This is a genomic window from Variovorax boronicumulans (assembly GCF_030812215.1).
Lineage (GTDB): Bacteria > Pseudomonadota > Gammaproteobacteria > Burkholderiales > Burkholderiaceae_C > Variovorax > Variovorax boronicumulans_C.
This window is the reverse complement of record NZ_JAUSSG010000003.1, coordinates 110,463-221,428: the sequence shown is the minus strand read 5'-3', so window position 1 is coordinate 221,428 and position 110,966 is coordinate 110,463. Positions and strand designations below refer to the sequence as shown.

Genomic DNA, 110,966 nt, shown 5'->3' with positions numbered 1-110,966 from the left:
GCGCGGAGTCGAGCCTGAACAGCATCGATGCGCGCACGCCCTTGTTGGTCTTGAGCGCGAGTTCGAGGTTCTCGAACACGGTGAGGTGCTCGAACACCGTCGGCTTCTGGAACTTGCGGCCGATGCCCAGCTGGGCGATCTCGGCCTCGCGGTGGCGCAGGAGGTCGATGGTGCTGCCGAAGAACACGGTGCCCGAGTCGGGCCGGGTCTTGCCGGTGATGATGTCCATCATCGTGGTCTTGCCCGCACCATTGGGGCCGATGATGCAGCGCAGCTCGCCCGGCGCGATGTCCAGCGAGAGCTTGTTGATCGCCTTGAAGCCGTCGAAGCTCACGCTCACGTCTTCCAGGTACAGGATGCGGCCGTGCGTGATATCGACTTCGCCCGGCGTGGCGATGCGGCCGAACCCGGCCTCGCGGCCACCCGATTCGGTGCTGCCGCTCACATAGTGGATGCCGCTCGCGCGAGCCGCGCGCTCGGCGCCGGCTTCCATCAGGTCGGGGGTCATGCGCGGGCTCCCTTCGCATCCACGGGCAGCGACTTCAGCGCGTCGGGTTCGACGCCCTGCTCTACCGCCACGGCGCGCCTTGCTTCCTGCACAGGCTCGGCCGCTGGCGTCTTCTCCCTTGACAGCCACTTCTTCACCAGCCCCACGATGCCGTTCGGCAGGAACAGCGTGACAGCAATGAACAAGGCGCCCAGGAAGTACAGCCAGTACTCCGGGTAGGCCACGGTGAGCCAGCTCTTCGCGCCGTTGACGATGAACGCGCCGATGATCGGCCCGATCAGCGTGGCGCGTCCACCCACCGCAGCCCAGATCGCGATCTCGATGGAGTTGGCCGCACTCATCTCGCCCGGGTTGATGATGCCGACCTGCGGCACGTACAACGCACCGGCCACGCCGCACATCACGGCGGAGATGACCCAGATCGTGAGCTTGTACGGCAGCGGGTTGTAGCCCGAGAACATCACGCGCGTTTCGGCATCGCGAATGGCCTGCAGCACGCGGCCGAACTTGCTGCCGATGAGCCACTTGGCGAACAGGAAGAAGCCCAGCAGCGTGAGGCCGGTGAGCGCGAACAGCGTCATGCGCATCTCTTGCGTGGCAATCGGGATGTTCAGGATGCGCTTGAAGTCGGTGAAGCCGTTGTTGCCGCCGAAGCCCGTCTCGTTGCGGAAGAACAGCAGCATCGCCGCGAAGGTCATGGCCTGCGTGATGATCGAGAAGTACACGCCCTTGATGCGCGAGCGGAAGGCGAAGAAGCCGAACACGAAGGCGATGAGGCCCGGCACCGCGACGATGAGGATCAGCGTGGCGATGAAGCTGTCGCTGAAGGTCCAGTGCCAGGGCAGCGTCTTCCAGTCGAGGAACACCATGAAGTCGGGCAGGTCGCTCTTGTAGTTGCCGTCGCGGCCGATCTGGCGCATCAAGTACATGCCCATCATGTAGCCGCCGAGCGCGAAGAAGAGGCCGTGGCCCAGCGAGAGGATGCCGGTGTAGCCCCAGATCAGGTCCATGGCCAGCGCGCAGATGGCGTAGCACATGATCTTGCCGACCAGTGCCACCGCGTAGTCGCTCATGTGCAGCGGGCTGTCCGCCGGCACCCACATGTTGAGCACCGGCGCCACCGCGCACACCACGATGAGTGCGACGAAGAAGGCCGTCCAGCCCTTGCCGCTCAACAGCGGCCCTTTGGTTGGCAACGTGACCTTGCTCATGCTTCCGCGCTCCGACCCTTCATCGCGAAGATCCCTTGCGGACGCTTCTGGATGAAGATGATGATGAAAACGAGCACCGCGATCTTTGCGAGCACCGCGCCCGCCCAGCCTTCGATGAACTTGTTGAGAATGCCCAGCCCCAGCGCCGCATACACGGTGCCCGCGAGCTGGCCGACGCCGCCCATCACGACCACCATGAAGCTGTCGACGATGTAGCTCTGGCCGAGGTCGGGGCCGACGTTGCCGATCTGGCTCAGCGCGCAGCCCGCGAGGCCCGCGATGCCCGAGCCGAGCGCGAAGGCGTAGGTGTCGATGCGCGCGGTGTTCACGCCCATGCACGAGGCGATCGGGCGGTTCTGCGTCACGCCGCGCACAAAGAGACCCAGGCGCGTCTTGCCGATGAGCCAGCCCATTGCCAGCAACACGAGCACCGCAAAAATGATGATGCAGATGCGGTTCCACGGCAGCGTGACGTTGCTGAGCATCGTGAAGCCGCCGCTCATCCAGCCGGGGTTTTCAACACCCACGTTCTGCGCGCCGAAGAGCGTGCGCACGAGCTGCTGCAGCATCAGGCTGATGCCCCAGGTGGCCAGCAGCGTCTCGAGCGGACGGCCGTAGAGGAAGCGGATCACGCCGCGCTCCAGCACCGCACCCACGAGCGCCGATGCGAGGAACGACACGGGAATCGCGGCGACCAGGTACCAGCCAAATGCCGCCTCGGGCATGTACTTCTGGAAGATGCCCTGCATCACGTAGGTGGCGTAGGCGCCGATCATCATCAGCTCGCCGTGCGCCATGTTGATGACGCCCATGAGGCCGTAGGTGATGGCCAGGCCCAGCGCGGCGAGCAGCAGCACCGAGCCCAGGCTGATGCCGCTGAACACGGCGTTGATGCGGTCGCCCCAGACCAGCGCGCCGTCGATGTTGGCGATGGAGGCGGAGATGGCCGTCTTCACGTCGGCCTCGGTCTCGTCGGCCAGGCGCTGGTTCAGCAGCAGCTTGGTGTCGGGGTTGCGGTTGTTGCCCAGTTCCTTGGCCGCGGCGAGGCGCTTGGCCTTGTCGGCGCTGGTGAGCATGCTGGCGGCACGCACGAGCTCGAGCTGCGCCTTGATCTTGGGGTTGGTCTCGGCGGCCAGTGCCTTCTCGACCATCGGGAGGCGCGATTCGTCGGGCTCCTTGAAGAGCGCCTGCGCGGCTTCGGCGCGCACCGCGTCGTCGGTGCTCGTGAGCTTGAGCGCAGCCTGCGCGGCATCGAGCGCGCCGCGCATGAGGTTGTTGTTGACGACGTCCTCGGCGGTGTCGGGCACCTTCAGCTCGGCACCGGTGACCGGATCGAACCCCTTGTCGTCCTTCATCACGAAGACCCTGTCTTCGGTGTACTTCACGGCGTCGTCGGACATCGCCTGGATGAACGCGGCGGTCTTGTCGTCGGCGGTGAGGACGGCCCTGTTGAGCGCGGCGATGCGGGCTTCGGATTCACCGGAGGCGATGGCCTTGGCCTCGTCGGCGGTCAGCGCGTGGGCGGCCGTTGCCATGAGCAGCATGGCGGCGAATGCGCAGTGAAGGGTTCGTCGAAGCATCTTGAATTCGTGTTGCCCGCTCTCCCCATGGGGAGAGGGTTGGGGTGAAGGCCAGGGGCCATTCAAACGAGCGCGGCGGCCCCATCGACCGCCGTTGCCCTCACCCCGCCCTCTCCCCAGAGGGAGAGGGAGCAAGGCAAGGGACTTGTCGAAGATTTACATCGACTTGCCGGCCGGGTAGTCGGGCTTCTTGTCGTTGCCTTCGATGTACGGGCTCCACGGCTTGGCCTTGACAGGACCCGGCGTCTTCCACACCACGCTGAACTGCCCATCGGCCTTGATCTCGCCGATGAACACGCTCTTGTGCAGGTGATGGTTCTTCTCGTCCATCTTGGAGACGATGCCCGACGGCGCCGTGAAGGTCTGGCCGGCCATCGCGGCGATCACCTTGTCGGTGTCGGTCGACTTGGCCTTCTCGACCGCCTGCTTCCACATGTGGATGCCGATCCAGGTGGCTTCCATCGGGTCGTTGGTGAGCGGCTTGTCCTTGTGGCCGGCGATGTTCTTGGCCTTGGCGTAGTCGCTCCACTGCTTGATGAAGGCGGTGTTGGTCGGGTTCTTGATCGACATGAAGTAGTTCCATGCCGCCAGGTGGCCCACGAGCGGCTTGGTGTCCACGCCGCGCAGTTCTTCCTCGCCCACCGAGAAGGCGACGACCGGCACGTCCTTTGCCTTCAGGCCCGCATTGCCCAGTTCCTTGTAGAAGGGCACGTTGGAGTCGCCGTTGATGGTCGAGACCACCGCCGTCTTGCCGCCGGCCGAGAACTTCTTGATGTCGGCAACGATGGTCTGGTAGTCGCTGTGGCCGAAGGGGGTGTACTTCTCGTCGATGTCGGTGTCCTTCACGCCCTTGCTCTTGAGGTAGGCGCGCAGGATCTTGTTGGTCGTGCGGGGGTAGACGTAGTCGGTGCCCAGCAGCACCCAGCGCTTGGCGCCGCCGCCTTCCTTGCTCATGAGGTAGTCGACCGCCGGAATGGCTTGCTGGTTGGGTGCGGCGCCCGTGTAGAACACATTCTTGGAGAGCTCTTCGCCCTCGTACTGCACGGGGTAGAACAAGAGGCCGTTCATTTCCTCGACCACCGGCAGCACCGACTTGCGCGACACCGAGGTCCAGCAGCCGAAGATCACCGAGACCTTGTCCTGGCCGAGCAGCTGCTTGGTCTTTTCAGCGAACAGGGGCCAGTTGGAGGCCGGGTCGACCACCACGGGCTCGAGCTGCTTGCCCAGCACGCCGCCCTTCTTGTTGATGTCGTCGATCGCCATCAGCACCGTGTCTTTCAACACGGTTTCCGAGATGGCCATCGTGCCCGACAGCGAGTGCAGCACGCCGACCTTGATGGTGTCGGCAGCGAATGCGGGCGCAGCAGAAATGCTGGCCAGCGCGACGGCGGCGGTGAGCGCCTTGAGTGTGAAACGACGTTGCATGTGGACTCCTGCTCCGGTTGGGTTGAACCTTGTCGCCGACGCTTGTCTGGCGATGGAGAGGAGTCTGCGGAATGCACCAACAAGGGGAAATACGCCGGGTGGCGTACACGGAGGTACTCAGGCGGGTGGATCGACGGGAACCGGGTACTTCTGCGCGTTGACGACCATCTTCTGCCGCGCCGCATCGATCAGGTCGATGCCGAGCTTGTCGGCGAGCTGCAGCAGATAGAGGAACACATCCGCCATCTCGGCACCGACCTCGTCGCGCTTCGCGGAGTCGAGCGACCGGCTCTGCGCTTCGGTGAGCCACTGGAAATGTTCGAGCAGTTCGGCGGCTTCGACCGACAGCGCCGAGGCGAGGTTCTTGGGGGAGTGATAAGGCTCCCAGGCCCGGGCCTGCGCAAAGTCGCGCAGGGCCTGGACCAGCGATTTCAGTTCGGATTCCATGGCGCACCTGGTGTTCAGCGAACCGCTCGCGCAGCGGTCGCCCTGGGGAAAGCCATCCTAGCGTGCCGGAGGCGATGGCGACTGCGTGAGCTTCGCCGCCGGGATGGCGGTGCGGGCGGGATTGCTTGCTCTGGCCGCTACGCTCCCCGCACCGCCGTCGCGATCGCCTTGTCGAGCAGTTCCAGGCCAAGGTCGATCTCGCTGTCGCTGATCGTCAGCGGCGGCGCGATCCGGAAGACGCCGCCCATCGATGGCAGCTTCACGATGTTCATGCTCAGCCCGAGCTTCATGCACTCGCGCGTGACGGCCTCGCCGAGCTCGAAGGCGGGCTCTCGGGTCTCGCGGCTGGCGACGACTTCCAGCCCGAGCAGCAGGCCGCGGCCGCGCACGTCGCCGATGCATTCGTGGCGCGACTGCAGCGTTCGCAACCCCTTTTGCAGGCGCTCGCCGGCGATGCGTGCGCGTTCGACGAGCCCGTCGCGCTCCACGACCTCCAGCACCTTGAGCCCGACTGCCGCCGGCAGCGGGTCGGAGACGTGCGTCGTATAGAACAGGAAACCGCGCGCATGGGCTTCTTCCTCGATCGCGGCGGTCGTCACCATTGCCGCCAGCGGCAGGCCCGCGCCCAGCGTCTTGGAGAGCGTCAGGATGTCGGGGGCGACGCCGTCGCGCTCGCACGCGAACATCAGCCCGGTGCGGCCGACGCCGGTCTGCGCCTCGTCGAGGATCAGCAGCATGCCGCGCTCCTCGCACTTCTTCTTGAGCGCCGCCATGTAGCCCGGCGGCAACTCCAGGATGCCGCCGCTGCTGAGGATGGGCTCGGCAATGAAGGCGGCGAGCGCGCCGGTGGACTGCCGGTCGACCTGCTCGAAGCCATCGTCGAGTTCTCGGCGCCAGTCGAGCGCACCCTCCGCCGTCGTGAAGCGCGGGCGGTAGGCGTTCGGTGCCGGAATGGCGAACGAGCCGGCTGCCGCCGGCCCGTAGCCCTTGCGGCCGGCGCTGTAGGTGGCCGCGGCCGCGCTGCCGGTCATGCCATGCCACGACTGCGTGAAGGCCACCACCTCGTGCCGGCCTGTGACCAGCTTGGCCATGCGAAGCGCCGCTTCGTTCGACTCCGCGCCGGTGCTCAGGAGCAGGCAGCGCTCCAGTCCGGGCGGCGCGTGCCGCGCGATTTCCGCGGCGAGCGCCACCACCGGCCGCGACAGCATGCCGCTGAAGAGGTGGTCCAGCGAGCGGATCTGCTCCGTGACCACCGCGACGATGTCGGGATGCGAGTGGCCCAGCAAGGCACTCATCTGGCCCGAGGTGAAATCGAGGATGCCGCGGCCATCGGCGTCATAAACGAAGCAGCCCTGTGCGCGCTCGATGATCAAGGGCTCGAAGCTGCCGCCGTAGCGCACCAGATGCTGCCGGGCCTGCTGCCAGAACTTGGGGTCGTCATTTCTGCTCATTGAAGTACCTTCGTGTTTCGCACTGCGGCGCGAGCTTGCCGGGGGCGGCCCGGCGCGGCGCTCATGTCGATGCGTGGCGATCAAAATGACGCACATTACGCAGCGGCACACCTGCCGGGAAGCGAATTGTTTTGACATCAGCTATCAGGAGAATTCATGCCGTGAGCCAGTCGCTGGACATCGACCTCCTGCGCAGCTTCGTCGCCATCGCCGAGACGGGCGTGCTGGGCCAGGCGGCGCTGCGCGTGGGGCGTACGCAGTCGGCGCTCAGCATGCAGATGCAGCGGCTCGAAGGCATCGTCGAGCAGCCGCTGCTGCATCGGACCGGCCGCGGCGTCACGCTCACCGCGACCGGCGAGCGGCTCCTCGTGCGCGCGGGCGAACTGCTGCGCAAGCACGACGAGGCGCTGGCCGAACTGCGCGGCGAGCAACTCTCCGGCGTGCTGCGCTTCAGTTGCCCCGACGACTATGCCGTCGTGTTCCTGCCGTACCTGCTGCAGAGCTTCGCGAGCCTGCATCCGCGGGTTCAACTGGAAGTGATGTGCGCGCCGACGCCTCGGCTGCACGAACTGCTGGCGCGGCACACGGTCGACCTGGCGCTGGTGTCGGTGGCGGGCGATGCGGCCGGCGCCGACGTGATCCGCCGCGAGCCGCTGGTGTGGGTGGCGCACCGCGACGGCATCGCCGCGTCGCTGGACCCACTGCCGTTGGCGCTGGGCGCGCCGGACGCGCTGGACCACAAGCTGCCGAGGCAGGCGCTGGAAGCCGCGGGCCGCGCCTACCGGCTCGCTTATGCCAGCAGCAGCCTCTCGGGCCTGGTCGGCATGGCGCGCTCGGGGCAGGCCGTCATCGTGCTGACGCGCACGGCGGTGCCCGACGACCTGCAGATCCTCACGCCGGAACAGGGGTTCCCCGATCTGCCGAGCGTGGGAGTCACGCTGGCGTTCGACCGCGACGCGCCCACGGCATTGACGGCGGCATTCGCTGCGCATGTCAGGAAGTTTCTTCCGGCGGCCTGAAGGTTTTCGGGTGACGGGTTGGCCGTGCTCGGCCGCTGTCGAATCGTTCCTCGCGATGGACGCCTGCCTCACGGGCCTGGCGGCGTCGACTGCGCGCGGTCAGTGCTGCTGCATTGCGCTGCGATGCAACACCGCCACCACCAGCGCCGACACCGTCAGGTATACCAGCGCGACGCCGAATGCGGCGTCATAGCCGGCCGCGTCCGGTGCGCTGCCCAGCCGTCCATAGAACAGGATGCCGATCAGCGCCACCCCCAGCGCGTTGCTCGCCTGCTGCACCATCGACAGCACACCCGACGCCACGCCCGCATGCTGCGGCGGCAACCCAGCGAGCACGGTGGACACCAGCGGCGCCATCACCATGCCGAGCCCCGCGCCCTGTACCAGGAGCAACGGCACCATCCAGGCGACCACATACGCATGGCCGGCCCATCCCGCAACGTTGACGAACTGCAGCGCATGCCCCGCTGCGAGCACGAGCGCGCCGAGGGCAATGGGCGGCTGGCCGCCGAAGCGGCGTGCGAGGCGCACACCTGCCATCGAGGTCGCGAAGAAACCGATCGCCAATGACGTGAAGACGATGCCCGAGTTCAGCGGGTCCAATGCCAGGCCCTGCTGCAGGTACAGCGCCAGCACGAAATACAGCGACGCATTGCCCACGTAGAAGGCCAGCGTGGTGATGAGCCCCATGACGAAGCGACGGTTCCCGAGCAGCGCGGGTGCCACCAGCGGAGCGCCGCCCGCTGCGGCAAGGCGGCGCTGCTGGAATCCGAATGCGGCAAGCAGCGGCAATGCGGCGGCGAGGCACAGCCAGCTCCACAGCGGCCAGCCCTGCTCGCGCCCTTCCACCAGCGGCAGCACCACCGCGACGGAGCCCGCCGCCACGAGCAGCATGCCGACCAGATCGAGCCTGCTCGCGCTGCCGTTCCTGAGCGGCGGAATGACGCGCGGTGCGAGCGCAAGGGCCAGGAGGCCGATGGGCACGTTGATGAGAAAGCAACTGCGCCAGCCGAGCCCGGCCAGGTCCGCATGCATCAGCAGCCCACCCACCAGTTGCCCCAGCGTGGCGCCGAGCCCCAGCGTGAGCCCGTAGGCCGCGAAAGCGCGCGCACGGTCTTCGCCGGTGTAGGCCAGGCCGATCATCGCCAGCACCTGCGGCTGCAGCAGCGCACCGGCCAGGCCCTGCAGCACGCGGGCAGCCACCAGCAACTCGGCATTCGGCGCAAAGCCGCAGGCCGCCGAGGCCAGCGTGAACAGCAACAGGCCGAGCATGAACATGCGGCGGCGCCCGAAGAGGTCGCCGAGCCGGCCGCCGGTGATCAGGCCCGCGGCGGTGGCCAGGCCGTAGCCGGCCACCACCAGCTGCAAGGTCGCGGTGCTCGCGAGCAACTCCCGCTGCATCGAGGGCAACGCGACGTTGACGATGAAGAAGTCCAGCACCACCAGGAAGGTGCCGCTGAGCATGACCCACAGGGCCAGCGAGCCGGGCTTGGCCGCGCTGGCGTTCTCGCCAGCCGTGGATGAAGGCGATGCCGCCGGAACGGCGATGTTTGACTGCGTCATGATGGACTCGAGTGTTGGTGTGAGGGCGCGCTGCGGCAATGACCTCGAAGGTCATGGTCTGGCTTCTTCTTCAGGCGATCAGACGGCGGGGGTCGGCAGGATGAACTGGTAGTCGATGGCGATGCGGCCGTCTTCGGCCAGCAGCAGGAACTCGAGCCCGAGCGCAGCCACGGGGCCGCCCGCGGCGGGGACCATCTGCCAATGGAACATCACGGTGTCGCGCAGCAGTTGCGCATCGCCGGTGGCGATGAAGCGGAAGCCGCCGTCGCGCACGTTCTTTTCATGCGAACCGGTGACGCGCTGCGCCAGCGCCTCGTAGCCCTTGGCCTGCAGCGTGCGCACGTAGTGCTCGCCCTGGGGCACCCACAGCGCGGCGATGGCGTCGCGGCGGGCGCCGGCGTCCGTCAGGTTCCAGAGGGCGACGTAGCGGTCGGCGAGTTCGGCGAAGTCGGTCTTGGCATTCATGGTGTCTGCTCCTGTGCGGTGAGAGTGAAGCTGCAGTTTCTGCCTCGCTTGATGGACAGTGAATGCCTGCAAAGCCGACAATCTTGTCCATTCGTCCACCGCCATCGGAGCCCTCATGGACCCACTCGACGACGTTTTCGCTGCCATGCGCGTGCGCAGCGCCCTGTATGCCCGGCTCGAGGCCGGTGCGCCCTGGGGCGTGAGCCTGGCCGGCGGCGAAAGCGCGCGTTTCGGCCTCGTGGTGCGCGGCGGTTGCCTGCTGGAGGTCGAGGGTGTGGACCACCCCGTCGCGCTCGCCGCGGGCGACTGCTACGTGCTCGCCCACGGCACGCCCTATGTGCTGCGCGACCATCCGAACACGCCCACGGTGAGCTGTGCCTCGGTCGTGCGCGACCGCATCGGCGGCGTCGTCGAACTGGGCGGCGCGGGCACCGCGGCCTCGGTGATCTGCGGCTGGTTCCACTTCGACCAGCGCGCTGCGCGCCCGCTGCTCGACCTGCTGCCAGTGCTGCTGCACGTGAAGATGGAACAGGCCCGCGCCCTCGCGCTGCAGGGCACGCTGCAACTGCTCGCCATGGAGACCGGCGAGCCCGGCCTTGGCTCCAGCCTGCTCGTGAGCCGGCTGGCCGACATCGTGTTCGTGCAGGCGGTGCGCGCGCACGTCGCGGCCACGAGCGATTCGCAGACCGGATGGCTGGCTGCGCTGGCCGATGCACGCATCGGCCCCGCATTGCGTGCCATGCACAAGGACATGGCACGCGACTGGACGGTGGAATCGCTGGCCTCGGCAGCGAGCCTCTCGCGCTCGGCCTTCGCGCAGCGCTTTCGCGAGCGCGTGGGCCAGGCGCCGCTGGAATACCTCACGCAGTGGCGCATGTTCAAGGCCGGCAACATGCTGGGCCAGGGCAACGCCGCGCTGGGCGTCATCGCCGGCGCAGTGGGCTATGAATCGGAAGCCGCGTTCAGCAAGGCCTTCAAGCGTGAGAAGGGCATGGCGCCCGGTGCATGGCGTGCCGCGGCGCGTGAAAGCGCCACGGTGTGAAAGGGCTCGTCAGGCCTCCCTGGCCGCGCGCTTGAACTGCGCCATCGCAAACGCCCACGCCATCCGCGTGGCATCGGGCCCGGCTGCATCGCTGAACAGCAGCTTCGACGCCCCGCCGCTCCACGCATGCCCCAGCCCCGCGATCTCGCATAGCGAGACCACCGTGCGGCCCTTGCGCTTGAAGTCCGTCACGCGCATCGGGCGGCGCTTGCCGCGCTGCACGTCGCGCGGCAAGCCGGGCCGCGCCCCCATCGCCGTGGCCCACACGGCCGCGCTGTTGACGGCATTGCTGGGCGCGACCACCGCATCGGCATCGCCGTGCAGCACAAGCATCGGCGGCAGGGTCGCGAAGACAGCCGCGGCGCCCATCGCCTTGCCGACCGCGGTGACGGGCATCGGCGGCACGTTCTGGCCGCGCATCGCGCCGAGCGCGGTGGCCGACGACTTCGCGGCACCGGGCGCCACGCCCGAATGCATGACGACGGCGCGAAAACGCTGCGGGTAGCGCGTGGCCAGCAGCGCCGCCATGCTGGCACCGGCCGAGAGGCCGGCCAACGCGACGCGCTCGCGGTCCACCGGGTAGAGCATGCAGGCCTGGTCGATCGCGGCCATCAGCGTCGCGGCCTCGGCATCGGCCTTGCCGGAGCGGCGCTCGTACCAGTTCCAGCAGCCTTGGGGATGCGCGAGCCGGTCTTGTTCGGGGTAGAGCACCAGGAAGCGCTGGCGTACGGCCAGCGCGTTCATGCGCGTGCTGGCCGCGAAGTCGCGGCCGGTCTGCCCGCAGCCGTGCAGCATGACCATGAGCGGCAGCTTCTCGCCGGGCTCGAGTTGCAGGTCGGTTGGGCGGAACAGGTGATAGCCCCGCGCGCCACCGGCTCCGATCGCCATGCCGCTGAGCCAGTCGCCCTTGCCTGGCGGGGGCTTGAGCCGCTTGGCGGTCGCGCGCTGCACCTGGCCCGCCACGCGCTTGCTGTTGCTCAGCGTGAGCTTGGTGAGCGCCTTCAGGTTGCGCTCGTAGGCGCGGGCGAAGACGGAAGCGGTGGAACGACGGGCCATGGCGCAGTGTGCAGGCAAAGCGCCGGTCGGCCAAACGGCCGCGAAGCCCCTCAATAGATCTCGGGGACGATCATGTTGGCCGGCACGGGCTGGCGCAGGTAGTCGTCGTGACGCACACGCTCGGGCAGCGCGATCGGCGGATGCGCCACCTCCTGGTAGGGCAGTTGGCCGAGCAGGTGGCTGATGCAATTCAGGCGCGCCTTCTTCTTGTCGACCGCCTGCACCACCCACCACGGCGCCTCGGGGATGTGGGTGCGCTCCAGCATGATTTCCTTCGCCTTGGTGTACTCCTCCCAGCGGCGGCGGCTTTCCAGGTCCATGGGGCTCAGCTTCCATTGCTTGAGCGGATCGTGGATGCGGCCGAGGAAGCGCATGTGCTGCTCGTCGTCGGTGATGGAGAACCAGTACTTGATGAGCTTGATGCCCGAGCGCACGAGCATCTTCTCGAACTCGGGCACGGTGCGGAAGAACTCCTCGTACTCGTCGTCGGAGCAGAAGCCCATCACGCGCTCGACGCCAGCGCGGTTGTACCAGCTGCGGTCGAAGAGAACCATCTCGCCGGCCGCCGGCAGGTGCGCCGCATAGCGCTGGAAGTACCACTGGGTGCGTTCGCGGTCGTTGGGCGCCGGCAGCGCCGCCACGCGGGCCACGCGCGGGTTCAGCCGCTGGGTGATGCGCTTGATGACGCCGCCCTTGCCCGCCGCATCGCGGCCTTCGAACAGGATGACGACCTTCTGCTTGCTGTGCTGCACCCAGTCCTGCAGCTTGACCAGTTCGCCCTGGAGGCGGAACAGTTCCTTGAAGTAGGCCTGCCGAGCCGCCTTGTCAGCGGAAGCCGAAGTGGCCGAGGCCGGGTCGAGGCCGTCGATGTTGCGGTCCTCGATCTCCAGCTCGAGCTCTTCGTCGTAGCTGTCGATCAGGTCGCGGGCGATGCGTTGCATCAGGTCTTCGTGGTCTGGAAGTGCGCTCGTCAGCATGATGAAAGAGGAAGAAGGAAGGAAGAGGTGGGGAAGAAAAAAGCATGCTGCACGCCCCGTATGACTGCCGCGTGACGGTTTGGCGGCGGCTTTCCGTAGGCCGACACGCCGTTGTCACATGCCGCGAACACCATGTGCAGCCACTCCAACACCTCAAAAAACGCCCATGAACACGCTCGCCGCCCCGAACACGGAGATGCCGGCCGCGCCCGCCGTGGCACACCGGCCCAAGCTCGACGCCAAGCCCGGTCCGCTCACGCTGATCACTTTCGTGGGCCTCCTGGCCGCGGGCCTGCTCTTCACGGCGTGGAGCCTGGTGGGCGACGTCACCGCCTCGGGCGCGCCCATGACGACCTGGGTGCCCTATATCTTGCTGGGCGTGGCGCTGCTGATCGCGCTGGGCTTCGAGTTCGTCAACGGCTTCCACGACACGGCCAATGCGGTGGCCACGGTGATCTATACGCACTCGCTGCCGCCCAACTTCGCGGTGGTGTGGTCGGGCTTCTTCAATTTCCTGGGCGTGCTGGTGTCCAGCGGCGCGGTGGCCTTCGGCATCATCGCGCTGCTGCCGGTGGAGCTGATCCTGCAGGTGGGTTCGGGCGCGGGCTTCGCGATGGTGTTCGCGCTCCTGATCGCCGCGATCATCTGGAACCTGGGCACCTGGTGGCTCGGGCTGCCGGCGTCTTCGTCGCACACGCTGATCGGATCGATCATCGGCGTGGGCATTGCCAACGCGCTCATGCATGGTCGCGACGGCACCAGTGGCGTCGACTGGGGCCAGGCCACCAAGGTGGGCTATTCGCTGCTGCTCTCGCCGATGGTGGGCTTCGGCTGCGCGGCGCTGCTGCTGCTCGCCCTGCGCGCCTTCGTGAAGAACCGCGCCCTCTATGAAGAGCCCAAGGGCAGCACGCCGCCGCCGTGGTGGATCCGCGGCCTCCTGATCCTCACCTGCACCGGCGTGTCGTTCGCGCACGGTTCCAACGACGGACAGAAGGGCATGGGCCTGATCATGCTGATCCTGGTCGGCACGGTGCCGATGGCCTACGCGCTGAATCGCGCGATGCCCGCCAACGAGACGGTGAAGTTCGTCGCCGTGGCCGAGATGACGCAGAACGCGCTCAACCGCAGCGTGCCGACCTCGCTGCCCGCCCTGGCACCGGCTGCGGCGCGCGACACGCTCTCCACCTATGTGCGCACCCGCGAGTTCAACGACCAGGTCGTGCCCGCGCTGGCCGCCACCGCCGGCAGCATCGGCGAACAGGTGCGCCAGCACGGCTCGCTCGCTGCAGTGCCGGCCGAAGCCGTCGCCAACGTGCGCAACGACATGTACCTGGCCTCCGAAGCCATTCGCCATCTCGACAAGAGCGGCGCCGCGAAGTTCGACGACGAGACCAGGCTGCGCGTCGGCACGTTCCGCCAGGAGCTGGACGACGCGACGCGCTTCATTCCGCTGTGGGTCAAGATCGCCGTGGCCATCGCGCTCGGCCTGGGCACGATGATCGGCTGGAAGCGCATCGTCGTCACCGTGGGCGAGAAGATCGGCAAGACGCACCTGAGCTACGCGCAAGGCGCATCGGCCGAAGTGGTGGCGATGCTCACCATCGGTGCGGCCGACATGTACGGCCTGCCGGTCTCGACCACGCACGTGCTCTCCTCCGGCGTGGCCGGCACCATGACGGCCAGCGGCTCGGGCCTGCAGATGTCCACGCTGCGCAACCTCGCGCTCGCCTGGGTGCTGACGCTGCCGGTGGCCATGCTGCTGTCGGGCTCGCTCTACTGGCTCTTCACCCGTCTTTTCTGACCACGCACCTTGTCGTCGGCATTTCATGATCTCGCCGCCCAGTCCTACGGCGGCGACGAAGCCGGGCTGATCTGCGGCTACCTGTTCGATGCCGCGGCGCCCGAGCATGCGCGGGCCATCGATTCGGCGCAGGCTGCGGCGTGGCTGGGCGCGCAACCCGAAGACGCCGTTGTCGATGACGGCAGCCGCGCGTACGTATGGCTGCACTTCAACCTGAGCCACGCCCAGGCCGAACGCTGGCTGCTGCGGCACGCGAATCTCTCCGACACGTTCTACGAAACGCTGCACGAGGGCCTGCCCTCCACGCGCATCGAGCGTGCGGACGATTCGCTGATCGCGGTCATCAACGACGTGCACTTCGAGTTCAGCTTCGAGCCCTCGGACATCTCCACGCTGTGGATCAGCGTGGGCCCGCATCTCGTGGTCACGGCGCGCACGAAGCCCTTGCGCTCGGTCGATGCGCTGCGCACGGCGGTGAAGGCCGGCGAAGCGCCGCGCTCCAGCACCGAACTGCTCGAACACCTGCTGCGCGCGCAGGCCGACGTGCTGGTGAAGATCGTGCGCGGCGTCACTTCGCGCATCGACCGCATCGAGGACGAACTGCTGGCTGGGCGTCTGGACCACAAGCGCGCGCGGCTCGGCGTGCTGCGCCGGTTGCTGGTGCGGCTGCAGCGCCTGCTGGCGCCGGAGCCGGCCGCTCTTTTCCGTCTGCTGCAGGGCCCGCCCGCCTGGATGGCCGAGCCCGATGCGCAGGAGCTGCGCGGCTCGACCGAGGAGTTCTCTGTGGTGCTGCGCGACATGCAGGCGCTGCAGGAGCGCATCAAGCTGCTGCAGGAAGAAATTGCCGCCAACGTCAACGAGGACAACAACCGCAGCCTTTTCGTGCTGACGGTGGTGACGGTGCTGGCGCTGCCGATCAACATCCTCGCGGGCCTCTTCGGCATGAACGTGGGCGGCATTCCGCTCGCGGAGCACAAGCACGGGTTCTGGATCGTGGTGGCGATCGTGGCAAGCTTCACCGCCGTCGCGGCATGGGCGGCATTTCGCAAGAAGCGCTGAGCCGCGCGCAGCGGCGCGTTAATGCTATTTATTTAGTAGCGTCTTACGCAGCATCCATGCGCCCGCATCGGCGATCCAGACCCCCTAGAATGGCGGGGTGTCCTCCATTCTCAATGCCGATCTTCACTGCCATTCCGTGGTCTCCGACGGCACATTGACGCCCGAAGAATTGGCCGCACGCGCAGCCGCCAATGGGGTCGAGCTCTGGGCCCTCACCGACCACGACGAGGTCGGCGGCCAGCACCGCGCAGCCGCTGCAGCGCGCGAGAACGGCATGCGCTACCTCACCGGCACCGAGATCTCGGTGACCTTCGCGAACGAAACCGTGCACATCGTCGGCCTGGGCTTCGACCCCGACGACGCCGCGATGACGCAAGGCCTCTACGACACGCGCGGCGGCCGCGGCAAGCGCGCGCAGGAAATGTCGGAAGGGCTGGCCAAGGTGGGCATCCACGGTGCTTATGAAGGCGCGCTCAGGTTCGTCGGCAATCCCGAATTGATCTCGCGCACGCACTTCGCGCGCTTCCTCGTTGAACAAGGCCACTGCCGCGACACGCCCGAGGTGTTCCGCAAGTTCCTCACCGAAGGCAAGCCCGGCTACGTGCCGCACCGCTGGGCTTCGCTCAAGGACGCGGTGCACTGGATCACGGCCGCCAAGGGCATGGCCGTGATCGCGCATCCGGGCCGCTACAAGTTCACGGCCAACGAGGAATACGCGCTGTTCCTCGAATTCAAGGCGCACGGCGGCCAGGCGATCGAGGTCGTCACCGGCAGCCACACCACGGCCGAATATGTCGAGTACGCCGACAAGGCGCTCGAGTTCGATTTCGCCGCATCCCGCGGCAGCGATTTCCACAGCCCCGACGAGAGCCACTGCGATCTCGGCAAGCTGCCACCGTTGCCTGGCGCCCTCACGCCGGTGTGGGAACTGCTCGGCCACCGCATCCAGCAGTGAGCCAGAGCCCAGGGCCCGGCATCGACAGCGCGGCCGGCGCTGCACTTGCGAATGCACGCGCCGCGCAGCAAGCGAGCCGCAGCAAGGAGTCCGAACGCATCCTCGCGGGCATCGGCATGGTGATCGTGGCCGTGGCCTGCTTCGCCACGCTCGACACGGCCACCAAGGCGTCGACCGCGGGCGTCCCGATCCTCATGGGCGTGTGGTTCCGCTATGCCTTCCAGGCCGTCGCGACCACGGCGGTGCTGCTGCCGCTGCATGGCACGGCGCTGCTGCGCACCCGGCATCCGCGCTACCAGTTGCTGCGCGGCGCGCTGCTGCTGGTGTCGAGCACGCTGGCCTTCTTGAGCCTGCGCTACATGCCGCTGGCCGAGTTCACCTCGATCGTGCTGATCGCACCGCTGGTCATCACGCTGCTCGCGGCGACCACGCTCAAGGAATACGTTTCGCCGCTGCGCTGGGCGCTGGTGGCGGGCGGCTTCATCGGCACGCTGGTGATCCTGCGGCCCGGCGGCGAAGCCTTCAGCTGGGCGATCCTGCTGCCGATCGGGCTGGTGCTGACCAACGCCTGGTTCCAGGTGCTCACCAGCAAGCTCGCGCAAACCGAAAATCCGCTCACGATGCATTTCTATACCGGCTGGGTCGGCGCGCTGATCGCCTCGCTGGCGCTGCCCTTCGTGTGGACCGCCCTGCCCTCGTGGGAATGGTGGGCGCTGCTGTGCCTCATGGGGTTCATGGGCACGGTGGGGCACTTCATCTTGATCCTCGCCTACCAGCGCGCGCCGGCCTCCACGCTGACGCCGTACCTCTATGCGCAGATCGCCTTTGCCATGCTGGGCGGCTGGCTCGTTTTTTCCCAAGTGCCCGACCGGTATTCGCTCATCGGCATCTCGATGATCGCGGTCTGCGGCGCCGCCGGTGCGTGGCTCACGGTGCGGGAGCGCCGCGTGCCCATCGAACCGGCGGAATCCTGATCAGGAGATAGTTTCTTATGGCCCAGTACTTCGAAGTCCACCCCGAGAACCCGCAGCAGCGGCTGCTCAAGCAGGCCGTCACGCTGCTCGAGCGCGGCGAGATCGTGGCCGTGCCCACCGACTCCAGCTACGCGCTGGCCTGCCACCTGGACGACAAGGACGCGGTCGACCAGTTGCGCCGCATCCGCCAGGTCGACGAGAAGCACCACCTGACGCTCCTGTGCCGCGACCTGAGCGAACTGGCCAACTACGCGCGCGTCGACAACAAGCAATACCGCTTGCTGAAGGCCGCCACGCCGGGCCCCTACACCTTCCTGCTCGAAGCGACCAAGGAAGTGCCGCGCCGCGTGAGCCATCCGCAGCGCAAGACCATCGGCCTGCGCGTGCCCGACCACAAGGTGCTGCTGGAACTGCTCGCGTTGCACGGCGCGCCGCTGCTGGCCACCACGCTGATCGCGCCCGGCGAGACCGAAGCGCTCAACGACGCGCAGACCATTCGCGAGCGCTTCGAAAAGCAGATCGGCGCGGTCATCGATGCCGGCGCCTGCCCTTCGCAACCGACCACCGTGGTCGACCTCACGCCCATGGGCACGGGCGACGATCCGGTCGTGGTGCGGCAGGGACGCGGAGCACTCGCCGTGCTCGGTCTGTAGAAAGAAGTTGGAACCGATAACTAATGCACGTCTGACACAATCGCCCAGTGGATATTTCCAATCTCATACAGACCGTACTCATCTACGCACTGCCCGTGATCTTCGCGATTACCGTGCACGAAGCGGCCCATGGCTATGTGGCCCGCCACTTCGGCGACAACACAGCTGCGGTGATGGGCCGGGTCACACTCAATCCGATGAAGCACATCGACCCCATCGGGACCATCCTGATGCCGTTGATGCTGTACTTCGCGACTTCAGGCGCCTTCCTGTTCGGCTATGCGAAGCCAGTGCCTGTGAACTTCGGGCGGCTGCGTCATCCGAAGCGCGACATGATCTGGGTGGCGCTCGCAGGGCCGGTCTCGAACTTCATCCAGGCCATCCTCTGGGCATTGATGTTCGTGGTGCTGGTTGCGGCCGGCTTCGACAATGAAAACTTTTTCATCCAGATGGCGCGTGGCGGCATCCTGGTCAACCTCGTGATGTGGGCCTTCAACCTGTTCCCGTTGCCACCGCTCGACGGCGGCCGCGTGCTGGCGGGGCTCTTGCCCAGCGGACCCGCACAGAATTTCCTCGCGCGCATCGAGCCCTACGGCTTCTTCATCGTGATGGGCCTCGTCATCGCGGGCGTCGTCAGCACTTACTGGCTGCGCCCCCTGATGGACGTCGGCTACTTCGTCATCAACCTCATCATCACGCCGCTCAAGGCATTGCTGCTCTAAGTCTGTCGCTCCATGGCCTCGTCTTCTTCCGCTCCCCTGCGCGTCCTGACCGGGATCACCCCGTCGGGCACGCCCCACCTCGGCAACTACGTCGGCTCGATCCGCCACTCGGTGCGGCAGAGCGTCGCGCCCGGTGTCGAGAGCTTCTTTTTCCTGGCCGACTACCACGCGCTCATCAAGGTGCAGGACCCGGCTGTGATCCAGCGCTCCACGCTCGAGATCGCCGCCAGCTGGCTCGCCTGCGGGCTCGACCCCGAACGCGTGACCTTCTACCGCCAGTCGGACATCGCCGCGATTCCCGAGCTCACCTGGTTCCTCACCTGCGTCACCGGCAAGGGCGTGCTCAACCGCGCCCATGCCTACAAGGCCCAGCTCGACAAGAACATCGCCAAGGGCGAGGACCCGGACGCCGACGTGACCGCCGGCCTCTTCATGTACCCGGTGCTGATGGGCGCGGACATCCTGATGTTCAACGCCCACAAGGTGCCCGTGGGCCGCGACCAGGTGCAGCACATCGAGATGGCGCGCGACATGGCGCAGCGCTTCAACCACCAGTACGGTGAGCACTTCACGCTGCCTGAGGCCGAGATCGACGACGCCGTCGCCACCCTGCCCGGCCTCGACGGCCGCAAGATGAGCAAGAGCTACGGCAACACGATCCCGCTGTTCGCATCGCGCGCGTACCTGCAAAAGCAGATCGCCAGCATCGTGACCGACTCGCGCCCCCCCGGCGAGCCCAAGGAAACCGAAGGCTCCGCGCTCTTCCAGATCTACCAGGCCTTTGCCGATGCCGACGAGACCGAGATGCTGCGCAAGGCCTACGCCGACGGCATCGGCTGGGGCGACGCCAAGCAACTGCTGTTCGAGCGGATCGAAGTCGAAGTGGCACCGCTGCGAAAGCGCTACGAGGCGCTGATGAGCGACCCGGCGGAGATCGAGCGCATCTTGCTCATCGGCGCCGAGAAGGCCAGCGCGCTGTCGCAGCCCTTCATGGCGCGCCTGCGCCATGCGGTGGGCCTGCGCAACCTCGCGGCGGGCCGCGACAAGGGCAGCGCCAAGGCGGCCAAGGTCGCCAAGCCCAGCTTCAAGCAGTACCGCGAACGCGGCGACGGGCTTTTCTATTTCAAGCTGCTCGATGCGCGCGGCGAAACCCTGCTGCAGAGCCGTGGATTTGCATCGCCGCAGGAAGCGGGCCGTACCATCGCGGTCTTGCAGGCCGAGCGCGGTGCGGCGCTGGCCGCGGTGGCTGCGCAGATCGAGCCCATCGACACAGAACAAACACGCGCCGTGACAGAGGCGCTGGAGGCATTGGCGGAAGCAACGACCACCACAGATGGAAGTTGAACCGGCAAGGGCCCATCGGCTTATCCGCCGGTGAGCGAGACGAGAGAAGACGGTGCGATCACAAAGGAAGAAAACATGAGCATTTATGTCATCGACGACCACCCCCTGATGCGCGACGCGATCGTGATGGTGTTGCGACGCCTGCGACCCGCCGAGAACATCGTCGAGCTCGAGCGGCTCGACAAGCTCGCGAGCTCGGTGCAGCAGCGTGGCGCGCCCACCCTCTTTTGCCTGGACCTGAAGCTTCCGGACACGAATGGCGTCTCGGGCGTGATCGCGGTCAAGCAGGTCTACCCCAACGTGCCGATCGCCGTGTATTCGGCGGCACCGGCCGCGGACATGGAAGACGCCTGCATCGAAGCGGGTGCCGACACCTACATCGAGAAGTCGGCCAGTTCCAATGAATTGGCAGCCGCCTTGCGCGGCCTGCTGATGGCGGGCTCCGAAGAGGCCGACGAGCCGCCGCTCGCGAGCAGCAAGCTCTCCAAGCGCCAGACGCAGCTGATCGCCATGCTCGACAAGGGCATGAGCAATCGCGACATTGCGACCGACCTGGAGATCAGCGAGCACACGGTGAAGGTTCACCTGTGGCGCCTGTTCCGCCGGCTTGGTGTGAAGAGCCGCACACAGGCGCTTCATTACGCCCGCACCAACGGCCTCCTGTCGGGATAACTGGGCTCGCCCCCAGGCTTCGCGCACTTCGTGTCGCTACTCCAACCCCCTACCGGGGGCAACACCTGCGGCCCGGCAAAGCCGGTTCCGCGGTGTTCCTGAAATGAAACCGCGCCTTGTGCGCGGTTTTTTCTCGGGACTTCTCAGCCCCCGGAGGCGCTCACGCGCGCCTGTGCCACCGCCTCGTCGGCGTCGTGCAGCGCCACGCGGAACACGCTGCCGCTGCCCAGCCGCGAGCGCACGCTGATCGGGTGCCCCAACACGTGCGAAAGCCGCGCGACGATGGCCAGGCCGAGGCCGAAGCCGTCGGACGTACCGGCATGGTCGGCCACCTTGTAGAACTCCAGGAAGACATCGCGCAGGTGCTCGGGCGCGATGCCGATGCCGGTGTCCCACACCTCCACGCGCATGCCGTCGCGCGTCTGCCGCGCAGCCAGCAGCACGCCGCCTTCGGTCGTGTATTTGATGGCGTTGGCCAGCAGGTTGCCGATCATGCGGCGCACGCGGATCGGGTCGGTGAGAAAGGAGCCCTCGGTCACGTGCACGCGGAAGTCGAGGCCGCGGCTCTCGGCCACCGGGCGGTATTGCAGCTCCAGGTCGTGCAGCAACTCGGGCACGTCGACACGCTCGATGTGCAGCCGCACCTGCCCCGAGTCGATACGCGCCAAGTCGAACATCGAGTCGAACAACGCATTCACCGCATGCGTGGCGCGCACGATCTTCGGCGCGAGCTCCAGCACCAGCTCGGGCTCGTTGCGCAGCCAGTCGGCGTACAGCGAAAGTGCCAGCACCGGTTGGCGCATGTCGTGCGCGGCGCTGGCCAGGAAGCGGTTCTTCATCGCTACCGCCGACACCGCCGCCTGCCGCTGCTGGGTGAGCGACTTGATCAGGATGTGGTTGTGGAACAGGAGCTCCAGGCTGTTGCGCGCCGTCTCATGGATGTGGCGTCCCGCGCGCAGCAGCAGGAACCAGTGCAGCATCGGCAGGATCGGCATCAGGTAGCCGTAGTGGAACTGCGGCTGGTGCAGATTGATGCTCACAAGCCGGATCACCACCGCCCCCAGCATCGTGATGAAGAGCGTGTTGACGTAGCGCTTGAGCAGCGGCGGATGCAGCGCGAGCCCGTTGAGCGGAAACGTAGCCACCCCGGCCACGATCAGCCAGCTCATGAACTGGTTCACCTGCGGCGTGCGCTCGAAGAACAGCAGGATCGACGATCCCCACACCACCGCGGTGGTGCTCCAGATGAAGCCGTAGCGCTCGGTGAACTGCTGCTGCGCCGCGGAGCTCCGGCCGGCATAGCGCACCGTATAGACGTGCGAGCCCCAGGCCCGGCAGATCGTGGCGATGACGCCGGCCATGAGCCACGTGAGCAACTCCCAGCGCGGCACTTCGGCCCAGCTCAGCCCGACCATGGCCGGTATGAGCGCAACAGAAACGATGTAAGAGCTGCGCGAAGAGCGCATCAAGCTGCGGATCAGCTCACCACGCACCCACGATTCGGCCTCATCGGCCGAAGCCGGTGCAGGTGTCAAGCTCGCGATCGACGGATTGGCCATATGGCACAGGCCCCTTGTTCTTATCCGGCAATTGAAGATGGACCCCATGCAGGGGCTCCGAGAGATGGCGATATTAACGGGCTGCCATCCAATGTTTCCCAAGGTAACCGCAGAAGACCGGTCGCCATAATCCGCAGAGATCCGTGGATTCACCGAACAAGAAGGAACCCACCCGCATGCTCTCCCATGTTTTCGTCGGCGTGACCGACTTCGCGCGCGCCTTCGGCTTCTACACAGCGCTTATGGGCGAGCTGCGCCTGAAGCTGCGCTTTCGCGACGACACGAAACCATGGGCCGGCTGGCAAAGCCCCGATGCACCGCGTCCCCTGTTCCTGGTCGGCGCGCCCTTCGACGGCCGGGAGGCCACGAACGGCAACGGCCAGATGGTGGCGCTGCTGGCGGCCGACCGCGCCACCGTGGACCGCGCGCACGCCGCTGCGCTGGCCAACGGCGGCAGTTGTGAAGGCCCGCCCGGAATCCGGCCGCACTACCACCCGGACTACTATGGCGCGTATTTGCGCGATCCGGACGGAAACAAACTCTGCGTCTGCTGCCACACACCACCGATCACATGCTGAACAACATCACCCCCTTCCTCGTCCACTGGGCCATCACCGCCGTCTCGCTCTGGGTCGCCAGCCTTCTCTTTCGCGGGCTCAAGTTCGATGGCACCGGGGCGCTGGTGATCTCGGCCTTGCTGCTCGGGCTGGCCAACGCGGTCGTGAAGCCGCTGCTGATCGTGCTCACGCTGCCGCTGACGCTGGTGACCTTCGGCCTCTTCCTGCTGGTCATCAATGCGCTGATGATCCTGCTGGTGGCCGCACTGGTGAAGGGCTTCAAGGTCTCGGGTTTCTGGACCGCGCTCTTCGCAAGCATCTTCATCTCGCTCTTGAGCATCGTCATCGGCTCGTTCGTTACCAGCGACGATCCGGCCGAGAAGGTACAGATGCCGCAGAGCGGCAACTGGCTCTGAGTTCCGCAAGGTCTTTTCCGCGATTTCAATGGAACTGTGTTCCATACAGTCGCCAACATCGACCAAATCGCGGCTATAGGGCGCTATTCCCTCGCTTTCAAGCTTGCAGGCATTGCCGTCGGCGGCCGCTTCGTCCAAGATGAGGCACGCCTTCGCAAGAAGCGCGTAAAGCAAAGGGACGGAATGCGCATCGCAATACTCGACAACGAGCGGGATCAGCTGCGACTGGTTACCCGCACCGCCACGAACCTCGGCCATGAATGCCACGAATACACGGATGGGGCCTTGCTGCTGCAGGCCGTGCAGGCGCAGCGGTTCGATCTGCTGATCTTTCACTGGCGCCTGTCCGGCCTCGACAGTCCAGCGCTGGTGAAAGCGCTGCGCCGGGAGGCTGGCAACCGCCTCCCGATTCTCTTCACGACGCACAGCGCCGACGCCGCGGACATGGCGATGAGCCTGCATGCCGGTGCCGACGATTTCCTGATCTCGCCCATCTCCGAAGCGGAGCTCGAAGCGCGCATCGGCGGGCTGCTGCGCCGGTCGTATCCCGCGCTGCACGAGCCCCAGCTGGTGTTTGGGCCCTACCAGTTCCTTCCGGCGTGGCGCACCGTCAAGCTCAACGGGGTGCGGGTCGAACTGAGAAACCGCGAGTACGACCTGGCGCTCTTTCTCTTTCAGAACACCGGGCGCCTGCTGTCGCGCGAGCACTTGTACCAAGCGATCTGGGGCGCCGATTTCGAGGCGCTCTCACGATCGCTGGACACACATCTGTCGCGCGTGAGGGCCAAGCTCGATCTGCGCCCGGCGAACGGCTTTCTGCTGGCTGCTCTGCGCGGACTCGGCTATCGGCTCGAGGCGGTCTCGGCACAAGAGGAAATCCAGGCGCCCCCCGTGCCGCAGGAAAAGCCAATGAATGAGAGTTCAACAACCTCGAAAAGCTACACATTCGCACACGTCTACGAGAGAGAAATGGGTTGCGGCGCACTTGTGCGGCGTGCTACCCTCGGTCACAAAGAAATTTGAGAGGACTTCCATGAAGATGATCAAGCTCGCCGCCGCCCTTGCTTCGCTGGCAATTTCGTCGGCATTTGCACAGGCTCCGGCACCCGCTCCTACCAGCAACACCACGCCCGCACCCGCTGGCGCAGCTGGCGCAACCGCCGCAACGACCGGCGGTCTGACCCCCGGCCAATGGGGTGCTGTTGCAGGTAGCACCGCCTTGCTGGTGGCAGTCGCCAGCAGCAACGGTGGCAACGGCGGTGGTGGCTTCGTCATCATCCCCGGTACGGGCACAGGCACCACCGGCACGCGTTAAATGCTGCGTGCCCTCCCAATGGGAGGGCATTCGCTGAGAGCTCCGCGCGTTGGTTTCGCCACGCGACTTTTAAAACGTTGCCTTTGGGCAACGTTTTATTTGGGCGTTGGCGGTTGTTCCTCCGGGTCTTCAGCCATGCTGGATGCCGCTCGGCTTTTGTACAAAGGCGAGTCCTCATCAGCACAACCGGACTTCAATCCCGCGTACCGCTATCTGCGGACACAAGTGGGCGAACGCACCATTTTCATGGTGCTTGGCTACATCGATCAGCGCGCCGAAGGTCCTGTCGAAGTCTGGTACAGCGGTAGCGGTGAAGTTGTCAGGCTTCTGAACGGTCAACTCGTGGGCACCACCGGGCTCAGCACCGACTGGCGAAACGTTCGATTCACTGGCATGCCTGTGTGGCCAGCTCCCGATACAACCAGCGCCTCAAGCGGTTCGGGTCAAAGCTACACGCGCCTGCGTGATCTCATGCCAGGCTATCGCTTCGGCATTCGCGACGAAATCGTTCGAACCCCCATCTCACCACCGCAAAACACCGCCCTCGCGGGCGTGAACCCCACCTCCTTGCGTTGGTACGAAGAGCGCAGCGTGTCGCGCCCATCCGCAGCCTCGCTGCCCGCGGCTCGCTTCGGCATATCGACCGCCTCCGGAACACCGCAGGTCGTGTATTCAGAGCAGTGCCTCACCAGCGACTTCTGCATGAGCTTCGAACAATGGACGCCCCTCGCACCGGCAGCCGGTAGATCGGCAAGTTCCGGCACATGAATCCCTGGATTCGCGGTATTGGCAAACGGCATTGGCCTCGTCGAGCGGCCATCGCGTGCGCGCTGGCGGCAAGTTTCAGCGTCTGGGCACAACCACTCGACACGGCCACGAAGATCGAGGCGACGAATGATGTCGATGTGCGCCCAGGCGAGCGCCTGAGCACCTGGCTGTTGCGCCAGCCCGCCGATGCCGCCTCTCCCGGCCTCGCATGGCGCGTGCCCCAGGAACGACTGGCGCAGCAGTTTCTCAAGAACACCTTGCTGGTTCGCATCGAGTCGATCAACCGGCGCACACCACGCTCGGAACAAGCCGATCGCCTGAGCCTGATTTCCTGGCTCCAGGCCTTGCCCGTCACAGGCAGGGTGGCGCTGGGCATCGTGGACCCTCGCTGGCTGCAGGCGCATCCCGAAGAAGACCCGGTGCTGGCGGCTGGCCAGCAGCTGGTTGCCGCGCCGCCGAACCTGAAGACCATCGCGGTGGTCCGCCCGAGCGGAGAGCTTTGCCATGTGGCGCATGAAGCCGGCCGAACCGCTTGGGACTACGTCGCAGCCTGCGAGCCTCGAGGCGCCCACGACTGGGCCTGGGTCGCACAGCCGGATGGCCGGACCGCTCGTGTGGGCGTGGCCCCCTGGAACAGCGAGCCTTCGGACGAACCGGCACCCGGCGCGTGGATCTGGGCGGCTCCCCGCGAGATGACCGACCTGGTCGCCGCTTCCGAGGGGATCATCAAGTTTCTTGCCACGCAAGGCCCCTCTCCTCAAGGCGACGTTGCAGCGGGCATTTCCGCGCAATCGGGAGCGCAGCAACCCTCCGCTCCCCCGCCAACGATCACGCCGTCGACCACCGTCTCCGTGCGCCCCGAAGTGGCGCCGCAGTACAACGCCATTCGCACCAGCAGCAACGACTGGGGTGAAACCGGCCTGCTCCAGACGCCCACCGCACGCATGGGCCAGGCCGGCGACTTTCGAACATCGATGACCCATGTTTCGCCGTACACCCGGCTGAACGTGATGTTCCAGCCGCTGGACTGGATGGAAGGCGGCTTTCGATACACATCGATCAGCAATGTGCCCTACGCCGCGAGCACCACCGGCCAGAGCACCAAGGACAAGAGCATCGACCTCAAGTTGAGGCTCATGCGCGAATCCGCCTATGTGCCCGAACTCGCGCTTGGTTTTCGAGACATCGGCGGCACCGGGTTGTTTTCCGCCGAATACCTGGTCGCGAACAAGCGATACGGCAATTTCGACTTCAGTCTCGGCATCGGCTGGGGATATCTCGGCAACAGCGGCAACATCCGCAATCCGCTGACGCTCCTGAGCAGCCGCTTCGACAGACGCAGGGTGAGTTCGGCGCAAGGGGGCGAAACCAATTTCGGCGCCTTCTTCCGCGGCCCCGCGGCCCTGTTCGGCGGCGTGGAATGGCGCACGCCGTGGGAGCCACTGACAGTCAAGCTCGAATACGAAGGCAACAACTACAAGAACGAACCGTTCGCCAATAACCAGAAGCAGCGCACACCCTTCAATGTCGGCTTCGAGTATCGCTACTCCCCCGGCGTTGCTTTCTCCGCCGGCGTGGAGCGCGGCAACAAGCTGATGGTCGGCCTGACGCTGTCCACCAACGTCGCGTCGCTGCGAGCCTCCAAGCCGGTCGATCCGCCCCAACCCCGCTTCACGCCCCAGGCGCCGCAGAACCCGCCGGGCTGGGCATCGACAGCGGCCGAAATCGAAGCCCGCACCGAATGGACAGTCCAGCGCATCGCGCCGCAAGGCAGCGGCGTGCATGTGTGGATCACCGAGAGCAACACCGTCTACCGCCAGGCGCGGGTGGAGCAGATCATTGCGGTGCTGCATCGCGATTCGCCCGCGTCGATCAAGAGCTTCATCCTGCACTACAACGAACGCGGCCTCGCGATGCATGCGCAGGTCGTCGACCGGGGTGAATGGGTCGCCGAGCACTACCAGGCGCAGTCGCCCGCCGAGGCGCGCGCGGCCAGCCAGCGCGACTACGCGCCACATCAGGACGCCAGCGAAGACCGGTTGTTCCTGCCACCGGAAAAGACCGCCAGCGACAACGCGGCCACCGCTTCTGCCCAGCAGTACACGGCGGCATTGGCGCCATGGGAGCGCCGTACCGAGAAGTTCACCTATGGCATAACGCCCTACTTCTCGCAGATTCTTGGCGGCCCCGATGCCTTCATGCTCTACCAGATCGGCATTCAGGCCACAGCGGAATACCGCTTTACCCCGAGCACATGGGTGAACGCCGCGTTGAACTGGCGCTTGCTGGACAACTTCGACAAGTTCACCTACACCGCGCCCAGCAATCTTCCGCGCGTGCGCACCTTCCAGCGCGAATACGTCACTTCCACGCGAGTGACGATGCCGGTGTTCCAGCTGACCCACGTGGGCCGGCTGAGCGAAGACCAGTACTACAGCGTTTACGGCGGTGCCCTTGAATCGATGTTCGCCGGCGTGGGTGCCGAATGGCTGTACCGCCCATGGCGCAGCAAGTTCGCCCTGGGCATCGACATCAACCACGTGCGCCAACGCGACTTCAAGCAAGACTTCGGTCTGCGCGACTACAAGGTCAACACCGGGCACGCCACGCTGTACTGGGACACGGGCTGGAACGGCGTGATGACAAGAATCAGCGTCGGCCAATACCTGGCCGGCGATCGCGGGGTCACGCTCGACATCAGCCGTCGTTTCGACAATGGCGTGATGGTTGGCGTGTACGCGACCAAGACCAATGTGTCGGCGGCGCAATTCGGCGAAGGCAGTTTCGACAAGGGGATCTACATCTCCGTGCCGTTCGATGCGTTCCTGCCGAAGTCCAGCAAGTACTCTGCGGGCTTTGCATGGTCGCCGCTGACGCGCGACGGCGGTGCGAAGCTGGGGCGGATCAACCCGCTCTACGAAATGACGTCGGTACGGGACCCGAAGGCTTTCAGCTTCGCGGCGCCGGAGAACAAACAGCCGAAGGCTGGGGACAACATTCTCAATTTCGAGAACGCGCGTTAGATAGCAGCGAGCCCATGCGCCTGAGCTGGCCTGGTGGATTAGGCCGCGCTATTCTCCCCACGCATCGCCGCTTCGGACATAGACATGGAAGCGTTAGATGGCATCCGCATGCTCTGAACGATCGCCTATCTAATGATCATTGGGCCCGCCGTATAGTCACATGGCGAAGCATTGACCATGGTGGCACCTGGCATTACCCCATTGGGTTCTTAACCGTTATGCCGAAGGAGAAAGTCGCGGACCGCTCAAAATATCCATGTGCCCACCATAAGGCTAACAGCTCCGAAGAGCAGCAACCATCTAGCAAGGAAGTCTTTGATGCCTCCGAAAACATACTTTGCCAATTCCACTAGGAGGACAGTGATCTCCGCTGCTGCACTGCCCCTCTTCGGCAAAGCTCTCTGCGCTTCCGCATCTCCATCGACGTTCGATGGGCTTCGCGAGCTCGCCACAATCACCCCTTCGTACCCGATCGGGCAAATCGCGACAGATTGTGAGCACATCGAGATCTACAACAACACGCTGTACCTGCTCTTCAAGGGTTCATACAGCCTCACCGATAGTTCCTTCATCACAGTGCTGCGGTTGGGACGTGATGGAAGCCTCCGCGAGGCAGCGCGGCTCGACATCGGCATAGGCGCAGACGCGAGGGCCATGACCGCTCACGACGGCCACCTTCATGTTTTTTGCACCCAGAGCGGACGCCCGTCACTCCTGACCTATCGCCTTACTGCCGGACGCCCTGAGCTAAAGCAAGTTCACAGGCGAAACTCCAAAGGCTTTGTACAAAGTTGCCAAGTCATCAACGACCGCCTCTACGCATGCAACTGGGGTGACGGGACTGTCGAGTGCTACGAGCTTATGAACGGCGTCCCATCCGGTCCGCGAAGATTCAAAGCCGGATCGACCGGCAATTCATCCATCATCTCTTGGGAAGATACTTACTATCTTCTGGTCCACGCTAACACAAGCAATCTCGTTCGACTCGAAATACTCGCCGACGGCTCTGTATTGGATAGAGAAAAACTTACATTTGGTGGCCTCGTACTGCCCCGGTACGGCGCCGTCAACAACGGCATACTGATCGCGGGCGGGTACTCAACAATGCGCTCGAAAACGGTGGCGATTGATATATCACGCGACTCGCCTGTTAAGGTAGCGGAGTACCCCAACATGACCACTCATGTCCGTGTTGGCAAACACCTAATAGGTGCCTGCGCAGACCAGTCCACGCCTGAGAACGCCGCCATGTACGGAAAGAGCATTCGCGTTGATACAGAAACAGGCCACGTGGCTGTCATTGATGATCGAGCCCTCTTGTATCCAGTGCTTTTTCAGGACAAAGTTTATGCCTTCAGATCCGGCACCAGCACTAATCCTCGAGGCGCCCATGCCGGCGATAGCAAACTAGGTGAAAGTTTCACTGTGTTTTCCACACGGTGACTGAAGAGCTTCTGCTCCATTGCACTTTTAGGACACCTCCAGCACTTTCGCAGGCTGGGCGCGCTACTAGACTGGGCCGCACCAGCCTCAAAGGCCTCAAGCGTCACGCTGATCGATAACGGGCACAAACCGGAAGTGCGCCTGCGCTCATTGGGACGAGCACGAGCGTCTTCAAGAATTCACACCATTGCATCGCCCGATTCTGCTTAAAACTCAGAGCGCGATAGCCACTGGCTGTGTCAAATCGGAGTTGGCGCTTTCATCGTCGCGATCCACCACGGTCATTGCTACGCGATGCCGCTCCATGTGCACCCAGTCGACCACTTCCGCATGAGCGCGGTAGCCGGGCAGCATCTGCTGCAGCGTGCGCTTTAGTGCCGGGACATCACTGTTACGAAGCGCTGCGTTCAACACCTCAAGTTGACGCCAAAGCTCTTCCTGAGGCAGGCAGGCCTCATGCGCCTTCATCACACGCGGATGCGCGGTCGGCAAGGCGTTGTCACCGATCAGCAGTTCCTCGTACAGCTTTTCGCCCGGCCGCAGGCCAGTGACGTGAAGCTCGATATCGCCGTCGGGCGAAGCGTCGTCCCGCACCGTTCGCCCCGACAGTTCCACCAGCCGGCGCGCCAGATCGATGATGCGCACGGGTTCTCCCATGTCGAGCACGAACACGTCGCCGCCTTCGGCCATCGCGCTCGCCTGGATCACCAGTTGCGCGGCCTCGGGGATGGTCATGAAGTAACGGGTGATATCCGCGTGCGTGAGCGTGATGGGCCCGCCCGCTTCGATCTGCCGGCGGAACAGCGGAACCACCGAGCCACTGGAGCCCAGCACGTTACCGAAACGAACCATCGAGAAGCAGGTGCTGGATTTTTGTTGCGCGAGTCCCTGCAACGTCATTTCGGCCAATCGCTTGCTGGCACCCATGATGTTGGTCGGCCGCACTGCCTTGTCGGTGCTGATCAGCACGAAACGTCGAACCTTGCACTCCATGGCGACCTGAGCAGCCGTGAGCGTGCCCATTGCGTTGTTGCGCACGCCTTCAACGGGGTTGTGCTCGACCAACGGCACATGCTTGTAGGCCGCCGCGTGATAGACCGTATCGGGGTGCCACGCGCGCATCACCTCGCGCAAGCGCGCCGCGTCGCACACCGAAGCCAGCAGCGGAACCACGTGAATGTGAGGCGCCAACGCTTCGAGCTCCTGATGGATCCCGTAGAGCGCGTATTCATTCATGTCCACCAGCAGCAGCGTCTTCGGCGAAAGCTGCACGATCTGCCGGCACAACTCACTGCCAATGGACCCACCAGCCCCGGTGACCAGCACGACTTGATGACGGATGTTCCTGTGCAGCAAATCGCCCATTGGCGCGACAGGATCGCGTCCCAAAAGGTCCTCGATGTCGACCTCGAGCAGATCGTGAATCTGCACTCTTCCGTTGGCCAAATCGGCCAAAGCCGGCAGCGTCCGCACGTGCAAATACAAGGGCAACAACTGGTTCAGGATCTCGGCTCGGCGCGCACGGCTTGCTGAAGGCATTGCCAACAAGACATCGGTAATACCCAATCTTGCGGCGTTGTCCTTGAGCCAATCCGGCGATTCGATGCGCAGGCCATGGAGCGTGTTGCCCTGGAGGCGCTCGTCGTCGTCGACGAAGCATCGAACCATCATCTCGCGGCTTTGGGTCAATGCGGCTGCCAATTGAAGCCCTGCACCGCCAGCGCCATAGATCACAACTTGCGGCAGCGCCTTGCGATCGATCGCGCTCATGTACATGCCACCCAGCCAGTAGCGCGCGAACATGCGGGAACAGGCAACCGCCAGAAACAGCAGCAAGGGCATCAGGAAGCCCACAGTGCGCGGCACACCACTCACACCGATCACAGAAAACAGGAGCCCGTAGCCAACGCCAAACAAGGCGCAGGCTCGCACGACAGCCATGAATGCGGCAGGCCCTGCGTATCTGAAGATGGCGCGGTATAGCCCGGAAGCGACGAAGAGCGGAAGCGCACCCGCGATCGCCACGACGACGGCCACCCATTGGATTCCGCGCAAGGTTATCCACTGCTCGTAACGAAGACTGAACGCCACCCAGACGCACAGCACGCATAGCGTGGCATCGACAGCCAAGGCCAGCAGGCGTTTGGCAGGCCGAGGCATCGCAAGCAAGGGTGCCGCAAGACGGTTGAGCAGAGTTCTCACCTGAGTGAATAATTGTTTTTGGCGGATAACAATTTTCCACGACGACCGTCTGATTGCCTCCCTCATTCAGGGTATCAAGTTACCCTGAAATGTGTTTTTGTGTTTCTTTCGTCAGACTATTCCTACGCTACTGCCCGTATCGGTTACAGGCCAAGCCCGATGCCTCACGCAGCGTCCTTGTATTTGTATTCGGTATAGCGGTAGCCACCGTACTTGTAGCCATAACTGCCGTAGTGCCGACGCGAAAGATCCATGCCGTTGAAGACCACGCCGCTGACCCGCTGGCCTGCATGGGCCAGGCGCTTCACGCTTTCGTTGAGTTCGCCAATCTGCGTGAGGTTGTCGCGTGCCACCAACAGGATCGCGCCCGCGTGTGCAGCAACTGCCGCCGCATCGGCCGCCACCAGCACGGGTGGACTGTCGATCACCACGAGGTCGTAGCGGGCCGACATGGCTTCCAGAAACTCCCTCAACGTCGACGACAGCATCATGCTTGCCGGATTGAACGGGTAGTTGCCCGTAGTAAGAACGTCGAGGTTGGGAGTGACCTGGCTGTGAATTGCCTGCTCGCTCGTCATGTCACCTGAGAGGATGTCGGCCAACCCGCCCTTGCGCGGCAAGCCGAATGCGGTGTGGAGATGGCCCTTGCGCAAGTCGGCGTCGATCAGCAACACGCGCCGGCCGGCCTCGGCCATGATGGCTGCGAAGTTGCCTGAGACGAAGCTCTTGCCCACACCTGGCGTGGCACCAGTGATGAGCACGCGGTTGTTGCCGGTCTCCATCAAGGTCAGTTGCAGAGAGATGCGTAGATTGCGCAAGCTTTCTACGGCAAGACTTTCTGGCTCGTTGACGGCCAGCACCTGGACGCCGCCTACGCCGCCTGCAATGCGCTGCCCGATTCGCTCCTGCTCAAGGGCGAGGGGCACGACGGAGTAAACGTTCAGGCCAAGGCGGTCCTCGATTTCCTGCGGGTTGTTGATGCCGCTGGCCATCTTGCTGCGCACGATGGCGAGGGCGATGCCAGCGAGCAGGCCCAGCACCAGCGACAACGCGACGATCAACGGCTTCTGTGGCTTCACGGGCCTTTTTGGCTCGGTCGCTTTATCGAGCAAGCGCACGTTGCCGACCTTGCCCTCCTTAACCAAACGCAGCTGCAATGAGCTATTGAGTAGCGACTTGTAGAGCTCGCCATTCACACGGACGTCGCGCTCCAATCGCAATGCGTCGCGCTGAACGACCGGCATCGCACTCACACGGCTGTCAATTTGATCAAGTTGCCGGCGGATCGCAGATATCTGGCCATCGATCACGCCCACCTTCGGATTTGTCGCGGTAAAGCGCGAACGCAGATCGCGCCGCAACTGATCCGCCTCGAGCAGTTGCTTTTGCAACTCCACGGTTTGGTTGAGCATCGCTTTGGCCTCCTCGTCGAAGGCAATCGTGCCGTTCTTGTTGCGGAAGCTCGCATAGGCATCTTCGGAAGCTTCGAGTTGCTTCTTGAACTCGGGAAGTTGGTCGTCCAGAAACTCCAGGGTCTTCTCAGCTTCGGCCGCCTTCCGTTCGATGTTTTGGTGCACATACTGCGCACCGATTTCGTTGAGGATTCGCCGCAAACGGTCTCGGTTGCTGTCTTCGAGCGTCACGCTGATCACGTTCGATTGCTTGCCTTGCTCGCTGAGTTGTGCCCGCTTCTGCAAGTCCTCGGTGGTCGCCAGCAGGGAGGCGCGGGAAACGATGAATTCGGCCCCCGGCTTTCCATCGAGCTTCGACACCATCAGCGTGATGGTGCCGTCGGGCGTCCCCTGGCTCAGCAGCGTGCCAACGGTTCCCGTCAGCGGAGCTGACAGATCAGGATGCGTGAGCGTGTACTGGCCCTCGGCCCCCGCGGTGATCGTGAAGGGCTGTTGGTCCTCGAGGGCAGGCGGCACGTCGAATTTGTCGATGCCGATTGCCTCAGTACCTGACACGTAGCCATCCATGCCGAAAAATCCGGGTTCCGACAGAGTCTTGGCACGTCGTGAGAGCCACTCGCCAATCAGAGGAATGCGGCGCGGTTGCGCGTTGATGTACAGGCGTGTTGCCTCCACCGCCCCCCCCATGACCATGCGCGATCGAATGATCTGAATTTCACCGGTTGCTGGTGTCTTCACGTCGAACAGGTTGGCGGTGTCCCCGAGGAAGTTCTTCGCATCCGGCGCGGAGTCTTCGACCTGGACCAGCAGATTGGATTGATAGATCGGCGTGGACAGCAGCGCGTAGGCAACGCCCAACACAACAGCAACAAGAGTAATGCCGGCCACCAGCCATTTGCGATCAATCAGGATGTCGAGGTATTCGGACAGGTGAATGACATCGTCATCATCGCGCGGCGACGTAACAACCGGAGCCGGAGACACCGGAGAAGAAGCAAGAGCAGTCATGAAAGTTTCTTGATGCGTTCGACCCACGCACTCGCGCCGTCGTCGATGAGTTTCAGGGCTCGCTCGAAGGCCGGGCGGCCCAGGCGATAGGGATCGGGGATGTCCACGCGCGCGACTTCACCGAGACGAAACAACTTGCCGCGTGTGAGCGGGTGGTTCTTGTTGACATGCAAGCGCTGCTCTTCGTCCATGACCAGGATCAAGTCGGCCTGCTGGCACATCTGGTTGGTGAGCTGACGCGCGCGGTGGTGTTCGATATCGATCCCGCGCTCGGCCATGAGCTCACGCGCCAACGGATCGGCGGAGTGGCCCACCAATGCCCCGATGCCCGCCGACTTGACGTCTACGTGCGGCAGCGCAGCGGCGATCAGCGCCTGCCCCATCGGACTGCGGCAGATGTTGCCGATGCAAATGACCAGGACCGACTTCATCGCACGTGGCCGAGCATCAGACCGGCGGCATCCGAGAGCGGCGATAGCGCAAAACGGTTCATCACAATAAGAACTCCCTTCCAAATTTCATTTTAGTTGCCAACAGTAACTACCCCTTTGGCGCGCATACAGGCTCGTTCACGAGCGTTGGGGCAGCCAATGCCGAATCCCTCGCGCCAGCACCTCGCCGATCAGCAACCCGACCCCGCTCGCCCCGATGTCGCCCCATTCGGCAAACCGGTCGGGCGTGAAGGATTGCAAGATCTCGATGAGCCCCGCGTAAGCCAGCAGCCCTGGCAATGTAATGAGCGCGCGCTCCGGCCAAGCCCGGTGCGACAGAACCGCCAGCACCACGAAGCCCAATGCATGGTTGCCCTTGTCCCATCCCGTGCTCGGCAATGCGGGCGACGCGGGCGCCAGGCAGAGCACCAACATCGCCAGCATGGCGGCCAGCAGCAGACCGCGCCACAGCGCGGTACCCGCCATCAGCCGCCCGAGCGCGGTCACGCTGATGCCTCGGCCAGCACCTGTGCAATGACCGTGCAGCTTTTGTCGATTTCAGTCGGCGTGAGCGTCGGGTGCACGAGGAACATCAGGCTTGTTTCGCCGAGCGCGCGCGCAACGGGCAAGGGTTCATTGGGGCGCCAGCCCGTGCCGTCGAAAGCCCGCTCCAGATACACCTCGGAACAGGAGCCTTGATAGCAGGGTACCCCGTGGGCCTGCACGGCATCGGCGATGCGGTCGCGGCTCCAACCGGGCGCGAGCCGCTCGGGCTGCACATACACATAGCATTTGTAGTTGGCATGCACGCTGCCAGCCGCCGTGTGAGCCGCGAAGGACGGCACCCGCACCGCAGCATGCGGACGCGCCGCATCGCAGAGCGCCTGCGCATGGCGGTTGCGCGCGGCGGTCCATTCGGCCATGCGCTGCAGCTGGATGCGGCCGATGACGGCCTGCATCTCCAGCATGCGCCAGTTGGTGCCAAAGCTTTCGTGCAGCCAGCGAAAGCCCGGCGCGTGCTTGCGCTCGTACACGGCTTCATAGCTCTTGCCGTGGTCCTTGTATTCCCACATGGCGCGCCACAGCGCTTCGTCGTCGGTGGTGACCATGCCGCCCTCGCCACCCGTGGTCATGATCTTGTCCTGGCAGAAAGACCAGGCACTCGCATGGCCGATGGCGCCGACCGAGCGGCCCTTGTAGCGCGCGCCATGCGCCTGTGCGCAGTCTTCGATGACCTTGAAGCCGTGCGTGGCGGCGAGCGCCATGATCGGGTCCATGTCGCACGGCCAGCCTGCCAGATGCACGCAGATGACGGCCTTGGTGCGCGGGGTGACGACCTTGGCAATGGTCTCGGCCGAGAGGTTGCCGCTTTCCGTATCGACATCCGCAAACACCGGCGTCGCCCCGGCATTCGCGACGCAAGACACGCTGGCGATGAAGGTGCGCGGCGTGACGATGACTTCGTCACCCGGCCCGATGCCCATGCCCTTGAGGATCACGTCCAAAGCAAGTGTGCCGTTGGCCAGCGCGAGCGCATGCGCGGTGCCCGCCCATGCGGCGAATTCCTTTTCGAACTCGCGGCATTCCTGGCCTGTCCAGTAGTTGACCTTGTTGGACAGGAGCACGCGTTGCACGGCATCGGCTTCTTCGGTGGTGAAGCTCGGCCACGGGGAGAAGGGGGTGTTCAACACAACAGTTCAGCCTTTTTTGATGAATGGTCTGGCGGGGTTGCCAACCACGGTAATGCCAGGCGGCACGTCTCGCGTGACCACCGCGCCCATGCCGACCAAGGCACCACGGCCGATCACCAGAGGCTTGCCCGGCTTGCCTTGCTTGATGACAGCACCAGCGCCGATATAAGCGTGGTCTTCGATATGCACATTGCCATTGCACTTGGCGCCCGGCGCGAAGGTGACGAAGTCGCCGATCACGGAATCGTGCTCGACATAGCTATACAGGTTGGCGTGAAAGTGCCTGCCGATGCGGATGTTGGAGGTGAGCGTGACGAACGGACTGAGCGCAGCGCCCTCGCCTAGCGAGACATCGTCCATGACCACTGCATTGGCAGCCTGAACCGTCCAGGCCCGCACACCATCGGCCGCGCAGCGATCGGCCAGCACCTGGCGCACTGCGCTGTTCGAAATGGCAATCACGATGTGTCTTGTGCTCGCATCGGCCCGCATGAACTCCGCATAGCGCAGCACGCGATGCCCATTGACCTCAGCGGCTTCGGGCTGATCGTCCACAAACACCAATTGGGCTGCGGGAATTCCCTCGCGTGCGAGCTGAGCACGAGCCAACGGCATCACGCCGCGGCCGCAGCCACTGGCACCGTACACGGCATAAAGCGGCAGCGTCATTGCTCGTGCTCCATTCGCGATCCGGTAAAGCGCGGCATCGTGGCCTCGCCCGCCGCACTGATGCCATCACGCACCAGCACCTTGCGCACCGTCAGCCACAGGATCTTGATGTCGAGCCAGAGCGATCGGTTGTCCACGTACCAGACGTCGAGCTTGAACTTCTCGTCCCAGCTCAATGCGTTGCGACCGTTGATCTGCGCCCATCCGGTGATGCCCGGGCGCACCTCATGGCGACGGGATTGCTCGGCGGAGTACAGCGGCAGGTAGTCCATCAGCAAAGGACGCGGGCCGACAAGGCTCATGTCGCCCTTGAGCACGTTCCAGAGTTCGGGCAACTCGTCGAGACTGCTGGCGCGCAAGAAGCGGCCGAATGCCGTCAGCCGCTCGGCGTCAGGAAGCAGCTGACCATCTGATGCACGCGCAGCTGTCATGGTGCGGAACTTGACCATCTGGAACGGACGACCATGCAAGCCCGGGCGGGCTTGACGGAAGAACACTGGGCTTCCGAGCTTGCGCCGAATCTGCCACGCGAGAAGCAGCAGCGGAAGCCCAAAAAAGACGAAGGCCACCAGAGACAGAGAGACGTCAATCAGTCGTTTCATGAAATTCCCATCTCACGCAGCATCACAGCGTTAACCTTGTGAACGTCATATTTTTCTTCTGCAATCTCGCGTGCGCGCTGCCCCATCCGTAGAACCAACTTGGGGTTCTCAATAAACTTGAGCATGGCCCGCTCCAAGGCATCCACCGATTTGATTGGTACCAAGAAACCGCTCTCCCCATCGGTCACTGTCTCGCGACAACCTGGTGCGTCGGTGGTGATGACCGGCCGCCCCATTGCCATAGCCTCCAAGACTGTGCGGGGTGTACCTTCTCGATAAGAAGGCAGCACATAGACGCTGCAGTCCGCGATGGCTGGACGCACGTCGGACAAACGGCCCAGATAATTCAGTGTGCCCTCAGCGATCCAGGCATCCAACTCCTCCTTCGCAATGGCATCGGGATTGGAGTCGATCCAGCCCACCACGGCGAACTCCACCTCTGGATGGCGATCGCGAATACGGCGTGCAGCCTGAGCATATTCCCGCACACCTTTGTCACCGAGCAAACGAGCAATCAACAAGAAGCGGACAGGTCCAGTTGGCAGCGGAGCTACCGTGAAACAGGCCACATCGACACCTGAGCCGTTCACTACGCATGATGGCGTGTCGGCGACCAAGATGCCTCGCTCACGGAACAACGCTTCGTCATCCGGGTTCTGGAAAAAAACCTTGTGCACCCTTCCAAGCGCCAGCCGATAGAGGCGTTGCACGAGTTGCTGCAAGCGTCCGCGCTGCTCGCCGCCTTGAAACGCATACCCGAGTCCCGTGATCAGCGCAAACCGCCTCGGCACACCTACCAACCAAGCAGAAAGCGAGCCGTAGATAACCGGCTTGATCGTGTAACCCATAACAACCTGCGGTCGAATGCGACGAATCAAGCCGATCAACGCCCAGAATGTCTGCAAGTCCTTTGTCGGGCTCGTGCCGGTGCGCATCAATGGGATGCTGTGCACATTTAATCCCCGAGTTTCCAATTGGAGACGAATCGTGCTGCCCATTGGTATATCCGGCGCCGCCACATGAACGGAAAAGCCACGCGCCTGCAAGGCCGCAATCAACGGGCCGCGAAAATTAAGCAACGAATCCGCTAAGCTGGCGATTAAAAGGAATTTCACGATTTGACAGTCATCTCTATTGATGAATGGTCATGCGACACAAGACAGCCCCGCGATACCGTGGCCCTTGCGCGCAGTGACAACTGAAGACGATGAGGAGCGAAGTACCAGTCTTCCAAAACAACGAACATCAATCGCTTCATGGTGTCACCGGCAGTTGCTCTGCCAACCACGCCTGGAACATCAGCACGCACCAAAGTTGATGCTGCCAGTTGCGCTGCCCGCTGACATGTTCAGCCCATTTCTTGCGTATGGGTCCCGGATTGAAAAAGCCCTCTCGCTTCAAGCGAGCCTCGCTGAGCAAATCCTCCGCCCAAGGCCGCAGCGGGCCGCGCAGCCAACTGTCGATGGGCACACCGAATCCCATCTTGGGACGCTCGATCAGGGCCTTGGGCACATGCCTAAACAGGACCTGTCGTAAAGCCCATTTGCTTGTGTTCGCACCGTTTTCATTGCGCCGCTTGTATTCGAATGGAAGTTGCCACACGAACTCCACGACACGATGATCCAGGAAAGGCACGCGCGTCTCCAAGCTCACACCCATGGCTGCACGATCGACCTTGGTCAGGATGTCATCTGGAAGATAGGTCTGAAGGTCGAGCGCCATCATGCGCTCGACATCGCTCAGCCCCGACAGCGCGGGGATCGGCGTATTGAGCGCAGTGGACGGCTCGGTGCCTCCAAGCACCAAACCCTCGGGATGAGGCCAATGAGAAACCATGCCTCGGTACAACTCGGCGGCCGAGCCGGCGGTCATCACGCCAGCTCCTTTGTGCAACTTGTCGCCCACGTTGGCCCACCGGCGTGCGAGCGGCGTGTAGGCGGCAATGCGATTCAAGCGCTCCGGTGAAAGGCTCGTCAATCCTCGGGCCACCGTGCGCCGCAGCGGCATGGGCACCGCAGAGAGTCGCCTCCACAAACTCGCAGTAAGCACATAACGGTTGTAACCACAAAACAGTTCATCTCCGGCATCGCCCGAAAGCGAGACCGTGACGTGCCGGCGCGCGAGTTGGCTCACAAGGAACGTGGGAATCTGCGATGAATCGGCAAACGGCTCACAATAAAGCCCGGGCAGCTTCGGAATGACGGACAACGCCTGTTCTGGCGTGACATACAGTTCGGTGTGCTCGGTGCCCAAGTGTTGAGCCACCGCTTTGGCATGGTCGGCTTCGTTATAGGCAGCCTCGTGAAAACCGATCGAGAAGGTCTTGACCGGACGACTCGACTGCGACTGCATCAGCGCAACCACAGTAGAAGAATCAACTCCGCCTGAAAGGAACGCGCCGAGCGGCACGTCGGCCATCATTTGTCCATGCACAGCTTTTTTGAGCAGGATCTCCAATGCATCGACAGCCTCTGTCGCGCTCCCTTCGAATCGCTGGGCTACACCGCGCTGCGCCGCCTCGGCACTCGACCAGTAAGTCTGGAAAACCGGCTCGGTCGCCGCTTGCGACACAGTCAACAGGCTGCCTGGCAGCAGCTTGTGAACACCCTCGTAAATGGAATGGTGGCCGCCCACGCTGTTGTGCCGCATGAAAAGGCACAACGCGTCGCGATTGATTTGCGCACCGAACGCCGGGTGAGCCCGCAATGCCTTTAATTCGGAACCGAACAGGAACACCGCAGCGCGACCGCTGCCCTGCCAGCCGTAATACATCGGCTTTTCACCCAAGCGGTCACGCGCAAGCGTGAGCGTGCGTGTTTTCCTGTCCCAAACGGAAAAGGCGAACATACCAACCGACCGCTCCACCGTGGCACGAATCCCCCAGGCGTCGAAGCCGGCCAGCAAGGTTTCGGTGTCCGAATGCCCGCGCCAATCAGCAGGCCGCCTGTGTCGGCCCAACCCTTCGCGCAAATCCATGTGGTTGTAGATCTCACCATTGAAGGCAAGTACATACCGCCCTGTGGTGGAAATCATGGGCTGCGCACCGGCGCCGGACAACTCGACGATGGCAAGGCGACGGTGCCCCAAGCCAATTGCGGCGTCCGCGTCGAGCCATTGCCCATCCGAATCAGGACCTCGGTTCGCAATCGCATCCGTCATGGCTCTAAGCTGCTGAGGAGCTGAATCACCTTGCCACTGGCCGCCCAAAAAACCTGCAAGTCCGCACATTTCCAACGTCTCCCATCTGCTCTAGGTGGCGACGCCACACCAAGATTTTTAATTAGTGAACATGCGAGTGACTGAACCCATACGCCGCAAAGTAAAACGATGCAGTTCAACATCGCTTACCTGGTCAAGAGTGTCGTTCTACGCGTCGATGCAAGCCTGCCATGCCTGTCGATATCTTTCGCACATCTGCTCCAACTCGAAGTTGCTCAAGATGTGCAAGCGACATGCGGCTTGAAGATCCTTCCATTTCGCCTCATCGCTCACGAATCTGCCATAGGCCTGCATCAGCCCGTCAGCCAATGCTCCAGCATCTTTAGGCGCCACGACCCACCCATGTTCGGCCACGATCACTGCGGCGTCCCCGACATCGGTCGTCACGCATGGCGTACCACAGGCCATGGCCTCTGCCAGCACATTGGGAAACGCCTCTCCGAGACTCGAGAGCACATGCACATCCAGCGCGTTCATGACTGCCGGGATATCGTCACGCGGCCCTAGCAGTTTGACGTCTTCTGCAATGCCAGCTTCTTCGACCCACCCGCGCAGCACGCCATTTGCTTCGTCCATATCTACGCCGACAAGCAGACAAGTGAATTGCACGCCGCGGCGTTTGAGCTGACCTAGCGCGCTCACCAGATTCCGATGGTTCTTCTGGGCATCGAAGCGCGCGACCATACCCAGCACAAATGCATCACCAGCGACGCCCAGTTGAGCGCGCACAACGGTGCCGCTACAAGGATCGGGCCTGAAGCGCTCCATGTTGTAGCCATTGGGTATTTGCACGAACTTGTCCACCCGATAGCCTGCTGCTTGATGCAAACGCGTGGCCTCCGCAGAGCAACTGACGATCTTGCGTGGGACCCACCCAGACAAACGCGCGCACAAGCGGACGACTCGCAACGTGGCGCTGCTGTTATGTGCCGCATCGAGATTGGCATGTCGAATGCCCCAAACGATCGCTCGGACACCTGCCAACCAAGCAATAACGCCGCCAATCAAATCGGCGTGATACATCCACGTCTGCACGACATCAGGTTTTATTTTTCTAACCAAATTAAACAACTGCATCAAACCGGCCGCGGTCACGACACCACTACGAAAATACAAAGCGGAAACGGTGACACCGGCCTGCTCAAGCCGGTCGCCATAAATCCCACGATTCATCAATGAAATTACGTGGTGCTGACCACCTTTTTCTTGTTCAGCCATAGCAAGCCGAGCCAATACAGCCTCCGCACCGCCATTATTTAAACCGGTGATGATGTGAAGCACTTTCATCGCGAATAATTAAATAAATTCAAATCAAGAGACACTTAGCCAAATAAATAAATTTGCAATTTCAGCTTTTTAATTTTTCTATGACAAAATTTACTATCAGAAAAATAATAGCCGCATGAAGAAAAGCGACGAATTGGTTCATCCACCCCGGAATTAGAAGGGTGAGCCACATAAACCAAAGAAGGTGACGAAGCCTCACCCATTCCGGAGTTCCACGCCGGCATAGAAGCTGAATAAGAAAAAAGCCAGCGCCAAGTAAAAATGTTAAATAAAAAAACAGCCCCAGCACCGAAGATCCTACGGCCCCCACCCACCCGATCAGACCCGGGCTAATATTAAATGATCCAACCACCACTTCAAAATCATACGGCATATATTGCGCCGCATATATACCAAGATTTTGGGGTACCCCAATCCCCAAAATTTTCAAAAAGAAGTTGCCATAGAGATTCTCGGCCCAAAAAGGAGAGATATATCCATCAGCGTACGCCGAAGATAGCGGGCCGGAAGCCCCCCAAACAAACCATGTCAAGGAAAACTGCTGAATTCTATTGACAGAATACTCAATTGAATATTTGAAAAAATCCCAATAATTGTCAAACCCAAAGGCGACGCTTATAAACTCATCGAAGCCGAAGTCAGCCTGCCGATTTCTTATATAGAATTTTACATACAATATCAAGGGAAGAAGTATCAACCCCAATACCGAGTAAAGCAAAATGGCTCGCAATCTTATTGAAAACGATACATCTCGCCTAACAAGATAAACAAACCCCAAGATTAGTATAAATCCGGTCCACCCCCGAACCAAGTTAGACAAGGCGAATAGCAGGAAATTAAATTTCCACAAATTGCTTTTTCGCACCAGCATCAAATAGTAAAGAGTCAAAAAATCTATTTGGACGATCGCCCAGAATCCAGAAAACGGAACCACCGCTTCCTCGACCCCCACCTTGCCCGCGTCGAATAAAAGGACAAACGCAAAGTACGCGCCCTGAAGCAAGAGTATTAAAATATCCAATGATCGATATTTTCGATCCGTCTTTTTTCCAAGCAAATATGGCGCACCAAAATCTATGCGGCCGAACCAAGAAAAAACGGGAAACAACAAAAAATAGTAAGAAGAAATAAAAATAGCGGCGAAGACTATGAACTCAAAATTCACACTCGCTATGCCCGCCGAATCAAAACCCAAAAACTTTCCGGTGATCGCGACGTAGATCACCGAATAAATGTTGGCCAAGAGAAACAGAAGAAATAGCTCTCGCCTTGGGTTTATGGCTATCTTCATACCGATCTACTCTTTATAACCGCGGGTACGCCGACGGCAAGAGAATTATCAGGAACGCTTTTCAAGACGACGCTATTTGCACCCACAATCACACCCGACCCCACAAACAAGTCGCCGAGCACCTTGGCGCCAGTGGATAAAACAACATCATTTCCAATTTTTGGCTGCAAGTTAAAACCAATTTCGGTATTCTTGTTTCCCAAAGTTACGCCATTGAAAATTTTGCAGCGTTCACCGATAACAACGTTGGCACCAATAACGATATCGTGACCATGCATGATTACCAAACCCGGCCCAATTTTTGACTTCAGCGAAATGTCGCTTGCAAAAAAAACTCTAATAAAATATTCAATCAAAGGCCTACAAACTCGACCAACAACTGGGACTTCGGCCAAGCCACTTCCGAGGCGATACCAACACACCATATGAAATGAATGACTGAGCAAAAAGCATTTCAGTCTTATCAGCAAAGAGCCACCCGCCAACGCCTTTAAATCGGCATTTAGAATCCGCAGAACGTTCAAAATCACTCCTCGCTTATTTGGCGGGCAAACCTAAGATGTGACGCCAGACGAAGTACGGAGAAAAGGCTAAATGTTTTTAGCCACACCACTAGGAAGATGCGCCATGTTTTTCTTCCATTTTTCAAATCAGCCAAGAAATAAATCAAGGCAGCAGAATTCACCCGCGATGAATATTGCGGGTACTTCCTTGCAAAAAAATAAAAACAATCCCTTAGAATTAATCTCGTTTTATTTCCCGAAGAAGAAATCCCAATGCCTGCGCGATAAACTCCGTAAGACCGGTCATCTATGAGTCGAGCATATCCCTCTCCTACTTGCTCAACATTTACAAAGTAATCAACGACATCGAAATCTGGATCTTCAAATTCTCGAATCGACTTTCTATACATCTTCGAACTATTTGCGCCGATAGATATATATTGAAGAATGTCTCCTCTATAAAACTTCATTTCCCCTGCAAACGTGCGAGGACTTTCCCTCCGCGCGCCGGATGGACTTTCGATGGTCATCTTATGCCAAACAATATTACATTCGTGCTCTCGATCCAGCAGATCCGACTGCATTTGTAACTTCCCAGGCAAGCAGTAATCATCTCCATCAATATGCGCAATATATTCGCCTATCGCTTGACGATGCACAAAAACAAAATTCTTGTAGGGGCCAATATTTGCCGTATGCAAATGCAATTTTATTATCTCTGGATATCGAAGCAAATACTCCATCAAGATGTCGCGTGTCCCATCCGACGAGCAATCATCGGCCACAATAATCTCCAAATCAAAGGAGATTTCTTGATCCAAGATACTTTGAAGACATTGGCGAATGTATTTCTCTTGGTTGTATGTGACTATGCATACAGAAACTTTAGGAACAGCTTTTTCCATTTTCAGCTCAAGGCCTTAGACCAAATTTTTTCGAACTCAAAACAAAGCGAGAGCCGACTACACAGCTGCCCAGTAAAATCAACCCGCCTGCGAGCAACAGCAGGGCGACCTCAGAACGATTGGCAGGCCAATTTGAAAACTTCCCCAATAGAGCCGCGGCGGCACATCCGAATACGAGTGTTCCGCCCAAATCAAAAATCAACCACCTATGGTGAAGCCCTTTAACAAATCTCCTATGCACGAAGGGGACCCAGATAAAAAAGTACGCGACATTCGCCGCCACCCAAGCATAACCAGCGCCTGTTGCACCAAACTCCCAAGTGGCCCAAAGCAATGAAGGAATCAACAGCAATATGAACAACAGGTTTCCTATTAAATGCAACTTCAAATCGCCTTTCGCAAATTGCAAGTAATACGGAAAGGCAGATATTGCCAAAAACCCATTGCCAAGAGCATACAAAGACAATATTGGTGCGGCATGTGTGGCGGCACGCGCATCGCCAGTCCATACCCATAGCACTTGTTCAGCAAAAAGCGCAAGCGTGAGGCTAGCAGGGATCGCGATAGCAGCAACCATTTGAGTCGCCTTTCGATATAAGGCAATCAGTCCTTCCTCATCATTTTCCGCTTGTAGCCGAGCCATACGAGGCATAAGCGCGCCGCTAACAGGCCCACTGATCATCAGCACTCCACTCGCCGCTAGCACGGCCAATGTGAAATAGCCATAGTCAGCCAATGGAAGTAATTTAGACAATGCAAGCTTGTCGGTCTGAGTCACCAGCACCCACACCGATGACGTAAATGCAATGGTGAGAGAGAATTTCAGGATTGGTTTGACTGGCGCAAAGAGCAAGGCCAATGACCAGCCTAGAGATGTACCCCGCGGCAAGGTCGGAAATACACTATAGGCTTTACTCGCCAGCCCCACCAACTCGATCAATGCGACCAACAGCTGATAGGAAAAGAATACTGCAGGTGAATGCCCCACCCAGATCAATACGGGCAAGACCCCAACAAAACGCAATGTTGCCACGAAAGCATTGAACCCCCCCAGCCAGACTAAGCGCTCCGAGCCAGAAATACAGCCGCGGTACAGGCCTGACATCCAGCGTAGTGCGACGCCGGGAGCCATGAGCTCTAAAGCAACTTGCACTTGCGCTAGCGGCAGATTTTTAACTTGGAGCCATTGGTTGGAAATTAAGCCTGCGCCCAAAAACATGGCTCCGCCACCGGCTATCGCAGTTGCGAAAAAAATTAACTGCAACGCACGCAAAAGACGACGGTAGCTATACGCGTCAGTGGCCCCTCCCCGAAAACGAGCAGTTTCACGTGCAACGGTCGGCGTAAGCCCCAAGTCAAGCAAATTGAACCACGCCTGAAGCATCGTAAAAAACCCGACCAACCCATAGGCCTCCGCCCCCATATATCGCAGATATAGGGGGAGAATCAAAATTCCGACCAGCGTAACGTAAATCTGAGATACGTAGCTAGCGAGTATGTTTTTCTTTAAAGACAAAACCTATACCGCTTTCATGGCTTTTAATTGCTCTTCAAGCCTTAATAAATCCCGTTTTCGCTCTTTAATACGCTTAGCCGGGTTTCCAGCATAAACACCAAAGGCTTCGCATATTTTGTTTATGAGACTTAACGCGCCTACTGCAACGCCTTCTTCTAAGGTGACACCAGGTAAAATTACACTGCCGCTGCCAACAATGACGTGTTTTTCAAGGAATACGTCCGCATGCGTCACGCGGGTATACTCCCTCGGAACGGTGGGATTGGTCATTGCCTCACCCGAATAATCATCATTGCTCGAGTAAATTGCGACCCGAGACGATATATTGCAAAAATCAGAGAGAACGATTCGCCCGGCCCCAATCAATGATGAGTAAACCGCAATATGAACGTAATCTCCAATTTGGATTCCACCTACACCAGCTGACAATACGCAAAAATCATCTATGCGAATGTTGCTGCCAAGTTTTATGCGCTCAGCGCCGTAGAAAGACGCACGATCGGAAATTTGAAGATTTTCACCTATAGATGAAAATCCCAACGCTTCAATCGCACCCCGGCTCAACATTGCCATAATTAGACTGCAAGAAGAATATCTATGACGCGCTGCTGACTCTCAGAACTCAGCGCTGGATAAATCGGCAAACAAAGCACCTTTTGCGCCGCCGTCGTGGCCGCGGGTAAGTTTTCACGATGCGCCGAAGCCATTCCCCGATACATCGGAAACTCCGAAATCAACGGATAGAAATACCTACGGGCGTAGATATTGTTTTCTTTAAGCTTTTGATAAAGAGCATCGCGACTCAGCGGGTAATTCGATTCCACCAAAATTGGAAAATATGCGTGATTCGCTACTTGCTCCCCGGCGTCTTGCAAGCAACGAATTCCCGGCACGTTGAACAGTGCTTCGCGATACGTCGCGTCGATACTTTTGCGCCTGGCCAATGCGGCGTCCACATGCTGCAGTTGCAACATGCCGAAAGCCGCATTGATTTCACTCATCTTCCCGTTGATGCCCGGCGCGACCACCGTGGTTTCATCCACAAAACCGAAATTCTTCAGGTGATCAATGCGTTGCTTCGTCTTTGCGTCGGGACAAATAATGGCGCCACCTTCAAACGTATTGAAGACTTTGGTAGCGTGAAAGCTCAGAACAGACAGGTCGCCATGACGAAGCACACTGCCACCTTGGTCCTGAACGCCGAACGCGTGGGCGGCGTCATAAATCACCCTGAGGTTGTAGTTGTCGGCAATCTTCTGGATTGCGTCTACGTCGCATGGATGACCATAGCAGTGCACCGGCATGATGGCGGTCGTATGCGGGGTGATGGCCGCTTCGATCTTTGCCGGGTCGAGGTTCAGTGTGTCTGGATGGACGTCGGCGAACACAGGCTTGATGCCGTTCCACAACAGCGAATGCGCGGTTGCTACGAACGAATACGGCGTCGTGATGACTTCACCAGTCACTCGCAACGCTTGCAGCGCGGTCACCAAACCCAACGTGCCGTTCGAGAAGAGTGCCAGGTGCTTGACGCCCAGGTAATCGCATAGCGCCTGTTCAAGCTGCTGATGAAACGGGCCGCCGTTGGTGAGGATTTTGTTGTCCCATATTTCCTGCAGATAGGGGATGAACTCTTCCAGCGGGGGCAACGCGGGCTGAGTAACGTAAATGGGTGGCGCCTTGTCTGCGCCGCCTGTGTCAATTGCTGCTTGCGTGGGCGAGACAAGCGCCAGGGGTGTCTTTGGCATGTGCGTTTCCTTCGATTCGAGGTATTGCGACTAAAGGCGCGGTGTGACTCAGAGCAAGTTGGTTTTCACCGCTGCGGATGCGCGTCGCGACCTGTTTTCAACTTGCGCAAGCGCCGTGTAGTGCTTCGATCATTTTTCTTGAGCCATGTACCACGGCATGGCCAGTGCCAGCCCATCGCCAATGCGTTGGGTGGGCACATAACCCAGCAATTGTTGAGCCTTGCCGATATCGGCCAAGCTGTGCCGGACGTCTCCAGCGCGAAAGTCCCGATGCACGGGCTGCGCGTCTTGAAGGTGAGGGTAATGCGGGAGCAGCTTGCTGTGCAGTTGGGCGTACAACTCATTGAGACTGGTACGGTCCCCCACGGCCACGTTGTACACCTGGTTGACGGCCTCGGGCTCTTGCGCAACAGCAGCCAGCAGGTTCGCCTGGACGACGTTTACGATAAAGCAGAAGTCCCGGCTGGTTTCACCGTCGCCGTTGATGTAGACCGGCTTGCCCTGCATCAGGCTGGCAATCCATTTCGGGATCACGGCGGCATAAGCACCATTGGGATCTTGCCGGGGGCCGAATACGTTGAAATAGCGCAGGCCGACGGTGTTGAAACCGTAGCAGCGGGCAAACACGTCGGCATAGAGCTCATTGACGTACTTGGTGACGGCATATGGGCTGAGAGGCTTGCCAATGGTGTGCTCGACTTTCGGCAGTCCTGGATGGTCGCCGTAGGTGCTGCTGCTGGCAGCGTACGTGAAACTCTTGACCTCGGCATCCCGCGAAGCCACCAGCATGTTCAGGAAGCCGCTGATATTGACGTCGTTGGTCGTGATAGGGTCGGCCAAGCTTCGGGGAACGCTGCCAAGGGCGGCTTCATGAAGCACATATTCCACCGGTGCGCAGCCTCCACCCGACGAGATGCCTGCCGCAGGAAAGGCCATGGCACGTCGGCAATCGTCGAGGTTACGAATATCGCCCTCGATGAAATGGAAGTTGGCCCACTGCTCGGGCCTCACCAAGGTTTGAACCTCGGTCAGGTTGCGCCGGTGACCAGTGGCGAAATTGTCGAGCCCCACCACGCGCTGGTTCAGCTTGAGCAGGTGCTCAAGCAGATTGCTGCCGATGAAGCCGGCCACGCCAGTGACGAGCCATGTGTGAGTCTCCATGACCAAGCGAGCGCGAAGCTTGTCGTAGGCCGCTGGGCTTGAATTGGGTTCGCTCATGCTTGCAATGCCCCTGTTACAGCCGACCGTCTGCAGCGCCTAAAGGCAGCAGACTTTTCACATCGAACAGCACGGCATCGGGTTGACCCAGCGCCTTGATGCCGGCTTCGCCCAACGTAACGAACTGGTGGTGGCCCACGGCCAGCACGATGGCGGCGTATTGACCAGCGGCAGGCATCTCGGTCAGGCACTGCAGACCGTATTCATGCTCGGCCTCAGCCACGTCGATCCATGGATCGAAGACGTCGACCTGCGTGTTGTAGCCCTTCAAGGTGCGCACAATGTCCACCACCTTGGTGTTACGCACATCGGGGCAGTTTTCCTTAAAGGTCAAACCCAGCACTAGGACCTTGCTGCCGAGCACTGGCACGTTCTTGCGCAGCATCAGCTTGATGACTTCGTCCGCGACGTGGCTGGCCATGTTGTCGTTGATGCGCCGGCCAGCAAGGATGACCTCGGGGTGGTAGCCGACTTCCACCGCCTTGTGGGTGAGGTAGTACGGGTCCACGCCGATGCAGTGCCCCCCCACCAGTCCAGGACGAAAAGGCAAGAAATTCCATTTGGTTCCAGCCGCTTGCAGCACTTCGAGTGTGTCGATGCCGAGTCGGTGGAAGATGAGGCTGAGTTCGTTCATCAACGCGATATTCACGTCGCGCTGCGTGTTCTCGATCACCTTGGCGGCCTCAGCCACCTTGATGCTGCTGGCCTTGTGGGTTCCAGCTGTGATGATCTGGCGGTACATCTGGTCCACGGCCTCAGCGACCTCCGGCGTGCTGCCGCTGGTCACTTTCTTGATGCTGGGCAGGCGATGCTCTTTGTCACCAGGGTTGATGCGCTCAGGGCTATAGCCGCAGAAAAAGTCGACGTTGAATTTCTTGCCGCTGAATTTTTCAAGCACGGGCACGCACACTTCCTCGGTGGCGCCCGGGTACACCGTGGATTCGAACACCACGATGGCACCTTGCGGCATGACCTTGCCGACGGTTTCGCTGGCCTTGACGAGCGGCGTCAGATCGGGACGATTGGCCGCATCGACTGGCGTTGGCACGGTGACGACAAAAACGCTGCATTCGCGCAGGTCTTCGATGTGCGCGGTGAAGCGCAGTTGTTCGGCCGCCCGCAACTCCTCCGAGGTGGTCTCGAGCGTGCGGTCATGTCCGGCTTGTAGCTCGGCAATGCGCGCAGAGTTGATGTCGAACCCGACGACTTGGCGCTTCTTGCCGAACTCCACGGCAAGAGGAAGGCCTACGTAGCCCAGGCCAATGATCGCGATCGGTTGATTTGAGTGAATGGCTGCTGCTTGCATGATGGATGGCTGGAACAAAAAAATTGACGGCCTGGGTTCAAGAGAAGCCCTGCCGTCACGCCGGGCGCGCTCATTCGACCGCCCGCAATTGCTGTCTTTCGATTCAGGTGAGTCCATCCCCACCGTCGCGGCGGTGGTGGTGAACTCTCTCCTCTCCCCTCCCCTGGCTAACTAGCGATGCCTGACGTATATCTCGCTGGCGTTGTTGACCACCGTGGCCGAAGGCAGGATCAGGCTGACGACGCGGTTCCACTTGACCAGCGGCACGGGGTCGATATAGACCACGTCCTGCGGCTGCAGCCGGAACTGGCTCGCGATCGCCATGGCGGCCGGATTCTTGGCATCGAGATTGAAAACGGCCGGCGCGCCCGTGGCGCCCTGGCGAATGACGTAGATCTGCCCCGCGTTGGCGGTTGCATTCTGGGGACCACCTGCCTCGCCGAGCGCTTCGCTCAGGCTCAGGCGGCCGTTGCTGCGCATGTTCAAAGCCAGCGGCGCCACGACCTCGCCCATGAGGAAGATCTTGGAGTCTTCGCGGTGCGCCACGCGAACGGTGTCGCCGCTCTTCAATGGAATGCTGTTGCCGTCGTAGCCGGCCTCGCGCAGCCGGGTCATGTCGATCGGGATCGACTTTCCGTTGCGGATGAGCGTCAAGGCAGACAGGTTGCCGTTGGTCGTGATGCCGCCGGCCCGGTTGATGGCCTCGTTCAGCGTCATCGGCACGTCGGTAAATATTTGGGACCCGGGGACGCGCACTTCGCCCTCTACATAAGCACGGCGGCTTCTGAAGGACTGGATGCGCACCGTCACCTGCGGGTTCTCGACATGCGGCTTCAGCAAATCGCGGATGAGGTCAGAAGCACCAGCCTCGCTCAAACCGGCAACACGCACACGACTGATGTATGGGAAAGAAATTTCCCCGTCGGGGTCGACGATGAAACCCGGGGCTACCTGCACGCCAGTAGGGTCCACGGATTGCGAGATGACGGCGCCCGCGTTGGGCAGCAGCTCGGGGTGGTCGTAAACGATCACGCCCACCACGTCACCGGGACCGATGGTGTAGCGCTCGCTCTTGCCGAACAGCGCCTGCACTTCCGGCGGCACGCCCTTGGGCGCGGTTTCGGCCAGCGTGCGCACGAGCGCGAGGGAAATGGGGGTGATCGCGCCTTCGGGGGCCGCATCGGGCAGGTAGCGGAACTGCGATGGCAACTCTTCCCGACCGTCGTAGGGCTCCACGGTTCCCATGCCCGGCACGATTGCGCAACCTTGAAGCACCATCGCACCTGCCAGTGCCGACGCCCATGCCAAGACGTTCGTATTTCTTCTCAATCTGTTCCCCCAGAAGTCAATATTTACCAGCAGCGCACGCGAAAGGTCGTGCGCAGTTTCCTCACACAATTTTCAGGCGCAGCGGCTATTGACGAATTTTTTGTAAAAAATCGTTTACCCTTCACACTGAAAACTCACAAACAGATACGTGAGTTGGTGAAAAGGTAAGTGACGGCGCCAAAGTCGCCATCAGAGTCCCTTGGTTCTCTCCGGAAGAGATGTCGCTAACCAAGTTCATCGTTGCAAACTTTCTCCCTTATCGTACCAGCGCAACCCGCTGGTGATCGTTTTCGCCATGCCCGTACCGAGTAAAGGTACGTGTGGATACGCCTCTATGTCCTGACAACTTCGGGCTTGATGCGAACCGATTGGCCGGGGGGAGAAACGCAACAATGACTTTGAATAGTTGACTTCCGCTCAAGACCGCGCATCTCCGCGCACGGCGCGCTCTTGAAGCTGCAACACGCCTTCAGGCCTCGACGGCCAACGGGTAGTCTGCATGTAGCAGCAAAGTTTACAAATACCGCGAACATGGTAGTGGCGTGGTCATGGATCACTGCAAGAATGCTGCGCTGCAGTACACATCTGCCGACAAGCCGTAGAGCTTGGCAAGGGGGGCCCCATGACATCCGGATCGCCCTCTATGCACAACCTGTTTTCTGCCTGCCCATGCGGCATCGACCATCTCAAGCGCAAGCGCCGCAGCACATGGATGCGAATGCTGCCGTGGCTGCGCCTGTATCGCTGCGATAACTGCGGCAAGCACCAGCTCCATTCCGAACGCGAGATCGATGCAGCCAAGGCCAAGAGAGATGCGCAGGCACGTGTCGCGACGAAGCCCCGCACGGGAGCGACGGGTTCGGTCGGACGGTAGCTTTTGCATGACGCTCGAGGCGCCGCCGCTATTTGCTTTGCCGCCTCGACAAGCAGCCATCTGACAGGATGGCGTGACAGCCAAAAAGCAAAAAGCCGCAGTGAGAAATCACTGCGGCTTTTGATAGTGGCTTTGCCAGCGAAGGAATGACAAGCTGAGAAGCTTCGATCAATCCATGGCTTGCAAGCATGTTTGGAGGAGAGGGAGGGATTCGAACCCTCGGTACTATTGCTAGTACGCCTGATTTCGAGTCAGGTACATTCGACCACTCTGCCACCTCTCCGGTGCTGTCGAGCCTGCGATTATAGCGGGGAAAAACAGGACTTTTGAAGCCACACCCTCAACCGCGCAACAAATCCAGGCCGCCGAGGTAGGGCCGTAGCGCGGCCGGCACGTTGATCGAACCGTCTTCGTTCTGGTGGTTCTCGAGCACTGCCACCAGCGCGCGTCCCACCGCCAGCCCCGAGCCGTTGAGCGTGTGCACGAGTTCGTTCTTGCCCTGCGCGTTCTTGAAGCGAGCCTGCAGCCGGCGCGCCTGAAAAGCCTCGCAGTTCGAGACCGAGCTGATCTCGCGATAGGTGTCCTGCGCCGGCAGCCAGACCTCCAGGTCGTAGGTCTTGGTAGCGCCGAAGCCCATGTCGCCGGTGCACAGCAGCACCACGCGATAGGGCAGCTCCAGCGCCTGCAGCACGGCTTCGGCATGACCGGTCATCTGCTCCAACGCGTCGTAGCTCGTCTCGGGATGCACGATCTGCACCATCTCGACCTTGTCGAACTGATGCTGGCGGATCATGCCGCGCGTGTCGCGTCCCGCACTGCCGGCTTCGGAGCGGAAGCATGGCGTGTGCGCCGTGAGCTTGATGGGCAATTGAGCCTCGGCCACCACTTCGTCGCGCACGAAGTTGGTCAGCGGCACTTCGCTGGTCGGGATCAGGTAAAGCGCCGAGTGGTCGGGCGCGGGCTCGCCGTCCTGGCCGCCCTTCTTCGCGGCGAAGAGGTCGCCTTCGAACTTGGGCAATTGGCCGGTGCCGCTCAACGTGGCGGCGTTGACGATGTAGGGCACGTAGCACTCGGCATAGCCGTGCTTCTCGGTCTGGATGTCGAGCATGAACTGCGCAAGCGCGCGGTGCAGACGGGCGATGGGGCCCTTCATCACGGTGAAGCGCGAGCCGGCGAGCTTGGCGCCCATTTCGAAGTCGAGGCCCAACGGCGCGCCGAGGTCCACGTGATCCTTTGCGGCGAAGCCCAGCGGCGTGGCGCTGGCGCCGGCACCGCCTTGCGGGCTCCAGCGGCGCACCTCGACGTTGCCGGTCTCGTCCTCGCCCTCCGGCACGCTGGCGTGCGGCAGGTTGGGCACGGCGAGCAGCAGGGCCTGCAGTTCGGGCTGGATCTCGTCGAGGCGCCTGGACTGCGATTCCTGCTCGGCCTTGAGCGCATTGACCTCGGCCATCAGCGCATCGGTCGATTCGCCCTTGGCCTTGAGCGGGCCGATCTGCTTGTTCAGTGCGTTGCGGCGCGCCTGGATTTCCTCGCTGCGGGTCTGGACGGTCTTGCGCTCGGCTTCGAGCGCGGTAAACGCCGACACATCGAGGTAAGGCTGGTTCTTTTTGCGTTTTTCGAGGCCGGCCACCGCGGAGGCCAGGTCTTTTCGGAGCAGGGTGATGTCGAGCATCCGCCGATTTTAGGTGGGCGCGGTGTCGCACCGCCCCACCCTGCGCGCAGCCGTCAGGCGACGGTGGCCGGATCCACGTTCGCCCCGCAGACGATCAGGCACACCTTCTCGCCCTCGCGCGGCACGTAGGCGCCGGTCTGCAGCGCAGCCAGTGGCAGCGCGGCGGCCGGCTCCACGGCGAACTTCATTTCCTTCCACAGCCACTGCTGCGCGGCGCGGATGGATTCGTCGGACAGCAGCAGCGCATGCTGCACCTGCTGCTGCGTGATCTCCCAAGAGATCGCACCGATGCGACGCGCGCCGAGCGAATCGGCCGCGATGCCGCCGACCTCGACATCGACCGGCTCGCCGGCTTCGCGGGCACGAAAGAGCGTCGGCGCTTTCTCGGGCTCGAGCGCCACGACACGGGCGCGCTTCTCGAACCAGCCGGCCAGGCCGCCGATGAGGCCGCCACCGCCCACGCTCACGAGCACTGAATCGGGCAGGCCGCCCTGCGCTTCGATTTCGTGGCCCAGCGTGCCCGCGCCGGCCACGACTTCGGGCTGGTCATAGGCATGGGTCAGCAAGGCGCCGGTTTCCCTCTGCCGCGTGAGGCAGGCGGCCAGCGCGTCGGGGTAGAGCTCGCCGACGACGACCACTTCGGCGCCCAATGCACGCAAACGCGCGCGCTTGGCTTCGGGCGACACGCCGGGCAGGAACACCTGGCAGCGCACGCCCAGCGCCTTGGCAGCAGCCGCAGTGGCAATGCCCGCATTGCCGCCGGACGCCACGACCACGCCGCTCTCGGGAATGTCGTTGGCGAGCAGCCGATTCATCATGCCGCGCGCCTTGAAGCTGCCGCTCACCTGCAGGTGCTCGAGCTTGAGCCACACCTCCACGCCGGGCACGGCCAGGCCGAAAGCGGATGCGGGCAGCTTCCAGAGCGGCGTCTCGCGCAGGAAGCCGGCGGCGCGTTCGCGCAGCCTGCGGGCGGCGCTCTCGATGTCGGGGCGCCAGTTGGTTGAAGTTTGGTTGGTCAAGAGATGTGTCCCGGAGGCGGAATGTCGTCGAGCTTGAGGCCCTTGGGAAGCGGAAACTTGATGGTCTCCTCGATGCCGTCCATCTTGCGGACGGACACCGCGCCGAAGGCCCGCACGCGATCGATCACTTCGCGCACCAGCACCTCGGGCGCCGAGGCACCGGCCGTGATGCCGATACGGCCCTTGCCCTCGAACCACTCGGGCTTGAGCTCGTCGGCCGAATCGACCATGTAGCTCTCGGTGCCCAGCCGCTGCGCGAGCTCGCGCAGCCGGTTGCTGTTGGAGCTGGTGGGGCTGCCGACCACGATCACGAGGTCGACCTGCGGGCTCATGATCTTCACCGCGTCCTGGCGGTTCTGCGTGGCGTAGCAGATGTCCTGCTGCTTGGGCTCGCGCACGCTCGGAAAGCGCGCGCGCACCGCTGCGGCGATCTCGGCCGCGTCGTCCACGCTGAGCGTGGTCTGGGTGACGACCGCGAGCTTGTCGGTCTGCGCGGGCGAGACCTTCGCGACATCGGCGACGTCTTCCACGAGATGGATGCCGCTGGAGAGCTGGCCCATCGTGCCCTCGACCTCGGGGTGCCCCTTGTGGCCGATCATGATGAACTCGTAGCCTTCCTTGGCGAGCTTGGCCACCTCGACGTGCACCTTGGTCACCAGCGGGCAGGTGGCATCGAAGATCTCGAAGCCGCGGTCGCGCGCCTCCTGCTCCACCGCCTTGCTCACGCCGTGCGCGCTGAACACCAGCGTGGCGCCGGGCGGCACGTCGGAGAGCTCCTCGATGAAGATCGCGCCCTTGGCCTTGAGCTCGTTCACCACATAGGTGTTGTGCACGATCTCGTGGCGCACATAGATCGGCGCACCGAACTTGGCGATGGCGCGTTCGACGATCTCGATGGCGCGGTCCACGCCGGCGCAAAAGCCGCGCGGCTCGGCGAGGAGGACTTCCTCGATGCCCCGGTTCATTCGGAGACCTCCGCGCTTCGCGCTGCGGTATTCGCCTTGGGAGCGGCCCGGCGGCTCATAGCACCCCGATCAACCGGACCTCGAAGGTCACAGGCTGGCCGGCCAGGGGATGGTTGAAGTCGAAGCGCACCGCGGTCTCGCTCGATTCGATCACCGCGCCGGCATAGCTGCCGGTGCCATCGGGCGTGGGGAACTGCACCACGTCGCCCACGGCGTACTTCTCGTCGGGGTCGCCCATCTGCGCGAGCAGCTTCTTGGCGACCCATTGCTGCATTTCGGGATTGCGATCGCCGAAAGCCTCGCCGGCAGGCAGCTCGAAGGTGGCATGCGTGCCCTCTTCGAGGCCCATCAGGCGCTGCTCCATGGCAGGCGAAAGTTCGCCGGTGCCGAGCGACAGGGTCGCGGGCTTGTCGGCGAAGGTGTTGATGATGTCGCCCGCCGGTCCGGCCAGCCGGTAATGCAGGGTCAGGAAGGAGCCGGAAGTCACGACGTGGGACATGGAGGAAGCGGAGGTGGGCAAAGACAAGGGGGGTGTCCCGATAAACTGGACTGCATTTTAAGGACGGGGACCTTCCACCCGCTCCATTCAAGGTTTCCCAAGGTTTCGATGGCTTTCAAGGATCTCCCCGCAGACGCCCGCCCGCGCGAAAAGCTCATCGCACGAGGCGTTGCCGCGCTGGCCGACGCCGAACTGCTGGCGCTGCTGCTGCGCACCGGCGTGCCGGGCAAGAACGTGCTGCAGATGGCGCAGGAACTGCTCGAGCGTTTCGGCGGCCTCTCGGGCCTGCTGAACACCGGCCCCGAGGACCTGAAGGTCGTCAAGGGCATGGGCGGCGATGCCAAGCGCGCCGAACTCATCGCGGTGCTCGAACTGGCGCGCCGCGCCATGGCCGAGCAGCTCAAGGAGCGCACGGTGTTCGACTCGCCCGAGGCGGTCAAGCAGTATGTGCAGCTGCACATCGGCTCGCGGCCGCACGAGGTGTTCGCGGTGCTGTTCCTCGATGTGCAGCACCGGCTGATCGTGCTGGAGGAGCTGTTTCGCGGAACGCTCACGCAGGCCAGCGTCTATCCGCGCGAAATCGTCATGCGCGCCCTGCACCACCAGGCCGCGGCCGCGGTGCTGGCGCACAACCACCCGAGCGGCAGCATCGAGCCCTCGCGCGCCGACGAATCGCTCACGCAAACGCTCAGGGCCGCGCTCTCGCTGGTGGATGTGCGCGTGATCGACCACGTCATCGTGAGCCCGGGCCAGAGCTTCTCGATGGCCGAAAAAGGATTGCTCTGATGGCCTCGCGTCCCCCGCCGCTGAAAACACCCAAGACGCTGAAGAACCTTGCCGACCTCAAGCAGGTGCAGCGGGCGCTGGCCGAAACGCGCGAGCGCGAAGCGGCCGAGGCTGCGGCCAAGGCCGCTGCGGAGCGCAAGCGCGCGGCCGAGAAAGACCTGTTCGCCCGCGCCATCGGTGCCACCGAACCGCTGCGCCGCAAGGCCGCCGTGCCGCTCGCGCCCGAGCCGCCCGCGCCGATTCCGGTGCAGCACCAGCTCGACGAGCAGCGCGTGCTGCGCGAATCGCTCTCCGACGAGTTCGACGTGACCACGCTGCTGGACGTCGACGACGCCATGAGCTTTCGCCGCCCCGGCATCGGCACCGACGTGACGGCGCGGCTGCGCAAGGGCGACTGGTCGATCCAGGCGCAGGTCGACCTGCACGGCCTGCGCAGCGACGAGGCGCGCGAAGCACTCGGCGGCTTCATCCGCAATGCGTACAAGCAGGGACTGCGCTGCGTGCGCGTGGTGCACGGCAAGGGCCTCGGCTCGCCCGGCAAGCAGCCGGTGCTCAAGACCAAGACGCAGCGCTGGCTGATCCAGAAGAACGAGGTGATCGCGTTCGTGCAGGCGAAGCCGGCCGAAGGCGGCGCGGGCGCGCTGGTGGTGCTGCTGGCGCCGGCGCGGCGCTGAAGCCGCCCGGCGTGCGCGTCACTGCGATCACGGCGCGGCGCGGTTACGCCAGGTGGTTCTTGAGCGGAATCGCCGCATCCGCAATCGCTGCGGGATCGGGGTTGCGCCCCGCTTCGAGCAGCTTGCGGCTCATCATGTGATCGACCGGTGCGTTGACCGACTCGACGCACACCAGCTGCCCATCGACATAGTGGAACAGCGAGAACGCCTCCGGCTTCGGGCCGGGGCGGCGCACGCTCGTCAGACCCGGCGTGCCTTCGGCGGGCATCAGGCCCACCATCTGCAGGCGCATGCTGCCCTGGTCGGACCAGAACCATGCGACGACATCGTGCGGACGCGCGGCGCCGGTGAGCGTGGCGACCGCGGTACGTGCCTGGTCGTTGGCGTTCTGCACCGATTCGAGCCGCATCGTGCGGCCCGCGCGGCGGTCGGGGAAGCGCGTGCAGTCGCCCACGGCGAGCACGTCGGCGGCGCTGGTCTGCATGTGGCCATCGACCACGATGCCGTCGGCGCACTCGATACCCGCGGCCTGCGCCAGTGCGGTCTCGGGCACGGCGCCGATGCCCAGCAGCAGCAGGTCCACCGGCTGCTTCACGCCGTTGACCAGGATCGACACGAGCCGATCACCCTCGACCTCGAACGCGCCGGTCTGCGCGCCGAGCACGATGTCGATGCCCGCCGCGCGATGCGTCGCGAGCACGTGCGCCGACAGCTCGGGCGACACGGCGCGGCCCAGCAGGCGCGGCGCACTCTCGATCACCTGCACGCTCTTGCCGAGCGCCTTGACGGTGGCCGCCACTTCGAGGCCGATGAAGCCACCGCCGAGCACGGTGACATGCTGCGCCCCGGCAAGCCGTTCGCGCAGGCGATGCGCCTCGTCGGCGGCGCGCAGGCTCGCGACGTTTTCGAGCCCTGGCTTCAGGTCGGGCATCTGGCGTGCGCGCGTGCCGGTGGCGAGCACCAGGCGCTCCCACGGCAGCACCGCGCCCGAGCGCAGCGTGACGGTGTGCGCCTCGCGGTCGATGGCCACGGCCGCATCGCCCAGGTGCAGCGTGATGCCCGCTTCGCGGTACCAGTCGGCGGCCTTGTGCGGCTGCGTGGTTTCTTCGGCGCTCTTGAGGAAGGCTTTCGACAGCGGCGGCCGGTGGTACGGCTCGCAGGCCTCCTCGCAGACCAGGTGCACGCGTGCGCCCTGCCCGGCTTCGGCAAGGCCGGCGCAAAGCTGGGCCGCGGCGTGGCCGCCGCCGATGATGACGATGGAATTCATGAGGGAGAGTCTTTCGGAATCGGTGTCTGTTCTTATTCGCCGCGGTTGCGCATCCAGTCGGCGGTCTGGAAGAACGAGGTGCGCAAACGCGCGCGCAAGTCGTCCGGCACGCCGGTCTCGCCCATCGCCTGGTCCATGCAGGCGAGCCACTGGTCGCGCTCCTTGATGCCGATGGTGTGGCCGCCGATGCTCTGCGGCAGATGACGCGCGCGCAGCATCGGATGGCCGAAGCGGTCGGTGTAGTGCTGCGGGCCGCCGAGCCAGCCGCACAGGAACCAGAAGAGGCGCTGGCGCGCGTTGTCCAGGCTGGTGCCGTGCACGGCACGCAGTTGCGCGTAGGCGGGCTCGAGGTCCATCAGGTCGTAGAAGCGCTCGACCAGCGCCTCTACCTTCGGCTCGCCGCCGATCCACTCGAAGGGCGTGCCGGCAGGCGGTTTTTCTTGAATCTGCATGGGCGGGAGTATCCCTCTGTGCTTCTACTGGACCTGCACGAGGTTCGGAATGCCCACATCGGGGTTCACGTCGGCCTCGTAGTCCACGCCTTCGACCGCGAAGCCGAAGAGGCGCAGGAACTCGGCCTTGTAGCCCGCAAAGTCGGTGAGCTCGTGGATGTTCTCGCTGGTGACCTGGGGCCAGAGCTCGACCACGCGCGCCTGCACATCGGGAGCCAGCTCCTTGTAGTCCGCACGCAGGCGCCCTTCACTGTCCAGATGCGGCGTGGGGCCGTAGAGGCTCTCGGCAAAGAGGCCGTGCACCTGCTCGATGCAGCCCTCGTGCGTGCCCTTCTCCTTCATCACCTTGAACAGCAGCGACAGGTACAGCGGCATCATCGGAATGGCCGAGCTCGCCTGTGTCACGACCGCCTTCAGCACCGACACGCGCGCATCGCCGCCCTTCGCGGCCAAGCCGGCGCGAATGCCGAGCACCTTCTGGTCGAGGTCTTTCTTGGCGGCGCCGATGGAGCCGTTCCAGTAGATGTCGTGCGTGATCTGCTCGCCCAGATATGTGAAGGCGGTCGTCTTCGCGCCCTCGGCCAGCACGCCGGCGTCTTGCAGCGCATCGATCCACATCTGCCAGTCCTCGCCGCCCATCACGGCGACGGTGTTGTCGATTTCTTCCTGCGTGGCGGGCTCCAGCACGGTGTCCTTGACGACCTCGTTGTCGGTGTCCAGGCCGCGCAGGGTCACGGCCTTGCCGATGGGCTTGAGCGTCGAGTTGAAGACCTGGCCGGTCTTCGGATGCATGCGCCGCGGCGCGGCCAGGCTGTAGACGACGAGGTCGACCTGGCCGAGGTCCGCGCGGATCGCATCGATGGTCTTCTGCTTCACGTCGTCGGAGAAGCCGTCGCCGTTGATGCTCTTCGCGTAGAGGCCTTCTTCGGCCGCCGCACGGTGGAAAGCCGCGGTGTTGTACCAGCCGGGCGAGCCGGGCTTGGTCTCGCTGCCGGGCCGCTCGAAGAACACACCCAGCGTGTCGGCGCCGCTGCCGAAGGCCGCGGTGATGCGCGCGGCCAGGCCGTAGCCGGTCGATGCGCCGATGACGAGCACCTTCTTCGGTCCCCCGGCAATCCGGCCCTGGGCCAGCACGTAGTCGATCTGCTGCCTGACGTTGGCTTCGCAGCCCGTGGGGTGGGTCGTGACGCAGATGAAGCCGCGCACGCGCGGTTTGATGATCATGAAGACCTCGCTGGATGTGATGCCGGGGAAGCCCGCGAATTTAACCCAGCCGGTTGCGAAGGCATCCCATACACGCCATATGCATATGTCGATTGACGATTTAATAATCTGCGGTTTTATTGATATGGTTCGGCCCTGAATTTCCAACCGGAGAGAGAACAACCATGCGCCACACTTTGCTCGCCGCGGCCCTCGCCGCCTCCACCTTCCTGCTGGGCACCGTCGCCCATGCAGACCAGCTCGCCGACATCAAGAAAAAAGGCGAACTCGTGGTCGGCGTGCTCGGCACCGACGAGCCCGCAACCTTCGTCGATCCCAAGACGCGCCAGATCGTCGGCTACGAAGTCGACCTGGTGAACGCCATCGCCAAGAAGATCGGCGTGAAGCCGGTGCTCAAGCAAATCGCCGTGGCCGCGCGCATTCCCGAGCTGCAGCAGGGCCACGTGGACCTGGTGGCCGCGGGCCTCACGCACAACAAGGAGCGCGAAGCGCAGATCGACTTCTCGCTCACCACTTTCGTGACCGGCCAGAAGGCCATCGTCAAGAAGGACAGCGGCATCACCGACGTGCCCCAGCTGGGCGGCAAGAAGGTGCTGACCATTCGCGGCGGCACGCAGGAGCCCAACATCCGCAAGGCCGTGCCCACCGCCGAGGTCGTGACCTTCGACACGAGCCAGCAAGCCTTCCAGGCGCTGCAGCAAGGCAAGGGCGTGGGCTACGTGGACGACGAGGCCGCGCTGCTGCGCAGCTACGCCAAGCTCGGTCCGGCCAAGGCGCAGTACGTCGTGCTCAAGCAGAACCTGAGCACCGAGGCGCTGGCCATCGGCATCAAGAAGGGCGAGAGCGGACTGAAGGCCGTGGTGGACGACACGCTGCGCGAGCTGGAAAAGTCGGGCGAAGCGCAGAAGATCTTCGTGAAGTGGTACGGCCCGGACACCGCATCGGGCTTCCAGACGCGCGACTTCAAGCTCGAGTCGGACAAGATCGACTGAGCCTCGTCGCCAGTCGCACGAAGGGCGGGCCGCCGAGCGACCCGCCCTTCGTTTTTTGAGCGGCACGGCGCGCATGCGTACCATGTGCGCCCCGGCGCCTTCCAGCGTCTTTCGCCGCGCTCCCTGATTTCCCATGCCCCTGTTCGACTACTCGTTGCTGCTGACCGGCAAGTACCACGACATGCTGGTCGCGGGCCTCCTGCTCTCGCTGCAGCTGCTGGCGGCCTCGCTCGTGCTCGCACTGCCCATCGCGCTGGTGGTGGCGCTGCTGCGCCTCTCGCCGGTCGCGCCGCTGCGTTGGCTGGGCTTCGCGTACGTGGAGTCGATCCGCAACATCCCGCTGCTCGCGCACATGCTCTTCTGGTATTTCGGTGCCCCCGAACTGCTGCCCGACGGCATCAAGCAATGGCTCTACGCGGGGCACATCGAGGCCTACAGCGCCATCGTCGCGCTCGCGCTGTACACGGCCGCCTTCATGGCGGAGGACATCCGCAGCGGCATCCGCGCGATCCCGGCCGTGCAGTTCGAAGCCGGGCGCGCGCTGGGCTTCAGCTTTCTCGACACCATGCGCCGCGTCGTGCTGCCGCAGGCGCTGCGGGTCACGGTGCCGCCGCTCATCTCGCAGACGCTGAGCCTCTGGAAGAACACCTCGATCGCCACCGTGATCGGCGTGGCCGAGCTCATGTACCAGGCCGGCCAGGTCGAGAGCGCGACCTTCCGCAGCTTCGAGTCGTTCGCGTTCGCGAGCGCGGCGTATCTCACGGTGTCGCTGGCCATCACCGGCCTGGCGACCTGGTATCACCACCGCTTCCCGGTGCGGACCATATGAACGCGTTCGAGCGGCGCCGGGCCGCCCCAAGGCGCGAGCGGCCCCCTCGGGGGGCAGCGAGGACACGAAGTGCCGAGCGTGGGGGCCATTGCTGATGCTGCAGATCATCAACGACTACTGGGTCTACTTCCTCATCGGGCAGTACCCCAACGGCCCGCTCGGCGGGCTGGTGCTCACGCTGCTGCTGGCCTCGTGCGGGCTGGTGCTCGCGCTGCCTCTGGGCATCGTGCTCGGCCTCGCGCGCGTGAGCCCCTGGCGGTGGCTGCGCTGGCCGGTGACGGGCTTCGTGTTCGTGGTGCGCGGCCTGCCTTTGCTGATGGTGATTTTCTGGGCCTACTTCTTCCTGCCCAGCGTGACGGGCGTGAAGACCGACCAGTTCACCACCATGCTGATCGCGCTGGTGATCTTCGATGCCGCCTACCTCGCCGAGATCGTGCGCGCCGGCATCCAGGGCTTGCCGCGCGGGCAGATGGAAACGGCGCGTGCGCTCGGCCTGAGCTACTTCCGCGCGATGCGCCTCGTGGTGCTGCCGCAGGCACTGCGCAGCATGCTGCCCTCGCTGGTGAACCAGTTCGTCTCGACCATCAAGGAGACCTCGCTCGGCTACATCATCGGCCTGGCGGAGGTGTCGTTCATCGCGACGCAGATCAACACGCAGGTGTTCACCAAGCCGGCGCAGATCTACCTGATCCTGGGCGGCACGTACTTCATTCTTTGCTTCGGCCTCTCGCGCTTCGCCTACTGGCTGGAGCGGCGGCTTGCGCGCCGCGGCATGAGCGCCGCGCCGGGCCGCCCCAAGCAAGCTCGCACCGCAGCGCGAAGCGCGGAGGTTACTTAATGCTCACAACGGCCCCCAAGGTGTCCGCATGATCGAACTGCAGAACGTCAACAAGTGGTACGGCAGCTACCAGGCCCTGGTCGACATCAACGAGACCATCCACAAGGGCGAGGTCGTCGTGGTGTGCGGACCTTCGGGCTCGGGCAAGTCGACGCTGATCCGCACATTCAACCGGCTGGAGCCGATCCAGTCGGGGCGCATTCTGTTCGAGGGCCAGGACATCCACGCGCCCGGCACCGACGTGAACGCGTTCCGCTCGCGCATCGGCTTCGTGTTCCAGCAGTTCAACCTGTTCCCGCACCTGACGGTGCTGCAGAACTGCACGATGGCGCCGATGCAGTTGCGCGGCCTCTCGCGCAAGGAAGCCGACGAGCGCGCGTTGGCGCTGTTGCACCGCGTGGGCCTTGCGAACAAGGCCAATGCATGGCCGAGCGAGTTGTCGGGAGGCCAGCAGCAGCGCGTGGCGATTGCGCGTGCGCTCGCGATGCAGCCGCCGCTGATGCTGTTCGACGAGCCCACCAGCGCGCTCGACCCCGAGATGGTCGGCGAGGTGCTGCTGGTGATGCGAGACCTCACGCGCGACGGCATGACCATGGTCTGCGTGACGCACGAGATGGGCTTCGCGCGCGAGGTGGCCGACCGCGTGATCTTCATGGACGAGGGCAAGGTGCTGGAGCGCGCCACGCCCGACGACTTCTTCAACCGGCCGCAGCATCCGCGCGCGCAGCAGTTTCTTTCGGACATCCGCTCGCCGTTCGCGCGCGACGCGTGACATGCTCTCTTCGACCATGACCACTATCGACCCACTTCTTTCGCTGCCCGTGATCGACGTCGCGCCGCTCGTGGCCGGCGCGCCCGAACGCAGCGACGTGGCCGCGCAGATCGGCGCCGCCTGTCGCGCGCACGGCTTCTTCTACGTCACAGGCCACGGCGTCGATGCGGCGCTGGTGCAGCGCCTCGAAGACCTGAGCCACCAGTTCTTCGAGTTGCCCGAAGAAACCAAGATGCAGTGGCGCATGGCCCTCGGCGGGCGCGCGTGGCGCGGCTTCTTCCCGCTCGGCGGCGAGCTGACCTCGGGCCGGCCCGACTGGAAGGAAGGCCTCTACCTCGGCACCGAACTGCCCGCGACGCATCCGCGGGTGCTGGCGAAGACGCCGGTGCACGGGCCGAACCTCTTTCCCGACGTGCCGGGCTTTCGCGAAACCATCCTCGACTACATGGCCGCGGTGACGCAGCTCGGTCATCGGCTGATGGAAGGCATTGCGCTGAGTCTCGGCCTGCCCGCCGCGTACTTCGCCGAGCGCTACACGGCCGATCCGCTGATCCTGTTCCGCCTCTTCAACTACCCCTCGCAGCCCGTGCCCGAAGGGCTCGATGTGCAATGGGGCGTCGGCGAACACACCGACTATGGCCTTCTCACCATCCTTCACCAGGACACCGTGGGCGGCCTCGCGGTACACACGCCGGGCGGCTGGATCGATGCGCCGCCGATTGCCGGCTCTTTCGTCTGCAACATCGGCGACATGCTCGACCGCATGACCGGCGGGCTCTACAAGTCGACGCCGCACCGCGTGAAGCGCAACACCTCGGGGCGCGACCGGCTGTCGTTTCCGTTGTTCTTCGATCCGAATTTCGAGGCGCGCGTGCAGCGCATCGAAGGGCTTGCGGGTGCGGAAGCCCTCGACGACAGCGCAGAGCGCTGGGACCGCGCCAACGTGCACGCCTTCAGCGGCCGCTATGGCGACTACCTGCTCGCGAAGGTGTCGAAGGTGTTCCCGCAGCTGCGCGACGAAGTGCTCTGAGGCGAGCCGGCGGGGAGGTCGATGAATTCGTCTTCCCAGCTGCCGACGTCCGCACCGGGATCGGAGATGGGCACGAGCTTGTCGCTGCGGCAATAGAAGGTCCAGCCCTCGAACAGCACGTCGTAGTAGGTGCCGGGCAGGTAGCGCTCGCTGGGCGCTTCATAGGGCGCGGAGACCACCTCCACGATGCGACCGACCGCGCGCTCGGTCATCGGCGAGGCGAGGCAGCTGTCGACGACGTGGCACAGAGTGCCGATCTTGAGGGTCATGGCCGCACCATCTCGCCGGGAAACCAGCGCGGCAAATGCGCCGTCGCATCGTGCAGCGAATCGAGCACATGGAACGCCCGCTCGACGATCGATGCAGGCGGGTGCTTGAGGTCCGGAACGATCACGACGCGCAAGCCCGCCGCCAGCGCGGCCTTGGCGCCGTTCTCGCTGTCCTCGAAGGCGATGCACTCGGCAGGGTCCACACCCAGGCGCGAGGCCGCGAGCAGGTAGAGCGCCGGATCGGGCTTGGCGCGCGCGACCTCGTCGCCGCCCGCGAAGGCATCGAAGTGATGGAGCACATCGAGACTGCCGAGGCAGGCCTGGATCTGTCCGCTGGTGGACGACGAAGCCACCGCGCAACGCGTGCCGCGCTGGCGCAATGCGGCGAGGAACTCGGCCGCTCCGGGCTTGATGGGAAAGAGCGGCGTGCCGTCGGAGCGCTCCAGCTGCAGGCGCTTGCGCACATGCGCGATCGCGTGGCGGTAGGCATCGGGCCCGCCGAGCAGCGTGCCCAGGATCACCTCGGACTCCGAGGTGGCAAGGCCCACGACCTGCAGGTACTGCGTGTGCGAAAGCTCGATGTCGAGCGTGCGGGCCGCTTCGATCCAGGCGGCCATGATGGGCCGCTCCGAGTCGATGAGGAGCCCGTCCATGTCGAAGATGGCGGCGGAGAACATGGGTGAATCCTAAGTCAGTGCGCCGCGGCATCGGAAAAGAAAAAGGGGCCCGGAGGCCCCTTGTCGAGAACGTCGGCAGTGCGCCGTTCGTTCAGTCGCGCACCAGCGCCCGGTTCAACCCCAGCGCCGCCAGCGTGCCGGCCGCACCCGAGAGCAGGTAGACGCTCACGTAGGCCAACCCGAAGTTCGCCGACAGCCCCAGCGCGACCAGCGGTGCGAACGCGGCGCCGATCAGCCAGGCCAGGTCGGCCGTGAGCGCCGCGCCGGTGTAGCGGTACTTGGGTTCGAAGTTCGAGGTCACGGCACCTGCAGCCTGGCCGTACGAGAGGCCCAGCAGCACGAAGCCCAGCAGGATGAAGACGTCCTGCCCGATGCGGCCGCCGTCCAGCAGCGTGGGCGCAAAACCGCTGAACACAGCGATCATCGCGGCGAGGCCACCCAAAGTGAAACGGCGTCCCACGCGGTCAGCGATCAGGCCCGAGGCCACGATGCCACCGGCGCAGAACACCGCGCCGATCATCTGAACGATCAGGAATTCGGTGATCGACTGGTCGGAGTACAGCGTGATCCACGAGAGCGGGAACACGGTGATCAGGTGGAACAGCGCATAGCTGGCCAGTGCGGCGAACGCGCCGATCAAGAGGTTGGCGCCCTGCGAGCGGGTCAGCTCGACCACGCTGGTCGGCTGCAGTTCGCGCTCTTCGAGCAGGCGCGAATACTCTTCGGTGGCCACCAGGCGCAGGCGCGCGAAGAGCGCCACCACGTTGATCGCGAAGGCCACGTAGAAGGTGTAGCGCCAGCCCCAGTCGAGGAATTCCTTGATCGAGAGGCTTGCGTAGAGGTACGCGAACAGCGCGCTGGCAATGAAGAAGCCGATGGGCGCGCCCAGCTGGCCCAGCATGGCGTACCAGCCGCGGCGGTTCGGCGGGGCATTGAGGGCGAGCAGCGAGGGCAGGCCGTCCCACGAACCGCCGAGCGCCAGGCCCTGGCAGAAACGGAACACCGACAGCAGAACGATCGCGGTGAAGCCGATGCTCTCGTAGCCCGGCAGGAAAGCGATGCCGGCCGTGGACGTGCCCAAAAGGAACAGCGCGATCGTCAGCTTGGTTTCGCGCCCGAATCGTCGCTGGATCGCCATCGAGATGACAGTTCCGAACGGCCGGGCAATGAACGCGAACGAGAAGACCACGAACGCGTAAAGGACTCCCTCCAGGCGCTGCTCGAACGGAAAGAAGATGTACGGGAACACCAGCACCGAGGCGATGCCGTAGACGAAGAAGTCGAAATACTCGGAAGCGCGGCCGATGATCACGCCCACCGCGATCTCGCCCGGGGCGATGTGCGAGTGATCGGCGTCGCCGCTCTGGCTCAGGCTGGCGCCGTTTCCGGACGTGTTCGGCACAGGCTGTGCGCCTTGCGGACTGATGCTGGACGTCGTCGTCATTGCGTTTTGTAATTCGGGTGTCACCGGCAGTGACAAAGGTAGACCATTGAACAGAGGCTCCAAGCGTCTCACCGAACGGGGATTCCCGCCATAGGACAAAACGTCCAATAGGCGGCGGGAACCTTTGGTCGTAGATTGTGGAGTCTTTGCGCAGCCCACGCACCTCTTTCTTTCTCTTCGGCATGCCCACCCTCCACTCCCTTCGCCGATGGCTCGTCTTGCTTCCCCTCGCCTTGCTGGCGGGCTGCAACACGGTGCTCATGAACCCCTCCGGCGACATCGCCAACCAGCAGGGCCGACTCATCGTCGTGTCCACGGTGCTGATGCTGATCATCATCATCCCGGTGATCGCGCTGACCATCTTCTTCGCCTGGCGTTACCGCCAGTCGAACAAGGAGGCCACCTACAGCCCCGACTGGGACCACTCCACCCAGCTCGAACTCGCGATCTGGGCGGCGCCGCTGCTGATCATCATCGCGCTCGGCGCGATCACCTGGATCAGCACCCACACGCTCGACCCCTACCGGCCCCTGAGCCGCCTCGATGCCAAGCGCCAGATCTCGCCCGAGACCAAGCCGCTGGTGGTCGAAGTGGTCGCGCTCGACTGGAAGTGGCTCTTCATCTACCCCGAACAGGGCATCGCCACGGTGAACGAACTTGCCGCGCCGGTGGATGTGCCGATCAGCTTCAAGATCACCGCCTCCTCGGTGATGAACTCTTTCTTCATCCCCGCGCTGGCCGGCCAGATCTACGCCATGCCGGGCATGCAGACCAAGCTGCACGCCGTGATCAACAAGCCAGGCGAATTCGAAGGCTTCTCGGCCAACTACAGCGGCGCGGGCTTCTCGGGCATGCGCTTCAAGTTCCATGGCCTGAGCAACGGCGACTTCGACCAGTGGGTTGCCAAGGTCAAGGCCGGCAAGGAAGGCGAGCTGACCCGCGAGAAGTACCTGAAGCTCGAAGTGCCGAGCGAGCGCGAACCCGTGCGCCACTACGCCTCCGTCGACGCCACCCTGTACGACGCCATCCTGAATCTCTGCGTCGACCGCAACAAGATGTGCATGAAGGAAATGATGGCCATCGATGCCAACGGTGGACTGGGCAAGCCCGGCGCCTTCAATGTCGCCACCAAGCAAGCCTGGCAGACCGACTCCCTCGTCGATTCGCCCACGCGCAAGTACGTCACCGCGATGTGCACTACCGAAGAATAAGATGTTGCAGAACCTTGACCTGACGAAGCTCGTCTTCGGCCGCCTCACATGGGAGGCGATTCCCTATCACGAGCCCATCCTGCTCGCGACCTTCGCGGCCGTGGTGCTGGGCGGCATTGCCCTCCTGGGCGCCATCACCTACTTCAAGGTGTGGGGCGTGCTGTGGCGAGACTGGATCACCAGCATCGACCACAAGAAGATCGGCATCATGTACATCATCCTCGGGCTGGTGATGCTGCTGCGCGGCTTTGCCGACGCGATCATGATGCGGGCCCAGCAGGCCTTCGCCTTCGGCGACAACGCGGGCTTCCTGCCGCCCCACCACTACGACCAGATCTTCACCGCCCACGGCGTGATCATGATCTTCTTCGTGGCGATGCCGCTGGTCACGGGCCTCATGAACTTCGTGGTGCCGCTGCAGATCGGCGCACGCGACGTGGCCTTCCCGTTCCTGAACAACTTCAGCTTCTGGATGACCACCTTCGGCGCCGGCCTCGTGATGGCGTCGCTGTTCGTCGGCGAGTTCGCCAAGACCGGCTGGCTCGCGTATCCGCCGCTGTCGGGCATTCTCTTCAGTCCCGACGTGGGGGTCGACTACTACATATGGTCGTTGCAGATAGCGGGGGTAGGTACCTTGCTCTCCGGCGTCAACCTGCTGGCCACCATCGTGAAGATGCGCGCGCCCGGCATGACGATGATGAAGATGCCCGTCTTCACCTGGACCGCCCTCTGCACCAACGTGCTGATCGTCGCCGCCTTCCCGGTGCTGACCGCCGTGCTGGCCCTGCTGTCGCTCGACCGCTACGTCGGCACCAACTTCTTCACGAACGACCTGGGCGGCAACGCCATGATGTACGTGAACCTGATCTGGATCTGGGGCCACCCCGAGGTGTACATCCTGATCCTGCCGGCCTTCGGCATCTTCTCGGAAGTGGTCTCCACCTTCTCGGGCAAGCGCCTCTTCGGCTACGCCTCGATGGTGTACGCCACGGTCGTGATCACGATCCTGTCGTACCTCGTGTGGCTGCACCACTTCTTCACCATGGGCTCGGGCGCCAGCGTGAATTCGTTCTTCGGCATCACGACGATGATCATCTCGATCCCGACGGGCGCGAAGATCTTCAACTGGCTCTTCACCATGTACCGCGGCCGCATCCGCTACGAGCTGCCCATGATGTGGACCATCGGCTTCATGATCACCTTCGTGATCGGCGGCATGACCGGCGTGCTGCTGGCCGTTCCCCCGGCCGACTTCGTGCTGCACAACAGCCTGTTCCTGATCGCCCACTTCCACAACGTGATCATCGGCGGCGTGCTGTTCGGCATGCTGGCGGGCATCACCTACTGGTTCCCCAAGGCCTTCGGCTACAAGCTCGATCCGTTCTGGGGCAAGTGCTCGTTCTGGTTCTGGATCGTGGGCTTCTGGTTCGCGTTCATGCCGCTGTACATCCTGGGCCTGATGGGCGTCACCCGCCGCATGAGCCACTTCCAGGACATGTCGCTGCAGATCTGGTTCCAGATCGCCGCCTTCGGCGCCGTGCTGATCGCGCTGGGCATCGCCTCGTTCATCATCCAGCTGGTGGTGAGCTACATCCGCCGCGAGTCGCTGCGCGACACCACCGGCGACCCGTGGAACGGCCGCACGCTCGAGTGGTCGACCTCCTCGCCGCCGCCGGCCTACAACTTCGCGTTCACGCCGCGCATCCATGACAACGATGCCTGGACCGACATGAAGCGCCGCGGCTACGCGCGTCCGCTGGAAGGCTTCACGCCGATCCACATGCCCAAGAACACCAGCGCCGGCTTCATCATCGCGGCCCTGGCAGCGGCGTGCGGCTTCGCGCTGATCTGGCAGATGTGGCTCGTGGCGGGCATCGGCTTCGTCGTCATGCTGGCCGCCGTGATCATCCATACCTTCAACTACAAGCGCGACTACTACATCCCCGCGGAAGACGTCGTTCGCACCGAAGGCGAACGCACGCGCCTCCTGGGAGCCGCCCATGTCTGATACCACTGCTCTCCAAACGCCCGCGGGCGTGCATGCCCATAGCGACCACACCGGCAAGCCGCCCGTGTTCGAGCTGTTCCACGTCGGCAACGACCACCACCCCGAGAACGGCACGCTGCTGGGCTTCTGGCTCTACCTGATGAGCGACTGCCTCATCTTCGCGTGCCTGTTCGCGGTGTACGGCGTGCTGGGTCGCAACTACGCGGCCGGCCCTTCGGGCGCCGACCTGTTCGACCTGCCGCTGGTGGCGATCAACACCTCGCTGCTGCTGCTGTCGTCGATCACCTACGGCTTCGCGATGCTCGAGATGCAGAAGAAGCGCATGGGCGGCGTGCTCGTGTGGCTGGCCATCACGGGCCTGCTGGGTGCGGGCTTCATCGGCCTCGAACTCTACGAATTCGCGCACCTCCTGCACGAAGGCGCGGGCCCGCAGCGCAGCGCGTTCCTGTCGTCGTTCTTCGCACTGGTGGGCACCCACGGCCTGCACGTGAGCTTCGGCATCATCTGGCTCATCGTGCTGATGATCCAGCTGCCCAAGCACGGCTTTACCGCCGCGAACCGCCGCCGCCTGATGTGCCTGTCGATGTTCTGGCACTTCCTGGACGTCGTGTGGATCGGCGTCTTCACCTTTGTCTACCTGATGGGATCGATGGCATGAGCGCGGCAATAAGGCTCGCCCCCAGGCTCCGCGCACTTCGTGTCGCTTCTCCTTCCCCCTACCGGGGGCAACACCAGTGGCCCGGCAAAGCCGGTTCCACGGTGTTCCTCGACAAGAGCATTGCCGACGTATCACACAGCAAGGTTGTTCAATGAGCGCCCACATCGACACCGCCGCGCACGGTCATGACGCGCACGACGACCATCACGACGATGGCCCCGTGAGCCACAGCACCTTCAAGGGCTACATGACCGGCTTCGTGCTGGCCGTGATCCTGACGGCGATTCCGTTCTGGCTCGTCATGGGCAAGGTGATTCCTAACGCGAACACCACCTCGCTCATCATCCTGGGCTTCGCCGCGGTGCAGATCGTGGTGCACATGATCTATTTCCTGCACATGGACGCCAAGTCCGAGAGCGGCTGGAACATGCTGGCGCTGATCTTCACGATCGTGCTGGTCGTCATCACGCTGGCCGGTTCGCTCTGGGTCATGTACCACATGAACACCAACATGATGCCGATGTCGGTCCACGACATGAAGAACATGCCTTGACGACACCGCCGCCAGACCTCCTCTCCAGCCACGACAAACCGGCAGGCCGCCCGCGCTCCGCGGCCGCCCGGGTGGCACTGGCGGTCTGTGCGGTGCTGGCCTTTGCCGGCTTCTTCGCGCTCGGCACCTGGCAGGTCGAGCGCAGGGCCTGGAAGCTCGATCTCATCGCCCGCGTCGACCAGCGCGTGCATGCCCCGGCCGCCGAGCCCCCGGCGCGCGCCGACTGGCCGCAAGTGAGCGCGGCCAACGACGAATACCGCCATGTGCGCCTCACCGGCACCTTCCTGCACGACAAGGAAACGCTGACCCAGGCCAGCACCCGGCTCGGCGCCGGCTTCTGGGTGCTGACGCCGCTGCGTGCGGCCGACGGGACCGTGGTGCTGGTCAATCGCGGCTTCGTGCCGCCCGAAGCACGCGACCGCGCGAGCCGCGCAGCCACCGAGGTGAAGGGCGAAGTCACCGTCGCCGGCCTCTTGCGCATCACCGAACCCCAGGGCGGTTTCCTCCGCAAGAACGACCCCGCCGCCGACCGCTGGTTCTCGCGCGACGTGCAGGCCATCGGCGCGGCACGCGGGCTGAATGACGTGGCGCCCTACTTCGTCGATGCCGAGGCCGATCCGTCGATCTCGCCCCAAGCGGCCGACATGGCCGACTACCCCGTGCGCGGCCTCACGGTCATCACCTTTCCCAACAGCCACCTCGTCTACGCCCTCACCTGGTATGGCCTCGCGCTGATGGTGCTGGGCGCCGCCTGGTTCGTCTGGCGCGACGGGCGCAGGCGCGCCGGGCGGGCTCCCGGCGGCAGCAGCGAAAATGCGGCCCATGCCGACCCCAGCCCTCGCTCCGATGCGCGCCGCGACTGAAGCGGTCGCGGGCGAACTGCCCGCCCCCCGCGCCGGCGTGGCGAGCCTGGACAACGCCACCGGCCACAAGAACATGCAGCAGCTGATCCAGCTGCGCTGGTTCGCGGTGGTCGGGCAGGTGGCCACCATCCTGGTGGTGCACTACGGCTTCGGCATCCGGCTGCCGCTGGACAACATGCTGCAGGTGCTCACCTGCCTCGCCCTCTTCAACATGGTGAGCCTGCTGCGCTCGCGGACCCACCGCCGCGTGACCAACGGCGAGCTGTTCCTCGCGCTGCTGGTCGACGTGGCCACGCTCACGGCCCAGCTCTACCTGAGCGGCGGCGCGACCAACCCGTTCGTCTTTCTCTACCTGCTGCAGGTAATTTTGGGTGCGGTGCTGCTGAAGGCCTGGTCGACCTGGACCATCGTGGTCATCACCAGCCTGTGCTTCGCAGGCCTTGCGCTGTTCTCGCGCCCGCTCGCGCTGCCGCTGGACCACAACCGGGGCCTCTGGAGCCCGTACATCCAGGGCATGCTGGTGTGCTTTGCGCTCAACGCGGCGCTGCTGGTGATCTTCATCACCCGCATCAGCGGCAACCTGCGCGCACGCGATGCGCGGCTGGCCGACCTGCGCCAGCGCGCCTCGGAAGAAGAACACATCGTGCGCATGGGCCTGCTCGCCTCGGGCGCCGCGCACGAACTGGGCACGCCCCTCGCCACGCTGGCGGTGATCCTCGGAGACTGGCGGCGGCTGCCGCACTTCAGCTCCGATCCCGAGCTTTTGACCGAGGTGGCCGAGATGGAACTGCAGATACAGCGCTGCAAGAGCATCGTGAGCGGCATCCTCCTGTCGGCTGGGGAGGCGCGCGGCGAGTCGTCCGAAGAAACCACGGTGAGCACCTTCCTCGATGACCTCGTGGAAGAGTGGCGCACCACCCGCCCGGTCGAGGAATTCGACTACGACAACCGCTTCGGCCAGGACCTGCCCATGGTCTCCGACTCGGCCCTCAAGCAGATGATCTGCAACGTGCTGGACAACGCCCTGGAGGCCTCGCCGCACTGGTTGCGCCTCGAGGCGGCGCACGATGCCGACGACCTCACGATCACCGTCACCGACGCGGGTCCGGGGTTCCTGCCGGCGATCCTCAAGGAATTCGGCAAGCCCTACCAGTCGAGCAAGGGCCGCCCGGGCGGCGGGCTCGGGCTGTTCCTCGTCGCCAATGTGGCGCGCACCTTGGGCGGCCGCGTCGCGGCGCGCAATCGACCCGAGGGCGGAGCCATCGTGACCGTCACGCTGCCGCTCGCGGCCATCGTGCTGGAAGAAGAGGAAGCCGACGACGAGGCGGCCTCGCCGGCAGAGCCCATCGCCAACGCCAAGCCATGACGGAAGAAACCGCCCAAGCCCCACGCCAGCTGCTGATCGTCGAGGACGACGAGGCCTTCGCGCGCACGCTCAGCCGCTCCTTCGAGCGCCGCGGCTACACGGTGATGCATGCGAGCAATGCGGAGGACGTCGAGGCGTTGCTGGAGACCCGGTCGCCGGAGCAATCGCCGGGCTATGCGGTGGTCGACCTGAAACTCAACGGCGAGGCCTCGGGCCTGGCTTGCGTGCAGATGCTGCACCGGCACAACCCGAAGGCGCTGATCGTGGTGCTCACGGGCTTCGCCAGCATCGCCACCGCGGTGGAGGCCATCAAGCTGGGCGCCTGCCACTATCTCGCCAAGCCCTCGAACACCGACGACATCGAGGCCGCCTTCGGCCGCGCGACCGGCACCACCGAGGTGGAGCTGACCAACCGCTCGACCTCGATCAAGACGCTCGAATGGGAGCGCATCCACGAGATGCTGGCAGAGACCGGCTTCAACATCTCCGAGACCGCGCGGCGCCTCGGCATGCATCGGCGCACATTGGCACGCAAACTCGGCAAACAGCAGGTCAAGTAACATGATCTGCCGGTTTTGCGAATCCATGCGAAACCAAACCCGATTCCTGAGGTTCTGTTCATGATGACGAATAGCCCACCCATGCAGCTGCAGCCCCTTCCCGTCGATCCGAAGAAAAAGCCGGCCTCTGCGGCGCGCGACCAGACCGGGATGGAAGAACTCTTCAACGCCCTGAGCCACGGCCTCGGCCTGCTGCTGGCGATCGCCTCGCTGCCGATCCTGGTCTACAGCGCCGCCCAGAAGGGCCAGGCCGCCAGCGTGGTCGGCGTTTCGCTCTTCGCGGGCACGGCCATCGTGCTGTACCTCATCTCCACGCTGTACCACGCGCTGCCCATCGGCCGGGCCAAGGCCTGGTTCAACCGGCTGGACCACGCGGCGATCTATCTCTTCATCGCGGGCAGCTACATGCCCTTCTTGTTCGGCGTGCTGCGCGGGCCGTGGGGCTGGACGCTGTTCGGCGCGATCTGCGCGGCGGCCGCGCTGGGCGTGGGTGCCAAGCTGTTCAACCGGCTGCAGCATCCGCTGTGGTCGACCGGGCTCTATGTGGCGATGGGCTGGATGGCGCTGATGGCGGCGGTGCCGCTGTACGAGCGCATGTCACCGGCGGGGCTGGGCTGGCTCGTGGCCGGCGGACTCTTCTATACCGCGGGTGCCGTCGTCTTCCTGTTCGACAACAAGATCCGCTTCGCCCATTCGGTGTGGCACCTCTTCGTGCTGGCCGGCAGCACCTGCCATTTCTTCGCGGTGCTCTGGCATTCGCACGGCTGAGCTTTCCCGTTCAGTAATGCGGCGGTAGCTCGTCGCGAAGATTGCGCGTCGCCCCGTCCTGCCCCGCGTTCTGGCTCAGTTGCCGCAGGTGCGCCACCTGCTGGATCAGGCTGTCGATCTGCTGCTGTTGCCGGTAGATCGTCATGTTCAGCTGTTCCAGCAGATCGTCGGCGTAGCTCGACTTGATCTCGAGTTCGGTGAGGCGCTCGGCCACGTCGTTCGGTAGGTGTTCCATGCCGCTATTGGACAGGAAGACCTGCAGGTTCTTTGTGACGCCTTGCCTTCAACAGGCCGACGACTCCAATGCGACCGCGCCCGCTTCGGCGTGGGTCTCGCCACGCAGGAACACGAACACCACCAGCGCCGTCAACACAGTCACGCCGGCCAGCACGCAGAGCAGCGTGCCGAACGCCGCGCCATACGCATGCAGCAGCGCCGCGCGGTCCACGCCCGGCAGCAGCGCGAGCGCCTGCGACAGGTCGCCCGTCGTCACCCGCTGCGCCGCCTGCGATGCCGCCGCGCCGGGATGCGCGGGCAAGCGCCCCAGTTGCAGCGCCACCAGCGCCGTCAACCCCGCCCCGACCAGCGCAAGTGCGATGCCCTCCCCCGCCACCCGCACCGTGTTGAAGATGCCCGACGCCATGCCCGCGCGCTCGCGCGGCACCACGCTCACCGCGAGCCCGTCCATCAGGCCCCACGGCAGGCCGATGCCCGCGCCGATCAGGAGCAGCGGCCACACGATCGCGTGCAGCGGCGTGCCCGGCGCGCAGTAACTGAGCCAGAGCAACCCCGCCGCGCACACCAGCAAGCCCACTGCAGAGATCACGCCGGCGGAAAACCGGTGCGCAAGCGACGCCGCGAGCGTCGGCACCACGAGGATCGGCCCCGAGAGCGCGAACATGAACACGCCCGCCTCCATCGCGCTGCGCCCTTCCAGCCCGATGAAGCGGATCGGCAGCAGCACCAGCAGCACGACGAAACCATAGGCCGGCGCCGCAGCCAGCAGCTGCACGCCGACAAAACGCGGAAAGCGGAACAGCGACAGGTCGAGCATCGGATGCGCCACGCGCCGCTCGATGGCGATGAAGGCCGCGCCCATCAGCGCCGCGCCCGCCAGCGCGCCGATCACCCACGGGCTGCCCCAGCCGCTGTCGGGCGCCTGCAGCACGCCGAGCGTGAGCAGCGTCAGCGCGGCGGTGAAGGTGAGCGTGCCCGGCATGTCGAGCCCCATCGCATGCGGATTGCTCGACTCGCGCATGCTCAGCGAGGCGATGCAAAGCGCAAGAAGGCTGATCGCTCCCGGGCTCAGCATCACCGACTGCCAGCCGAAGCTCTCGGCGAGCCAGCCCGAGAGGATCGAGCCGCACGACAGCCCCACGCCGAACGACGTGCCGATGAAGCTGAACGCCCGCGTGCGCGCCGCGCCGTCGAACACCTGCGCCAGCGCCGCCGTGCCCGCCGCGAACGCAGCCGCCGAGCCCAGCCCCTGCAAGGCACGCGCGAGATCGAAGGCGACGATGCCCGGCGCGAGCGTCAGCAGCGAACTGCTCAGCGCGACCACCGCGAGCCCCATCAGGAAGACGCGCTTGCGGCCGTAGGCATCGGCGAGCGCGCCGGCCGCCATCAGCGTCGCGCCGAAGCTCAGCATGAAGGCGTTGGTCACCCAGTTCAGCTGCACCGGGGTGCCACCCAATGCGTCGCGGATCGCGGGCAGCACCACCGCCGGGCCGGTGAAGCTCAGCGGCATGCCCAGCGCCGCGAGGCAGACGGCGGCCAGCAGCCAGTTCTTTGAAGGAGAAGGCGAAGACATCGGTGGCTTTCACGCGAAGTGGAAAAGGAGCCACCGAAGATAGAAAGGAATCAATGGAATGAAAATGGCGCCATTGATCCTCACACTCCCAACCCAAGGTTGTTAATCCATGGACAGCTTCAGCGGACTCGAATCCTTCGTGCGGGCGGCCGACCTGTTGAGCTTTGCCAAGGCCGGGCGGCTGCTGGGCATCTCGGCCTCGGCCGTGGGCAAGAACGTCGCGCGGCTCGAACAGCAGCTGGGCCTGCGGCTCTTCAACCGCACCACACGGCATGTGCGGCTGACCGAGGAAGGCGCCATGTTCCACGAGCGCTGCCGCCGCATCCTCGATGAGCTCGACGATGCGCGGGCCATGATGCAGGACGCGGTCGCAGCGCCCAGGGGTCGCCTTCGCGTGAGCCTGCCGACCATCGGCTATCGCTTCCTGCTGCCGATCCTGCCGGCCTTCAAGGCGCGCTACCCCGAGATCGAACTCGACCTCGACTTCAACGACCGGCTGGTCGACGTGATCGCCGAGGGCGTGGACGTGGCGATCCGCAGCGGCGAGCTCGGCGACTCGCAGCTCGTGGCGCGCCGGCTCGGCCCGTTCAACTTCGTGCTGGTCGCCTCGCCCGCCTACCTGGCCGAACACGGCGTGCCGCAAGTGCCGGCCGACCTGGCCCGGCACAGTTGCCTGCGCTACAAGTTCGTGACCGGCGGAAAGATCGAGGACTGGGACCTGCCCGGCCTGCCCACCCAACTGCCGCCCGGCCTGCTGTGCAACAACATGGAAGCCATGCTCGGCGCGGCCGTGGCCGGCCTCGGCGTGGCCTACATGCCCGACTTCCTCGCGCGCGACTCGCTCTGCCGCGGCGAACTGCAACGCGTGCTCGAGACGCACCTCGTGCGCCAGGGGCAGTTCTCGGCGCTGTGGTCATCGAGCCGGCAGCTGTCGCCGAAGGTGCGGGCGTTCGTGGACTTTGCGGGGGAGCACATGTTCAAGGACGACGACGCAATCGCACAAGCAAGCAAGACCTAACTCAGACCACAATCCGTCCGATCCACGGCAACAGCGGGGCGAGACCAATGAATTCTTCGACGCGGGTCCAACCCATCAACGATCCCAAGAGTCACGCCACAGAGACAGTGGAGACCCCTTCGGTCCGCTCCAACGAAGAACGCGAAGCGATTCCCGAACTGCTGAAAGTCCTGATGCTCGGCCATCACGAAATCGAACGGGGCGAATTCAGGTCTGCGGACGAGGTGTTCACCGAACTGGATCAAGAGGGCGCGCAATGAAGGTCGTGTTCCTGCAGTCCGCCGAAGCCCACCAAAAATGCCCGCGCATCCGACACATGGTTGGTGCGGTTTGAGACCGAACTCAAGGAGTGCGCCATCGCCCGCACGAGGAACGGCAAAAACAGATGGAGGGAAACATCCATGACAGCTTCCAGAGCCCTTGCGATCCTGCTCCTGAGTGGCGCCCTGAGCGGCTGCGGCACTATCGCCACGGCCTTCTGCGACTCGTGCGGCAAGCTGGCGCCGTATTCCGGCACTCGCATGATGGCGACCGGCCACTCAACGCAGATCGACGTACCTTTCTCGCTGGTGCTCGACACGGTGCTGTTACCGCTGACCATTCCGAAAACTATCGTTGAAAACATCGCGGGTCTCGACAAAGAATCCGAGGTCCAGGCGGTGACGACACCCACTGAACCGACCCCACCCACGACGCAATCCGTTGCCATCACGCGCCTGGCACCACCGCCCGGTGCATACGTGATGGCGCCCTTGGCTCCCGCCGCGCGGGCCACCACGGACGGTCGCGTGGTGGTCTACCTGATGCCACTGGACGATTTCCCTCTCGAGGACGCCCAACGCATGGCGCGCGTGCTCGCCGACGAACTGCACCTGAACGTGAAGGCCTCGCCGCCCATGGCGCCGATCGCCACAACGGCGTTGCGCGGCCGGGCACAGTACTCGGCCGACGAGGTGCTGGCCGAGACGCGCAGGGCCGGCCAGCGTCTGCCCGACGCGAGTGACAACGTCGTGCTCATCGCGCTGACGCAGCGCGACATCAACGACAGCGTGCCCGGGCTGAACTTCGTGTTCTCGAAGCACGACCTGCGCCACCACGCTTCGGCAATTTCGATGTCGCGCCTGGGGCAGGGCACCGAAGAAGGCCAGGATCGCCTCTACAAGATGACGAAGCGAACCATCGGCGAGCAGTACTTCGGCATGAAGCGCTCGACGGACCGGCGCGACGTCATGTTCGCGCCGATCCTCTCGTTGCGCGACCTGGACTCGATGGGCCGGGACTTCCTGCAAGACACCGCGCGCTGAGGCAGGCGGCGAGCCGTATATCAGAGGACCGTTTCTGCGATGCGTGCTTCCGCGGGCGGGGCCTCGACGCGCGGCACGCTCTCCTTCGGCTGCGCCTTCACCGGCTCACTCCCCATCCGGCTCAGCGCAATCGCCGCCTGCAACGGATAAAGCGTCCGCGCATCCCCTTCGGCCTTGTTGCTCACCGTCGTCCCCGCCGCCTCGCTCATGCTGGCCGTGCGCACCGCATCCAGCCGGTGCACGGGCACCATGAACGGCGAGTGCGTCGTATAGACGATCTGGTTGCCGAAGTCGCGTTCGAAGTGCGCGAGCAGGTCGGCCTGCGAATTCGCGTGCAGGTGCAGGCCCGGCTCGTCCAGCAGCAAGATGGCATCACCCGCGCCCCGCGTGTCGGCAAAGAAGGTGATGTAGAACGAGAAGAACCACTGGAAGCCGCGGCTGCGCTCGTCGAGATTCACTTCGACCTCGTAGGCGCCGTTCGGGTCGGACACCAGCGTGTCCATGTACGGCCCGTCGAGGTTGAAGCGGACCTTGAGTTCGCGGTCCTTCCACACCCGGCGGATTTCCGAGGTGACGACCGAGCCCGCGCGGTTCACGAGTTGGTTGCGCGTGGCCTGGTCGTTCTTCTCGAGCAGGTCCTGCAGCAGCTGCGGATCGAGCCCCGCGACCTTGCAGAGCTTCTCGAAGCTGCGCTGCTCGGGCATGGCCTGGCCCCAGCCCTTGCGCACGAGGTAGTCGGCGATGTTCTGGCGGCCGGGCAGTGCGGGGTATTCGTCCACGTAGACGAAGCGCGGCAGCTTTTCGAGCACCCATTGCTTCGCCTTCGCAAGCGCGGGCGTGTCGTTGGCAATGGCATGGGCCATCTCCTCCAGCTCGACCAGCATCTGCTCCTGCTTGTCGCTGAGTTCGGCATCCGCCGCGGCCATCGCCCGGCGCAGGGCCTGCAGCGCCTTCACCGCGCCTTCGGACCACCGGATGTAGTCGGGGCTCGGGATCATCGCGGCGTCGAAGGCATCGGCCTCCTGCTCCAGCGTGGCGCGGGCGGCTTCGGCGACCTTCTCGGCCGCGGCCTTGACGGCGGGCACGATCTTGCGGACCTTGCCCTTGATGTCCGACACGTCGAGCGAGAGTTCGCCGAGGCCTTCGAGGCCGGTCCAGCGCGCCGCGGCATAGCCCCGGCCCGCGGTGACATGGCGCACGTCCGATGCGCGCGGAAGAATCGCCTTCAGTTCGGCGCGTTCGCTGTCGTCGAGCGCCCAGCGCGTCGCGACGACGGGCGTGTCGCCCCGGCATTCCTCGAGGCGGCGGTGCCGCGGAAAGTCCTTGATCGGACTGAGTTCTGCGAGGCCTTCGGCCGGGTTCAGGCTGTGGAGCGCGCGCAGCAGGTTCGATTTGCCGCTGTCATTTCGACCGAGGATCGCCGTGATCTGTGTGGAGTCGATGGAGCCGCTGTCGTTGATCGAGCGAAAGTTGGTGATCTGGAATGACGCCAAGCGCATGCAGGAATTTCTCTTCTTGAAATGAATACGGGGCCGGGGAATGTATTGCATCCCCGGCCCCGTCTTGCCGATCGCGAAAGAAAAAAACTGTACGGTGCCGCCGGTCCCTATTCGGCCGCGCGGCGCAGCGTGTCGACCACCGGGCGGCGCAGCACGTCGCGCAGGCCCCACCACCCCGCAGCCAGCGCGAGCGCCGCGCCGGCCAGCGCGCCCGCGACAGGCACGATCGGCGATGCGGTCCAGGTGAACTCGAACACATAGCGCGCGAGCCCCCAGCCGATCACCGAGGCCACGATGCTCGCGAGAAAGCCCGCGAGCAGGCCCACGCCGATCAGCTCGGCGCGCTGCACCTGCCGCAAGAGGCTCGCGCGTGCGCCGACCGCACGCATCACCGCGAACTCGCGTGCCCGCTCCTCGCGCGTGGCCGTTACCGCGGCGAACAGCACCACCAGCCCCGCCGCGAGCGTGAAGCCGAACAGGAACTCGACCGCGCGGATCACCTGGTCGAGCACGCGCTGCACCTGGTTGATGGTCGCGCTCATGTCCACGTTGGTCACGTTCGGGTAGCTGCGCACCAGCGCGTTGTCGAAACCGCGCGTCTCGGGCGCGCGGAAGGCGCCCATGTAGGTGACCGGCACGTCGGGCAGCGAGGCCACCGTGTACATCACGAAGAAGTTGGCGTGCATCGAGCCCCAGTCGACCTTGCGCAGCGAGGTGATGCGCGCGTCGTTCTGCATGCCGCCGATGTCGAAGCGCAGTGTGTCGCCGAGCTTCAGGCCCAGCGTGTCGGCCAGGCCTTCTTCCACGCTCACCTCGCCCGCCGCGCCGGGCTTCCATGCGCCCGCGGTGATGCTGTTGTGCGCGGGCGCCTCCATGGCGTTGCTCAAGTTGAACTCGCGGTCCACCAGGCGCTTGGCGCGGTCCTCGACGTAGTCGTCGGGGGTCACCGGCTTGTCGTTGATCGCAACCAGGCGCCCACGGATCATCGGGTACCAGTCGAACTTGCCCACGCCCGCATCGCGCAGCGACTTCTGGAACGCATCGCTCTGGTCTGGCATCACGTTGATGACGAAACGGTTCGGCGCGTCGGGCGGCGTGGCCTTGCGCCAGCTGGCGACGAGGTCGGTACGGAGCAGCACGAGCAGCACCAGCGCCAGCAGGCCCACTGCGAGCGCGCTGACCTGCACCACGGCATAGGCGGGCCGCGCCGAAATCTGCCGAGTGGCCAGCACCAGCCAGCGCGGCGCGGTGGTCTCGTTGACGCTGCGGCGCAGCACCTTTACCGCGAGCCAGCTGAGCAATGCGAACACGGCCACGGCACCCGCAAAGCCGCCGACCGCGATCAGGCCGAGCTTGATGTCGCTGCTCGCCGCCATCAGCAGCGCCGCAAAACCCGCCACGCCGATGCCGAGCACCGCGAGCGATGCGGGCTTGAGCCCGCCCACGTCGCGCCGGATCACGCGCAGCGGCGGCACGCGCGCCAATTGCAGCACCGGCGGCAGGCCGAAGGCGAACAGCAGCGTGAGCCCCATGCCGAGGCCGAAGGCCACCGGCCACAGCGTGGCGGCGGGCAGCGCCGTCTCGACCAACCCGGCCAGCAGCAGCACGAACACGTAGTGCACCGCAAAGCCGATGGCCACGCCGATGCCGCTCGCCACGAGGCCGATCACCGCGAACTCGAAGGCATAGGCCATCGCGATGGTGCGCTGGCTCTGGCCGAGCACGCGCAGCATCGCGCAGTCGTCCAGGTGGCTGGCCGCGAATCCGCGCGCGGCGAGCGCCACGGCCACGGCCGACAGCAGCGCCGCGAGCAGCGCGACGAGGCTCAGGAATTTCTCGGCGCGTTCGAGCGTCTGGCGCATTTCGGGCCGGCCGCCTTCGAAGGAATCGAGCCGCACGCCGCGCAACTCGCCCTTCTTGATGGTGGCCTCGGCCCAGTCGGTGAAACGCTTGACCGCCGCATCGCTGCCCGCCACGGCGTAGCGATAGCCCACGCGGCTGGCCGGCTGCACGAGCCCGGTGCGCGCCACGTCGGCCTGGTTGAGCATCACGCGCGGCGAAAAGCTCATGAAGCCGGCGCCCCGGTCGGGCTCCAGCGTGATGATGCGGCCCACGCGCAGGCTCGTGTCACCCAGGAGCAGCGGGTCGCCGATCTTCAGGCCGAGCGAATCGAGCAACGAGGCATCGACCCACACCTCGCCGGCCGGCGGGATGTCGCGGGTGATCTCGCCCGGGCCCGCGAAGGTGGTCGAGGTCTGCAGGTTGCCGCGCAGCGGATACCCCGTCGTCACCGCCTTCAGCGCCACGAGCTTGCTCGCGCCGCCCTGCACGTCGTCGGCCCGCGCCATGGTGGGAAAGCCGTAGGTGGCCGTGCCTTCCAGGCCCAGCGATTTCGCCTGCGCCACGAAGGCATCGGGCGTCGGGTTGTCGCTCACGATCACCGCATCGCCGCCCAGCAGTTGCCGCGCATCGCGCTTCAACCCGCCCTGCAGCCGGTCGGCGAAGAAGCCGACCGCCGTGAGTGCGGCCACGGCCAGCAGCACGGCAACGATCAAGAGGCGCAGCTCACCGGCGCGCAGGTCGCGCCAGAGCGTGCGCCAGCCAAGGCGGAGGGAGTCGGTCATGGCGCGAACGATAGCCGACGGCTACTGCCGCGGGCGGGTTCAAGGGTTATTTCCCCCTTGGGGCAGGCCGGGCGCGAAAAGCAGGGGGTCAGGGCAGGACGCGCAAGGCGGGCTCTCCCGCCTCGACGCGGCCGATGACGGCCGCCGCTGCAAAGCCTTCCTTGCGGAAGATCTCCAGCACCGCATCGACCGCTTCAGGCGCGCAGCTCACGAGCAGGCCCCCGGAAGTCTGCGGATCGCTCAGCAGGTTCTGCGCGGTGGACGGCAGACCTGCGGCCAGTTCCACGTCGGCACCGTAGCCCGCCCAGTTGCGGCCCGATGCGCCGGTGACGAAGCCCTCGGCAGCCATCGCGGCCACGTTGTCGAGCAGCGGCACCTTCGACCATTCGAGCACCGCGGCCAGCTTCGCGCCGCGCGCCAACTCGAGCGCGTGGCCGGCGAGGCCGAAGCCCGTCACGTCGGTCAGTGCGTGCACGCCGTCGAGCGCAGCCAGTGCGATGCCGGGCGTGTTGAGCCTGGTGGTGTTCTCGATCAGCTGCCGGTAGCCCGCCTCCGACAGCTGCTCCTTCTTGAGCGCCGCCGACAGCACGCCCACGCCGAGTGGCTTGCCCAGCACCAGCACGTCGCCGGCCTTCGCATCGGCATTGCGGCGCACGCGGTCCGGATGCACCAGCCCCATCGCGACGAGGCCGTAGATGGGTTCGACCGAGTCGATGGTGTGGCCGCCCGCGATCGGAATGCCGGCCGCGCGGCACACGTCCTGCCCGCCGCGCACGATCTCGGCGATCACTTCCACAGGCAGCTGGTTGATCGGCATCGCCACGAGCGCCAGCGCCATGATCGGCCGGCCACCCATGGCGTACACGTCGCTGATCGCATTGGTGGCCGCGATGCGCCCGAACTCGTAGGGGTCGTCCACGATGGGCATGAAGAAGTCGGTGGTCGCGATCAGCGCCTGCTGGTCGTTGAGCCTGTAGACTGCCGCGTCGTCGGCGGTCTCGATGCCCACCATGAGCTCGGGCGGGATCATTCCCCCCGCGTGGTTCTTCAGGATCTGCGACAGCACCCCGGGCGCGATCTTGCAGCCGCAGCCGCCACCGTGCGAGAAGCTGGTGAGTCGCAGCGGCGCCAGCGGATTCAGAAGCTTGGAGGATGCGGCATCGGTCATGGAAGCGGTTCGGTCGGATGAGACAAGCCGCGATTATCGAAGCCCCACCCGCGTTGCGCCCATCGCTGCCGATACACCCTTTTTATCGTTCTCACCACAGGCCATCCTCATGAACAAGCTCTCCCGCATCGCGCTCGCGCTCACCGTCTCGGTCGCCAGCTTCGGCGCCCTCGCGCAGGGCGTGCTGCGCGTCTCGGCCATTCCCGACGAGGCGCCCACCGAACTGCAGCGCAAGTTCACCCCGCTGGGCGACTACCTGAAGAAGGAAACCGGCATGGACGTGCAGTTCACGCCCGTGACCGACTACGCCGCCGTGGTCGAGGGCCTGGCGACGAACAAGATCGACATGGCCTGGCTCGGCGGCTTCACCTTCGTGCAGGCGCGCATCCGCACCAACGGCGGCGCGGTGCCGATCGTGCAGCGCGCGGAAGACGAGGTGTTCACCAGCAAGTTCATCGTGCCGGTGGCCAGCACCGCCAAGACGCTGGCCGACCTGAAGGGCAAGACCTTCGCATTCGGCGCGCCCTCCTCCACCTCCGGCAGCCTGATGCCGCGCTACTTCCTGCTGCAGGCTGGCATCAACCCCGAGAAGGACTTCAAGACCGTCGCGTTCTCGGGCGCGCACGACGCGACCGTGGCCTTCGTTGCCGCATCGCGCGCCGAAGCCGGTGTGCTCAACGCCTCGGTGTGGGACAAGCTGGTCGAGTCGAAGAACCCCAACGCCGCCAAGGTGCGCGTGCTCGCGACCACGCCGACCTACTACGACTACAACTGGACGGTGCGCCCGGGCATGGACGCGGCGCTGCAGAAGAAGCTGACGGACGCGTTCCTGAAGCTCGACCCCGCGAACCCGGCGCACAAGGAAATCATGGCGCTGCAGCGCGCCAGCAAGTTCATTCCGACGAAGTCGTCGAACTACGACGGCATCGAGACGGCGGGCAAGTCGGCCGGCCTCATCAAGTAAGAAGAGAGAACGCGCGGATGGGTTTCTCGCTCGACGGTGTCGGCATGGTGCATCCCAACGGCCAGCGCGCGCTGGCCGGGGTGACGCTGGCCGCGCGCGATGGCGAGCGCATCGCCGTCATCGGGCCTTCGGGCGCGGGCAAGACGACGCTGCTGCGCGTGCTCGGCGCGGCATTGCGGCCCGGTGAAGGAGATGTGCAGGCGCTGGGTGCCAGGCCCTGGCGGCTGCCGGCCGGCGCACTGAAGAAGCTGCGCGCGCGCATCGGCACCGTGCACCAGGCGCCGCCGATCGCGCCGCGCCTGCGCGTGGTCACCGCGGTGCTGGCGGGCCGGCTCGGCGAGTGGTCGGTGCTGCGCGCGCTGGGTTCGCTTTTTCATCCCTCGGACATCGCCGGCGCCTACGAGGTGCTGTCGCGCCTCTCGCTCGAAGACCGCCTGTTCGACCGCTGCGACCGCCTCTCGGGTGGCCAGTTGCAGCGCGTGGGCATCGCGCGCGTGCTGTACCAGCGGCCCGCCCTGCTGCTGGCCGACGAGCCCGTCTCCGCGCTCGACCCGACGCTGGCCGATGCCGCCATCGGCGAGCTCGTTGCGCAGAGCGAATCCACGGGCGCCACGCTGGTCGCCTCGCTGCATGCGGTGGACCTTGCACTGCGCTGGTTTCCCCGCGTCGTCGGCATGCGCAGCGGACAGGTGGTGTTCGACCTGCCGACCGCCGAGGTCACGCCCGCGATGCTCGATGCGCTCTATGCGAGCGAAGGCGGCGTGGCCGTGCAGCACGCGCCGCAGCCCGTCGCCGCCGAGATGGCCTTCCAGCGTCCGGACTGCCCGTGACCACCACCACCGTCGTCCATCGCGATCCGCAGGCGATGCGGCGGCTGGCCGGCTGGCTCGCCGCGCTCGTCATCGCCTGGCCGATGCTGGCGCTCTCGGAGTTCAAGCCATGGGCGCTGCTCGGCAGCGGCAACCTTGCGGTCATCGGCGGCTTTCTCGCGGGCTTCTTTCCGCCCGATGGCTCGCCCGCCTTCCTCGCATTGCTCGCCAAGGCCACGCTGGAGACGCTGGCCATGGCCACGGCCGGCACCGCGCTCGCGTTGCTCATCGGCGCACCGCTCGCGTTCGTGACGACGCGCGCCCTTTCCATCTCGCGCATCGGCCCGGGGCCGGGCCGCGTGCAGGCCGGCATCGTGCGGCAGGCCGCGCGCTGGCTGCTGATGGTGCTGCGCGCCATTCCCGAAATCGTCTGGGCACTGCTCTTCGTGCGCGCGCTCGGCCTCGGCCCCGCGGCCGGTGTACTGGCGCTGGCCATCACCTACGGCGGCATGCTGGGCAAGGTCTACGCCGAAATCCTCGAATCGACCGACACGCGCCCCGCACGCGCGCTGCTCGAAAGCGGCAGCGGCCGGCTCGCGGCGCTCTGCTATGGCCTCTTGCCCCATACCGCGCAGGAGCTGGCCTCCTACACCGTCTACCGCTGGGAATGCGCGGTGCGCGCCTCGGTGGTGATGGGCTTCGTCGGCGCAGGCGGCCTCGGCCAGCTGATGGACCAGTCGATGAAGATGCTCAATGGCGGCGAGGCGAGCAGCATCCTTCTCGTGTTTCTCGTGCTCGTGCTGCTGGCCGACATGCTGAGCAATGCGCTGCGGAGGCTGCTCGCATGAGCAAGCTCCCGCCGCGCCCACCTCCTTGCCTTCGCTGCTGGTTCGCGGTGGGACTGATCGCGGCGGCGACGGTCGCCAGCTTCGTCTACCTCGGCATCGACTACCGCGCGCTGGGCTCGGCCGAATCGCTGCGGCTCATGGGCAAGTTCATCGCCGAATTCTTCCCGCCCGATGTGTCGCCCGACTTTCTCGCGAAGGTCGGCAACGGCGCGTTGCAGACGCTGGCCGTGTCGGCGCTCGGCACGGTGCTGGCGGCCATCGCGGGCGCCGTGCTCGCGCTGCCAGCCTCGGGCCGCGCCGGCTGGCTGCCGCGGCATGTCGCGCGCTTCGTCCTCAACTTCTTGCGCAGCGTGCCCGAGCTGGTCTGGGCTGCGCTGATGGTGCTGGCGGCCGGCATCGGCCCTTTTGCAGGCGCCTTGGCGCTCTCGCTGCACACCACCGGCGTGCTGGGCCGTCTCTTCGCCGAGGCGCTGGAAAACGCCCCGCGCGAGCCCGAGCACGCGCTCACGCTCTCGGGCGCCGGCCCGGTCAGCGCCTTCAGCTACGCGAGCCTGCCGATCGTGCTGCCGCAGTGGGTCGCCTACACGCTCTACCGCTGGGAGATGAACATCCGCATGGCCGCGGTGCTCGGCTTCGTGGGCGGCGGCGGGCTGGGACAGCTGCTGTACTTCCACCTGTCGATCTTCCAGCAGCAGCAGGCGATGACGGTGCTGATCGCGATGTTCGTGCTGGTCACCCTCGTGGACTTTGCGAGCGCTCGCTTGCGCCGAGGCTTAGGTCCCGCGTACGCCTGAGGCCTCCGGCGACAATCGGGCGCATGAGGTTCCTGCCATGAGTCATCGCCAGCCCGTGCGGGTCGGCGACCGCCACGCCTTCGACACGATCATCGACGCCCGCTCGCCGGCCGAGTTCGCGCTCGACCACATTCCCGGCGCCATCAACTGCCCGGTGCTCGACGACGAGGAGCGCCGCATCGTGGGCACCGTCTACGTGCAGACCGGCGCCTTCGAGGCCCGGCGCATCGGCGGTGCGATGGTCGCGGCCAACATCGCGAAGCATCTGCGCGACACGCTGGCCGACCGGCCCGAGAAGTGGAAGCCGCTGGTCTATTGCTGGCGCGGCGGCATGCGCAGCGGCTCGATGGTGACGTGGCTGCGGCTCGTCGGCTGGGACGCGCAGCAGCTCGCCGGCGGCTACAAGAGCTTTCGCCGCCACGTCATCACGCAGATCGATTCGCTGGCCCCGCAGCTCGACCTGCGTGTGATCTGCGGTGCCACCGGCAGCGCCAAGACGCGCGTGCTGCATGCGCTGGCCGAGCGCGGCGAACAGGTGCTCGACCTGGAAGATTTCGCGAGCCACAAGGGTTCGCTGCTCGGTTCGCTGCCCGGCGTGCCGCAGCCGTCGCAAAAGCATTTCGAGACGCGCATCGCCACGGTGCTCGAAGCCATCGACCTGAAGCGCCCGCTGTACGTCGAGGGCGAGAGCATCCGCATCGGCCGGCTCTCGCTGCCGCTGTCGCTGGTGGCGCAGATGCGGGCCGCGCCCTGCATCGAAGTGGCGGCCACGCCCGAGGCGCGCCTGGCCTACCTACTGCGCGACTACGCCTACCTCGGCGACGACCGCGATGCGCTGGCCGACAAGCTGGGTGTGCTCAAGGAACTGCAGGGCAAGGAAACGGTGGCGCGCTGGCAGCAATGGGCGCACGAGGCGAACCTGCCGAAGCTCTTCGCCGAGCTGATGGCGCTGCACTACGACCCGCACTACCAGAAGTCCCAGGAGCTCCACTTCAAGGCCTGGGAGCGCCGCCGCAGCGTGGCGGCCAACGACCTGAGCGATCAGGGCATCGAGGCGGTCGCCGAGGCGGTTCGAAGGCTGGGCGACGCTCACTGACAAGCCATGCGGCGCTGCATGCGCACGACAGGCTTTCTTGTCCCAGATCAAAAGAGCCGGCCATGAGTCCATCGAAACTGCTGCCGCGCGGCCCACACGCGCAGGGAAGAAGCAAATGAACTGGAAAAACACCCCGCAGCGCTACAGCGCGGTGCTGGTCGCGCTGCACTGGCTGATGCTGCTCCTGCTGGTCGCCGTCTACGCCTTGATGGAACTGCGCGACCTGACGCCCCGCGGCAGTGCGCTGCGCGCGGGCATGAAGTCGCTGCACTTCTCGCTCGGGCTGTGCGTGCTGGCGCTGGTGACGGCAAGGCTCGCGGCACGCTGGACCTCCGGCGCGACACCGCCCATCGCCCCGCCGATGCCGCCCTGGCAGGCCCGGCTGGCGCGGTTCATGAGCGTGGCGCTGTACGTCTTCATGATCGCCATGCCGTTGCTGGGCTGGCTGGCACTGAGCGCGGACGACAAGCCCGTTGCGCTCTTCGGCCTCGCGCTGCCGTCGCTGCTCGCGCCGGACACCGGGCTGGCGCACCGGCTGGAGGATGCCCACGAGGCGCTGGGCACGATCGGCTACTTTCTTATCGGGCTGCATGCGGCCGCGGGGCTGTTTCATCACTACGTGGTCAAGGACAACACCTTGCGGCGCATCGGGCTTCGTGCGGAGCGAAGCGTGCCCCACCCGGCGAGAAGCCGTCGATGACATCGGTGCGGGCCCACCGCGAGGGACACCGCACCGACCGCATCGGCTGGCTGCGTGCCGCCGTGCTCGGTGCCAACGACGGCATCGTCTCCACCGCCAGCCTGCTGCTCGGCGTGGCCGCCGCAGGGTCGAGCCACAGCGCCGTGCTCGTGAGCGGCATCGCGGGGCTGGTGGCCGGCGCCATGTCCATGGCGGCAGGCGAATACGTGTCGGTGCACTCGCAGGCCGACACGGAAAATGCCGACCTCGCCCGCGAGCGCCGGGAGCTCGAAGAACAACCCGCCAGCGAGTTGAGCGAGCTCGCGGGCATCTATGCATCGCGCGGCGTGGCGCCCGAGTTGGCACGAGAGGTCGCCGCGCAGTTGATGAAGCACGACGCGCTCGGTGCGCACTCGCGCGACGAACTCGGCCTGTCCGGCGCCGCCAGCGCGCGGCCCGTGCAGGCGGCCATGGCCTCGGCGGCCAGCTTTTCGGTCGGCGCCGGGTTGCCGCTGGCGATCGCGGCGCTGGTTCCGGGGCCCGGCCTGGGCTATGTGGTGGGGGGCGCGTCGCTCGCGTGCCTGGCGCTACTCGGTGCCGTTTCCGCCCGGGCCGGCGGCGCGTCCGTGCCGTTGGCAGCGTGGCGCGTGACTTTCTGGGGCGCACTGGCCATGGGGGTCACCGCGGCTATCGGCGCGCTTTTCGGCACCGTGGTGTGACGGCGCCTCAGCGGCCGGACAGGCCGCTCGCATAGAGCACGCCGCGCGGCGCGCGGCACAGCCCCCAGAAGCGCAGGCCGCTCAGTTCGGCCATGCGCACGCCCATGGCGGTGGGCGCCGAGATGGTCGCCATCGCCGCGATGCCGAGACGCCCGCACTTGCGCACGAGTTCGTGGCTGCCGCGGCTGGACATCAACACGAAGCCCGGCTCTTCGAGCCGCCCTGCGCGCGCGAGCCGGCCGAGCAGCTTGTCGAGCGCGTTGTGCCGGCCCACGTCTTCCATCACGTCGGTGAGTTCGCCCTCCACCGTGGCCCAGCCCGCGGCATGGATGGCGCCCGCCTCGGCGTTCAGGACCTGGCGCGCGGGCAGCGCGGCGAAGGCGTGCAGCACGGTTTCGAGGTCGATGCGCTCGATCCAGTCGCGCGGCGGCACCGGCTGCGGTGTGATGTCGAGCCCCGCGAAACTTTCGACGCCGCACACGCCGCAGCCCGTGCGGCCCGCGAGGCTGCGGCGGCGCCCCTTCAGGCGCTCGAAGCTGCGGGTGGAGATGTCGAGCTGCACTTCGATGCCGGGCATGCCTTCAGGGAGGCCGGCCGAGATGGCATCGATGGTCTGCACCTCGATGCCGCGGCAGTCGGCGGCGCTGTCGAGAATGCCTTCGCTCAGCGCGAAGCCGAGCGCGAAATCTTCCAGGTCGAGCGGCGTGGCCATCATCACCGCGTGCGAGACGCCGTTGAAGACCAGCGCGACCGGCACCTCGGCCGCCAGCGTGTCGTCGCGCAACGCGCCTTCGGGGCCCATGCCCCGTTCGCCGAACACATGCACGGCGTGTCGTGAAAGCGATGGCAGGGTGTCTTCGGAATCGGCGAGGTCGGGCTGGGACATGGTGGCTCCGGATAGGCCGGCCATTGTCCGCTCAGAAGGTGTGAATAAACCTACTGCGCGGTCCGATCTCGCACCTGCGGTCCTCACCGTACAGAGTACGGCTCCGGTCCTCGGTGCAAGCTCGAACCGCTCGCTACGGTTTCTTCACACCTTCTCAATCGCCGTTCTCGTCAGCCGGGGGCAGTGTTTGAACCTGCGCGCGGCCAGGGGCTTCGAGGTGCGCGACCCAGCGGTCGTCATGCTGGACCACGCGCACCCAGCCGGGCCCGCGCACGCCGCCGATGGCCGCATCGCCCATCAGCGTGAGACGGCGCATCAGGACGCTCGCGCCTTGGCCCAGGCGCTTGCCAAGCCGCGGCAGCGAGACGCCGGTGCCCGCCGGTTCCTGCGCGAGCATGCGCAGGATGGCGACCGAGAGGCTGTCTTCGAGCAGTGCGCTCATGCCGTTGCAACCATGCCGTCCGCCGCGTCCTCCGAGAGCTTCTGGATCGGCAGCTCGTGCGGCACCAGCACCACGGGAATGGACTTGGATGTCGGCGTGCCCGCGTTCTCCGCCACCGCCGACAGCGGCACCAGTGGATTGGTCTCGGGGTAATAGGCCGCGATGTTGCCGCGCGGAATGTCGTAGGCCACCAGCTTGAAGCGGTCGGCGCGGCGTTCCTGGCCGTCGTTCCATACCGTCTGCAGGTCGACCCAGTCGCCGTCCTTCATGCCCAGCGCGCGGATGTCCTCGGCGTGGATGAAGACCACGCGGCGCTGGCCGAACACGCCGCGGTAGCGGTCGTCCATGCCGTAGATGGTGGTGTTGTACTGATCGTGCGAGCGCGTGGTGAAGAGCGTGAACACCTGTGTGTCGCGGATGCGCGCGCGTGCCCGGTGCGAGGGCGTGTCGCGCGGCACGGCATGGGTGAAAAACACGGCCTTTTCCGAGGCGGTCGCCCACACGCGTTCGCTCGCGGTGTTGCGAAGGCGAAAGCCGCCGGGCTTGGCGACACGGGCGTTGAAGTCCTTGAAGTCGTCGAACACCGCTTCGATCTTGTCGCGGATGCGTGCGTAGTCCTCGATGAGCCAGAGCCACGGCGTCTTGCTGCGCGCGCCGATGGTGGCCGCCGCGAGCCGCGCCACGATGGCCGGCTCCGACAGCAGCAGGTCGGACGCGGGCGGGTTGATGCCCATCGAGATGTGCACCATGCTCATCGAGTCTTCCACCGTCACGCCTTGCGGGCCGTTGGCCTGCATGTCGATCTCGGTGCGGCCCAGGCACGGCAGGATCAGCGCCTCGCGCCCGTGCACGATGTGGCTGCGGTTGAGCTTGGTGGTCACGTGCACCGTGAGGTCGCACTGCTTGAGGCCCTTCCAGGTCTGGTCGGTGTCGGGCGTGGCGGCGGCGAAGTTGCCGCCGAGCGCGAAGAACACGCGGCCCTTGCCGTCGAGCATCGCCTGGATCGCCTCGACCGTGTCCAGGCCGTTCTGGCGCGGCGGCTCGAAGCCGAACACCTGCTGCAGCCGGTCGAGCAGCGCTGCCGGCGGCTTTTCCCAGATGCCCATGGTGCGGTCGCCCTGCACGTTGCTGTGCCCGCGCACCGGGCAGGCGCCCGCGCCTTCGCGGCCCATGTGGCCGCACAGCATGAGCCAGTTGACGATCATCTGGATCGTCGCCACCGAGTGCTGGTGCTGCGTGATGCCCATGCCCCAGCAGGCGATGACCTTCTTCGCGCCGAGGTACACCTCGGCCGCGGCCCGCAGCTGCTCCTGCGTGAGGCCCGACTCCTGCACCAGCACGTCCCACGACTCGGCGCGCAAGTCGTCGGCGAGCGACTCGAAACCGGTGGTGTGCGTGGCGATGAAGGCGTGATCGAGCACCGAGGCTTCGCCGCGCGCGACAAGCGCGTCTTCGCGCTCGATGACGTGCTTCATCATTCCCTTCACGGCCGCAAAGTCGCCGCCCACGCGCAGCTGGAAGTAGTGCGTGCTGATGGGCGTGGAGCCCAGGGTCGCCATCTCCAGCTTGTCCTGCGGATCGGCAAAGCGCTCCAGCCCGCGCTCGCGCAGCGGGTTGAAGCTCACGATGCGCGCGCCGCGCCTGGATGCCGCGCGCAGCTCGCCGAGCATGCGCGGATGGTTGGTGCCGGGGTTCTGGCCGAAGATGAAGATGGCGTCGGCCTTCTCGAAATCCTCGAGCGTGACCGTGCCCTTGCCCACGCCGATCTGCGGGCGCATGCCGCTGCCGCTCGGCTCATGGCACATGTTCGAGCAGTCGGGGAAATTGTTGGTGCCGTACTCGCGCACGAAGAGCTGGTACAGGAACGCCGCCTCGTTGCTCGCGCGGCCCGAGGTGTAGAAGATGGCCTGGTTCGGATCCGGCAGCGCGTTCAGGTGGCGCGCGATCAATGCGAAAGCGTCGTCCCAGCCGATGGGCACGTACTTGTCGCTCGCTGCGTCATAGGCCATCGGGTGCGTGAGGCGGCCCTGGTCTTCGAGCCAGAAATCGCTTTGCTCGGCCAGCTGCGCCACGGTGTGCTTGGCGAACAACTCGGGGCCGGCGCGGCGCGCGGTCGCTTCGGCCGCCACGGCCTTCACGCCGTTCTCGCAGAACTCGAAGGTCGAGGCGTGGTTGCGGTCGGGCCAGGCGCAGCCGGGGCAGTCGAAACCGTCGGGCTGGTTGGCCGAGAGCAGCGTCTTCGCGCCCTTGAGGGGAATGTCCTGCCGCAGCAGCGCATTCGTCACGCTGCGAAGTGCGCCCCAACCGCCCGCGGGGCCCTTGTAAAACTCGATCTTCTGCTCACTGCTCATGCGGGCGAGTGTTCGCCGTGGGCACAGGGAGCGTCAAATTGAATCGGGACATGCGCCGATTCAAAAAGGAAATGAAGAGGCGGCGCCAAGCTGGGCAGCGCACGCCGCTGCGCGGGAGCGCACCGGATTCAGTGGTAGTCGTCTTCCCGCTGATGCCTGACAGCAGCCACGACGATCAAGTCGCTCGCCTCTATCTCGAACAGGGCGACATAGCCACTGGCGCCAAACGGAATCACGAGTTCGCGAATGAAAGGGCTGCCGCTCGCCTTGCGGCAAGTAAAGGGTGAGAAAGCGAGGGTGGCAATGCCGTGCTCTATCGCTTCGAGAGCCCGCGAGGCCAACTCCAAGTCTCCGCCTCTTTCGAGTTCCCGGTCGACCACGAAGTCATACAACCGCTGCAGGTCTTCAGCCGCCTGGCGCGTGAATCGGACCGTGTAACTCACCTGCGCGCAGTGCTCTGTCGCTTCGCCGTGGCCAGTCTTGTCTTAAGGCGCTGCATCACTTCACTCGCATCGACGTAATCGCCACTGCGACGCGCGCTGGTCAGGGATTTCATACCGCGAGCAACAAACTCTGCCTGGCTCTTCCGCTGCGAAACGCATGCACGAACGGCTGCTTCGACGAATTGGGACATGGACTCGCCCTCACCGAGAACCTGCTCGACTTCAGCCCGGAACTCGGGCTCGACACGCACGGAAGGGATGGTGGCGGATTTCATCGAAAAAGTGTATCGCATATGCAATACACAAACATCAACCCCGCACATCCTGGGTCAGCAGACCACGCAACTTGCTGCGCAGCGGCGTCTCCTCGACCAACGGCGCGCCCGCCACTTCGCGCAGTGCGATGTCGCGGCTCTCGGCGGTGTGCAGGTCGATCTCGCGCACCACCTGGCCGTCCTTGTAGACAAACGCCACGTCGGCAAGCGCGAGCACGTCCTCGATGTCGTGCGTGATCATCAGCACCGGAATGCCCCACTGGCGGCGCACCTGTGCAAGCTCGTTGCGCAGTTCGCTGCGCAGCATCGGGTTGAGGGCAGCGAAGGGTTCGTCGAGCAGCAGCACCTGCGGCTGGCAGGCCAGCGCACGCGCGAGCGCCACGCGCTGCTGCTGGCCGCCCGAGAGTTTTTGCGGCCGGCTGTCGGCGAGCGCGGCGAGGCCGAAACCTTCGAGCAGGGCCTGCACCGTCTCCGCCTCTTTCGGCGGCAACCGGCGACGGCGCCACGAGGTGAGGCCGAAGGACACGTTCTCGCGCACCGTGAGGTGCGGGAACAGCGCGTAGTTCTGGAACAGGTAGCCGATGCGCCGCTCGGGCGCCGGCACGTCGATGCGCTGCGCCGCGTCGTAGAGCGTGCGGCCATCCAGGCGCACATGCCCCGACGACGGATGCAGCAACCCCGCGATGGCTTGCAGCGTGAGCGACTTGCCCGCGCCCGACGGGCCGTAGAGCGCGGCGAAGGGAACATCGGTCTGAAAGCGCGCGGCCAGGTCGAAGCGGCGCGCCCCGTCCCGGACCGTGAGCTTCAGATCGACGTCGATCATGGCTTGCCGAATCCGTAGCGGGCGAGCACTTCCTGCGCGGCGTCGGTCGAGAGGAAGTTGAGGAAGTCGCCGGCCAGCGACTTCTGCCTGCTCTCGGCCACCACCGCGATCGGGTACGTCACGGGGCTGCTGCTCGAAGGCGAGAGGGCGATCCTGACCTTGTCGCCAGCCACCGCTGCGTCGGTGCGGTAGACGAAGCCGGCCTCGACCTCGCCGCGGCTCACGTAGTCGAGCACCTGGCGCACGCTGTCGGCCTGCACGAACTTGGGTTCGAGCACGGTCCAGAGATTGGCGTTGTCGAGCACCTGCTTGGTGTAGCGGCCGACCGGCACGGTGGCGGTCTTGCCGACGGCGATTTTCTTGACACTGGCACCGGTGAGGTCCTGCAGCGACTTGACGCCGACGCCGTCTTTCGCGGGCTCGACCAGCACGAGGCTGTTGCTCACGAAGTTCTTGCGGGTGGCAACGTCGATGAGCTTCTGCTCGGCGCCGCGGTTCATGGTTTCCTGGTCGGCGCTCGCGAACACGTCGACCGGGGCGCCCTGCCCGATCTGCTGCAGCAGCACGCCCGAGGCGGCGAAGTTGAAGCGCACCGTGGCGCCGGGCCTGGCGGCCTCGAACTTGGGGCCGATTTCCTTGAACGCGTCGGTCAGGCTGGCGGCCGCGGACATGGTGATCTGCTGCGCGGCGGCGGCCAGCGGCAGGGCCAGTGCAACAACAAGGGACAAGAGGCGGAACGGGCGCATGGAAATCTCCTGGGGATTATTGAAGGACTGATAACCCAAAGCGGCGGCGATCCCTTCGGGGAACACCGCGGAACCGGCTTTGCCGGGCCGCTGGTGTTGCCCCCTGAAAGGGGGTTGGCGAAGCGACACGAAGTGCGCGAAGACTGGGGGTGAGCGTCATCTCAGCGAGAAGAAGCGGTTGGACAGCACGAGCACGACGATCGACAGCACCGAAGTCACGATCACCAACAGCAGCGCGAGGTCGTCGTGCCCGGCCTGCACCGCGTCGTAGATGGCCATCGAGAGCGTCTGGGTCTGCTTGGGGATCGAGCCCGCCACCATCAGCGAAGCACCGAACTCGCCCATGGCCCGCGCGAACGCCAGCAGCGTGCCGGCCAGGATGCCGGGCCAGGCGAGCGGCAGCGTCACGCGCAGGAACACCGAGAACGGCGACTGGCGCAGCGTGCTGGCCGCGGCTTCGAGCGAGCGGTCGACGTTCTCGAAGGCGGCGCTCGCCGACTTGAGCACCAGCGGCAACGCCACCACGGCCGAGGCCACCACGGCGCCGTGCCAGCTGAAGATGATGGTGTAGTCCAGGTGCTCGCGCAGCCACGCGCCCAACGGGCTGCGGCGGCCGGCCGCCACCAGGATCGCGTAGCCGATCACCGTGGGCGGCAGCACCAGCGGCAGCATGAACACGGCCTCCAGCACGGTGCGACCGAAAAATCGCTTGCGCGCGAACACCCAGCCCAACGCCACGCCCACGATCAGCGCCAGCACGGTCGCGACCGCCGCGACCTTGAGCGACAGGACCAGGGGCGACCAGTCGGTCGAGGCGATGAGTGCGCGCGTCGTGTTCATTTGAATACGGCGAGATTGTTGCACGACAGGCGGATTCCTCCTTTCGGGAGGTGCGCAAGGCGCCCAGTCTCCATATACTGGCCAACATAGCGTTGTCCCGACCGCAAAGTCCCATGCGTCCACCCGCCCACGACACCGTCGTCCGATCGACCTCCGGCAGGCCGGAGCTTCGCCATGTGACACAGGTGCACGAGTGGCGCATCGAGCGGACCATCGATTCCGACGGCGTCGTGATTTCCATCGTCGCCCCCGACGGCGAGAGCCAGTCTTTCCTGGTGGCGCAGGCCGATGCGCATGACATCGGCGAAGTCCTGCGCCGCAGGGCGGTGTGGACGGAACCCGGCGAGCGTTAGCGCCTGTGCCTGGCTACGGTGCCAGCAGCCGCGTGAGGGCGCGAATGTCGGCGGACGTGGCCAGCTTGGCGGCGTTCTCGATGGCCCGGTAGTGCTTGACGATTTCCTCGCCCACCGGCGTGAGCGCCGTGCCGCCGCCGCGCGAGCCGCCGGCGGCGGTGTTCACCGCGGGCGATATCAGGGCCTTGTTCATCTCGTCGACCAGCATCCAGGCCCTGCGGTACGACATGCCCAGCAGGCGGGCGGCCGCGGAAATCGAACCCGTCTCGGCCACCGCTTCGAGCACGGCGATCTTGCCGGGGCCGATGGCGATGGTGTCGTCCCGATAGACGCGAAGGCGGAACTGGACTTTGGATTTCATCTTGGCGCGAAGGGTAAACCATCCGCGGCCACCAGCGCTATGTCGGGCCGGAAACGGCGATGCGGCCGGCGGGTGTGAACCCGGCCGGCCGCATCGTCATCGAAAACGCCGTGCGCCGGCGATTCAGTGGAAGAAGTTGGCCGCGCTGACCAGCGTCTTGTAGACACCCCAGCCCAACGGAATGCCCACGGCGATCCAGGCCAGGGCCACCACCACGGGGCTCACGTTATCGGCCACGCCCGACCCCGTGCCCACTTCGGCGGCCACGGCCTTTTCGTGCGCGAGCTTCTTCTCGACCGCCAGCTCCTCATCGCTCATGAAATGATGGCTCGCCACGGGCCGCACCAGCAGGTTGGCAATGAAGCCGATCACCAGCATGCCCACGAGGATGTACATGGTCTGGTTGTAGACCTGCGCGGCCGGTATCTTCAGGCCCAGCTGGTACTCGCGCATGTAGTTCACGACGATCGGCCCAAGGATCCCGGCCGTGGCCCAGGCCGTCAGCAGGCGGCCATGGATGGCGCCCACGAACTGCGTGCCGAACAGGTCGGCCAGGTAGGCCGGCACCGTGGCGAAGCCGCCGCCGTACATCGAGATGATGATGCACGCCGCGCCCACGAACAGCAGCTTGCTGCCAGCGCCGGCCGACGAGGGAATGCTCGCGTAGAGGATGCCGCCGAGCACGAAGAACACGGTGTAGGTGAGCTTGCGACCCAGCTTGTCCGACAGGCTCGCCCAGATGAAGCGCCCGCCGATGTTGAACAGCGACAGCAACGCCGTGAAACCGGCCGCCACCACCGCGATGGAAGCGAGCTGCACCTTGTCGAGCTGGGCCATCTTGGCCGGCACGCCGATCAGCGCGCCGCCGAACACCTCTTGCAGCATCAGCGCGGAAATGCCGAGCACGCCGATACCGGCGCTCACATTCATGCACAGCACGAGCCACACCAGCCAGAACTGCGGAATTCCCCAGATCTTCTTCACGTGCACGTGGCGCTGCGTGATCATGGCGTTGCTGGTCTGGACCGGCGGCGGCGTCCAGCCTGCGGGCTTCCAGCCCGAAGCCGGCACGCGGTAGCCGAGCGCGCCGGCCAGCATGAAGACGAAGTAGCCGAGCGCCATCACCACGAAGGTCTGCGCCACGCCCACGTCAGTGGCAGTGGAGAAGTGCTTCATCAGCTCGGCCGCGAGCGGCGAACCGATCAGCGCGCCACCGCCGAAGCCCATGATGGCCATGCCTGTGGCCATGCCACGGCGGTCGGGGAACCACTTGATCAGCGTACTCACGGGCGAGATGTAGCCCAGGCCGAGGCCGATGCCGCCGATCACGCCCGAGCCGAGGATCATCAGCCAGAACTGGTGCAGATGAATGCCCAGCGCCGAGAGCAGCATGCCGCCGCACCAGCAGATCGCCGAGACCACGCCGGCCTTGCGTGGGCCGACCCGTTCGAGCCAGCCGCCCCACAGCGCCGCGGAGCAGCCGAGGAAGACGAAGAACAGGGTGTACATCCAGCCCAGCGTGGCCACGCGCCAGTCGCAGGTGGTGGTGAAGAGTTCGGTGAAGAAGCTCACGTCCTTGCCACAGGCCTGGATGCCGGTGCCCGCGGTGCCCAGCGCCTTCGACAGCGGCAGCCAGAACACCGAGAAGCCATAGGCCATGCCGATGCACAGGTGGATGGCCAATGCGGCCGGGGGGACCAGCCAACGGTTGAAACCGGGGCCCGCGATGATGCGTTCTTTATCGAGGAAGCCGGGCTGCGCTTGCACCCCGTCTCCAGCCAGGCGTTCTCCATCGAGAACGCCCGCAGTTGAGCCTGCCATATTTCTCCTAGTTCGCCGGACGAGTAACTTTTGTGTTGTATCCGGGCCGCGGAGTGTGTCTGAACGTTTTACACGCCGTCAAATTCGATCGGCGCATGGGCCGATTCAATAATTAAATGCCCCCTGCCCGGGCTGGGCTCACTCAGTCGCTGCCGAGCGTTCCGCTGTGCAGGCGCACCTGCTCGGCCCATTCGGGCGTCTGCAGGAAGGCCAGTGCCGCATCGAGCGCGCGCGAAGAGCGCACGCCGTCCTGCGTCATGAAGCCGATGGGCGTGCGCACCTCGGGCGCCACCAGCGGCAGCGCCTCCAGCTCGCGGTGGCTGCGCACGGCCGCGACCATCGCCCCCGGCAGCACGCTGCTGACGGTGCCGGCGCTCACCGCGAGCGTGAGCGTGAGCACCGAGTTGGTCTCGATGGCCGGCGACACGGGCACGCCGGCCTCGCGCAGGGACTGGTCCATGATGGACCGGTTGTGCATGTCGGTGGTGAGCAGGCACAGTGGCAGCTTGCCGGCCTCGGCCCAGGTGATGGGCTGGCCGATGCGCAATTCGTCTTCGGAAGGCGTCTGGGCGCGCCGCAGCAGGAAGTAGTGCTCGATGCTTTGCGGCCAGGCCTTGAGCTTGATACCGGGCATGTGCATGCGCTCGGTGTAGCCGAGGGCCAGGTCGATCGAGAGGCTCTCGAGTCCGGTCTCCAGGTCCTGCGAACTCATGGAAAGCACGGCCGGCAGGATGCCCGGGTGGCGCTGGTGCAGCATGGCCGCGAAGCGCGAAAGTATCGGGATGGCGGTGGGCACCGCGGCCATCCGCAGTCGGCCGTGGGGATTGTCCACGTCGCTGCGCAGTTCCTGGAGCAGCACCTCGTTGTCGCGCAGCATGCGCTGCGCCGTGGCCAGCACGCGCTCGCCCTCGTGCGTGAGCCCGACGTAGACGCGGGCGCGCTTGACGATGACGACGCCGAACTCGGTCTCCAGCGCCCGAAGGGCGTTCGACAACGCGGGCTGGGTGATGTGGCAGGCCTGCGCGGCGCGCCCGAAATGCTTGTGTTCGTTGAGCGCCACCAGGTAGCGCATCGAGGCGAGCAGGTTCATGCCTGGCGCTCCGGACGGCGAACGTCAGGCACGGCAACGCGACGAATCAAACGCGAGCTCCCACGCCTAGGTGTTCTTGCTGATCGAGATGGTTGGGAATTTCGACGAAAAGTCCTTCGCCTTCTCCGAGATGCCCACGGCCACCTGGCGCGCCACCGCCTTGTAGATGCCGGCCACCTCGCCGTCGGGGTCGGCCACCACGGTGGGCGAACCGCTGTCGGCCTGCAGGCGGATCTTGATGTCCAGCGGCAGCGCGCCGAGGTATTCCATCTGGTACTCGGCCGCCATCTTCTTGCCGCCGTCGGTGCCGAAGATGTGCTCGGCATGGCCGCAGTTCGAGCAGATGTGCACCGCCATGTTCTCCACGATGCCCAGGATCGGCACGCCGACCTTCTCGAACATCTTGATGCCCTTCTTGGCGTCGAGCAGCGCGATGTCCTGCGGCGTGGTGACGATCACCGCGCCTGTCATCGGCACGCGCTGGCTCAGCGTGAGCTGGATGTCGCCGGTGCCGGGGGGCATGTCGACGATCAGGTAGTCGAGGTCCTTCCAGTTGGTCTGGCGCAGCAGCTGCTCCAGCGCCTGCGTGGCCATCGGGCCGCGCCAGATCATGGCCTGGTCGGCATCGACCAGGAAGCCGATGGACATCACCTGCACGCCGTGGCGCTCCAGGGGTTCCATGGTCTTGCCGTCGTCGCTCTCGGGCCGGCCCTCGATGCCCATCATCATGGGCTGGCTCGGGCCGTAGATGTCGGCGTCGAGCAGGCCCACCGTGGCGCCTTCGGCCGCCAGCGCGAGCGCGAGGTTGGCCGCCGTGGTGCTCTTGCCCACGCCGCCCTTGCCGGAGGCCACCGCGATGATGTTCTTGACGTTGGGCATCAGCTGCACGCCGCGCTGCACCGCATGGCTGATGACCTTGGTGACGATGTTGACCGACACGTTCTCCACGCCCGGCACGGTCTTGGCCGCCGCCACCAGCGCCTTGCGGATCGCCGCGTGCTGGCTCTTCGCGGGATAGCCGAGTTCGAGGTCGAACGACACGTCGCCATCGGCAACCTGGAGGTTCTTGAGCGAACGGGTCGCCGCGAATTCTTTGTGGGTGTTGGGGTCCGTGACGCTCTTGAGCGCGTCCATGAGACCTTCGGGGGTGAGTGCCATTGATCAAACTCCTGAATGGCGGGTAGTCTAAGGCGCTCCCCAAGCCCTCACCGACCAGCCTGCCAATAACCAAGATGACAGAGACAAGCCCCGCCACCGGCCTTCTGCTCACCGGAGGCGGCGCACGGGCGGCCTACCAGGTCGGCGTACTCGAAGCCATTGCCGAAATGCGCCGCGCCGCCGGGCCGGCCGCCGGCACCGGCAACCCCTTTCCCGTCATCACCGGCACCTCGGCCGGTGCCATCAATGCCGCGGCGCTGGCCTGCGGCGCGGACGACTTCGACCATGTGGTGGCGCACATCGCCGAGGTGTGGCGCAGCTTTCGCGCCGAACAGGTGTACCGCGCCGATTCGCTCTCTGTCATCGGCAGCGGCGCGCGCTGGCGCATGCTGCTGGGCTTCGGGCGCTTTGCGGCCAACTGGATGCGGGTCAAGCCCAAGTCGCTGCTCGACAACGCGCCGCTGGCCGACCTGCTGCAGCGCATGGTGCCGCTCGATCGCCTGCCGCAGCTCATGCAAGAGGGCCACGTGCAGGCGCTGGCAGTGACCGCATCGAGCTACAGCTCGGGCGAGCACGTCACCTTCTTCGAGGCCGCGGTGCCGATGGAGCCGTGGGTGCGCTCGCAACGCCTGTCGGTGCGCGACCGCATCACGCACCACCACCTGCTCGCATCGTCGGCGATTCCGTTCGTGTTTCCGGCGACCGCGCTGCCGATGCAGGGGCACACCGAGTACTTCGGCGACGGCTCGATGCGCCAGTCGGCGCCCATCGCGGCGGCCATCCACCTCGGTGCGCAGCGCATCCTGGTGATCGGCGCGGGCCGCATGCACGAGCCGCGCGAGACCACCGCGCCCAACACGCACAGCGGCTATCCGACGATGGCGCAGATCGCGGGCCACGCGCTCTCGAGCATCTTTCTCGATGCGCTGGCGGTGGACATCGAACGGCTGCGCCGCATCAACCACACGCTGGGGCTGATTCCCGAGGAGGCGCGCGCGTCGAGCTCGCTGCGCCCGCTCGACCTGCTGGTGATCTCGCCTTCGGAGCGCCTGGACGTGATCGCTGCGCGCCATGTCGATTCGCTGCCCGGCGCGGTGCGGCACCTCTTGGGCGGCTCGAAGGCCGCGGCCGACGTGAAGGGCGGCGCGCTCGCGAGCTACCTGCTGTTCGAGTCGGGCTACACGCGCGAGCTGATGGCGCTCGGTCGGGCCGATGCGATGAAGCAGCGCGACGAGGTGCTGCGTTTCTTCGGGTGGGACGCGGCCTGAACTAGAGCCGCGCCGTCGCGCCCTGCCTGCGCAGGACTTCGTCCGCGTCCATTCCGACGAGATCGCGGTACACCGAGGGTGCGGTCGCACCTTCGGTGCTGATCAGCAGCACCTTCGAGCGCACGTCGAGGCGCACCTTTCGCCAGAGGTCGTCCGACAGCGTAAGCACACGCAGCGCCGCGATACCCGCCGCGCCCGATTCGCCGCTCACGATGGGGCTGTCGTGCGCCGAGCCTCGCGCCAGCAGGCGCATCGCCTCGACCGCATCGCCGTCCTCGATGGTGAGGAAGGCATCGACCGATGGCGCGAGGAAACGCCAGGCCAGCGGCGATGTTTCCCCGCAAGCGAGGCCGGCCATCACCGAATCGACACTGCCGGTGGCATTCGATGCATGGCCGTTGATCGCGCTCTGCAGCAGGCAATCGGCCTGGCGCGGCTCGACGACGATGAGGGTCGGCCGCTGCTCGCCGTACTGCTCCCACAGGTAGCTCGCGACGCCTGCAGCCAGCCCGCCGACGCCGCCCTGCAGGATCACGTGCGAGAACATCGCCGTGCCCTCCTGCTGCGCCATCACCTCGTCGGCCAGGATGGCGTAGCCCTGCATCACATCGCGCGGAATGTCTTCGTAGCCGGCATAGGAGGTGTCCGAAACCACCTGCCAGCCGTTCTCCTGCGCCAGCGCGGCCGCGTGCGCGACCGAGGCGTCGTAGTTGCCCTCGATGCGCACGATCTCCGCGCCCAAAGCCGCGATGGCGGCTTCGCGCTCCACGCTCACATGCCTGTGCAACACGATCACGCAGCGCACGCCGATGCTTTGCGCCGCGGCCGCAAGCGCGCGCCCGTGGTTGCCGTCGGTGGCGCTGATGACGACCAGCGACTGCAGTTCCGCCGCATGCGCGCCGCGCAGCACCGCCACCGGGTCCCATGCGGCGTGGGCCCGCAGGACGAGCCGCACCAGCGCAGCCGGCGCGCCGAGTGCCTTGAAGCTGCCGAGCGACGAGCGCTTCGATTCGTCCTTCACGAAGATGCCGGCCACGCCCAGTTCTTCCGCCAAATCGGGCAGGTGCCAGAGCGGCGTGGGTTCGGGCGCGAGCTGCGACCAGCGCGAGAGCCAGGCGCGCGTGCGCCTCGCCTCGGCAATGCTGAGGATGTCGCGAAGCTCGCCGGGGTAGGCGCCGCGGGTGGCGTTCTTGTTGATGACCAGCATGGGGCAGAAAGAAAAAAGTGGGTTGTCTTGTCGGTCAGCGCGGAAGGCGCAGGCGGACGATTTCCGCGAAATAGCGGGCGCCCGTCGCGAGCACCTCGTCGTTGAAGTCGTAGCTGCCGTTGTGCAGCGGCGTGCTGCCGGGTGCGCCCTCGGCGCCGTTGCCCAGGAACACGAAGGCGCCCGGCACCACCTTGAGGAACGCGCCGAAGTCCTCCGAAATCATCATCGGCGCCACGTTGGCATCGACGTTCTCCGCCCCCACCACGGCCGTGGCCGCCGCCACCGCGACAGGCATGCATTCGGCCCAGTTCACCGTGGGCGCGAACTCGTGCGTGTAGCTGAAGTCGCATCCGGCGCCGTGCATGCGGCAGATGCCCTCGCTGATCTCGCGCATGCGCGCCGCCAGCATCTTCTGCACCTCGGGGTCGTAGCTGCGCGTGTCGCCTTTGATGACCACGTTCGAGGGAATCGCGTTGCGGATGCCGTCGGTGATGAACTCGGTGCACGAGACCACCGCCTGCGCACCCGGGTCCAGCGTGCGCGAGACGATGGTCTGCAGCGCGAGCACGATCTGCGCGCCGATGACGATCGGATCGACGCCCATGTGCGGCCGCGCGGCGTGCGTGCCACGGCCCTTCACGTGGATGACGAAGTTGTCCTCGCTCGCCATGAGGCCGCCCGTGCGCGTCGAAATCGTGCCCGCTCGCATGCCGGGCATGTTGTGCAGGCCGTAGATCTCATCGACCGGAAAGCGCGCGAAGAGGCCGTCGTCCATCATGGCTTTCGCACCCCGGCCGTGTTCTTCGGCCGGCTGGAAGATGAAGCGCACGGTGCCGTCGAAATCCTGCCTTTCCCGCAGCAGGCGCGCCGCACCCAGCACGATCGACATGTGGCCGTCATGGCCGCAGGCGTGCATCTTTCCGGGCGTGGCCGAGGCGTAGGCGCGGTCGGCCGGCACCTCGGCGATGTTCAGCGCGTCCATCTCGGCGCGCAGGCCGATCACGCCCTTGCCATTGCCCACCTTCAGGTTCGCGACGAGCCCGGTGCCGCCGATGCCCTCATGCACCTCCAGGCCCAGCGCCTTCAGCACGCTGGCGACGAAGGCCGAGGTCTTCGCCTCCTCGAAGCCGGTCTCGGGCATCGCATGCAACTGGCGGCGCCAGCCCGAGAGCTGGTCGCGCAAGGGTTCGTCGGGGAATTTCATGGCGAGATGCTATTGACAATGCCGCGATACAGGCACGCAAAATCGGGCCCTTCGACGCAACGTTTTTGCGTACACGGCCTGCATGACCTCCTCCCCTCTCGATGCCATCGACCTTCGCCTGCTGGAGCTGATCCAGGTCGACAGCCGCATGTCGCAAAGCGAGCTGGGCGAACGCATCCACCTGTCGACGGCCGCCGTGAACCGGCGGCTCAAGCGCATGCGCGACGACGGCGTGATCCGACGCTACGGCGCGGTGCTGGCTCCCGCCGCGCTGGGCCACCCGCTGTCCATCGTGGCCGAGGTGGAAGTCGAGAGCGAGCGCATCGACCTGCTCGATGCGATGAAACAAAGCTTCAGGGCCTGCCCGCAGGTGCAGCAGTGCTACTACGTGACAGGCGAGTGGGACTTCATCCTCATCCTCGTGGTGCAGGACATGGCCCAGTACACCGCGCTGAGCCGGCAGCTTTTCTTCCAGAGCAACAACGTGAAGCGCTTTCGCACGCTGGTGACGATGGACCCGGTGAAGGTCAGCCTGGATGTGCCGGTGCGGTCGGAACCGATGGGATAGGCAGCGCGCAGACGCGCGCGTCAGGAAAGCCCGAGAAGCACCGCGATGCCCGTGACGAACCAGTTCGCGGTCGTTGCATGGGCCGCGCTCTCCTTGGAAATCGGCCACAGCCTCGCGCGCTTCCATGCGCGCAGGTTGCAGGCGATGGCAAGCACCAGCCCGCTCGAGAAGAGCCAGGCCGAATGCAGGCCGATGGCGGCGATCAGCGCTACCAGGACGATCAGGACGCCTGCCGCCCAGATGCCGCTGGACGTGCTTGCCAGCACATGGCAAAGACCACCGCAGGCTTCGCACGTCGCGGGCGCGGCGCGGTTGGACCAGCGCTTGGCGAAACCGGTGATACCGGGCTTCTTGCAATGCGGGCAGTCGGACTTCACAGGAAGATCCAAGCCACGATCACGGTCAGGATGATGGCCAGCGGAATGAGGCCACTCAGCCGCGAGAAGCCGCCGAGCATGAACAGCGGCACTCGTCCCGCAAATTCGCGCAGGTGGTCGCCCATTCGGTGACCGCGGGGCAGCACGGCCGCAATGGCCAGTGAGATCACGATGAGCCCGACGCCCATGGCAAGGAAAACCGCCAGGCAGGTGAGGATGAGAGAAACCGGAGGCTTCATGTGCGAGGCAAGATAACGCAGGTCAGACGCAAACGCAAAACCGTCACAGTCAACCCGCGTCGGAAATCCCAAGCTCCGAACACACCCGCCCCACCAGCGCCTTCAGCGACGCCAGCTCGGCTTCGAGCCGCGCCACGTTGGCCTTCAGCGCCGCGACTTCGCCGAGCGATGCGTCGTGCGAGGCATACGCCCCGTCGCCCGATGCACCGGCCGGGCCCGCTGCCTCTTCCGCCGGCTGGCCGCTCAATAGATGCGCCCAACGGCTTTCGCGCGCGCCGGGCAGCCGCGCCAGCTTCACCACCAGCGCACCAGCCGGCCGTTCGGCGAGCTCCTCGAGAAAGCCTTCCACCGAGGAGATGTCCGCGAAGTTGTGCATGCGGTCGCAGGCAATGCGCAGTTCGCCGGCCGTTTGCGGGCCGCGCAGCATCAGCACGGTGAGCAGGATCACCGACTGCGAGGGAATGCGCAGCACGCGGTCGATGTTGTGCTCGTAGCGGAACGCGCGTCCACCGCTGCTTTCCGCGACGAGGCTGTAGCCCTTCAGGCTGTCGATGGCCGACTGGATCTGCGACTCGGTGAGTTCGAGCACCGGGTTGCGGCTGGTCTTCTGGTTGCAGCCCGAGACCAGCGAATTGAGCGTGAGCGGATAGCTGTCGGGCACGGTGCGCTGCTTTTCGGCGAGCACGCCGAGCACGCGGGTTTCAAGAAGGGACAGGATGGGCAGCGGTGTGGACATGGCTCAGAGGCAGGATTCGAAAGTGAAAACACAAGGGGCCGCCGACGGGTTCATGGCGACACCACGCCGAGTATCGGCCCCAACTCGCGCACGAAATCGCTGCGCCCCAATGCCTTCGAATACAGCGCAGAGACGGTGCCGTCCAGGTAGAGGGCATCCCGACAGTGCAGCACGTCGCGGAAGTAGAGCGCGAAATCGTGGAAGTTCACAGGCGTCTCGCTCATCACGAAGATCGCCGTGTGGCCCGACGCGCAGACGCCGTTGCGGATCTTGCGCGAGTCCGAATTCGGGATGAGCGCCGGGTGCAGCGCGCCATGGCGCAGCAGCAGCGGGCCGGATTGCGTGGCAAGGCGCACGCCGCTGCGCCTGGCGAATGCCGGGTACTCCGAAGACTCGATCACGCGGGGCCCGTCGTCGGTGACGAGGAACACGCCATTCGGCTTCAGGAAGAAGTTGCCGGTGCCGCTCGCGAGGTTGAGCGGCGCCTCTTCGCGGCCATCGCGCACGAAGAGCCCGACTGGAGAGAAATCCGCGTGGTACATGCCGGCGTTGACCGCGAAGAGAAGCTGCCTGCCGTGCGCCTTCAGCCAGGCATCCAGCCGGTCGAAACGCTTGAACGCGACGCCGGTTTCGTCATTCAGGAACAGCGCGAGCTTCTCGGCGCGAAGGTCGACCTTCACGACCGTATAGCGCGGGTCCGCCGCCACGGACGCGCAGCTCGCAAGGACGACGGCCAACAGAAGCAGAAGCTTTCTCACGGCCACGCCTTGCGCCTGCGGTCGGATCAACCGCCGTTGATGCGGCTGACCAGCGCCTTCGTGAACGCAGCGGTGTTCGCCGTGCCACCCAGGTCCCCGGTGCGCACGTTGTCGATGTTCAACGTCTGGTCGATGGCCGTGCGCAGGCGCGTGGCCAGCTCGGGCATCTTCGTGTGGTCGAGCATCATGGCGGCGGCCAACAACAGCGCGGTGGGGTTGGCGATGCCCTTGCCGGCGATGTCGGGCGCCGAGCCGTGCACCGCTTCGAAGATCGCCGCGTCGGTGCCGATGTTGGCGCCCGGCGCCATGCCCAGGCCGCCGACGAGGCCGGCCACGAGGTCCGAGAGGATGTCGCCGAACAGGTTGGTCGTCACCAGCATGTCGAACTGCCAGGGGTTGAGCACCAGCTTCATCGCGCAGGCGTCCACGATGATCGAGTCGAGCTCGAACTTGCCCTTGTACTTTTCCGCGTAGAGCTGCTCGCCGGTCTCCAGGAACAGGCCGGTCAGCACCTTCATGATGTTCGCCTTGTGCACCAGCGTGACCTTCTTGCGGCCGGTGGCGATGGCGGTCTCGAACGCGTACTCGAGCACCCGGCGGCAGCCCTGCCGCGTGTTGATGCCGGTGGCCATGCCCACGGCATGCGGGTCGCCGTCGATGCGCACGTAGTGCTCGTGGCCGATGTACAGGCCCTCGAGGTTCTCGCGCACGATCATCAGGTCGATCTTCTCGAAGCGGCCGCCCGGAATGATGGTGCGCGCGGGGCGCAGGTTGGCGTAGAGCTGGAATTCTTCCCGCAGCCGCACGTTCGACGAGCGGTAGCCGCCGCCCGAAGGTGTTTCAAGCGGGCCCTTGAGCGCGAGACGGGTGGTGCGGATGCTGTCCAGCGTGGCCTTGGGCAGCGGATCGCCCGAGGCCTTGACGCCGCCGAGGCCTGCGATCTGCGTGTCCCAGGTGAAGGGCGCCTTCAGCGCATCGAGCGCGGCGAGGGTGGCGTCGACGATTTCGGGGCCGATGCCATCGCCGGGGATGAGGGTTGCGGGAATGGGGGTGGTCATGGGCAGTTCTCTCTCACG

Annotated in this window: 111 protein-coding genes and 1 tRNA gene (1 of these 112 only partly in view); 46 read left to right on the top strand and 66 right to left on the bottom strand. The window is 64.7% G+C overall.

From position 1 onward, the window contains the following. The 6 genes from urtD to J2W23_RS10365 form a co-directional block, all read right to left on the bottom strand. A protein-coding gene (gene urtD / locus J2W23_RS10390) for an urea ABC transporter ATP-binding protein UrtD (protein WP_307648643.1) crosses the window boundary here: on the bottom strand, nt 1–508 show its 5' portion. It extends 371 nt beyond the left edge of the window; 508 of the gene's 879 nt are visible here — the first part of the coding sequence; it begins with the start codon at nt 506–508; its stop codon lies off the left edge, out of view. Next, nucleotides 505–1,719 (bottom strand): urea ABC transporter permease subunit UrtC, encoded by a 1,215-nt coding sequence (gene urtC, locus J2W23_RS10385; RefSeq protein ID WP_307648642.1) that lies wholly within the window; start codon nt 1,717–1,719, stop codon nt 505–507. The genes urtD and urtC overlap by 4 nt, the downstream gene beginning before the upstream one ends. Continuing rightward, on the bottom strand, nt 1,716–3,263 hold the full coding sequence (urtB, locus tag J2W23_RS10380; RefSeq protein ID WP_307648641.1) for an urea ABC transporter permease subunit UrtB: 1,548 nt from the start codon (nt 3,261–3,263) through the stop codon (nt 1,716–1,718). The genes urtC and urtB overlap by 4 nt, the downstream gene beginning before the upstream one ends. 192 nt (nt 3,264–3,455) lie before the next feature. Then, nucleotides 3,456–4,724: an urea ABC transporter substrate-binding protein gene (gene urtA / locus J2W23_RS10375; RefSeq protein WP_176659534.1), complete on the bottom strand. Its 1,269-nt coding sequence runs from the start codon at nt 4,722–4,724 to the stop codon at nt 3,456–3,458. Nucleotides 4,725–4,841: 117 nt separating this feature from the next. Continuing rightward, nucleotides 4,842–5,171, bottom strand: coding sequence for a nucleotide pyrophosphohydrolase (locus J2W23_RS10370; protein WP_307648640.1), 330 nt, complete (start codon nt 5,169–5,171; stop codon nt 4,842–4,844). Nucleotides 5,172–5,308: 137 nt separating this feature from the next. Then, nucleotides 5,309–6,622 (bottom strand): aspartate aminotransferase family protein, encoded by a 1,314-nt coding sequence (locus tag J2W23_RS10365; RefSeq protein ID WP_176659532.1) that lies wholly within the window; start codon nt 6,620–6,622, stop codon nt 5,309–5,311. Nucleotides 6,623–6,783: 161 nt separating this feature from the next. Between J2W23_RS10365 and J2W23_RS10360 the strand changes: the two genes are divergently transcribed. Next, nucleotides 6,784–7,641, top strand: coding sequence for a LysR family transcriptional regulator (locus J2W23_RS10360; protein WP_307648639.1), 858 nt, complete (start codon nt 6,784–6,786; stop codon nt 7,639–7,641). Nucleotides 7,642–7,740: 99 nt separating this feature from the next. On the opposite strand, the gene J2W23_RS10355 is transcribed toward J2W23_RS10360, so the two are convergent. Both J2W23_RS10355 and J2W23_RS10350 read right to left on the bottom strand, forming a co-directional pair. Then, nucleotides 7,741–9,204 (bottom strand): MFS transporter, encoded by a 1,464-nt coding sequence (locus tag J2W23_RS10355; RefSeq protein WP_307648638.1) that lies wholly within the window; start codon nt 9,202–9,204, stop codon nt 7,741–7,743. 78 nt (nt 9,205–9,282) lie between these two features. After that, on the bottom strand, nt 9,283–9,669 hold the full coding sequence (locus tag J2W23_RS10350) for a hypothetical protein (protein ID WP_307648637.1): 387 nt from the start codon (nt 9,667–9,669) through the stop codon (nt 9,283–9,285). 115 nt (nt 9,670–9,784) lie between these two features. On the opposite strand from J2W23_RS10350, the gene J2W23_RS10345 reads away from it, so the two are divergent. Next, entirely contained in the window at nt 9,785–10,711 is a 927-nt protein-coding gene (locus J2W23_RS10345) for an AraC family transcriptional regulator (RefSeq protein ID WP_176659528.1), read from the top strand. Between the two features lie 9 nt (nt 10,712–10,720). Here J2W23_RS10345 and J2W23_RS10340 read toward each other — a convergent pair whose 3' ends face one another. Further along, nucleotides 10,721–11,767 (bottom strand): extracellular catalytic domain type 1 short-chain-length polyhydroxyalkanoate depolymerase, encoded by a 1,047-nt coding sequence (locus tag J2W23_RS10340; protein WP_176659527.1) that lies wholly within the window; start codon nt 11,765–11,767, stop codon nt 10,721–10,723. 50 nt (nt 11,768–11,817) lie between these two features. Next, nucleotides 11,818–12,744 carry a polyphosphate kinase 2 gene (gene ppk2, locus J2W23_RS10335; RefSeq protein WP_176659526.1) on the bottom strand — a complete coding sequence of 309 codons (927 nt, stop codon included), beginning with the start codon at nt 12,742–12,744 and terminating at the stop codon, nt 11,818–11,820. 196 nt (nt 12,745–12,940) lie between these two features. On the opposite strand from ppk2, the gene J2W23_RS10330 reads away from it, so the two are divergent. The 8 genes from J2W23_RS10330 to J2W23_RS10295 all read left to right on the top strand — a co-directional run bounded on the left by J2W23_RS10330 (nt 12,941) and on the right by J2W23_RS10295 (nt 20,924). Next, nucleotides 12,941–14,545 carry an inorganic phosphate transporter gene (locus J2W23_RS10330; protein ID WP_307648872.1) on the top strand — a complete coding sequence of 535 codons (1,605 nt, stop codon included), beginning with the start codon at nt 12,941–12,943 and terminating at the stop codon, nt 14,543–14,545. Between the two features lie 9 nt (nt 14,546–14,554). Then, on the top strand, nt 14,555–15,604 hold the full coding sequence (locus J2W23_RS10325) for a transporter (RefSeq protein WP_307648636.1): 1,050 nt from the start codon (nt 14,555–14,557) through the stop codon (nt 15,602–15,604). 97 nt (nt 15,605–15,701) lie between these two features. Further along, entirely contained in the window at nt 15,702–16,559 is an 858-nt protein-coding gene (locus tag J2W23_RS10320; protein WP_176659523.1) for a 3',5'-nucleoside bisphosphate phosphatase, read from the top strand. Next, on the top strand, nt 16,556–17,533 hold the full coding sequence (locus J2W23_RS10315; protein WP_176659522.1) for a DMT family transporter: 978 nt from the start codon (nt 16,556–16,558) through the stop codon (nt 17,531–17,533). Before J2W23_RS10320 ends, J2W23_RS10315 begins: the two co-directional genes overlap by 4 nt. 17 nt (nt 17,534–17,550) lie before the next feature. Further along, nucleotides 17,551–18,186, top strand: a complete 636-nt coding sequence (locus J2W23_RS10310; protein ID WP_130420306.1) for an L-threonylcarbamoyladenylate synthase — start codon at nt 17,551–17,553, stop codon at nt 18,184–18,186. Between the two features lie 47 nt (nt 18,187–18,233). After that, a complete protein-coding gene (locus J2W23_RS10305; protein ID WP_176659521.1) occupies nt 18,234–18,908 on the top strand; it encodes a site-2 protease family protein in 675 nt (224 codons plus the stop codon). 12 nt (nt 18,909–18,920) lie between these two features. Next, a complete protein-coding gene (locus tag J2W23_RS10300; RefSeq protein WP_307648635.1) occupies nt 18,921–20,252 on the top strand; it encodes a tryptophan--tRNA ligase in 1,332 nt (443 codons plus the stop codon). A 75-nt stretch (nt 20,253–20,327) separates the two neighbouring features. Next, nucleotides 20,328–20,924 (top strand): LuxR C-terminal-related transcriptional regulator, encoded by a 597-nt coding sequence (locus tag J2W23_RS10295; RefSeq protein WP_013543036.1) that lies wholly within the window; start codon nt 20,328–20,330, stop codon nt 20,922–20,924. 143 nt (nt 20,925–21,067) lie between these two features. Here the strand turns inward: J2W23_RS10295 and shkS are convergent, their stop codons facing one another. Continuing rightward, entirely contained in the window at nt 21,068–22,483 is a 1,416-nt protein-coding gene (gene shkS / locus J2W23_RS10290; RefSeq protein ID WP_176659519.1) for a surface-behavior sensor histidine kinase ShkS, read from the bottom strand. A gap of 176 nt (nt 22,484–22,659) precedes the next feature. On the opposite strand from shkS, the gene J2W23_RS10285 reads away from it, so the two are divergent. The 7 genes from J2W23_RS10285 (at nt 22,660) to J2W23_RS10255 (ending at nt 30,005) form a co-directional block, all read left to right on the top strand. Beyond that, nucleotides 22,660–23,061 (top strand): VOC family protein, encoded by a 402-nt coding sequence (locus tag J2W23_RS10285; protein WP_307648634.1) that lies wholly within the window; start codon nt 22,660–22,662, stop codon nt 23,059–23,061. Next, nucleotides 23,055–23,456 (top strand): phage holin family protein, encoded by a 402-nt coding sequence (locus J2W23_RS10280; RefSeq protein ID WP_013543039.1) that lies wholly within the window; start codon nt 23,055–23,057, stop codon nt 23,454–23,456. Before J2W23_RS10285 ends, J2W23_RS10280 begins: the two co-directional genes overlap by 7 nt. 36 nt (nt 23,457–23,492) lie before the next feature. Then, nucleotides 23,493–24,479: a response regulator transcription factor gene (locus J2W23_RS10275; RefSeq protein ID WP_307648633.1), complete on the top strand. Its 987-nt coding sequence runs from the start codon at nt 23,493–23,495 to the stop codon at nt 24,477–24,479. A 10-nt stretch (nt 24,480–24,489) separates the two neighbouring features. Next, a complete protein-coding gene (locus tag J2W23_RS10270) occupies nt 24,490–24,771 on the top strand; it encodes a hypothetical protein (protein ID WP_176659516.1) in 282 nt (93 codons plus the stop codon). 135 nt (nt 24,772–24,906) lie between these two features. Continuing rightward, a complete protein-coding gene (locus J2W23_RS10265) occupies nt 24,907–25,539 on the top strand; it encodes a YjbF family lipoprotein (RefSeq protein WP_307648632.1) in 633 nt (210 codons plus the stop codon). Beyond that, nucleotides 25,536–28,562 (top strand): YjbH domain-containing protein, encoded by a 3,027-nt coding sequence (locus tag J2W23_RS10260; RefSeq protein WP_307648631.1) that lies wholly within the window; start codon nt 25,536–25,538, stop codon nt 28,560–28,562. The genes J2W23_RS10265 and J2W23_RS10260 overlap by 4 nt, the downstream gene beginning before the upstream one ends. A 318-nt stretch (nt 28,563–28,880) precedes the next feature. Continuing rightward, nucleotides 28,881–30,005, top strand: coding sequence for a hypothetical protein (locus J2W23_RS10255; protein ID WP_307648630.1), 1,125 nt, complete (start codon nt 28,881–28,883; stop codon nt 30,003–30,005). Nucleotides 30,006–30,218: 213 nt separating this feature from the next. On the opposite strand, the gene J2W23_RS10250 is transcribed toward J2W23_RS10255, so the two are convergent. The 19 genes from J2W23_RS10250 to J2W23_RS10160 form a co-directional block, all read right to left on the bottom strand. Then, nucleotides 30,219–32,165: a polysaccharide biosynthesis protein gene (locus tag J2W23_RS10250; RefSeq protein WP_307648871.1), complete on the bottom strand. Its 1,947-nt coding sequence runs from the start codon at nt 32,163–32,165 to the stop codon at nt 30,219–30,221. Nucleotides 32,166–32,371: 206 nt separating this feature from the next. Then, entirely contained in the window at nt 32,372–34,627 is a 2,256-nt protein-coding gene (locus J2W23_RS10245; protein ID WP_307648629.1) for a polysaccharide biosynthesis tyrosine autokinase, read from the bottom strand. After that, nucleotides 34,624–35,058: a low molecular weight protein-tyrosine-phosphatase gene (locus J2W23_RS10240; RefSeq protein ID WP_307648628.1), complete on the bottom strand. Its 435-nt coding sequence runs from the start codon at nt 35,056–35,058 to the stop codon at nt 34,624–34,626. The genes J2W23_RS10245 and J2W23_RS10240 overlap by 4 nt, the downstream gene beginning before the upstream one ends. 138 nt (nt 35,059–35,196) lie before the next feature. Next, nucleotides 35,197–35,565, bottom strand: coding sequence for a VanZ family protein (locus J2W23_RS10235; RefSeq protein ID WP_307648627.1), 369 nt, complete (start codon nt 35,563–35,565; stop codon nt 35,197–35,199). Then, nucleotides 35,562–36,749: a DegT/DnrJ/EryC1/StrS family aminotransferase gene (locus J2W23_RS10230; protein ID WP_307648626.1), complete on the bottom strand. Its 1,188-nt coding sequence runs from the start codon at nt 36,747–36,749 to the stop codon at nt 35,562–35,564. Before J2W23_RS10230 ends, J2W23_RS10235 begins: the two co-directional genes overlap by 4 nt. A 6-nt stretch (nt 36,750–36,755) precedes the next feature. Continuing rightward, nucleotides 36,756–37,418, bottom strand: a complete 663-nt coding sequence (locus J2W23_RS10225) for an acetyltransferase (RefSeq protein WP_307648625.1) — start codon at nt 37,416–37,418, stop codon at nt 36,756–36,758. Then, a complete protein-coding gene (locus J2W23_RS10220; protein ID WP_307648624.1) occupies nt 37,415–38,020 on the bottom strand; it encodes a sugar transferase in 606 nt (201 codons plus the stop codon). Before J2W23_RS10220 ends, J2W23_RS10225 begins: the two co-directional genes overlap by 4 nt. Continuing rightward, entirely contained in the window at nt 38,017–39,135 is a 1,119-nt protein-coding gene (locus J2W23_RS10215) for a glycosyltransferase family 4 protein (RefSeq protein ID WP_307648623.1), read from the bottom strand. The genes J2W23_RS10220 and J2W23_RS10215 overlap by 4 nt, the downstream gene beginning before the upstream one ends. Before the next feature lie 139 nt (nt 39,136–39,274). Next, complete coding sequence (asnB, locus tag J2W23_RS10210; RefSeq protein WP_307648622.1) at nt 39,275–41,248, bottom strand: asparagine synthase (glutamine-hydrolyzing); 1,974 nt, start codon at nt 41,246–41,248, stop codon at nt 39,275–39,277. Between the two features lie 138 nt (nt 41,249–41,386). Next, complete coding sequence (locus J2W23_RS10205; RefSeq protein WP_307648621.1) at nt 41,387–42,526, bottom strand: glycosyltransferase family 4 protein; 1,140 nt, start codon at nt 42,524–42,526, stop codon at nt 41,387–41,389. A gap of 61 nt (nt 42,527–42,587) precedes the next feature. After that, nucleotides 42,588–43,817, bottom strand: coding sequence for an oligosaccharide repeat unit polymerase (gene wzy, locus J2W23_RS10200; protein ID WP_307648620.1), 1,230 nt, complete (start codon nt 43,815–43,817; stop codon nt 42,588–42,590). Then, a complete protein-coding gene (locus J2W23_RS10195) occupies nt 43,814–44,347 on the bottom strand; it encodes a serine O-acetyltransferase (RefSeq protein WP_307648619.1) in 534 nt (177 codons plus the stop codon). The genes wzy and J2W23_RS10195 overlap by 4 nt, the downstream gene beginning before the upstream one ends. Beyond that, nucleotides 44,344–45,225, bottom strand: coding sequence for a glycosyltransferase family 2 protein (locus J2W23_RS10190; protein ID WP_307648618.1), 882 nt, complete (start codon nt 45,223–45,225; stop codon nt 44,344–44,346). The genes J2W23_RS10195 and J2W23_RS10190 overlap by 4 nt, the downstream gene beginning before the upstream one ends. 7 nt (nt 45,226–45,232) lie before the next feature. Further along, entirely contained in the window at nt 45,233–46,741 is a 1,509-nt protein-coding gene (locus J2W23_RS10185) for an oligosaccharide flippase family protein (RefSeq protein WP_307648616.1), read from the bottom strand. Between the two features lie 3 nt (nt 46,742–46,744). After that, nucleotides 46,745–47,314 carry an acyltransferase gene (locus tag J2W23_RS10180; RefSeq protein WP_307648615.1) on the bottom strand — a complete coding sequence of 190 codons (570 nt, stop codon included), beginning with the start codon at nt 47,312–47,314 and terminating at the stop codon, nt 46,745–46,747. Nucleotides 47,315–47,316: 2 nt separating this feature from the next. Further along, nucleotides 47,317–48,489 (bottom strand): DegT/DnrJ/EryC1/StrS family aminotransferase, encoded by a 1,173-nt coding sequence (locus J2W23_RS10175; RefSeq protein WP_307648614.1) that lies wholly within the window; start codon nt 48,487–48,489, stop codon nt 47,317–47,319. Between the two features lie 129 nt (nt 48,490–48,618). Beyond that, complete coding sequence (locus J2W23_RS10170; protein ID WP_307648613.1) at nt 48,619–49,707, bottom strand: NAD-dependent epimerase/dehydratase family protein; 1,089 nt, start codon at nt 49,705–49,707, stop codon at nt 48,619–48,621. A gap of 16 nt (nt 49,708–49,723) precedes the next feature. Continuing rightward, on the bottom strand, nt 49,724–51,013 hold the full coding sequence (gene tviB, locus J2W23_RS10165; protein ID WP_307648612.1) for a Vi polysaccharide biosynthesis UDP-N-acetylglucosamine C-6 dehydrogenase TviB: 1,290 nt from the start codon (nt 51,011–51,013) through the stop codon (nt 49,724–49,726). Between the two features lie 171 nt (nt 51,014–51,184). Continuing rightward, nucleotides 51,185–52,258, bottom strand: coding sequence for a polysaccharide biosynthesis/export family protein (locus J2W23_RS10160; RefSeq protein WP_307648870.1), 1,074 nt, complete (start codon nt 52,256–52,258; stop codon nt 51,185–51,187). Nucleotides 52,259–52,985: 727 nt separating this feature from the next. Here J2W23_RS10160 and J2W23_RS10155 point away from each other — a divergent pair. Continuing rightward, nucleotides 52,986–53,216: a hypothetical protein gene (locus tag J2W23_RS10155; RefSeq protein ID WP_307648611.1), complete on the top strand. Its 231-nt coding sequence runs from the start codon at nt 52,986–52,988 to the stop codon at nt 53,214–53,216. 193 nt (nt 53,217–53,409) lie between these two features. Here the strand turns inward: J2W23_RS10155 and J2W23_RS10150 are convergent. The 5 genes from J2W23_RS10150 to J2W23_RS10130 form a co-directional block, all read right to left on the bottom strand. Continuing rightward, nucleotides 53,410–53,499 (bottom strand) — tRNA-Ser (locus J2W23_RS10150). 57 nt (nt 53,500–53,556) lie between these two features. Continuing rightward, nucleotides 53,557–54,888, bottom strand: coding sequence for a serine--tRNA ligase (serS, locus tag J2W23_RS10145; protein WP_176659494.1), 1,332 nt, complete (start codon nt 54,886–54,888; stop codon nt 53,557–53,559). Between the two features lie 53 nt (nt 54,889–54,941). Next, the gene (locus J2W23_RS10140; protein WP_307648610.1) at nt 54,942–55,907 is read right to left on the bottom strand and encodes a threonine/serine dehydratase; all 966 of its coding nucleotides are present in this window, start codon (nt 55,905–55,907) and stop codon (nt 54,942–54,944) included. Further along, the gene (ispH, locus tag J2W23_RS10135; RefSeq protein ID WP_176659493.1) at nt 55,904–56,872 is read right to left on the bottom strand and encodes a 4-hydroxy-3-methylbut-2-enyl diphosphate reductase; all 969 of its coding nucleotides are present in this window, start codon (nt 56,870–56,872) and stop codon (nt 55,904–55,906) included. Before ispH ends, J2W23_RS10140 begins: the two co-directional genes overlap by 4 nt. 55 nt (nt 56,873–56,927) lie before the next feature. Continuing rightward, nucleotides 56,928–57,371, bottom strand: a complete 444-nt coding sequence (locus J2W23_RS10130) for an FKBP-type peptidyl-prolyl cis-trans isomerase (protein ID WP_176659492.1) — start codon at nt 57,369–57,371, stop codon at nt 56,928–56,930. 108 nt (nt 57,372–57,479) lie between these two features. Between J2W23_RS10130 and radC the strand changes: the two genes are divergently transcribed. Continuing rightward, nucleotides 57,480–58,157: a RadC family protein gene (radC, locus tag J2W23_RS10125; protein ID WP_307648609.1), complete on the top strand. Its 678-nt coding sequence runs from the start codon at nt 57,480–57,482 to the stop codon at nt 58,155–58,157. Continuing rightward, nucleotides 58,157–58,831 carry a Smr/MutS family protein gene (locus J2W23_RS10120; protein ID WP_176659490.1) on the top strand — a complete coding sequence of 225 codons (675 nt, stop codon included), beginning with the start codon at nt 58,157–58,159 and terminating at the stop codon, nt 58,829–58,831. The genes radC and J2W23_RS10120 overlap by 1 nt, the downstream gene beginning before the upstream one ends. A 43-nt stretch (nt 58,832–58,874) precedes the next feature. On the opposite strand, the gene J2W23_RS10115 is transcribed toward J2W23_RS10120, so the two are convergent. The 3 genes from J2W23_RS10115 to fabV are packed head-to-tail and all read right to left on the bottom strand — an operon-like array spanning nt 58,875 to nt 61,774. Continuing rightward, nucleotides 58,875–60,098, bottom strand: coding sequence for an NAD(P)/FAD-dependent oxidoreductase (locus J2W23_RS10115; protein WP_307648608.1), 1,224 nt, complete (start codon nt 60,096–60,098; stop codon nt 58,875–58,877). A 32-nt stretch (nt 60,099–60,130) separates the two neighbouring features. Beyond that, on the bottom strand, nt 60,131–60,550 hold the full coding sequence (locus tag J2W23_RS10110) for a group II truncated hemoglobin (RefSeq protein ID WP_176659488.1): 420 nt from the start codon (nt 60,548–60,550) through the stop codon (nt 60,131–60,133). A 24-nt stretch (nt 60,551–60,574) separates the two neighbouring features. Next, nucleotides 60,575–61,774, bottom strand: a complete 1,200-nt coding sequence (gene fabV, locus J2W23_RS10105) for an enoyl-ACP reductase FabV (protein ID WP_176659487.1) — start codon at nt 61,772–61,774, stop codon at nt 60,575–60,577. 164 nt (nt 61,775–61,938) lie between these two features. Here fabV and J2W23_RS10100 point away from each other — a divergent pair, with 164 nt between their 5' ends. The 5 genes from J2W23_RS10100 to J2W23_RS10080 all read left to right on the top strand — a co-directional run bounded on the left by J2W23_RS10100 (nt 61,939) and on the right by J2W23_RS10080 (nt 66,235). After that, nucleotides 61,939–62,766 carry an ABC transporter substrate-binding protein gene (locus J2W23_RS10100; protein ID WP_176659486.1) on the top strand — a complete coding sequence of 276 codons (828 nt, stop codon included), beginning with the start codon at nt 61,939–61,941 and terminating at the stop codon, nt 62,764–62,766. A gap of 133 nt (nt 62,767–62,899) precedes the next feature. Beyond that, nucleotides 62,900–63,595, top strand: coding sequence for an amino acid ABC transporter permease (locus J2W23_RS10095; RefSeq protein WP_307648607.1), 696 nt, complete (start codon nt 62,900–62,902; stop codon nt 63,593–63,595). A 94-nt stretch (nt 63,596–63,689) separates the two neighbouring features. Continuing rightward, nucleotides 63,690–64,433 (top strand): amino acid ABC transporter permease, encoded by a 744-nt coding sequence (locus tag J2W23_RS10090; protein WP_176659484.1) that lies wholly within the window; start codon nt 63,690–63,692, stop codon nt 64,431–64,433. A 28-nt stretch (nt 64,434–64,461) separates the two neighbouring features. Next, nucleotides 64,462–65,205: an amino acid ABC transporter ATP-binding protein gene (locus J2W23_RS10085; RefSeq protein ID WP_307648606.1), complete on the top strand. Its 744-nt coding sequence runs from the start codon at nt 64,462–64,464 to the stop codon at nt 65,203–65,205. A gap of 16 nt (nt 65,206–65,221) precedes the next feature. Beyond that, nucleotides 65,222–66,235, top strand: a complete 1,014-nt coding sequence (locus J2W23_RS10080; RefSeq protein WP_307648605.1) for an isopenicillin N synthase family dioxygenase — start codon at nt 65,222–65,224, stop codon at nt 66,233–66,235. Here J2W23_RS10080 and J2W23_RS10075 read toward each other — a convergent pair. From J2W23_RS10075 to J2W23_RS10065, 3 genes are all read right to left on the bottom strand, one after another. Then, nucleotides 66,178–66,504: a hypothetical protein gene (locus J2W23_RS10075; protein WP_307648604.1), complete on the bottom strand. Its 327-nt coding sequence runs from the start codon at nt 66,502–66,504 to the stop codon at nt 66,178–66,180. The two genes, J2W23_RS10080 and J2W23_RS10075, sit on opposite strands and share 58 nt — an antisense overlap. Next, the gene (locus tag J2W23_RS10070) at nt 66,501–67,181 is read right to left on the bottom strand and encodes an HAD family hydrolase (RefSeq protein ID WP_307648603.1); all 681 of its coding nucleotides are present in this window, start codon (nt 67,179–67,181) and stop codon (nt 66,501–66,503) included. Before J2W23_RS10070 ends, J2W23_RS10075 begins: the two co-directional genes overlap by 4 nt. A gap of 91 nt (nt 67,182–67,272) precedes the next feature. After that, complete coding sequence (locus tag J2W23_RS10065) at nt 67,273–68,625, bottom strand: MFS transporter (protein WP_176659478.1); 1,353 nt, start codon at nt 68,623–68,625, stop codon at nt 67,273–67,275. A gap of 182 nt (nt 68,626–68,807) precedes the next feature. Between J2W23_RS10065 and cyoA the strand changes: the two genes are divergently transcribed. The 8 genes from cyoA (at nt 68,808) to trhA (ending at nt 76,612) form a co-directional block, all read left to right on the top strand. Continuing rightward, entirely contained in the window at nt 68,808–69,836 is a 1,029-nt protein-coding gene (cyoA, locus tag J2W23_RS10060; protein WP_176659477.1) for a ubiquinol oxidase subunit II, read from the top strand. A gap of 1 nt (nt 69,837) precedes the next feature. Continuing rightward, complete coding sequence (cyoB, locus tag J2W23_RS10055; protein WP_307648602.1) at nt 69,838–71,844, top strand: cytochrome o ubiquinol oxidase subunit I; 2,007 nt, start codon at nt 69,838–69,840, stop codon at nt 71,842–71,844. Then, complete coding sequence (gene cyoC, locus J2W23_RS10050) at nt 71,837–72,502, top strand: cytochrome o ubiquinol oxidase subunit III (protein ID WP_176659475.1); 666 nt, start codon at nt 71,837–71,839, stop codon at nt 72,500–72,502. The genes cyoB and cyoC overlap by 8 nt, the downstream gene beginning before the upstream one ends. Before the next feature lie 151 nt (nt 72,503–72,653). Then, nucleotides 72,654–73,055: a cytochrome o ubiquinol oxidase subunit IV gene (gene cyoD / locus J2W23_RS10045; RefSeq protein WP_307648601.1), complete on the top strand. Its 402-nt coding sequence runs from the start codon at nt 72,654–72,656 to the stop codon at nt 73,053–73,055. Then, nucleotides 73,052–73,918: an SURF1 family protein gene (locus tag J2W23_RS10040; RefSeq protein ID WP_307648600.1), complete on the top strand. Its 867-nt coding sequence runs from the start codon at nt 73,052–73,054 to the stop codon at nt 73,916–73,918. Before cyoD ends, J2W23_RS10040 begins: the two co-directional genes overlap by 4 nt. Then, nucleotides 73,902–75,284 carry an ATP-binding protein gene (locus J2W23_RS10035; protein ID WP_176659852.1) on the top strand — a complete coding sequence of 461 codons (1,383 nt, stop codon included), beginning with the start codon at nt 73,902–73,904 and terminating at the stop codon, nt 75,282–75,284. Before J2W23_RS10040 ends, J2W23_RS10035 begins: the two co-directional genes overlap by 17 nt. Beyond that, a complete protein-coding gene (locus tag J2W23_RS10030) occupies nt 75,281–75,844 on the top strand; it encodes a response regulator transcription factor (protein WP_176659472.1) in 564 nt (187 codons plus the stop codon). The genes J2W23_RS10035 and J2W23_RS10030 overlap by 4 nt, the downstream gene beginning before the upstream one ends. Before the next feature lie 81 nt (nt 75,845–75,925). Beyond that, nucleotides 75,926–76,612, top strand: coding sequence for a PAQR family membrane homeostasis protein TrhA (gene trhA, locus J2W23_RS10025; RefSeq protein ID WP_176659471.1), 687 nt, complete (start codon nt 75,926–75,928; stop codon nt 76,610–76,612). A 10-nt stretch (nt 76,613–76,622) separates the two neighbouring features. Here the strand turns inward: trhA and J2W23_RS10020 are convergent, their stop codons facing one another. Together J2W23_RS10020 and J2W23_RS10015 are read right to left on the bottom strand one after the other, a co-directional pair. After that, nucleotides 76,623–76,847: a SlyX family protein gene (locus tag J2W23_RS10020; RefSeq protein ID WP_176659470.1), complete on the bottom strand. Its 225-nt coding sequence runs from the start codon at nt 76,845–76,847 to the stop codon at nt 76,623–76,625. Between the two features lie 48 nt (nt 76,848–76,895). After that, a complete protein-coding gene (locus J2W23_RS10015) occupies nt 76,896–78,422 on the bottom strand; it encodes an MFS transporter (RefSeq protein WP_307648599.1) in 1,527 nt (508 codons plus the stop codon). Nucleotides 78,423–78,531: 109 nt separating this feature from the next. On the opposite strand from J2W23_RS10015, the gene J2W23_RS10010 reads away from it, so the two are divergent. After that, nucleotides 78,532–79,440, top strand: a complete 909-nt coding sequence (locus tag J2W23_RS10010) for a LysR family transcriptional regulator (RefSeq protein WP_307648598.1) — start codon at nt 78,532–78,534, stop codon at nt 79,438–79,440. A 47-nt stretch (nt 79,441–79,487) separates the two neighbouring features. Next, nucleotides 79,488–79,700 carry a prevent-host-death protein gene (locus tag J2W23_RS10005; protein ID WP_176659467.1) on the top strand — a complete coding sequence of 71 codons (213 nt, stop codon included), beginning with the start codon at nt 79,488–79,490 and terminating at the stop codon, nt 79,698–79,700. Here J2W23_RS10005 and J2W23_RS10000 read toward each other — a convergent pair. Further along, on the bottom strand, nt 79,682–79,843 hold the full coding sequence (locus J2W23_RS10000) for a hypothetical protein (RefSeq protein WP_307648597.1): 162 nt from the start codon (nt 79,841–79,843) through the stop codon (nt 79,682–79,684). The two genes, J2W23_RS10005 and J2W23_RS10000, sit on opposite strands and share 19 nt — an antisense overlap. Here J2W23_RS10000 and J2W23_RS09995 point away from each other — a divergent pair. Continuing rightward, the gene (locus tag J2W23_RS09995) at nt 79,842–80,744 is read left to right on the top strand and encodes a YceK/YidQ family lipoprotein (RefSeq protein ID WP_307648596.1); all 903 of its coding nucleotides are present in this window, start codon (nt 79,842–79,844) and stop codon (nt 80,742–80,744) included. The genes J2W23_RS10000 and J2W23_RS09995 overlap by 2 nt on opposite strands. Nucleotides 80,745–80,764: 20 nt before the next feature. Here the strand turns inward: J2W23_RS09995 and J2W23_RS09990 are convergent, their stop codons facing one another. From J2W23_RS09990 to selD, 3 genes are all read right to left on the bottom strand, one after another. Further along, complete coding sequence (locus J2W23_RS09990) at nt 80,765–82,243, bottom strand: AAA family ATPase (RefSeq protein ID WP_307648595.1); 1,479 nt, start codon at nt 82,241–82,243, stop codon at nt 80,765–80,767. A gap of 107 nt (nt 82,244–82,350) precedes the next feature. Next, nucleotides 82,351–84,867: an ABC transporter permease gene (locus tag J2W23_RS09985; protein ID WP_307648594.1), complete on the bottom strand. Its 2,517-nt coding sequence runs from the start codon at nt 84,865–84,867 to the stop codon at nt 82,351–82,353. Nucleotides 84,868–84,955: 88 nt separating this feature from the next. Then, complete coding sequence (selD, locus tag J2W23_RS09980; protein WP_307648593.1) at nt 84,956–86,035, bottom strand: selenide, water dikinase SelD; 1,080 nt, start codon at nt 86,033–86,035, stop codon at nt 84,956–84,958. A gap of 109 nt (nt 86,036–86,144) precedes the next feature. Here selD and J2W23_RS09975 point away from each other — a divergent pair, with 109 nt between their 5' ends. The 7 genes from J2W23_RS09975 (at nt 86,145) to J2W23_RS09945 (ending at nt 91,944) form a co-directional block, all read left to right on the top strand. After that, nucleotides 86,145–86,999, top strand: a complete 855-nt coding sequence (locus tag J2W23_RS09975; protein WP_307648592.1) for a putative selenate ABC transporter substrate-binding protein — start codon at nt 86,145–86,147, stop codon at nt 86,997–86,999. A gap of 17 nt (nt 87,000–87,016) precedes the next feature. Continuing rightward, complete coding sequence (locus J2W23_RS09970) at nt 87,017–87,829, top strand: phosphonate ABC transporter ATP-binding protein (protein WP_307648591.1); 813 nt, start codon at nt 87,017–87,019, stop codon at nt 87,827–87,829. A 35-nt stretch (nt 87,830–87,864) separates the two neighbouring features. Beyond that, nucleotides 87,865–88,656: a PhnE/PtxC family ABC transporter permease gene (locus J2W23_RS09965; RefSeq protein WP_307648869.1), complete on the top strand. Its 792-nt coding sequence runs from the start codon at nt 87,865–87,867 to the stop codon at nt 88,654–88,656. Continuing rightward, entirely contained in the window at nt 88,653–89,450 is a 798-nt protein-coding gene (phnE, locus tag J2W23_RS09960; RefSeq protein ID WP_307648590.1) for a phosphonate ABC transporter, permease protein PhnE, read from the top strand. The genes J2W23_RS09965 and phnE overlap by 4 nt, the downstream gene beginning before the upstream one ends. A gap of 37 nt (nt 89,451–89,487) precedes the next feature. Next, a complete protein-coding gene (gene mnmH, locus J2W23_RS09955) occupies nt 89,488–90,546 on the top strand; it encodes a tRNA 2-selenouridine(34) synthase MnmH (protein WP_307648589.1) in 1,059 nt (352 codons plus the stop codon). Nucleotides 90,547–90,661: 115 nt separating this feature from the next. Continuing rightward, the gene (locus J2W23_RS09950) at nt 90,662–91,246 is read left to right on the top strand and encodes a cytochrome b (RefSeq protein ID WP_307648588.1); all 585 of its coding nucleotides are present in this window, start codon (nt 90,662–90,664) and stop codon (nt 91,244–91,246) included. After that, a complete protein-coding gene (locus J2W23_RS09945; RefSeq protein WP_307648587.1) occupies nt 91,243–91,944 on the top strand; it encodes a VIT1/CCC1 transporter family protein in 702 nt (233 codons plus the stop codon). Before J2W23_RS09950 ends, J2W23_RS09945 begins: the two co-directional genes overlap by 4 nt. A 7-nt stretch (nt 91,945–91,951) precedes the next feature. On the opposite strand, the gene fdhD is transcribed toward J2W23_RS09945, so the two are convergent. The 8 genes from fdhD to modB form a co-directional block, all read right to left on the bottom strand. Further along, the gene (fdhD, locus tag J2W23_RS09940; RefSeq protein WP_307648586.1) at nt 91,952–92,830 is read right to left on the bottom strand and encodes a formate dehydrogenase accessory sulfurtransferase FdhD; all 879 of its coding nucleotides are present in this window, start codon (nt 92,828–92,830) and stop codon (nt 91,952–91,954) included. Nucleotides 92,831–92,984: 154 nt separating this feature from the next. Further along, nucleotides 92,985–93,272, bottom strand: coding sequence for a hypothetical protein (locus J2W23_RS09935; protein ID WP_307648585.1), 288 nt, complete (start codon nt 93,270–93,272; stop codon nt 92,985–92,987). Continuing rightward, nucleotides 93,269–95,623, bottom strand: a complete 2,355-nt coding sequence (locus J2W23_RS09930) for an FdhF/YdeP family oxidoreductase (protein WP_307648584.1) — start codon at nt 95,621–95,623, stop codon at nt 93,269–93,271. Before J2W23_RS09930 ends, J2W23_RS09935 begins: the two co-directional genes overlap by 4 nt. Before the next feature lie 128 nt (nt 95,624–95,751). Beyond that, complete coding sequence (locus J2W23_RS09925) at nt 95,752–96,066, bottom strand: type II toxin-antitoxin system RelE/ParE family toxin (protein WP_307648583.1); 315 nt, start codon at nt 96,064–96,066, stop codon at nt 95,752–95,754. Continuing rightward, entirely contained in the window at nt 96,063–96,341 is a 279-nt protein-coding gene (locus J2W23_RS09920) for a YlcI/YnfO family protein (protein ID WP_176659453.1), read from the bottom strand. The genes J2W23_RS09925 and J2W23_RS09920 overlap by 4 nt, the downstream gene beginning before the upstream one ends. A gap of 34 nt (nt 96,342–96,375) precedes the next feature. Further along, on the bottom strand, nt 96,376–97,164 hold the full coding sequence (locus tag J2W23_RS09915; protein WP_307648582.1) for an ABC transporter ATP-binding protein: 789 nt from the start codon (nt 97,162–97,164) through the stop codon (nt 96,376–96,378). Next, a complete protein-coding gene (gene modA, locus J2W23_RS09910) occupies nt 97,161–97,910 on the bottom strand; it encodes a molybdate ABC transporter substrate-binding protein (RefSeq protein ID WP_307648581.1) in 750 nt (249 codons plus the stop codon). Before modA ends, J2W23_RS09915 begins: the two co-directional genes overlap by 4 nt. Nucleotides 97,911–98,066: 156 nt before the next feature. Then, nucleotides 98,067–98,750, bottom strand: a complete 684-nt coding sequence (gene modB, locus J2W23_RS09905; RefSeq protein WP_307648580.1) for a molybdate ABC transporter permease subunit — start codon at nt 98,748–98,750, stop codon at nt 98,067–98,069. A 113-nt stretch (nt 98,751–98,863) separates the two neighbouring features. On the opposite strand from modB, the gene J2W23_RS09900 reads away from it, so the two are divergent. Beyond that, the gene (locus J2W23_RS09900) at nt 98,864–99,103 is read left to right on the top strand and encodes a hypothetical protein (RefSeq protein WP_176659449.1); all 240 of its coding nucleotides are present in this window, start codon (nt 98,864–98,866) and stop codon (nt 99,101–99,103) included. Between the two features lie 13 nt (nt 99,104–99,116). Here J2W23_RS09900 and J2W23_RS09895 read toward each other — a convergent pair whose 3' ends face one another. The 4 genes from J2W23_RS09895 to apbC form a co-directional block, all read right to left on the bottom strand. Continuing rightward, entirely contained in the window at nt 99,117–99,464 is a 348-nt protein-coding gene (locus J2W23_RS09895; protein ID WP_307648579.1) for a winged helix-turn-helix domain-containing protein, read from the bottom strand. A 123-nt stretch (nt 99,465–99,587) separates the two neighbouring features. Further along, a complete protein-coding gene (locus tag J2W23_RS09890) occupies nt 99,588–101,285 on the bottom strand; it encodes an OFA family MFS transporter (protein WP_307648578.1) in 1,698 nt (565 codons plus the stop codon). Nucleotides 101,286–101,427: 142 nt separating this feature from the next. Then, nucleotides 101,428–102,375: a LysR substrate-binding domain-containing protein gene (locus tag J2W23_RS09885; RefSeq protein ID WP_307648577.1), complete on the bottom strand. Its 948-nt coding sequence runs from the start codon at nt 102,373–102,375 to the stop codon at nt 101,428–101,430. Between the two features lie 66 nt (nt 102,376–102,441). Beyond that, entirely contained in the window at nt 102,442–103,533 is a 1,092-nt protein-coding gene (gene apbC / locus J2W23_RS09880) for an iron-sulfur cluster carrier protein ApbC (protein WP_176659445.1), read from the bottom strand. A 74-nt stretch (nt 103,534–103,607) separates the two neighbouring features. On the opposite strand from apbC, the gene J2W23_RS09875 reads away from it, so the two are divergent. Beyond that, nucleotides 103,608–104,801 (top strand): patatin-like phospholipase family protein, encoded by a 1,194-nt coding sequence (locus J2W23_RS09875; RefSeq protein ID WP_176659444.1) that lies wholly within the window; start codon nt 103,608–103,610, stop codon nt 104,799–104,801. A gap of 1 nt (nt 104,802) precedes the next feature. Here the strand turns inward: J2W23_RS09875 and J2W23_RS09870 are convergent, their stop codons facing one another. Further along, entirely contained in the window at nt 104,803–106,008 is a 1,206-nt protein-coding gene (locus tag J2W23_RS09870) for a diaminopropionate ammonia-lyase (RefSeq protein WP_307648576.1), read from the bottom strand. A 34-nt stretch (nt 106,009–106,042) separates the two neighbouring features. Beyond that, nucleotides 106,043–107,212, bottom strand: a complete 1,170-nt coding sequence (locus J2W23_RS09865) for a M20 aminoacylase family protein (RefSeq protein WP_307648575.1) — start codon at nt 107,210–107,212, stop codon at nt 106,043–106,045. 82 nt (nt 107,213–107,294) lie between these two features. On the opposite strand from J2W23_RS09865, the gene J2W23_RS09860 reads away from it, so the two are divergent. After that, nucleotides 107,295–107,780 carry an Lrp/AsnC family transcriptional regulator gene (locus J2W23_RS09860; RefSeq protein ID WP_307648574.1) on the top strand — a complete coding sequence of 162 codons (486 nt, stop codon included), beginning with the start codon at nt 107,295–107,297 and terminating at the stop codon, nt 107,778–107,780. Nucleotides 107,781–107,800: 20 nt separating this feature from the next. On the opposite strand, the gene J2W23_RS09855 is transcribed toward J2W23_RS09860, so the two are convergent. From J2W23_RS09855 to J2W23_RS09835, 5 genes are read right to left on the bottom strand one after another with little or no spacing between them, the layout of a single operon-like run. Next, the gene (locus J2W23_RS09855; protein WP_307648573.1) at nt 107,801–108,157 is read right to left on the bottom strand and encodes a hypothetical protein; all 357 of its coding nucleotides are present in this window, start codon (nt 108,155–108,157) and stop codon (nt 107,801–107,803) included. Beyond that, nucleotides 108,154–108,396 (bottom strand): hypothetical protein, encoded by a 243-nt coding sequence (locus J2W23_RS09850; protein ID WP_307648572.1) that lies wholly within the window; start codon nt 108,394–108,396, stop codon nt 108,154–108,156. Before J2W23_RS09850 ends, J2W23_RS09855 begins: the two co-directional genes overlap by 4 nt. Before the next feature lie 49 nt (nt 108,397–108,445). After that, a complete protein-coding gene (locus tag J2W23_RS09845; RefSeq protein WP_307648571.1) occupies nt 108,446–109,132 on the bottom strand; it encodes a YceH family protein in 687 nt (228 codons plus the stop codon). 50 nt (nt 109,133–109,182) lie between these two features. Further along, a complete protein-coding gene (locus tag J2W23_RS09840; protein ID WP_307648570.1) occupies nt 109,183–109,890 on the bottom strand; it encodes a phosphodiester glycosidase family protein in 708 nt (235 codons plus the stop codon). 26 nt (nt 109,891–109,916) lie between these two features. Beyond that, nucleotides 109,917–110,948 (bottom strand): isocitrate/isopropylmalate dehydrogenase family protein, encoded by a 1,032-nt coding sequence (locus J2W23_RS09835; protein ID WP_176659437.1) that lies wholly within the window; start codon nt 110,946–110,948, stop codon nt 109,917–109,919. Nucleotides 110,949–110,966 lie beyond the last annotated feature (18 nt).

Excerpts from the sequence above, each read along its gene's own strand:
- urtC (WP_307648642.1), bottom strand. The coding sequence starts at position 1,719 with ATGAGCAAGGTCACGTTGCCAACCAAAGGGCCGCTGTTGAGCGGCAAG.
- urtB (WP_307648641.1), bottom strand. The coding sequence starts at position 3,263 with ATGCTGCTCATGGCAACGGCCGCCCACGCGCTGACCGCCGACGAGGCC.
- urtA (WP_176659534.1), bottom strand. The coding sequence starts at position 4,724 with ATGCAACGTCGTTTCACACTCAAGGCGCTCACCGCCGCCGTCGCGCTG.
- J2W23_RS10370 (WP_307648640.1), bottom strand. The coding sequence starts at position 5,171 with ATGGAATCCGAACTGAAATCGCTGGTCCAGGCCCTGCGCGACTTTGCG.
- J2W23_RS10365 (WP_176659532.1), bottom strand. The coding sequence starts at position 6,622 with ATGAGCAGAAATGACGACCCCAAGTTCTGGCAGCAGGCCCGGCAGCAT.
- J2W23_RS10355 (WP_307648638.1), bottom strand. The coding sequence starts at position 9,204 with ATGACGCAGTCAAACATCGCCGTTCCGGCGGCATCGCCTTCATCCACG.
- J2W23_RS10350 (WP_307648637.1), bottom strand. The coding sequence starts at position 9,669 with ATGAATGCCAAGACCGACTTCGCCGAACTCGCCGACCGCTACGTCGCC.
- J2W23_RS10345 (WP_176659528.1), top strand. The coding sequence starts at position 9,785 with ATGGACCCACTCGACGACGTTTTCGCTGCCATGCGCGTGCGCAGCGCC.
- J2W23_RS10340 (WP_176659527.1), bottom strand. The coding sequence starts at position 11,767 with ATGGCCCGTCGTTCCACCGCTTCCGTCTTCGCCCGCGCCTACGAGCGC.
- ppk2 (WP_176659526.1), bottom strand. The coding sequence starts at position 12,744 with ATGCTGACGAGCGCACTTCCAGACCACGAAGACCTGATGCAACGCATC.
- J2W23_RS10330 (WP_307648872.1), top strand. The coding sequence starts at position 12,941 with ATGCCGGCCGCGCCCGCCGTGGCACACCGGCCCAAGCTCGACGCCAAG.
- J2W23_RS10310 (WP_130420306.1), top strand. The coding sequence starts at position 17,551 with ATGGCCCAGTACTTCGAAGTCCACCCCGAGAACCCGCAGCAGCGGCTG.
- J2W23_RS10300 (WP_307648635.1), top strand. The coding sequence starts at position 18,921 with ATGGCCTCGTCTTCTTCCGCTCCCCTGCGCGTCCTGACCGGGATCACC.
- J2W23_RS10295 (WP_013543036.1), top strand. The coding sequence starts at position 20,328 with ATGAGCATTTATGTCATCGACGACCACCCCCTGATGCGCGACGCGATC.
- shkS (WP_176659519.1), bottom strand. The coding sequence starts at position 22,483 with ATGGCCAATCCGTCGATCGCGAGCTTGACACCTGCACCGGCTTCGGCC.
- J2W23_RS10285 (WP_307648634.1), top strand. The coding sequence starts at position 22,660 with ATGCTCTCCCATGTTTTCGTCGGCGTGACCGACTTCGCGCGCGCCTTC.
- J2W23_RS10280 (WP_013543039.1), top strand. The coding sequence starts at position 23,055 with ATGCTGAACAACATCACCCCCTTCCTCGTCCACTGGGCCATCACCGCC.
- J2W23_RS10270 (WP_176659516.1), top strand. The coding sequence starts at position 24,490 with ATGAAGATGATCAAGCTCGCCGCCGCCCTTGCTTCGCTGGCAATTTCG.
- J2W23_RS10265 (WP_307648632.1), top strand. The coding sequence starts at position 24,907 with ATGCTGGATGCCGCTCGGCTTTTGTACAAAGGCGAGTCCTCATCAGCA.
- J2W23_RS10260 (WP_307648631.1), top strand. The coding sequence starts at position 25,536 with ATGAATCCCTGGATTCGCGGTATTGGCAAACGGCATTGGCCTCGTCGA.
- J2W23_RS10255 (WP_307648630.1), top strand. The coding sequence starts at position 28,881 with ATGCCTCCGAAAACATACTTTGCCAATTCCACTAGGAGGACAGTGATC.
- J2W23_RS10250 (WP_307648871.1), bottom strand. The coding sequence starts at position 32,165 with ATGCCTCGGCCTGCCAAACGCCTGCTGGCCTTGGCTGTCGATGCCACG.
- J2W23_RS10245 (WP_307648629.1), bottom strand. The coding sequence starts at position 34,627 with ATGACTGCTCTTGCTTCTTCTCCGGTGTCTCCGGCTCCGGTTGTTACG.
- J2W23_RS10240 (WP_307648628.1), bottom strand. The coding sequence starts at position 35,058 with ATGAAGTCGGTCCTGGTCATTTGCATCGGCAACATCTGCCGCAGTCCG.
- J2W23_RS10225 (WP_307648625.1), bottom strand. The coding sequence starts at position 37,418 with ATGACGCTGCCGCTTTATGCCGTGTACGGTGCCAGTGGCTGCGGCCGC.
- J2W23_RS10220 (WP_307648624.1), bottom strand. The coding sequence starts at position 38,020 with ATGAAACGACTGATTGACGTCTCTCTGTCTCTGGTGGCCTTCGTCTTT.
- asnB (WP_307648622.1), bottom strand. The coding sequence starts at position 41,248 with ATGTGCGGACTTGCAGGTTTTTTGGGCGGCCAGTGGCAAGGTGATTCA.
- J2W23_RS10205 (WP_307648621.1), bottom strand. The coding sequence starts at position 42,526 with ATGAAAGTGCTTCACATCATCACCGGTTTAAATAATGGCGGTGCGGAG.
- wzy (WP_307648620.1), bottom strand. The coding sequence starts at position 43,817 with ATGAAGATAGCCATAAACCCAAGGCGAGAGCTATTTCTTCTGTTTCTC.
- J2W23_RS10190 (WP_307648618.1), bottom strand. The coding sequence starts at position 45,225 with ATGGAAAAAGCTGTTCCTAAAGTTTCTGTATGCATAGTCACATACAAC.
- J2W23_RS10180 (WP_307648615.1), bottom strand. The coding sequence starts at position 47,314 with ATGGCAATGTTGAGCCGGGGTGCGATTGAAGCGTTGGGATTTTCATCT.
- J2W23_RS10175 (WP_307648614.1), bottom strand. The coding sequence starts at position 48,489 with ATGCCAAAGACACCCCTGGCGCTTGTCTCGCCCACGCAAGCAGCAATT.
- J2W23_RS10170 (WP_307648613.1), bottom strand. The coding sequence starts at position 49,707 with ATGAGCGAACCCAATTCAAGCCCAGCGGCCTACGACAAGCTTCGCGCT.
- tviB (WP_307648612.1), bottom strand. The coding sequence starts at position 51,013 with ATGCAAGCAGCAGCCATTCACTCAAATCAACCGATCGCGATCATTGGC.
- J2W23_RS10160 (WP_307648870.1), bottom strand. The coding sequence starts at position 52,258 with ATGGGAACCGTGGAGCCCTACGACGGTCGGGAAGAGTTGCCATCGCAG.
- J2W23_RS10155 (WP_307648611.1), top strand. The coding sequence starts at position 52,986 with ATGCACAACCTGTTTTCTGCCTGCCCATGCGGCATCGACCATCTCAAG.
- serS (WP_176659494.1), bottom strand. The coding sequence starts at position 54,888 with ATGCTCGACATCACCCTGCTCCGAAAAGACCTGGCCTCCGCGGTGGCC.
- ispH (WP_176659493.1), bottom strand. The coding sequence starts at position 56,872 with ATGAACCGGGGCATCGAGGAAGTCCTCCTCGCCGAGCCGCGCGGCTTT.
- J2W23_RS10130 (WP_176659492.1), bottom strand. The coding sequence starts at position 57,371 with ATGTCCCACGTCGTGACTTCCGGCTCCTTCCTGACCCTGCATTACCGG.
- radC (WP_307648609.1), top strand. The coding sequence starts at position 57,480 with ATGGCTTTCAAGGATCTCCCCGCAGACGCCCGCCCGCGCGAAAAGCTC.
- J2W23_RS10120 (WP_176659490.1), top strand. The coding sequence starts at position 58,157 with ATGGCCTCGCGTCCCCCGCCGCTGAAAACACCCAAGACGCTGAAGAAC.
- J2W23_RS10115 (WP_307648608.1), bottom strand. The coding sequence starts at position 60,098 with ATGAATTCCATCGTCATCATCGGCGGCGGCCACGCCGCGGCCCAGCTT.
- J2W23_RS10110 (WP_176659488.1), bottom strand. The coding sequence starts at position 60,550 with ATGCAGATTCAAGAAAAACCGCCTGCCGGCACGCCCTTCGAGTGGATC.
- fabV (WP_176659487.1), bottom strand. The coding sequence starts at position 61,774 with ATGATCATCAAACCGCGCGTGCGCGGCTTCATCTGCGTCACGACCCAC.
- J2W23_RS10100 (WP_176659486.1), top strand. The coding sequence starts at position 61,939 with ATGCGCCACACTTTGCTCGCCGCGGCCCTCGCCGCCTCCACCTTCCTG.
- J2W23_RS10095 (WP_307648607.1), top strand. The coding sequence starts at position 62,900 with ATGCCCCTGTTCGACTACTCGTTGCTGCTGACCGGCAAGTACCACGAC.
- J2W23_RS10090 (WP_176659484.1), top strand. The coding sequence starts at position 63,690 with ATGCTGCAGATCATCAACGACTACTGGGTCTACTTCCTCATCGGGCAG.
- J2W23_RS10085 (WP_307648606.1), top strand. The coding sequence starts at position 64,462 with ATGATCGAACTGCAGAACGTCAACAAGTGGTACGGCAGCTACCAGGCC.
- J2W23_RS10080 (WP_307648605.1), top strand. The coding sequence starts at position 65,222 with ATGACCACTATCGACCCACTTCTTTCGCTGCCCGTGATCGACGTCGCG.
- J2W23_RS10075 (WP_307648604.1), bottom strand. The coding sequence starts at position 66,504 with ATGACCCTCAAGATCGGCACTCTGTGCCACGTCGTCGACAGCTGCCTC.
- J2W23_RS10070 (WP_307648603.1), bottom strand. The coding sequence starts at position 67,181 with ATGTTCTCCGCCGCCATCTTCGACATGGACGGGCTCCTCATCGACTCG.
- J2W23_RS10065 (WP_176659478.1), bottom strand. The coding sequence starts at position 68,625 with ATGACGACGACGTCCAGCATCAGTCCGCAAGGCGCACAGCCTGTGCCG.
- cyoA (WP_176659477.1), top strand. The coding sequence starts at position 68,808 with ATGCCCACCCTCCACTCCCTTCGCCGATGGCTCGTCTTGCTTCCCCTC.
- cyoB (WP_307648602.1), top strand. The coding sequence starts at position 69,838 with ATGTTGCAGAACCTTGACCTGACGAAGCTCGTCTTCGGCCGCCTCACA.
- cyoC (WP_176659475.1), top strand. The coding sequence starts at position 71,837 with ATGTCTGATACCACTGCTCTCCAAACGCCCGCGGGCGTGCATGCCCAT.
- cyoD (WP_307648601.1), top strand. The coding sequence starts at position 72,654 with ATGAGCGCCCACATCGACACCGCCGCGCACGGTCATGACGCGCACGAC.
- J2W23_RS10035 (WP_176659852.1), top strand. The coding sequence starts at position 73,902 with ATGCGCGCCGCGACTGAAGCGGTCGCGGGCGAACTGCCCGCCCCCCGC.
- J2W23_RS10030 (WP_176659472.1), top strand. The coding sequence starts at position 75,281 with ATGACGGAAGAAACCGCCCAAGCCCCACGCCAGCTGCTGATCGTCGAG.
- trhA (WP_176659471.1), top strand. The coding sequence starts at position 75,926 with ATGCAGCTGCAGCCCCTTCCCGTCGATCCGAAGAAAAAGCCGGCCTCT.
- J2W23_RS10020 (WP_176659470.1), bottom strand. The coding sequence starts at position 76,847 with ATGGAACACCTACCGAACGACGTGGCCGAGCGCCTCACCGAACTCGAG.
- J2W23_RS10015 (WP_307648599.1), bottom strand. The coding sequence starts at position 78,422 with ATGTCTTCGCCTTCTCCTTCAAAGAACTGGCTGCTGGCCGCCGTCTGC.
- J2W23_RS10010 (WP_307648598.1), top strand. The coding sequence starts at position 78,532 with ATGGACAGCTTCAGCGGACTCGAATCCTTCGTGCGGGCGGCCGACCTG.
- J2W23_RS10005 (WP_176659467.1), top strand. The coding sequence starts at position 79,488 with ATGAATTCTTCGACGCGGGTCCAACCCATCAACGATCCCAAGAGTCAC.
- J2W23_RS09995 (WP_307648596.1), top strand. The coding sequence starts at position 79,842 with ATGACAGCTTCCAGAGCCCTTGCGATCCTGCTCCTGAGTGGCGCCCTG.
- J2W23_RS10000 (WP_307648597.1), bottom strand. The coding sequence starts at position 79,843 with ATGGATGTTTCCCTCCATCTGTTTTTGCCGTTCCTCGTGCGGGCGATG.
- J2W23_RS09990 (WP_307648595.1), bottom strand. The coding sequence starts at position 82,243 with ATGCGCTTGGCGTCATTCCAGATCACCAACTTTCGCTCGATCAACGAC.
- J2W23_RS09985 (WP_307648594.1), bottom strand. The coding sequence starts at position 84,867 with ATGACCGACTCCCTCCGCCTTGGCTGGCGCACGCTCTGGCGCGACCTG.
- selD (WP_307648593.1), bottom strand. The coding sequence starts at position 86,035 with ATGACCGATGCCGCATCCTCCAAGCTTCTGAATCCGCTGGCGCCGCTG.
- J2W23_RS09975 (WP_307648592.1), top strand. The coding sequence starts at position 86,145 with ATGAACAAGCTCTCCCGCATCGCGCTCGCGCTCACCGTCTCGGTCGCC.
- J2W23_RS09970 (WP_307648591.1), top strand. The coding sequence starts at position 87,017 with ATGGGTTTCTCGCTCGACGGTGTCGGCATGGTGCATCCCAACGGCCAG.
- J2W23_RS09965 (WP_307648869.1), top strand. The coding sequence starts at position 87,865 with ATGCGGCGGCTGGCCGGCTGGCTCGCCGCGCTCGTCATCGCCTGGCCG.
- phnE (WP_307648590.1), top strand. The coding sequence starts at position 88,653 with ATGAGCAAGCTCCCGCCGCGCCCACCTCCTTGCCTTCGCTGCTGGTTC.
- mnmH (WP_307648589.1), top strand. The coding sequence starts at position 89,488 with ATGAGTCATCGCCAGCCCGTGCGGGTCGGCGACCGCCACGCCTTCGAC.
- J2W23_RS09950 (WP_307648588.1), top strand. The coding sequence starts at position 90,662 with ATGAACTGGAAAAACACCCCGCAGCGCTACAGCGCGGTGCTGGTCGCG.
- J2W23_RS09945 (WP_307648587.1), top strand. The coding sequence starts at position 91,243 with ATGACATCGGTGCGGGCCCACCGCGAGGGACACCGCACCGACCGCATC.
- fdhD (WP_307648586.1), bottom strand. The coding sequence starts at position 92,830 with ATGTCCCAGCCCGACCTCGCCGATTCCGAAGACACCCTGCCATCGCTT.
- J2W23_RS09935 (WP_307648585.1), bottom strand. The coding sequence starts at position 93,272 with ATGAGCGCACTGCTCGAAGACAGCCTCTCGGTCGCCATCCTGCGCATG.
- J2W23_RS09930 (WP_307648584.1), bottom strand. The coding sequence starts at position 95,623 with ATGAGCAGTGAGCAGAAGATCGAGTTTTACAAGGGCCCCGCGGGCGGT.
- J2W23_RS09920 (WP_176659453.1), bottom strand. The coding sequence starts at position 96,341 with ATGAAATCCGCCACCATCCCTTCCGTGCGTGTCGAGCCCGAGTTCCGG.
- J2W23_RS09915 (WP_307648582.1), bottom strand. The coding sequence starts at position 97,164 with ATGATCGACGTCGATCTGAAGCTCACGGTCCGGGACGGGGCGCGCCGC.
- modA (WP_307648581.1), bottom strand. The coding sequence starts at position 97,910 with ATGCGCCCGTTCCGCCTCTTGTCCCTTGTTGTTGCACTGGCCCTGCCG.
- modB (WP_307648580.1), bottom strand. The coding sequence starts at position 98,750 with ATGAACACGACGCGCGCACTCATCGCCTCGACCGACTGGTCGCCCCTG.
- J2W23_RS09900 (WP_176659449.1), top strand. The coding sequence starts at position 98,864 with ATGCGTCCACCCGCCCACGACACCGTCGTCCGATCGACCTCCGGCAGG.
- J2W23_RS09895 (WP_307648579.1), bottom strand. The coding sequence starts at position 99,464 with ATGAAATCCAAAGTCCAGTTCCGCCTTCGCGTCTATCGGGACGACACC.
- J2W23_RS09890 (WP_307648578.1), bottom strand. The coding sequence starts at position 101,285 with ATGGCAGGCTCAACTGCGGGCGTTCTCGATGGAGAACGCCTGGCTGGA.
- J2W23_RS09885 (WP_307648577.1), bottom strand. The coding sequence starts at position 102,375 with ATGAACCTGCTCGCCTCGATGCGCTACCTGGTGGCGCTCAACGAACAC.
- apbC (WP_176659445.1), bottom strand. The coding sequence starts at position 103,533 with ATGGCACTCACCCCCGAAGGTCTCATGGACGCGCTCAAGAGCGTCACG.
- J2W23_RS09875 (WP_176659444.1), top strand. The coding sequence starts at position 103,608 with ATGACAGAGACAAGCCCCGCCACCGGCCTTCTGCTCACCGGAGGCGGC.
- J2W23_RS09870 (WP_307648576.1), bottom strand. The coding sequence starts at position 106,008 with ATGCTGGTCATCAACAAGAACGCCACCCGCGGCGCCTACCCCGGCGAG.
- J2W23_RS09865 (WP_307648575.1), bottom strand. The coding sequence starts at position 107,212 with ATGAAATTCCCCGACGAACCCTTGCGCGACCAGCTCTCGGGCTGGCGC.
- J2W23_RS09860 (WP_307648574.1), top strand. The coding sequence starts at position 107,295 with ATGACCTCCTCCCCTCTCGATGCCATCGACCTTCGCCTGCTGGAGCTG.
- J2W23_RS09850 (WP_307648572.1), bottom strand. The coding sequence starts at position 108,396 with ATGAAGCCTCCGGTTTCTCTCATCCTCACCTGCCTGGCGGTTTTCCTT.
- J2W23_RS09845 (WP_307648571.1), bottom strand. The coding sequence starts at position 109,132 with ATGTCCACACCGCTGCCCATCCTGTCCCTTCTTGAAACCCGCGTGCTC.
- J2W23_RS09835 (WP_176659437.1), bottom strand. The coding sequence starts at position 110,948 with ATGACCACCCCCATTCCCGCAACCCTCATCCCCGGCGATGGCATCGGC.